The 115,343-nt window shown below is 65.0% G+C and carries 100 protein-coding genes and 1 riboswitch (1 of these 101 running past the window's edge); of the genes, 50 read left to right on the forward strand and 50 right to left on the reverse strand.

Translation table 11 applies throughout. The annotated features are described in order from the left end of the window. Positions 1–54 precede the first annotated feature (54 nt). From HSDC_RS11050 to HSDC_RS11075, 6 genes are all read right to left on the reverse strand, one after another. Positions 55–1,365 carry a glycerate kinase type-2 family protein gene (locus HSDC_RS11050; RefSeq protein WP_064700018.1) on the reverse strand — a complete coding sequence of 437 codons (1,311 nt, stop codon included), beginning with the start codon at positions 1,363–1,365 and terminating at the stop codon, positions 55–57. A 291-nt stretch (positions 1,366–1,656) separates the two neighbouring features. Further along, positions 1,657–2,544, reverse strand: a complete 888-nt coding sequence (locus tag HSDC_RS11055) for a 2-hydroxy-3-oxopropionate reductase (protein WP_064700019.1) — start codon at positions 2,542–2,544, stop codon at positions 1,657–1,659. A gap of 343 nt (positions 2,545–2,887) precedes the next feature. Then, positions 2,888–3,664: a hydroxypyruvate isomerase gene (gene hyi / locus HSDC_RS11060; protein ID WP_064700020.1), complete on the reverse strand. Its 777-nt coding sequence runs from the start codon at positions 3,662–3,664 to the stop codon at positions 2,888–2,890. Positions 3,665–3,731: 67 nt separating this feature from the next. Then, positions 3,732–5,507, reverse strand: coding sequence for a glyoxylate carboligase (gene gcl, locus HSDC_RS11065; RefSeq protein WP_064700021.1), 1,776 nt, complete (start codon positions 5,505–5,507; stop codon positions 3,732–3,734). Positions 5,508–5,811: 304 nt separating this feature from the next. Then, positions 5,812–6,663, reverse strand: a complete 852-nt coding sequence (locus HSDC_RS11070; protein ID WP_064700022.1) for a bifunctional allantoicase/(S)-ureidoglycine aminohydrolase — start codon at positions 6,661–6,663, stop codon at positions 5,812–5,814. Next, a complete protein-coding gene (locus HSDC_RS11075; RefSeq protein WP_064700023.1) occupies positions 6,660–7,196 on the reverse strand; it encodes an ureidoglycolate lyase in 537 nt (178 codons plus the stop codon). Before HSDC_RS11075 ends, HSDC_RS11070 begins: the two co-directional genes overlap by 4 nt. Positions 7,197–7,512: 316 nt before the next feature. On the opposite strand from HSDC_RS11075, the gene HSDC_RS11080 reads away from it, so the two are divergent. Continuing rightward, entirely contained in the window at positions 7,513–8,880 is a 1,368-nt protein-coding gene (locus tag HSDC_RS11080; RefSeq protein WP_244534469.1) for a YfcC family protein, read from the forward strand. Positions 8,881–8,988: 108 nt separating this feature from the next. Here HSDC_RS11080 and puuE read toward each other — a convergent pair whose 3' ends face one another. Further along, a complete protein-coding gene (gene puuE / locus HSDC_RS11085; protein WP_064700025.1) occupies positions 8,989–9,924 on the reverse strand; it encodes an allantoinase PuuE in 936 nt (311 codons plus the stop codon). A gap of 595 nt (positions 9,925–10,519) precedes the next feature. Between puuE and HSDC_RS11090 the strand changes: the two genes are divergently transcribed. From HSDC_RS11090 to HSDC_RS11100, 3 genes are all read left to right on the forward strand, one after another. Beyond that, positions 10,520–11,260, forward strand: coding sequence for an aspartate/glutamate racemase family protein (locus tag HSDC_RS11090; protein WP_064700026.1), 741 nt, complete (start codon positions 10,520–10,522; stop codon positions 11,258–11,260). Between the two features lie 169 nt (positions 11,261–11,429). Further along, positions 11,430–12,761 (forward strand): NCS1 family transporter, encoded by a 1,332-nt coding sequence (locus tag HSDC_RS11095; protein WP_137055286.1) that lies wholly within the window; start codon positions 11,430–11,432, stop codon positions 12,759–12,761. Between the two features lie 72 nt (positions 12,762–12,833). Beyond that, a complete protein-coding gene (locus HSDC_RS11100; RefSeq protein ID WP_064700028.1) occupies positions 12,834–14,282 on the forward strand; it encodes an NCS1 family nucleobase:cation symporter-1 in 1,449 nt (482 codons plus the stop codon). Between the two features lie 80 nt (positions 14,283–14,362). On the opposite strand, the gene HSDC_RS11105 is transcribed toward HSDC_RS11100, so the two are convergent. From HSDC_RS11105 to uraH, 3 genes are all read right to left on the reverse strand, one after another. Then, positions 14,363–15,103, reverse strand: a complete 741-nt coding sequence (locus HSDC_RS11105) for a GntR family transcriptional regulator (protein WP_064700029.1) — start codon at positions 15,101–15,103, stop codon at positions 14,363–14,365. A 124-nt stretch (positions 15,104–15,227) separates the two neighbouring features. Further along, entirely contained in the window at positions 15,228–16,499 is a 1,272-nt protein-coding gene (locus tag HSDC_RS11110; protein ID WP_064700030.1) for a urate hydroxylase PuuD, read from the reverse strand. Between the two features lie 51 nt (positions 16,500–16,550). Beyond that, positions 16,551–16,904, reverse strand: a complete 354-nt coding sequence (uraH, locus tag HSDC_RS11115; protein ID WP_064700031.1) for a hydroxyisourate hydrolase — start codon at positions 16,902–16,904, stop codon at positions 16,551–16,553. A gap of 198 nt (positions 16,905–17,102) precedes the next feature. Between uraH and uraD the strand changes: the two genes are divergently transcribed. Then, the gene (gene uraD, locus HSDC_RS11120; protein WP_064700032.1) at positions 17,103–17,627 is read left to right on the forward strand and encodes a 2-oxo-4-hydroxy-4-carboxy-5-ureidoimidazoline decarboxylase; all 525 of its coding nucleotides are present in this window, start codon (positions 17,103–17,105) and stop codon (positions 17,625–17,627) included. A 58-nt stretch (positions 17,628–17,685) separates the two neighbouring features. After that, positions 17,686–18,309, forward strand: a complete 624-nt coding sequence (locus HSDC_RS11125; protein WP_064700033.1) for a phosphoribosyltransferase — start codon at positions 17,686–17,688, stop codon at positions 18,307–18,309. A 14-nt stretch (positions 18,310–18,323) separates the two neighbouring features. Here the strand turns inward: HSDC_RS11125 and HSDC_RS11130 are convergent, their stop codons facing one another. Continuing rightward, positions 18,324–19,031, reverse strand: a complete 708-nt coding sequence (locus HSDC_RS11130; protein WP_064700034.1) for a glutathione S-transferase N-terminal domain-containing protein — start codon at positions 19,029–19,031, stop codon at positions 18,324–18,326. A 433-nt stretch (positions 19,032–19,464) separates the two neighbouring features. On the opposite strand from HSDC_RS11130, the gene glcD reads away from it, so the two are divergent. From glcD to HSDC_RS11165, 7 genes are all read left to right on the forward strand, one after another. Further along, on the forward strand, positions 19,465–20,964 hold the full coding sequence (gene glcD / locus HSDC_RS11135; RefSeq protein ID WP_064700035.1) for a glycolate oxidase subunit GlcD: 1,500 nt from the start codon (positions 19,465–19,467) through the stop codon (positions 20,962–20,964). A 9-nt stretch (positions 20,965–20,973) separates the two neighbouring features. Beyond that, on the forward strand, positions 20,974–22,068 hold the full coding sequence (glcE, locus tag HSDC_RS11140; RefSeq protein WP_064700036.1) for a glycolate oxidase subunit GlcE: 1,095 nt from the start codon (positions 20,974–20,976) through the stop codon (positions 22,066–22,068). 1 nt (position 22,069) lies between these two features. Further along, positions 22,070–23,326 (forward strand): glycolate oxidase subunit GlcF, encoded by a 1,257-nt coding sequence (glcF, locus tag HSDC_RS11145; RefSeq protein WP_064700037.1) that lies wholly within the window; start codon positions 22,070–22,072, stop codon positions 23,324–23,326. 48 nt (positions 23,327–23,374) lie between these two features. Further along, on the forward strand, positions 23,375–23,776 hold the full coding sequence (locus HSDC_RS11150; protein ID WP_064700038.1) for a heme-binding protein: 402 nt from the start codon (positions 23,375–23,377) through the stop codon (positions 23,774–23,776). A gap of 70 nt (positions 23,777–23,846) precedes the next feature. Further along, the gene (locus tag HSDC_RS11155) at positions 23,847–24,113 is read left to right on the forward strand and encodes a DksA/TraR family C4-type zinc finger protein (protein WP_064700039.1); all 267 of its coding nucleotides are present in this window, start codon (positions 23,847–23,849) and stop codon (positions 24,111–24,113) included. Positions 24,114–24,304: 191 nt separating this feature from the next. Further along, positions 24,305–25,882: a bifunctional GNAT family N-acetyltransferase/carbon-nitrogen hydrolase family protein gene (locus HSDC_RS11160; RefSeq protein WP_064700040.1), complete on the forward strand. Its 1,578-nt coding sequence runs from the start codon at positions 24,305–24,307 to the stop codon at positions 25,880–25,882. Between the two features lie 4 nt (positions 25,883–25,886). After that, entirely contained in the window at positions 25,887–26,687 is an 801-nt protein-coding gene (locus HSDC_RS11165; protein WP_064700041.1) for a M90 family metallopeptidase, read from the forward strand. Between the two features lie 73 nt (positions 26,688–26,760). Here HSDC_RS11165 and HSDC_RS11170 read toward each other — a convergent pair whose 3' ends face one another. The 3 genes from HSDC_RS11170 to HSDC_RS11180 all read right to left on the reverse strand — a co-directional run bounded on the left by HSDC_RS11170 (position 26,761) and on the right by HSDC_RS11180 (position 28,670). Beyond that, complete coding sequence (locus HSDC_RS11170; protein ID WP_064700042.1) at positions 26,761–27,201, reverse strand: DUF411 domain-containing protein; 441 nt, start codon at positions 27,199–27,201, stop codon at positions 26,761–26,763. After that, positions 27,198–27,356: a hypothetical protein gene (locus HSDC_RS16875; RefSeq protein ID WP_170862781.1), complete on the reverse strand. Its 159-nt coding sequence runs from the start codon at positions 27,354–27,356 to the stop codon at positions 27,198–27,200. Before HSDC_RS16875 ends, HSDC_RS11170 begins: the two co-directional genes overlap by 4 nt. Before the next feature lie 441 nt (positions 27,357–27,797). After that, the gene (locus HSDC_RS11180) at positions 27,798–28,670 is read right to left on the reverse strand and encodes a LysR substrate-binding domain-containing protein (RefSeq protein WP_064700044.1); all 873 of its coding nucleotides are present in this window, start codon (positions 28,668–28,670) and stop codon (positions 27,798–27,800) included. Between the two features lie 125 nt (positions 28,671–28,795). On the opposite strand from HSDC_RS11180, the gene HSDC_RS11185 reads away from it, so the two are divergent. The 3 genes from HSDC_RS11185 to HSDC_RS11195 all read left to right on the forward strand — a co-directional run bounded on the left by HSDC_RS11185 (position 28,796) and on the right by HSDC_RS11195 (position 31,777). Continuing rightward, a complete protein-coding gene (locus tag HSDC_RS11185; protein WP_064700045.1) occupies positions 28,796–29,977 on the forward strand; it encodes a TauD/TfdA family dioxygenase in 1,182 nt (393 codons plus the stop codon). A 67-nt stretch (positions 29,978–30,044) separates the two neighbouring features. Further along, positions 30,045–30,995: an ABC transporter substrate-binding protein gene (locus HSDC_RS11190; protein ID WP_064700046.1), complete on the forward strand. Its 951-nt coding sequence runs from the start codon at positions 30,045–30,047 to the stop codon at positions 30,993–30,995. 104 nt (positions 30,996–31,099) lie between these two features. After that, positions 31,100–31,777, forward strand: coding sequence for a TVP38/TMEM64 family protein (locus HSDC_RS11195; protein ID WP_064700047.1), 678 nt, complete (start codon positions 31,100–31,102; stop codon positions 31,775–31,777). A gap of 6 nt (positions 31,778–31,783) precedes the next feature. Here HSDC_RS11195 and HSDC_RS11200 read toward each other — a convergent pair whose 3' ends face one another. Further along, positions 31,784–33,109, reverse strand: a complete 1,326-nt coding sequence (locus HSDC_RS11200; protein ID WP_064700048.1) for a glycosyltransferase — start codon at positions 33,107–33,109, stop codon at positions 31,784–31,786. Then, positions 33,106–34,056: a LysR family transcriptional regulator gene (locus HSDC_RS11205; protein WP_064700049.1), complete on the reverse strand. Its 951-nt coding sequence runs from the start codon at positions 34,054–34,056 to the stop codon at positions 33,106–33,108. Before HSDC_RS11205 ends, HSDC_RS11200 begins: the two co-directional genes overlap by 4 nt. A gap of 165 nt (positions 34,057–34,221) precedes the next feature. On the opposite strand from HSDC_RS11205, the gene HSDC_RS11210 reads away from it, so the two are divergent. Further along, positions 34,222–35,295, forward strand: coding sequence for a tartrate dehydrogenase (locus HSDC_RS11210; protein WP_064700050.1), 1,074 nt, complete (start codon positions 34,222–34,224; stop codon positions 35,293–35,295). Positions 35,296–35,323: 28 nt separating this feature from the next. Here the strand turns inward: HSDC_RS11210 and HSDC_RS11215 are convergent, their stop codons facing one another. Both HSDC_RS11215 and HSDC_RS11220 read right to left on the reverse strand, forming a co-directional pair. Next, positions 35,324–36,901, reverse strand: a complete 1,578-nt coding sequence (locus HSDC_RS11215; RefSeq protein WP_064700051.1) for an aldehyde dehydrogenase (NADP(+)) — start codon at positions 36,899–36,901, stop codon at positions 35,324–35,326. Between the two features lie 34 nt (positions 36,902–36,935). Then, complete coding sequence (locus tag HSDC_RS11220; RefSeq protein WP_064700117.1) at positions 36,936–37,886, reverse strand: dihydrodipicolinate synthase family protein; 951 nt, start codon at positions 37,884–37,886, stop codon at positions 36,936–36,938. A gap of 246 nt (positions 37,887–38,132) precedes the next feature. Here HSDC_RS11220 and HSDC_RS11225 point away from each other — a divergent pair, with 246 nt between their 5' ends. Continuing rightward, entirely contained in the window at positions 38,133–38,816 is a 684-nt protein-coding gene (locus tag HSDC_RS11225) for a GntR family transcriptional regulator (RefSeq protein WP_064700052.1), read from the forward strand. Positions 38,817–38,881: 65 nt separating this feature from the next. On the opposite strand, the gene HSDC_RS11230 is transcribed toward HSDC_RS11225, so the two are convergent. The 3 genes from HSDC_RS11230 to HSDC_RS11240 form a co-directional block, all read right to left on the reverse strand. Then, entirely contained in the window at positions 38,882–40,411 is a 1,530-nt protein-coding gene (locus HSDC_RS11230) for an alkaline phosphatase (RefSeq protein WP_244883831.1), read from the reverse strand. A gap of 266 nt (positions 40,412–40,677) precedes the next feature. After that, complete coding sequence (gene nhaC, locus HSDC_RS11235; protein WP_064700053.1) at positions 40,678–42,111, reverse strand: Na+/H+ antiporter NhaC; 1,434 nt, start codon at positions 42,109–42,111, stop codon at positions 40,678–40,680. Positions 42,112–42,175: 64 nt separating this feature from the next. After that, positions 42,176–43,504 carry an NAD(P)/FAD-dependent oxidoreductase gene (locus tag HSDC_RS11240; protein ID WP_137055278.1) on the reverse strand — a complete coding sequence of 443 codons (1,329 nt, stop codon included), beginning with the start codon at positions 43,502–43,504 and terminating at the stop codon, positions 42,176–42,178. A gap of 121 nt (positions 43,505–43,625) precedes the next feature. Between HSDC_RS11240 and HSDC_RS11245 the strand changes: the two genes are divergently transcribed. Next, a complete protein-coding gene (locus HSDC_RS11245) occupies positions 43,626–44,564 on the forward strand; it encodes a 4-hydroxyproline epimerase (protein ID WP_064700054.1) in 939 nt (312 codons plus the stop codon). A gap of 4 nt (positions 44,565–44,568) precedes the next feature. On the opposite strand, the gene HSDC_RS11250 is transcribed toward HSDC_RS11245, so the two are convergent. Continuing rightward, positions 44,569–45,504 (reverse strand): class I SAM-dependent methyltransferase, encoded by a 936-nt coding sequence (locus HSDC_RS11250; RefSeq protein ID WP_064700055.1) that lies wholly within the window; start codon positions 45,502–45,504, stop codon positions 44,569–44,571. Between the two features lie 183 nt (positions 45,505–45,687). Between HSDC_RS11250 and HSDC_RS11255 the strand changes: the two genes are divergently transcribed. The 6 genes from HSDC_RS11255 to HSDC_RS11280 all read left to right on the forward strand — a co-directional run bounded on the left by HSDC_RS11255 (position 45,688) and on the right by HSDC_RS11280 (position 51,287). Then, a complete protein-coding gene (locus tag HSDC_RS11255) occupies positions 45,688–46,707 on the forward strand; it encodes an SMP-30/gluconolactonase/LRE family protein (RefSeq protein WP_064700056.1) in 1,020 nt (339 codons plus the stop codon). 212 nt (positions 46,708–46,919) lie between these two features. Then, positions 46,920–47,912 (forward strand): succinylglutamate desuccinylase, encoded by a 993-nt coding sequence (locus HSDC_RS11260; protein WP_064700057.1) that lies wholly within the window; start codon positions 46,920–46,922, stop codon positions 47,910–47,912. Between the two features lie 229 nt (positions 47,913–48,141). Continuing rightward, positions 48,142–48,912, forward strand: coding sequence for an ABC transporter ATP-binding protein (locus HSDC_RS11265; protein ID WP_064700058.1), 771 nt, complete (start codon positions 48,142–48,144; stop codon positions 48,910–48,912). Between the two features lie 24 nt (positions 48,913–48,936). Next, positions 48,937–49,641 carry an ABC transporter permease gene (locus HSDC_RS11270; protein ID WP_064700059.1) on the forward strand — a complete coding sequence of 235 codons (705 nt, stop codon included), beginning with the start codon at positions 48,937–48,939 and terminating at the stop codon, positions 49,639–49,641. Next, positions 49,641–50,372, forward strand: a complete 732-nt coding sequence (locus HSDC_RS11275; protein WP_013331304.1) for an ABC transporter permease — start codon at positions 49,641–49,643, stop codon at positions 50,370–50,372. The genes HSDC_RS11270 and HSDC_RS11275 overlap by 1 nt, the downstream gene beginning before the upstream one ends. A 147-nt stretch (positions 50,373–50,519) precedes the next feature. Beyond that, the gene (locus HSDC_RS11280; RefSeq protein ID WP_064700060.1) at positions 50,520–51,287 is read left to right on the forward strand and encodes a transporter substrate-binding domain-containing protein; all 768 of its coding nucleotides are present in this window, start codon (positions 50,520–50,522) and stop codon (positions 51,285–51,287) included. Between the two features lie 122 nt (positions 51,288–51,409). On the opposite strand, the gene cadR is transcribed toward HSDC_RS11280, so the two are convergent. After that, complete coding sequence (gene cadR, locus HSDC_RS11285; RefSeq protein ID WP_064700061.1) at positions 51,410–51,862, reverse strand: Cd(II)/Pb(II)-responsive transcriptional regulator; 453 nt, start codon at positions 51,860–51,862, stop codon at positions 51,410–51,412. Positions 51,863–51,953: 91 nt separating this feature from the next. Between cadR and HSDC_RS11290 the strand changes: the two genes are divergently transcribed. Then, positions 51,954–54,152, forward strand: coding sequence for a heavy metal translocating P-type ATPase (locus tag HSDC_RS11290; protein WP_064700062.1), 2,199 nt, complete (start codon positions 51,954–51,956; stop codon positions 54,150–54,152). Positions 54,153–54,264: 112 nt separating this feature from the next. After that, complete coding sequence (locus HSDC_RS11295; RefSeq protein ID WP_064700063.1) at positions 54,265–55,062, forward strand: TraX family protein; 798 nt, start codon at positions 54,265–54,267, stop codon at positions 55,060–55,062. On the opposite strand, the gene HSDC_RS11300 is transcribed toward HSDC_RS11295, so the two are convergent. The 7 genes from HSDC_RS11300 to HSDC_RS11330 form a co-directional block, all read right to left on the reverse strand. Continuing rightward, the gene (locus HSDC_RS11300) at positions 55,059–55,766 is read right to left on the reverse strand and encodes a glutamine amidotransferase-related protein (RefSeq protein ID WP_064700064.1); all 708 of its coding nucleotides are present in this window, start codon (positions 55,764–55,766) and stop codon (positions 55,059–55,061) included. The two genes, HSDC_RS11295 and HSDC_RS11300, sit on opposite strands and share 4 nt — an antisense overlap. 39 nt (positions 55,767–55,805) lie before the next feature. Then, positions 55,806–56,975: an iron-containing alcohol dehydrogenase gene (locus HSDC_RS11305; protein ID WP_064700065.1), complete on the reverse strand. Its 1,170-nt coding sequence runs from the start codon at positions 56,973–56,975 to the stop codon at positions 55,806–55,808. Positions 56,976–57,122: 147 nt separating this feature from the next. After that, positions 57,123–58,508, reverse strand: coding sequence for an aldehyde dehydrogenase family protein (locus tag HSDC_RS11310; RefSeq protein WP_064700066.1), 1,386 nt, complete (start codon positions 58,506–58,508; stop codon positions 57,123–57,125). Between the two features lie 171 nt (positions 58,509–58,679). Next, on the reverse strand, positions 58,680–60,062 hold the full coding sequence (locus HSDC_RS11315) for a glutamine synthetase family protein (protein ID WP_064700120.1): 1,383 nt from the start codon (positions 60,060–60,062) through the stop codon (positions 58,680–58,682). Positions 60,063–60,112: 50 nt separating this feature from the next. Further along, complete coding sequence (gene eat / locus HSDC_RS11320) at positions 60,113–61,582, reverse strand: ethanolamine permease (RefSeq protein WP_064700067.1); 1,470 nt, start codon at positions 61,580–61,582, stop codon at positions 60,113–60,115. Between the two features lie 233 nt (positions 61,583–61,815). Continuing rightward, complete coding sequence (locus HSDC_RS11325) at positions 61,816–62,772, reverse strand: LysR family transcriptional regulator (RefSeq protein WP_064700068.1); 957 nt, start codon at positions 62,770–62,772, stop codon at positions 61,816–61,818. A 60-nt stretch (positions 62,773–62,832) separates the two neighbouring features. Next, on the reverse strand, positions 62,833–63,729 hold the full coding sequence (locus tag HSDC_RS11330) for a LysR substrate-binding domain-containing protein (protein WP_064700069.1): 897 nt from the start codon (positions 63,727–63,729) through the stop codon (positions 62,833–62,835). 100 nt (positions 63,730–63,829) lie between these two features. On the opposite strand from HSDC_RS11330, the gene HSDC_RS11335 reads away from it, so the two are divergent. Further along, complete coding sequence (locus HSDC_RS11335; protein WP_064700070.1) at positions 63,830–64,822, forward strand: YeiH family protein; 993 nt, start codon at positions 63,830–63,832, stop codon at positions 64,820–64,822. A 101-nt stretch (positions 64,823–64,923) separates the two neighbouring features. Here HSDC_RS11335 and HSDC_RS11340 read toward each other — a convergent pair whose 3' ends face one another. Then, positions 64,924–66,036, reverse strand: coding sequence for a 5-(carboxyamino)imidazole ribonucleotide synthase (locus HSDC_RS11340; RefSeq protein ID WP_064700071.1), 1,113 nt, complete (start codon positions 66,034–66,036; stop codon positions 64,924–64,926). A gap of 8 nt (positions 66,037–66,044) precedes the next feature. Further along, on the reverse strand, positions 66,045–66,554 hold the full coding sequence (purE, locus tag HSDC_RS11345; RefSeq protein WP_064700072.1) for a 5-(carboxyamino)imidazole ribonucleotide mutase: 510 nt from the start codon (positions 66,552–66,554) through the stop codon (positions 66,045–66,047). 270 nt (positions 66,555–66,824) lie between these two features. Here purE and HSDC_RS11350 point away from each other — a divergent pair, with 270 nt between their 5' ends. Further along, entirely contained in the window at positions 66,825–67,481 is a 657-nt protein-coding gene (locus tag HSDC_RS11350) for a YbaY family lipoprotein (RefSeq protein WP_064700073.1), read from the forward strand. An 84-nt stretch (positions 67,482–67,565) separates the two neighbouring features. On the opposite strand, the gene HSDC_RS11355 is transcribed toward HSDC_RS11350, so the two are convergent. The 5 genes from HSDC_RS11355 to HSDC_RS11375 form a co-directional block, all read right to left on the reverse strand. After that, positions 67,566–69,572 carry a TRAP transporter permease gene (locus HSDC_RS11355; protein ID WP_064700074.1) on the reverse strand — a complete coding sequence of 669 codons (2,007 nt, stop codon included), beginning with the start codon at positions 69,570–69,572 and terminating at the stop codon, positions 67,566–67,568. Between the two features lie 61 nt (positions 69,573–69,633). Beyond that, positions 69,634–70,230: a DUF1850 domain-containing protein gene (locus HSDC_RS11360; RefSeq protein ID WP_064700075.1), complete on the reverse strand. Its 597-nt coding sequence runs from the start codon at positions 70,228–70,230 to the stop codon at positions 69,634–69,636. Continuing rightward, entirely contained in the window at positions 70,230–71,192 is a 963-nt protein-coding gene (locus HSDC_RS11365) for a TAXI family TRAP transporter solute-binding subunit (protein ID WP_064700076.1), read from the reverse strand. Before HSDC_RS11365 ends, HSDC_RS11360 begins: the two co-directional genes overlap by 1 nt. 152 nt (positions 71,193–71,344) lie before the next feature. Continuing rightward, positions 71,345–72,541, reverse strand: coding sequence for an L-2-hydroxyglutarate dehydrogenase (gene lhgD / locus HSDC_RS11370; protein ID WP_064700077.1), 1,197 nt, complete (start codon positions 72,539–72,541; stop codon positions 71,345–71,347). A 40-nt stretch (positions 72,542–72,581) separates the two neighbouring features. Then, entirely contained in the window at positions 72,582–74,006 is a 1,425-nt protein-coding gene (locus HSDC_RS11375) for an APC family permease (protein ID WP_064700078.1), read from the reverse strand. 347 nt (positions 74,007–74,353) lie between these two features. Between HSDC_RS11375 and HSDC_RS11380 the strand changes: the two genes are divergently transcribed. Next, a complete protein-coding gene (locus HSDC_RS11380; RefSeq protein ID WP_064700079.1) occupies positions 74,354–74,635 on the forward strand; it encodes an XRE family transcriptional regulator in 282 nt (93 codons plus the stop codon). 130 nt (positions 74,636–74,765) lie between these two features. Continuing rightward, complete coding sequence (locus HSDC_RS11385; RefSeq protein WP_064700080.1) at positions 74,766–75,449, forward strand: hypothetical protein; 684 nt, start codon at positions 74,766–74,768, stop codon at positions 75,447–75,449. Positions 75,450–75,455: 6 nt separating this feature from the next. Here the strand turns inward: HSDC_RS11385 and ilvD are convergent, their stop codons facing one another. The 4 genes from ilvD to HSDC_RS11405 all read right to left on the reverse strand — a co-directional run bounded on the left by ilvD (position 75,456) and on the right by HSDC_RS11405 (position 80,990). Next, the gene (ilvD, locus tag HSDC_RS11390; RefSeq protein WP_064700081.1) at positions 75,456–77,144 is read right to left on the reverse strand and encodes a dihydroxy-acid dehydratase; all 1,689 of its coding nucleotides are present in this window, start codon (positions 77,142–77,144) and stop codon (positions 75,456–75,458) included. Positions 77,145–77,293: 149 nt separating this feature from the next. Then, complete coding sequence (locus HSDC_RS11395; RefSeq protein ID WP_064700082.1) at positions 77,294–77,998, reverse strand: TenA family protein; 705 nt, start codon at positions 77,996–77,998, stop codon at positions 77,294–77,296. After that, positions 77,985–79,400, reverse strand: coding sequence for an SLC5/6 family protein (locus HSDC_RS11400; protein WP_064700083.1), 1,416 nt, complete (start codon positions 79,398–79,400; stop codon positions 77,985–77,987). Before HSDC_RS11400 ends, HSDC_RS11395 begins: the two co-directional genes overlap by 14 nt. Further along, positions 79,390–79,498: riboswitch (TPP riboswitch) on the reverse strand. Its footprint overlaps the gene before it by 11 nt. Before the next feature lie 280 nt (positions 79,499–79,778). After that, positions 79,779–80,990 carry an amino acid deaminase gene (locus tag HSDC_RS11405; protein ID WP_064700084.1) on the reverse strand — a complete coding sequence of 404 codons (1,212 nt, stop codon included), beginning with the start codon at positions 80,988–80,990 and terminating at the stop codon, positions 79,779–79,781. A gap of 167 nt (positions 80,991–81,157) precedes the next feature. Here HSDC_RS11405 and HSDC_RS11410 point away from each other — a divergent pair, with 167 nt between their 5' ends. From HSDC_RS11410 to HSDC_RS11425, 4 genes are all read left to right on the forward strand, one after another. Next, positions 81,158–82,021, forward strand: coding sequence for a MurR/RpiR family transcriptional regulator (locus HSDC_RS11410; protein WP_064700085.1), 864 nt, complete (start codon positions 81,158–81,160; stop codon positions 82,019–82,021). Positions 82,022–82,023: 2 nt separating this feature from the next. Beyond that, a complete protein-coding gene (locus tag HSDC_RS11415) occupies positions 82,024–83,505 on the forward strand; it encodes an N-acyl-D-amino-acid deacylase family protein (RefSeq protein WP_064700086.1) in 1,482 nt (493 codons plus the stop codon). Continuing rightward, positions 83,502–83,894 (forward strand): RidA family protein, encoded by a 393-nt coding sequence (locus HSDC_RS11420; protein ID WP_064700087.1) that lies wholly within the window; start codon positions 83,502–83,504, stop codon positions 83,892–83,894. The genes HSDC_RS11415 and HSDC_RS11420 overlap by 4 nt, the downstream gene beginning before the upstream one ends. Before the next feature lie 176 nt (positions 83,895–84,070). Beyond that, positions 84,071–85,567, forward strand: coding sequence for a sodium:solute symporter family protein (locus HSDC_RS11425; protein ID WP_064700088.1), 1,497 nt, complete (start codon positions 84,071–84,073; stop codon positions 85,565–85,567). Between the two features lie 76 nt (positions 85,568–85,643). On the opposite strand, the gene HSDC_RS11430 is transcribed toward HSDC_RS11425, so the two are convergent. Then, a complete protein-coding gene (locus HSDC_RS11430) occupies positions 85,644–87,143 on the reverse strand; it encodes a CoA-acylating methylmalonate-semialdehyde dehydrogenase (protein WP_064700089.1) in 1,500 nt (499 codons plus the stop codon). A gap of 159 nt (positions 87,144–87,302) precedes the next feature. On the opposite strand from HSDC_RS11430, the gene HSDC_RS11435 reads away from it, so the two are divergent. Continuing rightward, positions 87,303–88,250 carry a LysR family transcriptional regulator gene (locus HSDC_RS11435; protein WP_064700090.1) on the forward strand — a complete coding sequence of 316 codons (948 nt, stop codon included), beginning with the start codon at positions 87,303–87,305 and terminating at the stop codon, positions 88,248–88,250. Positions 88,251–88,475: 225 nt separating this feature from the next. After that, the gene (katG, locus tag HSDC_RS11440; protein WP_082920023.1) at positions 88,476–90,695 is read left to right on the forward strand and encodes a catalase/peroxidase HPI; all 2,220 of its coding nucleotides are present in this window, start codon (positions 88,476–88,478) and stop codon (positions 90,693–90,695) included. Between the two features lie 75 nt (positions 90,696–90,770). On the opposite strand, the gene HSDC_RS11445 is transcribed toward katG, so the two are convergent. The 6 genes from HSDC_RS11445 to kynU form a co-directional block, all read right to left on the reverse strand. Beyond that, positions 90,771–91,640: an MBL fold metallo-hydrolase gene (locus tag HSDC_RS11445; protein WP_064700091.1), complete on the reverse strand. Its 870-nt coding sequence runs from the start codon at positions 91,638–91,640 to the stop codon at positions 90,771–90,773. A 191-nt stretch (positions 91,641–91,831) separates the two neighbouring features. Beyond that, entirely contained in the window at positions 91,832–93,310 is a 1,479-nt protein-coding gene (locus HSDC_RS11450; protein WP_064700092.1) for a protein adenylyltransferase SelO, read from the reverse strand. A 76-nt stretch (positions 93,311–93,386) separates the two neighbouring features. Continuing rightward, positions 93,387–94,724: a DUF2252 domain-containing protein gene (locus HSDC_RS11455; protein ID WP_064700093.1), complete on the reverse strand. Its 1,338-nt coding sequence runs from the start codon at positions 94,722–94,724 to the stop codon at positions 93,387–93,389. Positions 94,725–94,864: 140 nt separating this feature from the next. After that, entirely contained in the window at positions 94,865–96,214 is a 1,350-nt protein-coding gene (locus tag HSDC_RS11460; protein WP_064700094.1) for a sodium-dependent transporter, read from the reverse strand. Between the two features lie 68 nt (positions 96,215–96,282). Further along, the gene (locus HSDC_RS11465) at positions 96,283–97,041 is read right to left on the reverse strand and encodes an alpha/beta hydrolase (protein ID WP_064700095.1); all 759 of its coding nucleotides are present in this window, start codon (positions 97,039–97,041) and stop codon (positions 96,283–96,285) included. A 9-nt stretch (positions 97,042–97,050) separates the two neighbouring features. Continuing rightward, the gene (kynU, locus tag HSDC_RS11470; protein ID WP_064700096.1) at positions 97,051–98,280 is read right to left on the reverse strand and encodes a kynureninase; all 1,230 of its coding nucleotides are present in this window, start codon (positions 98,278–98,280) and stop codon (positions 97,051–97,053) included. A gap of 135 nt (positions 98,281–98,415) precedes the next feature. Here kynU and HSDC_RS11475 point away from each other — a divergent pair, with 135 nt between their 5' ends. The 3 genes from HSDC_RS11475 (at position 98,416) to HSDC_RS11485 (ending at position 100,857) form a co-directional block, all read left to right on the forward strand. Next, the gene (locus HSDC_RS11475) at positions 98,416–98,880 is read left to right on the forward strand and encodes an Lrp/AsnC family transcriptional regulator (RefSeq protein WP_064700097.1); all 465 of its coding nucleotides are present in this window, start codon (positions 98,416–98,418) and stop codon (positions 98,878–98,880) included. 88 nt (positions 98,881–98,968) lie between these two features. After that, complete coding sequence (locus HSDC_RS11480) at positions 98,969–100,372, forward strand: AlkA N-terminal domain-containing protein (RefSeq protein ID WP_064700122.1); 1,404 nt, start codon at positions 98,969–98,971, stop codon at positions 100,370–100,372. Then, positions 100,369–100,857, forward strand: coding sequence for a methylated-DNA--[protein]-cysteine S-methyltransferase (locus tag HSDC_RS11485; protein ID WP_064700098.1), 489 nt, complete (start codon positions 100,369–100,371; stop codon positions 100,855–100,857). The genes HSDC_RS11480 and HSDC_RS11485 overlap by 4 nt, the downstream gene beginning before the upstream one ends. A 10-nt stretch (positions 100,858–100,867) precedes the next feature. Here the strand turns inward: HSDC_RS11485 and HSDC_RS11490 are convergent, their stop codons facing one another. Further along, complete coding sequence (locus HSDC_RS11490; protein ID WP_064700099.1) at positions 100,868–101,542, reverse strand: GntR family transcriptional regulator; 675 nt, start codon at positions 101,540–101,542, stop codon at positions 100,868–100,870. 145 nt (positions 101,543–101,687) lie between these two features. Here HSDC_RS11490 and HSDC_RS11495 point away from each other — a divergent pair, with 145 nt between their 5' ends. The 8 genes from HSDC_RS11495 to HSDC_RS11530 all read left to right on the forward strand — a co-directional run bounded on the left by HSDC_RS11495 (position 101,688) and on the right by HSDC_RS11530 (position 110,073). Continuing rightward, a complete protein-coding gene (locus HSDC_RS11495) occupies positions 101,688–102,692 on the forward strand; it encodes a TRAP transporter substrate-binding protein (protein ID WP_064700100.1) in 1,005 nt (334 codons plus the stop codon). Positions 102,693–102,755: 63 nt separating this feature from the next. Continuing rightward, the gene (locus HSDC_RS11500; protein ID WP_064700101.1) at positions 102,756–103,277 is read left to right on the forward strand and encodes a TRAP transporter small permease subunit; all 522 of its coding nucleotides are present in this window, start codon (positions 102,756–102,758) and stop codon (positions 103,275–103,277) included. A gap of 1 nt (position 103,278) precedes the next feature. Continuing rightward, positions 103,279–104,613 carry a TRAP transporter large permease gene (locus HSDC_RS11505; protein WP_064700102.1) on the forward strand — a complete coding sequence of 445 codons (1,335 nt, stop codon included), beginning with the start codon at positions 103,279–103,281 and terminating at the stop codon, positions 104,611–104,613. 13 nt (positions 104,614–104,626) lie between these two features. Further along, positions 104,627–105,982 carry a malonyl-CoA decarboxylase gene (locus HSDC_RS11510; RefSeq protein ID WP_064700103.1) on the forward strand — a complete coding sequence of 452 codons (1,356 nt, stop codon included), beginning with the start codon at positions 104,627–104,629 and terminating at the stop codon, positions 105,980–105,982. Further along, a complete protein-coding gene (locus tag HSDC_RS11515; RefSeq protein WP_064700104.1) occupies positions 105,979–107,496 on the forward strand; it encodes a malonate--CoA ligase in 1,518 nt (505 codons plus the stop codon). Before HSDC_RS11510 ends, HSDC_RS11515 begins: the two co-directional genes overlap by 4 nt. Before the next feature lie 138 nt (positions 107,497–107,634). Continuing rightward, a complete protein-coding gene (locus HSDC_RS11520) occupies positions 107,635–108,021 on the forward strand; it encodes an ArsR/SmtB family transcription factor (protein ID WP_064700105.1) in 387 nt (128 codons plus the stop codon). Beyond that, the gene (gene arsH, locus HSDC_RS11525; RefSeq protein ID WP_064700106.1) at positions 108,018–108,734 is read left to right on the forward strand and encodes an arsenical resistance protein ArsH; all 717 of its coding nucleotides are present in this window, start codon (positions 108,018–108,020) and stop codon (positions 108,732–108,734) included. Before HSDC_RS11520 ends, arsH begins: the two co-directional genes overlap by 4 nt. Before the next feature lie 28 nt (positions 108,735–108,762). Then, entirely contained in the window at positions 108,763–110,073 is a 1,311-nt protein-coding gene (locus HSDC_RS11530) for an arsenic transporter (protein ID WP_064700107.1), read from the forward strand. A 54-nt stretch (positions 110,074–110,127) separates the two neighbouring features. Here HSDC_RS11530 and HSDC_RS11535 read toward each other — a convergent pair whose 3' ends face one another. Next, on the reverse strand, positions 110,128–110,616 hold the full coding sequence (locus tag HSDC_RS11535; protein ID WP_064700108.1) for a metallophosphoesterase family protein: 489 nt from the start codon (positions 110,614–110,616) through the stop codon (positions 110,128–110,130). A 132-nt stretch (positions 110,617–110,748) separates the two neighbouring features. On the opposite strand from HSDC_RS11535, the gene recC reads away from it, so the two are divergent. After that, the gene (gene recC / locus HSDC_RS11540) at positions 110,749–114,447 is read left to right on the forward strand and encodes an exodeoxyribonuclease V subunit gamma (RefSeq protein WP_064700109.1); all 3,699 of its coding nucleotides are present in this window, start codon (positions 110,749–110,751) and stop codon (positions 114,445–114,447) included. After that, on the forward strand, positions 114,444–115,343 hold the beginning of the coding sequence (recB, locus tag HSDC_RS11545; RefSeq protein ID WP_064700110.1) for an exodeoxyribonuclease V subunit beta. It continues 3,033 nt past the right edge of the window; only the first 900 of its 3,933 coding nucleotides appear in the window; it begins with the start codon at positions 114,444–114,446; its stop codon lies off the right edge, out of view. Before recC ends, recB begins: the two co-directional genes overlap by 4 nt.

Raw genomic sequence — 115,343 nt, forward strand, 5'->3', positions numbered from 1 at the left:
CGACGATCTTGGTGCGGCGAATCGGCTCGTGGATCGGAGCATGGGGAGGCAGCGTCATGAAGTCCTCGGCAATACCAGAATGGCACGAAAGTCGTTGACGTTGGTGCGCGTCGGACCGGTCACGATCAGGTCATCCAGCGCATCAAAGAAAGTATAGGCGTCATTACGTGACAGATAGTCGTCGGGATCAAGCCCGAGTTCACGCATGCGCTCCCAGCAGGAGGGCCCGAAGATGGCACCGGCGTTGTCTTCGGAGCCATCGATGCCATCGGTATCGATGGCCAGGGCATGGATGCCGGCGGCCCCCTTGAGGGTCGAGAAGAGCCCCAGAAGGTACTCGACATTGCGTCCGCCACGCCCATCGCCACGGACGGTCACGCTGGTCTCGCCGCCGGAAAGGATCAGCAGCGGGCGGGACAGGCCGTCCTGGGCGGCCAGCGCCATCCGTCCCTGGGCGCGCCCGAGTTCACGCGCCTCTCCTTCCAGATCGTCGCCCAGCAGACGCACGTCGATGCCTTCAGCCTCGGCGGCTGTCCGGGCGGCATCCAGGGCATCCCGGGCCCGGGCCAGGATCTCGCTTTCGTCCCGTGAAAAGGCATCATCACCGGCGCGCGGCGCCTCGCCACGGCTTTCCAGATGCCGACGCACGCCCGGCGATATCTCGATGCCGTGTCGCTCGAGAATCGCCAGGGCATCGGCCGGCGTGGTGGCATCCGGCAGGGTCGGGCCGGAGGCGATCAACGAAGCCTCGTCGCCGGGCACGTCCGAGATGAGCCAGGTCAGCACCCGCGCCGGATGCGCGGCGGCAGCCAAGCGTCCGCCCTTGATGGCGGACAGGTGTCGGCGCACCGTGTTGATCTCGCGAATCGGTGCACCGCAGCGCAACAGGGCCTTGTTGAGGGCCTGCTTCTCGTCCAGGCCGACACCGGGCGCCGGCAGTGTCATCAGCGCCGAGCCGCCACCGGAGATCAGGGCGATCACCAGGTCATCCTCACCGAGCCCCTCGACAGACTCGAGCATGCGACGGGCGGCACGTTCGCTCAGGTCATCGGGCATCGGGTGGGACGCCTCGAGCACCTCGATGTCGCGGCACTCGGCACCATGCCCATAGCGGGTCACCACCAGCCCTTCGAGGGGCGCATCGGGGTAACGCACCTGCCAGGCACGCTCCAGGGCCGCGGCCATGGCAGCGGCGGCCTTGCCGGCCCCCACCACCAGCGTGCGGCCGGCCGGCGGTGTCGGCAGCCTGTCGGGCAACAGAGAGTCCGGGTGCACGGCCGCCACGGCCGTCTCGCCGAGACGCGTCAGCCAGTGGCGCATGGTGTCAGGTCGGTCGGAGGAAAACAGCGGGGAAAGGGCATTCATCAGAGGTTCTCCTTCACGCAGGAAAGTGCTGCATAAATCGGCGAGCGCCATCCCATCGCAATCGCTCCGCTCGCAGATGCTCAGGGTTAACATGCGGGGACGGAAGTTACACCGGGATTTATGCAGGACGTCCCAAAAAAAGGGCCCGGTGACGAGGGGTGCTTCAGGGGAAGTCCGTCACCGGGCAATGGCCGTGGAACGGCCTGGCAGACGACGACCCGACGCCTGCCATTAGGGAGCAGTCACCTCCCCTGTCCCCCGCCGGTCGCCACGACGACCGACGGGAAGGACTCAGCGGCTGCCGACTTCATGGTCAGCGAGCCGTTCGAGGGCACGCAGAATGCCGGCATGGTCCCAGTCGGCGCCGCCGTTCGCCACGCAGGCCTGGAACAGTTGCTGGGCATTGGCAGTGCCGGGCAGTGCCAGGTCGAGGCTGCGAGCCCCTTCCAATGCCAGGTTGAGATCCTTCTGGTGCAGCTTGATCTTGAAGCCGGGATCGAAGGTGCGGTCGATCATCCGCTGGCCATGCACGTCGAGGATCTTCGACTGGGCCAGGCCACCGAGCAGCGATTCGCGCACCTTGGACACGTCGGCCCCTGCCTTGGAGGCGAACAGCAGCCCCTCGGACACCGCCTCGATGGTCAGCGCCACGACGATCTGGTTGGCCACCTTGCAGGTCTGGCCGGCACCGTGCCCACCGATGTGGGTGATGGTCTTGCCCATGATCTCGAGCAGCGGGTTGGCGCGTTCGAAGCCCTCCTGGGTGGCACCGACCATGATGGTCAGGGCGGCATTGATCGCCCCGCCTTCACCACCGGACACCGGAGCGTCCACATACTCGCCGCCAGCCTCGTGGATGCGCTTGGCAAACTCCTGGGTGGCCAGCGGCGCGATGGAACTCATGTCGATCACCAAGGTGCCGGGCTTGAGTCCTTCGATGACGCCGCCTTCGCCGAACAGCACCTCTTCGACGTCAGGTGTGTCCGGCACCATGGTGATGACGACCTCGGCGCCTTCGGCGACCGCCTTGGGAGTGTCGAGTTCCTTCATCCCCTTGGAGGCCAGGGTCTCGTCCAGGCTGCCGCGCTTGACGGTGGTCAGCTCATGGCCGGCGTCCAGCAGGTGGCCCGCCATGGGACGCCCCATGATGCCAAGGCCAATAAAACCGATCTTGCTCATGATAGTTCTCCTTGCGGAATACGAGCCCCTCTCACGACCATGCTGAGGTTGGAAGGGTTAACCGGCGACAAGCCTTCGCGAGGGCGCTGTGCCCCCTTCCCTGGGCGCTACATCCGCCATCCATGGCGGATGACCCTCGCGCCGCCTTGTCCCCGGTGCCCATCAGCGATGGCATCCGGAAAACGAGCTCTTTAAGTCTTTAATTTTCAATGTCCATGTCTCGAAACGTATGACGAGCGATGGCAGGTCGGTCGCCGCCGGAGCGGGGGAGCCGGAATGTACGTGTCAGTGCATGAGGACTCCGAGCACCGCCGGCGATCGAGATGCCGAGCGCAGTCACGTTTCAGCGCACGCCATCCAGCCAGCCCAGCCCTTCCTGCGTAGACCCGGCCGGCTTGTACTCACAGCCGATCCAGCCGTCATAACCCAGGCGATCGAGATGACCGAACAGGAAGGGATAGTTGATCTCGCCGGTGCCCGGCTCGTGACGACCGGGGTTGTCGGCGAGCTGCACGTGAGCGATGCGGGCAAAGTGCTTCTCGATGGTCGGCGCCAGGTCGCCTTCCATGATCTGCATATGGTAGATGTCGTACTGCAGCTTGAGGTTGCCACTGCCCACCTCGTCGAAGACTGCCAGCGCCTGCTCGGTGCGGTTGAGGAAGAATCCCGGGATGTCGCGGGTGTTGATCGGCTCGGCAATCAACAGGATGCCGGCGGCCTCGAGCTTCTCGGCGGCAAAGCGCAGGTTGTCCACCAGGGTCTTGCGCGCCTCGTCGTCGCTGACGCCTTCGGGCTGAATGCCGGCCAGGCAGTTGACCTGGGTGTTGCCCAGCACCTTGGCGTACTCGATCGCCTGGTCGACGCCGGCACGGAATTCCTCGACACGGTCCGGATGACAGGCGATGCCGCGCTCGCCGGCGCCCCAGTCGCCGGCCGGCAGATTGAACAGCACCTGGGTCAGGCCATTGTCATCGAGGCGCTGCTTGATCTCGTCGGCCTCGAAATCGTAGGGAAAGAGGTATTCGACCCCCTTGAAGCCCGCCTTGGCGGCGGCCTCGAAGCGATCGAGGAAGTCCACCTCGGTGAACAACATGCTGAGGTTGGCAGCAAACTTGGGCATCTTGTACTCCTTCTGGGTCGTTGGTTTTGCGGGGCTTCCCCGGCGCCCCTTGCGCTTTCTGAATGCCTCAGGTCAGAGAGGCGATGGAGGTCGGCGCATCTTCCTGGTTCTCGGCCAGGTCCTCGAACTCGTTGATCCCCTTGAGATCGGTGCCCATGGAGATGTTGGTCACCCGCTCGAGGATGATCTCGACCACCACCGGCACGCGATGCTGCTTCATCAGCTCGCGAGCCTCGGCGAAGGCCTCGCCGATCCGCTCAGGATCGGTAACGCGCAGTGCCTTGCAGCCCAGGCCCTCCACCACGGAGACATGGTCCACGCCGTAGCCGTTAATTTCCGGGCAATTGATGTTCTCGAACGACAACTGCACCTGATAGTCCATGTCGAAGCCGCGCTGGGCCTGACGAATCAGCCCCAGGTAGGAATTGTTCACCAGCACGTGGAGGTAGGGCAGGTTGAATTGCGCCCCCACCGCCAGTTCCTCGACCATGAACTGGAAGTCATAGTCGCCCGACAGCGCGACGATCTCGGTATCCGGATCGGCACGTCGCACCCCGAGCGCGGCCGGGATCGTCCAGCCCAGCGGCCCCGCCTGGCCGCAGTTGATCCAGTGGCGCGGCTTGTAGACGTGCAGGAACTGGGCCCCGGCGATCTGCGACAGCCCGATGGTGCTGACGTAGCGGGTATTCTTGCCGAAGGCCTTGTTCATCTCCTCGTAGACGCGCTGGGGCTTGACCGGCACGTTGTCGAAGTGAGTCTTGCGCAGCAGGGTTCGCTTGCGCTCCTGGCATTCCTCGGCCCAGGCACTGCGATCCTTGAGCTTGCCTTTGGCTTGCCACTCGCGGGCCACCTCGACGAACAGCTCAAGCGCCGCCTTGGCGTCGGAGACGATGCCGTAGTCCGGTCCGAAGATACGCCCGATCTGGGTCGGCTCGATATCCACATGGACGAACTTGCGCCCCTCGGTGTAGGAATCCAGCGCACCGGTGTGGCGATTTGCCCAGCGGTTGCCGATCCCCATGACGAAGTCAGAGGCCAGCATGGTCGCGTTGCCATAACGATGCGACGTCTGCAGACCGACCATACCCGCCATCAGCGGATGGTCGTCGGGGATGGTGCCCCATCCCATCAGCGTCGGGATCACCGGCACACCGGTCAGCTCGGCGAACTCGGTGAGCAGCTCGCTAGCATCGGCATTGATGATGCCGCCGCCGGCCACCAGCAACGGCTTGTCGGCTTCGTTGAGCATGCCCATGGCCTTCTCGATCTGCGCGCGAGAGGCACTCGGCTTGTAAGCCGGCAGCGATTCGTAGGTATCCGGATCGAACTCGATCTCGGTCATCTGCACGTCGATCGGCAGATCGATCAGCACCGGCCCCGGGCGCGAGCTGCGCATGATCTGGAAAGCCTGCTGAAAGGCACGGGGTACCTGGGCCGGCTCCAGCACGGTGATGGCCCACTTGGTGACCGGACCGGCGATGGCCTTGATGTCGACCGCCTGGAAATCCTCCTTGTGCAGCTTGTTCGCCGGCGCCTGACCGGTGATGCACAGGATCGGGATGGAATCGGCAGAAGCCGAATACAGGCCGGTGATCATGTCCGTGCCGGCGGGCCCGGAGGTACCGATGCACACCCCGACATTACCCGGCTGGGTGCGCGTATAGCCTTCGGCCATGTGCGAGGCACCCTCAACGTGGCGCGCCAGGACGTGATCCACACCGCCGACATTGCGCATCGCGGCATAGAAAGGGTTGATGGCAGCGCCAGGCAGGCCGAAGGCAACATCGACCCCCTCTTTCTTGAGCACGTGAACGGCAGCTTCCGCAGCGGTCATGCGAGCCATGACGATTCCTCCGGTGTCGGGTTTTATTCTTTGGAAATAATTTCTGTATACAGAGACTAGGCGCACTCGCCGGGAGCCGTCAACACTTCATGAAAAATATTTCCAGTAAATTCATCGCCCGAATTTCAATAGGTTGCTAAAAATGGAAAATTATCCCGAAAAATCATGGAAGAAGGCGCCATACACAGCGCAACGTCTTCTTCAACCGGCTGCGGACACCCGATGATCCCGTTCTGGATACATACAAAAGCCCGCCCGGCGAAGGGCCGGGCGGGCTGGCATGGTGCGACGGAGGAGAGGTCGTTCAGCGACGCTTGCTGTAAGGCAGCGCCATGTGCCGGTTGACGTCCTTGTAGAGCAGGTAGCGGAAGGGGCCAGGGCCTCCGGCATAGCAGGCCTGTGGGCAGAAGGCACGCAGCCACATGTAGTCCCCCGCCTCGACCTCCACCCACTGCTGGTTGAGGTGGTAGACCGCCTTGCCCTCGAGTACGTAGAGACCGTGCTCCATGACGTGAGTCTCGTCGAAGGGAATCACCCCGCCCGGCTGGAAGGTCACGATGGTCACGTGCATGTCGTGGCGCATGTCGTCCGGGTCGACGAAGCGCGTGGTGGCCCAGACCTCGTTGCAATCCGGCATGACCGTCGGCTCGATATCGTTCTCGTTGACCACGATGGGCTCGGGAACGTCGATGCCGTCGACGAACTCATAGGCCTTGCGAATCCAGTGAAAACGCACCGGTTCATCGGCTTCGTTGCGCAACTGCCAGTCGCTGCCTGGCGGAATGAAGGCATAACCGCCCGGCACCATGCGATGCCGCTCGCCACCCAGCGTCAGCACCAGCTCGCCCTCCACCACGAACAGCACGCCCTCGGCCCCCGGATCGGACTCGGGCCGCTCACTGCCACCGCCCGGCGAGACCTCCATGATGTACTGGGAGAAGGTTTCCGCGAAGCCGGAGAGCGGCCGAGACAAGATCCACAGCCGCGTATTCTCCCAATGGGGCAACTTGCTGGTGACGATATCGCGATAGACTCCCCTGGGAATCACCGCGAAGGCCTCGGTGAACATGGCCCGGTCGGTGGTCATGACCTTCTGTCCAGGATGGCCGCCGTGGGGAGCGTAGTATGGTCTCTGGGTCGTGGGACGCTGGCTCATTGCCTCTCCTCGAATTCAGTGTCTGACGACGCGACGGCCTCATGCCCGGGCAGGGTCACCCGGATATCGATGGGATACTCGTCGCAGTTGTTGCCCTCGCCACCGCGATCCACCACCAGGAATTCGCCCTCACGCTCCAGGACGGACTGGATGGCATGCCAGGTGCCGGCACGGTAGTTGACTCCCTGGCGCCCATCGGTAACGAAGGCGCGCACGCTCTCCGGATCGATCCGCTCGCCGGGCGGTGCTACCACCACCAGGAAGCGCTCCTCGTGCATGGGCACGAAGGCCTGGCTGCCCTGAGGATGGCGTTCGAGGAAGTCCAGCGTCAGCGGCACCTCGACGGGCTGGCTGACGAAGATGCTGATCAGCGCCCTCGCCTTTTCGCCCAGCGTCTCGACCCGCGCCAGATCGTGGTAACGCCGGGTTCGGCCGGCATTGATATGAAAGTAATCGGCGATACGCGTGTCGATCACCTCGCCGAAGGGAGCGAACGCTTCTGGAGTGAGCGGGCGCGCCTCGAGTTCAAGCATATAACCTCCTGCATGAGAGATGGGCCACCTCTCGGCCATCGCCGCCCTCCCCGCGGACCAAGAACCGGTCCGCCCTCGATCCTTGGCAGCGGCATGATTCAAAAAATATGGAAATCCTTTCCAGATTAAGCTTCAATCGGATGGCTGGCAACAGCGGAGAAGCCATGGGCCACCCTCCCTCGCTTCTTCCATCGGCGCACTCGTGCCACCCCCCAACAACAATCCGAGGTACTGCATGTCCCAACAGCCTCAGACCACTGATCTTCGAGCCTCCCGAAAAACCCATAAGCGCTCGTTTCAGATACCCCATATCTATGTGATTCTTTTCGTTTTCATCGCTCTTGCCTCGATCGCCACGTACTTCGTGCCGGCAGGCACCTACGAGCGCATCCCCGGGCCGGACGGTCGTACCACCATCGACGCGACATCCTTCCAGTACGTCGAATCGAGTCCTGTCGGGCCGGTCGACTTCATGCTGGCGATTCCCAATGGGTTGATGAGCGCCGGCCAGGTCGTCTTCTTCACCTTCATGATCGGCGGCATGTTCATGGTGTTGAGACGCACCGGCATCATCGAGATCGGCGTCGACAAACTGAGCCGCCGATTCGCCAATCGAAGCTTGCTGATGATTCCGGTGCTCATGACCACCTTTGCCGTGGTGGCCACGCTGATCGGCACCCAGGAACTGTCGCTGGTCTATGTTCCGGTCATCCTGCCGTTGATGATCGCCCTGCGCTTCGACTCGGTGACCGCCGCTGCCGTCGCGCTCTGCGCCACGACGGCCGGCTTCACCACCGGCGTGCTCAACCCCATCAACACGGGGCTCGGGCAACAGCTCGCCGGCCTGCCGCTCTATTCGGGCTTCGCCCTGCGCGCCGCCACCTTCGTCATCGTGTTGTGCGTCGGTATATTTTTCGTCATGCGCTACGCGCGCAAGGTCCACAACGATCCTTCGCTGAGCCTGATGGCCGACGATGATACCGAAGCCGAAAAGCGCGCCTCTTATCAGCATGCCACCGACGAAGGGGCCCTGGTCGCCAATGCTCGCCAGAAGCTCGCCGCCCTGGCCGCCTTCGGCTTCTTCGCCCTGCTGGTATACGGCGTACTCGCGCAAGGCTGGTTCATGATGGAAATGGCCGGCCTTTTCATCGTCATGGGGATCGTCGTTGGCCTGATCGCCGGCCTGAATGGCGACGAAATCTGCGAGGGGTTCAACCAGGGATTCCGGGACGTCCTGGTAGGCGCCATGATCGCCGGTATCGCCCGGGGCGTCGCCGTGGTACTCGAGGATGGCCAGATCATGGACACGCTGGTCCACGGGCTGGGCAACCTGGTCGGCGAACTGCCCGGTCTGCTCTCGGCCATCGGCATGTACTTCGCCCAGCTCGGCTTCAACTTCGTGGTACCGTCCGGCAGCGGCCAGGCCCTGGTGACCATGCCGATCATGGCGCCCCTGGCCGACCTCATCGGCGTCACTCGACAGACCGCCGTACTCGCCTATCAACTCGGCGACGGAATCGGCAACATCCTCTACCCCACATCCGGCTACTTCATGGCGACCCTGGCCTTGGCTGGCGTCCCCTGGCAGAAGTGGGTCAAGTTCTTCTTCCCGCTGTTCTGCACTTGGGTGTTGATCTCGCTTTGCCTTCTGGCCTTCGCCCAGGCCATCCAATGGACCGGCTAGGCACTCAGGAAGCTGATCGACACCTCCCCGCCTGATATCGCCGCCCAGCCGCCACGCCTCGGCCGCTGCGACACTTGTCACCATGGGGCCGGGGCATCGCACGATGGCCTACTGGCCTACCGGATGTCGCTCGGCCCAGTGCCGGGCGATATCCACGCGTCGCGTGACCCAGACGCGGTCGTGGGCCTCGATGTGATCGAGAAAGCGCTGCAGGGCACGGAACCGGCCCGGCCGGCCAATCAGACGGCAATGCAGCCCCACCGACAGCATCTTCGGCGTTTCCTCGCCCTCGGCGTAGAGGACATCGAAGGCATCACGCAGGTAGGTGAAGAAATGGTCGGCAGTATTGAATCCCTGGGGAGCAGCGAAGCGCATGTCGTTGCTGTCCAGGGTATAGGGCACCACCAGATGGTCGTGTTCACGGCCCTGGCTGTCGGCCTCACGCGTCCAGAATGGCAGGTCGTCACCATAATAGTCGCTGTCGTAGAGGAAGCTCCCCTCGTCGAGCACCAGGCGCCGGGTATTGGGGCTGTCGCGCCCGGTATACCAGCCCAGCGGCGTCTCGCCATACAGTGACTGGAAGATCTCGATGGCGCGGCGCATGTGCTCGCGCTCGATATGCTCGGGCACTTTCTGGTAGTGGATCCAGCGATAGCCGTGACAGGCGATCTCGTGTCCCAGCTCCTTGAAGGCCTGCGCCACTTCCGGATTGCGTTCCAGGGCCATGGCCACACCAAAGACGGTCAGCGGCAGGCCGCGACGTTCGAACTCGCGAAGCACTCGCCAGACGCCCGCTCGGGAGCCGTACTCGTAGATCGATTCCATGCTCAAGTGACGATCCGGATAGGATTCGGCACCGATGATCTCGGACAGGAACTGCTCCGACCCACTGTCGCCGTGCAGCACGCAGTTCTCACCGCCTTCCTCGTAGTTGAGCACGAACTGGACGGCGATGCGCGCTCGGCCCGGCCAATCGGCCTGGGGCGGCGTACGCCCATAACCGATCAGGTCCCGCGGATAGTCACGTCGAGTCGATGATGTCATGACGAAGCTTCCTTCTTGTTCTCGCGACGCTCGTGTTGCGGCCTGTCGTCATCGGCCTCGGCGCATGGCAGCCGCATTCTGAGCGACACTAAATGTATACAATAAAATACTAGTGTGTACTCATCATGGTTGCAAGCCCCTCCTCCCGGTCACCACCTCCGGCCGCGTACCGAGTGCAGGTCTTTTGCCCTGTCAGCAGGGGCCTCTTCAGGCTCCACTCTTGTATACAAAAAATCAACCCCAATGATCCGAACGCCGTTATCGTTCCTGATTACGCCTTTCTCCCTCGTTCATGACCCAGCGCTTATTCGCTCACGGTCCTGCTCGTAGGGGAAGCCAGACATACAGCTCGCAAAACAGTATGCAGAAAAACACACAATCTGGACCACATTAATCCGAAATATTGAACACATTTATTGTGCACACAATGATCCGTATAAAATCATTCGCATGCTTCCAATAACCTATTGTTTAATAGACGAAAACCCGCCCTCCTCCAAGTGCAAAAAACTCCTTGCTTCGGGCACCATTCAATCCTATTTTGTGTACAACACCTTTAAACTTTGTTCACAAAAACAACCTTCCGGGAGCCGACATGCGCCTCAATGTCATCAACCCCAACACCACCCGTAGCATGACCGACACCATTGCTGCCGCAGCACGGCGTATTGCCGCGGCAGATACCCACATCATGGCGACCCAGCCGGCACATGGCCCGGTTTCCATCGAGAGCCATTTCGATGAGGCCATCAGTGCCGTGGGTGTGCTGGAGGAAGTGGCAGCCGGCGACCGGGAGGGCGCGGATGCCCATGTCATTGCCTGCTTCGGCGATCCCGGACTACTGGCAGCACGAGAAGTGACCCGCGCACCAGTGATCGGCATTGCCGAGGCCGCCTTTCACATGGCGTCCTTGATCAGCACGCGCTTCTCGGTCGTCACCACTCTGGGACGCACCGGCATCATCGCCGAACACCTGCTCGATCAATACGGCTTCCGTCATCACTGCCGCCGGGTGCGCGCCGCCGAGATCCCCGTGCTCGACCTCGAGAGCGATAGCGACGCCGCCCTGGCTCGCATCATCGAAGAATGCCGACGCGCACGCGACGAGGATGGCGTCGGCGCCATCGTGCTGGGTTGCGGCGGCATGGCCGACCTCACCGACGAAATCGCCAATGCGGTCGGCTTGCCGGTCGTCGAAGGCGTGACCGCCGCGGTCAAGCTGGCCGAGGCACTCGTCGGACTAGGCCTCGGCACCAGCAAGCATGGCGACCTTGCCTTCCCCCGGCCCAAGACATTCGTCGGTCGCTTCGAGCATCTGTCCGGCTCCACCGAATAAACACGCCAACCCCGCCTGACATCGCATCAGGCCACACACCGCAAGCCTCACCGGTTTCCCCGCGGAAATCGGCAACAACGACAATCATCGAATCACTTGCGAGGACACCACCATGGCACCTTCCCCCTCGGGCGCCCCGAATGGCGCCAAGACCGCTACCGATCCCGCGATGCCCCCCGCTCCCGAATCGGGCACCAAGGCGGCGGGCAACGAATCCCTGGCGCCCCAGCAGACGCGCATCATGGGGCGCACCTCCTACCTGCTGGCCTGGTTCGGCGGCTGCGTGTCGATCGGCACCTTCACCATGGGCTCCAGCGTCGTCGGCAGTCTCAACCTCATCCAGGCGACCCTGGCCATCGCCATCGGCTGCTTCGTGATCGGCCTGGCCCTGGCCCTGAACGGGGCTCCCGGCTACAAGTACGGTATTCCCTTCATGGTCCAGGCACGCAGTGCCTTCGGCTTCTCCGGCACCCGACTGCCGGGGCTGGTACGCGCTGTGCCCGCCATCGTCTGGTACGGTTTCCAGAGCTGGATCGGCGCCGGCGCCCTGAACATGGTCTCGGCGACCCTGTTCGGTTTCGACAACCTGGTCTTCTTCTTCATCACCTTCCAGTTGCTGCAGATCGCCCTGTCGGTGCTGGGCTTCCAGGGCATCAAGTGGCTGGAAAACATCGGCAGCGCCTTCATTCTCTGTTCGCTGGTCTACATGTTCTACAGCACGGTGCAGCGCTACGGTGACGAGCTTTCTGCCAGCATGCTGACCATGGAAGGCTCCTGGGGCTTGCCGTTCTGGGGCGCGACCATGCTGTTCCTGGGCATCTACAGCACCATGATGCTCAATGTCAGCGACTACTCACGCGAGCACAAGGAAGGCACCGGGCCGGGCCTGCTGACCACGATCTACGCCATGTCGATCCTGCCCTGCACGCTGTTCATGGGACTGATCGGCTACATGGTGTCCGAGGCAACCGGCGTGGCGGATCCGGTCAAGGTCTTTGCCAATGCCGTGGACAACACGCCCCTGCTGATGACCACCCTGTTGTTCATCGCCTTCGCCCAGGTCACCACCAATGTGCTCAACAATGTGGTGCCACCGACCTATGTACTGATGGATGCCTTCAAGCTGAAATTCCGCACCGCCACCGTGATCGTGGGGCTGCTGGCCTTCGCCACTTTCCCCTGGGAGCTGGTCAAGGATGAGTCCGCCGCTGGCCTGCAGATGTTCGTGCAGACCTACTCGGCCTTCCTCGGCCCGATCTTCGCGGTGCTGGTGGTGGACTATTACCTGATTCGCCGCCGCACCCTGGATCTCGGCAAGCTGTACGACGAGAACGGCCCCTACCGCGGCGTCAACGTTGCCGCCCTGGTGGCCACAGCGGTAGGCGTGATCGCCGCCTTCAGCATTTCCACCGTGTCCTGGTACGCCAGCCTGATCCCGGCGGGCCTGACCTATTATCTGTTGATGCGTTACTGGGCACCTTGCCAACGCTTTCGCGACTGAACCGTTCCCACGTGATGGCCCTCCCGCCGGGGTGGGCCTTCGTCTGCCAACAAGACCAGAAGGCAACGCTTCATGACGGACCAAGAACTGGACATCCAGCACCACGACCCACGCCTGTACAACGACGATCTCGCACCGATCAAGTCGGAGCGACGCACCTGGGGCTGGTTCGAGATTTTCAATGTCTGGTCGAACGACATCCAGAGCCTGTTCGGCTACACACTGGCCGCGTCGCTGTTCATTTCCTATGGCCTCAATGGCTGGGCGGTCATGGCAGCCATCGTGCTCGCCGGCTTCGTGGTGATGGTACTGGTCAACCTGACCGGCAAGCCGAGCGTCAAGTACGGCATTCCCTTTCCGGTGATGATCCGCGCCAGCATGGGCGTCCACGGCGCCAACTTCCCGGCCATGCTGCGGGCCATCATCGGTATCTTCTGGTATGGCGTGCAGACCTATTTCGCGTCCACCGCCGTCTCGCTGCTGCTCACCTCGCTGTTCGGCGACCCCGGCGGCCAGTGGCTCGGCATGACGGCGCTGGACTGGCTTTCCTTCGTGATCGTCTGGTGCTTCCAGATCGCCCTGTTCTGGCAAGGCATCGAGCGTATCAAGCACTTCCTCAACTGGGCGGGACCGCTGGTCTACGTGGTGATGGTCGCGCTGATGCTCATCGTCTGGTTCAAGGCAGGCAGCGATCTCCTGCCGGCAGTGAGCACCATCTTCAGCGGTGCCAGCGACTACGAAGGCAATGCCCTGACCGCCTTCATGGCCATCACCGGCACCATGATCGCCTACTTCGCCGCGGTGGTGATCAACTTTGGCGACTTCACCCGCTTCGTGAAGAGCGAGCGCGAGATGAAGCTCGGCAACCTGCTGGGTCTGCCGCTCAATGTTGCCTTCTTTTCCTTCATTGCCCTGATCATCACGGCCGGCACCCTGGCACTGTTTGGCGAGACGCTGACCAACCCGTCGGACATCATCGACCGGGTCGATTCACTGCCGTTGACCATTGTCGCCGCCATCACCTTCTTCGCTGCCACCGTGGGCATCAACCTCGTCGCCAACTTCATCCCGCCGGCCTATGACCTGGCCAACCTCTTTCCGCGTCGCATCAGCTTTCGCGTCGGCGGCCTGATCACCGCCGTGATCGCCTTCTTCGTCGGCGCTCTGTGGATGGCCGTCATCAGCAAGATCGGCGTCGCCGGTTTCGTCAACGCCCTCGGTGCCGTGGTGGCCCCCTTCTACGGCATCATCGTGGTCGACTACTACCTGCTGAAGCGCCAGCGCCTGAACATCCAGGACATCTTCTCCGCCGACCCGGATGGCGCCTATTACTACGTCAAGGGCTGGAACCACCGCGCCCTGATCGCCTTCGCTCTGGCCGCGCTGTTCTCCGTGTCGTCGGTCTGGGTACCGGCGCTTGAGGCACTGGGCGGCTATGCCTGGCTGATCGGCGCGGCCCTCGGCGGACTCTTCCATTACCTGCTGATGCGGGGACGGCGCCTGCCCGTCACCGCCTCCTGACGAACAGCCAGGCGGACGCAAGCCGGCAGAAGCGGTAAGCAAGCCGGCAGAAAAAGCCAGCAAGAATGGATCACCGCCGTTCAGGCGGAGAAGATGCGATACAGATCCGGCGTTTCCTCTTCTTCCTCATGGATGGAGAGGGACGCCTCGATAGCCTTGAGATGCCGGCTCATGAACGCCTGGGCACGTTCGCCATTACCTTGCTCGAGAAAGCTCAGCAGATCCTCGTGATCGTGGGATTCACATCCCAGGTGGCCGGCATTGCCATAGACCGCAAGAATCAAGGAAGAACGCGAGCACAGGCGTTCAACGAAATCCGCCAGGGTGGCATTGCCCGACAGGCGCGCCAGGCGCCCGTGGAAGGCGGCGGAGAGCTTGATGGCGGTACTCTGCTCGCCGCCCTTGAGCGCCTCGCGTTCACGACGCGCCATGTCACGCAACTCCTCGGCCGCTTCGGGCGTCATGCGCCGGGCAACCTCCGGCATCAGACCGCACTCGATCATCTGGCGGGCATCGAAGACATCCTTGGCCTCATCGGCGGTGGGCCGCGTGACACTCGCGCCCCGGCGTGGCGTCAGCGTCACCAGTTGCTCCAGGGCCAGGCGCTGCAGGATCTTGCGGATGCCGGTGCGGCTGACGCCGAACACCTCGGACAAGGCATCCTCGCGCAGCCGGGCACCGGGTTTCAGACGGTGCTCGATGATGGCATCGCTGATGGCGTGATAGATCGACTCATGACGTTCGGGCCCATCCCCGTTCTTGCCAGGACGGCCCGTCTTTTCGTTGGCCTTGCGCTCGGTTGCGGCCCGACGCTGGTTCATGGATCGCTCATCTCCCTGAAAACCCGATACGACGACTATTGTATACGCATTTCCGTCGTCGACACGACCGCCGCCCGCCGAAATCGGCGGGCGGCGGGATCGGGCTTGCCGGATCGCGATCGGGTCAGGGCGACCAGTTGGCGATCTCGGTACGCTCTTCGTCCGTCATCTGGGTGACGTTGCCAAGCGGCATGTAGCCATTGGCCACCACTTGCTTGATCTGCTCGACCTGGCGCAGCACCTGTTCGGGCGTCTCCAGCACCACTCCGGCCGGCGGCGCCGAGAATCCATCGTATGACGGGCTTTCGGCATGACACTGGGCACAGCGATCGATGACGATCTGCTCGGCATGGCCCGCGGCCCCACCGTCGGATGCCGCCACTTGCGCCGCCGATTCGGACGCTTCGGTCTCCGACACGGCGCTGGATGTCTCGGCGGAAGCGGTCGTGGCCTCGTCGTCGACGCTGCTGGCCGGCGCGCCAACCCATATCGCGACCAGGATCAGGGCGACGCCGGCAGCCGGATAGGCCGGCTTGATCTGTCCGGCGTGCATCAGCACAAAGAACTGGCGAATCAAGGCCCCGGCGAAGATGAACAACGTCATGATCACCCAGGCCAGGTCATGGGAATACGCGAAGGAGTAGTGGTTGCTGATCATCAGCAACACCACCGGCAGCGTGAAGTAGGTGTTGTGCACCGAGCGCTGCTTGCCGCGCTTGCCGTCCAGCGGGTTCGGTGTCTCGCCGGCCTTCATCGCCTTCACCATGCGGCGCTGGCCGGGGATGATCCAGAAGAAGACGTTTGCCGACATGGCGGTGGCCATGACCGCGCCGGTCAACAGGAAGGCCGCCCGACCGGAGAAGATCTGGGTGCTCAGGTAAGCGACCACCACCATCATCACGGCCACGGCGAGGCTCAGGATGCCATCGCGGTCCATATTGGGGCTGATGCGCTTGCACAGCTCGTTGTAGATCACCCAGCCACCGAGCAGGAACAGCAGCGCCACCACATTGGCCTGCCAGCCGCTCAGGTTGGCAGCCCACTCCCAGTCGCTGCCTGGATTGACCAGATAGAAGCTCGGGTTGGCCATGTACAGCAGCACGAACAGCGCGAAACCCGACAGCCAGGTGGCATACGATTTCCAGAATGACCAGTGCAGATCCTCGGGCAACTTCGCCGGGGCGCTGGCGTACTTCTGGTTATGGTAGAAACCGCCGCCGTGCACGGCCCACATCTCGCCGAACACGCCCTTCTGCTTGTCCTCGTCGGCCTTGGGCGAGCGCAGGCTGTTGTCCAGCATCACGAAATAGATCGATTCGCCGATCCAGGCAATGGCGGCGATCACATGCAGCCACCTCAACAGGAGGTTGGCGAAATCCAGAAAATAGGCTTCCATCGGTCAGGCCTCGTTGGAATTATGCGGTTGTTGTCTTGGTGAACGCTTCCCTCAGCTTCCCCGATAGGTGGAGTAGCTGTAAGGCGACAGCAGCAGCGGCACATGATAATGCTGGGACGCATCGGCCACCCCGAAGCGCAGCGGAATCACGTCCAGAAAGCGCGGCGCGTCGCCGGCCACGCCCTGCCGGTCCAGATACTCGCCGGCATGGAAGACCAGTTCGTATTCGCCGACACCGAAGGCCTCGCCTTCCAGGATGGGCGAATCGCAACGACCGTCATCGTTGGTCACGACCTCGGTCAGCCGGGTGCGCTCGCCGCCTTCGAGACGATAGACCTCGATACGGATGCCCTTGCCCGGAAGCCCCGAGGCAGTATCCAGCACATGCGTCGTCAGGTATCCCATGTGTTTCTCCTCCAGTCGTTGGAACCGGCGTACCCTGGCCTGCCTGACGCACGTCTCTCGACGGCGGCGCTCAGAGGCACGCTGCTCTTGAAGACATTTTTAGTACCAATAAGGGTACATTTCAAAACATTTTTTGTATACAGTTTATCGGAGCACCATAACGCGAACCTGATTCCCGACCGCAAGGAGACTCCCGTCATGAGTGACAAGCTGCTCTCTCCCCGTCCCAGCACACTGGATCGGGACGCTTTCATCGATCAGTATGGCGACATCTACGAGCACTCGCCCTGGGTGGCCGAACTGGCCTGGGAGCGTGGCCTGGGCGCTGCCCAAGACACGCCGGAAGGCCTCGCCGCGACCATGGGCGAGGTGCTGGCATCGGCCGACGCCGAGCGTCAGCTGGAAGTGATTCGCGCCCACCCCGACCTGGCCGGCAAGGCTGCGGTCGCCGGCGAGCTCACCGATGATTCCACCCGGGAACAGGCCGGCGCCGGCCTCGACCAGTGCACACCGGAGGAGCTGGCTCGCTTCGAACGCCTGAACGAAGCCTACAAGGCCCGTTTCGGCTTCCCCTTCGTGATGGCCGTCAAGGGCAGCGATCGCCATGCCATCCTGGAGGCATTCGAGACGCGCCTGAAGAACGACCTCGCCGAGGAGCGCCGCACCGCTATCGAACAGATCAACCGGATCGCCGCCTTCCGGCTCAGCGACCGCGCCGCCTGAAGGTTCGGGCCAGGACCACTATACTGACGGAACGCCAAGCGGCATTGAGGACGATGCGATGTTCCGTCACCGACTGGAAGCCGCCGAGTCGCTGGCACGGCGGCTCACCCACCTGAAGGGGCAGAACCCGCTGATACTCGCCATCCCCCGGGGTGGCGTGCCCATGGGACGACGCATCGCCGATATCCTGGAAGGTGAACTGGATGTCGTGCTGGTGCGCAAGCTGGGCGCGCCGGGCAGTCCGGAATTCGCCATCGGCGCGGTTGGCGAAGGGGATCGCATCTGGCTGGAAGACAGCGCCAATCGCTTCGGCGAAGCCGCGATCACCCGGGAGATCGAGCGGCAGCGGGCGCTGATCGCAGAGCGCCGCCAGCGTTACACGCCGGTACGTGCGCCCATCGATCCGGCCGAGCGTCTCGTCGTCGTCGTGGATGACGGCAGTGCCACCGGAGCGACCATGACGACCGCCCTGGAAAGCCTTCGGCCACGTGGCCCCGCACGCCTGATCGCCGCCCTCGGCGTGGCCCCGCCGGAGACCCTGGCACGCCTGGAGCGCCTTGCCGACGAGGTGATCTGCCCCGAGACACCGGCACACTTTCGTGCCGTCGGCCAGTTCTACGCCGACTTCTCACCGGTCGACGACGATGAGGTGATTCACTTGCTGGGCAGTCAGCCGGGATAAGAGCTCTTCGCGCTTCAGCGGTAAGCGCCCTCGATATCCGTAATCCGCGTCGCCTGGCGACCCAATCCGCCGTACAGATCGAGCATGCGCTCGAGCCAGGCATGGACGGGATCGGCATTGGAGACCAGGTCGGCACTGGAGACACAACGCGCCCACATGAACTTGCCAAAGACGATGTAGTCGGCCCCGCCCGGCACCTCGCCATCGAGATACGACGCTTCCCCGAGCCGCGCGCGCAGCGGTTCCAGGGCGGTGTCGAGCTGCGACAGCCCCCTCACCGGCGAATGCACCTCCTCCAGGCTACGGCCGAAGCGCTTCTCGCGGGTCTCGCGGAAATACTCCCGGTCATCCGGGTGAATGGCATTGAGCAGATCCATGATGATGATGCGCAGTATCGCCGGCGCCAGGGAACGCTCGGAATAATGCGCCAGGAAACGCCCGCGCGCGTCCGCCATGCTGTCTCCCAGCAGCGGCGCCTCGGGATAGGCACGATCCAGATAGCGAAGGATCTCGTAGCTGTCGGCCACCACCGTCTCGCCGTCGACGAGCACCGGAACCTTGTCATGGTTGGCGAAGGCCAAGGCTTGTTTCTCGCTGAAGCGCCAGGGGCGTGTTTCGACATCGAGCCCCTTGTGAGCCAGGGCATAGCGCACCCGCCAGCAATAGGGAGAGAAACGCAGCGCCTCGTCGATACCGCAGAGATCGTAGAGCACCCGTGACATGCCGACTCCTCATGTTCGATGAAGGAAAGACTCGATAGTGCCAGCCCGCCCCCCGACTCGCCAATTGTCTTTCCTCTCTTGTGCTTTGGTATAGCCACTTGGGTGTCGCCGCCTCGAGGTCACGCACTTCACACCGGCCAACTCATTGAATTGCCGAGCGGAGACATCGCATGACGCCGGACCGTCATGCCGGATCAATTGGTCAGACCAATGCGCCATGAATCGTCAAGGAGGCTGCCAGCGCCTATCGTGGTAGGACGTCCCGGCAAGCGCCATCCTGGCCGGCCGGGGCCATGCGGCGACCGGCACACGGCGGTCGTCGCGATATCCACTCCATTCAACCCAAAAAACGGAAAATAATTCCATAGATTTATGATGCGCTTTTCCCTAGCATCGAGATCAGTGGATGCCATTCCGTGACACCGGAGCCGCCATGAACCTCCTCTTCGACGAGCGACTCGACGGCGAGCTGCCCCGCCGCGACAAGGCGGAGGTGCTCGCCGAGCTGCAAGCCAGCCTGCCGACCCTGACCCTGCTGCATCGCGAGGAGGACCTGCGTCCCTTCGAGTGCGACGGTCTGGCCGCCTATCGCGTGCTGCCCATGCTGGTGGCCTTGCCCAGTGATCTCGAGCAGGTCGTCACCCTGATGCGCCGTTGCCACGAGCTTGGTGTTCCCGTGGTCACGCGCGGCGCCGGCACCGGGCTGTCCGGCGGTGCCCTGCCGCTGGAGCGCGGCGTGCTGCTGGTGATGTCGCGCTTCCAGCGCATTCTGGAACTAGACCCGGAAGCGCGCATCGCCCGCGTCCAGCCCGGCGTTCGCAACCTGGCCATCACCGAGGCGGCAGCTCCGCACGGCCTTTACTACGCGCCCGATCCGTCGTCGCAGATCGCCTGCTCCATCGGCGGCAACGTGGCCGAGAACGCCGGCGGCGTGCACTGCCTGAAGTACGGCCTGACGGTGCACAATGTGCTCGCCCTGGAGATCGTCACCCTCGAGGGCGAGCGCATGCGGCTCGGCGGCGAGGCCCTGGACGCCCCGGGCTTCGACCTGCTCGCGCTGTTCAACGGCTCCGAAGGCATGCTCGGCGTGGTGACCGAGGTCACCGTGAAACTGCTGCCGAAACCGGAAACCGCCAAGGTGGTGATGGCCAGTTTCGACGATGTCGGCAAGGCCGGCCAGGCCGTGGGCGACATCATCGCCGCGGGTATCGTCCCCGGCGGCCTGGAAATGATGGACAACCTGGCCATCCGTGCCGCTGAAGACTTCGTCCACGCCGGCTACCCGGTGGACGCCGAGGCGATCCTGCTCTGCGAGCTGGATGGCGTGGAGGCCGACGTGGACGACGACGTCGGCACGGTACGCCGCGTGCTCGAGAATGCCGGCGCCACCGACATCCGGCTCGCCCGGGACGAAGCAGAGCGCGCGCGGTTCTGGTCCGGACGCAAGAACGCCTTCCCGGCGGTGGGACGCATCTCGCCGGACTACTACTGCATGGACGGCACCATCCCCCGCCGCGCCTTGCCCGAGGTGCTCGGCACCATTGCCGAGCTCTCCGCCGAGTATGGACTGAGGGTCGCCAACGTCTTCCATGCCGGCGACGGCAACATGCACCCGCTGATCCTGTTCGATGCCAACCGCGAAGGCGAACTCGAACGTGCCGAGGCCCTGGGAGGCCGGATACTGGAAGCCTGCGTGGCCGCCGGCGGCTCGATCACCGGCGAGCACGGTGTGGGGCGCGAGAAGATCAACCAGATGTGCGTCCAGTTCCCGACCGGCGAGCTGACCACCTTTCATGCCGTGAAGGCAGCCTTCGATCCGGTCGGTCTGCTCAACCCGGGCAAGAACATTCCCACCCTGGCCCGCTGCGCCGAGTTCGGCGCCATGCACGTGCATCATGGCGAGTTGCCGCACCCCGAGCTGCCCCGTTTCTGAGGAGTCATCATGGCATCACCGCATCACTCCCTGCCGGACCGGGACATCAGCGAAGCACTCGGCGAGCGTATCCGCCGCGCCGATGCCGAGGGCACACCGCTGCGTATCGTCGGCGGCGACACCAAGGCCTTCCATGGGCGGCCCGTCGATGGCGCCCCCCTCTCCACTCGCGAGCATCGTGGCATCACCCACTATGACCCGGTGGAACTGATCGTCTCGGTACGCGCCGGCACGCCCCTGGCCGAGCTGGAAGCTCGCCTCGACGAACAGGGGCAACGGCTCCCCTTCGAGCCGCCCCACTTCGGCGACACCGCCACCGTCGGCGGCATGGTCGCTACCGGCTTGTCCGGGCCACGACGCCCCTGGGCCGGCAGCGTACGCGACTTCGTGCTGGGCATCCGCCTGATCGACCGCCACGGCGAATCCCTGCGCTTCGGAGGCGAAGTGATGAAGAACGTGGCCGGCTACGACCTGTCGCGGCTGATGGTCGGCGCCCAGGGCTGCCTCGGCCTGCTCGCCGAGGTCTCCCTGAAGGTACTGCCAAAACCCGCGGCGCAACACAGCCTGCGTCTCGAGATGCCACTCGACCAGGCTCGCCGCCGCCTCATCGAATGGGGCCGACAGCCGCTGCCGATCACCGCCGCCACCTGGTTCGACGGCGCCCTGCATCTACGCCTGGAAGGTGGCCCCGGCTCGGTCGAGGCCACGCGTAAATGCCTCGGCGGCGACACCCTGGACGACGCCTTCTGGTCGACGCTACGGGAACAACGTCTGGATGTCTTCACTCGGCAGGACGATCCGCGGCCGCTGTGGCGGCTCTCGCTTCCCCAGCAGGCGCCCACGCCCGAACTGGAAGGCGTCGACGAGACCGCCATGCTTCACGACTGGGCGGGCGCCCAACGCTGGCTGCGCAGTGCCGCCCCGGACAAGACAATACATGACGAGGCGGTCCGCCTGGGGGGCCACGCCACGCGCTGGACCACCGGCCGCGGCAGCCCCTTCACGCCTCTGTCGCCGGTGCTTGCCAAGTACCACCGGCGGCTCAAGGCCGAGCTCGATCCCAACGGCATCTTCAATCCCGGGCGACTCTACGCGGAGCTTTGACATGCAGACCCATTTCACCGAGCAAGACCTGGAACAGCCGCATCTCCGCGAGGCGGAGCGGGTCCTGCGCACCTGCGTGCACTGCGGCTTCTGCAACGCCACCTGCCCCACCTACCAGTTGCTGGGCGACGAACGCGACGGCCCGCGCGGGCGCATCTACCTGATGAAGACGCTGCTGGAGAGCCGCGACGACGACAACCAGGCCACCGAGGAGACACGGCTGCACCTGGACCGCTGCCTGAGCTGCCGCAACTGCGAGACCACCTGCCCCTCCGGCGTGGAATATCACAAGCTGCTCGACATCGGCCGCGCCGAGATCGAGCGCCGTGTGCCGCGCAAGGCCAGCGAGCGCGCCTTGCGTTTCGGTCTGCGCAAGGCGCTGGTCGATCCCCGGCGCTTCAAGGCACTGCTCAAGCTGGGCATGACCTTCCGCCCGGTGACGCCTCATGCACTCAGGCAGAAGCTGCCTGCCACACCGGTGGACGCCGGCGTCCGCCCCGCAGGACGACACCACGAGCGCCAGATGCTGATCCTCGAAGGGTGCGTCCAGCCCAGCCTGTCACCCAACACCAATGCCGCCACCGCGCGCGTGCTCGACCGGCTCGGCATCGGCCTGACAGCGGCGCCCGACGCCGGCTGCTGCGGCGCCGTCGACTTCCATCTCGACGCCCAGGAGGCTGGGCGCGACCGGGCAAGGGCCAATATCGACGCCTGGTGGCCGCATATCGAGGCCGGCTGCGAGGCCATCGTCCAGACCGCCAGCGGCTGCGGCGCCTTCGTCAAGGAGTATGGCGACCTCCTCGCCGACGACCCGGCCTACGCCGACAAGGCCGCCCATGTCAGTGCGCGGGCCAAGGACCTGGTAGAAATCCTCGAGGACGAGCCGCTCGACAACCTGGCCCTCGCGAACCGCGAGCGGCTCGCCTTCCACTGCCCTTGCACCCTGCAGCATGCCCAGCGGCTGGGCGGCCACGTCGAAGGGGTTCTCGCCCGACTCGGCTTCCCGTTGACACCGGTACGCGACGCCCATCTCTGTTGCGGTTCGGCCGGCACCTACTCCATCACGCAACCGACCCTTGCCACCCAACTGCGCGACAACAAGCTCGACGCCCTGGAGGAGGGCCAGCCGGATGTCATCGCCACGGCAAACATCGGCTGCCAGAGCCACCTCGCCGGTGCCGACCGAACCCCGGTGCGCCACTGGATCGAACTCGTCGACGAGGCACTGACCCGAGCCACCAACACCGCGGCACCTTAGCGCTCAACGCTTAACGCTCAACTCAGACACAACCATAAGGAGTGATTCATGGAGACCAAAGCCGTTCTCGGCCTCGCCGAGGTCAACACCATCCTCGATGCCGCCCAGCGCGAGGCCGAAGCCAACCAGTGGACCATCACCGTCGCCGTGGCCGATGACAGCGGCGAGTTGCTCGGCCTACGCCGCCTCGACGGGGCCTCACCGATGACCGCCATGATCAGCGCCCGCAAGGCACGTACCGCCGCGCTCAGCCACAAGGAAACCCAGTTCTTCGAGAACATGATCAACGAAGGACGCACTGCCTTTCTTTCCGCCCCTCTGGAAGGGCTGCTCGAAGGCGGTGTGCCGGTGGTCGTCGGCGGCCGGACGATCGGTGCCGTCGGCGTCTCCGGCGTCAAGGCCGACCAGGATGCCCAGGTAGCAAAGGCCGGCATCGCGGCGGTGCTGTAACGCTCTGGTCGACACTCGAGCGAATCGCTAAGCTGGAAGACAAGCAGCAACGACGTTCGGGAGGTCGGAGATGGCCGGCGGCTGGTCGAAGGATGGCGATGTGCAGCAGCAGATCGACGACAGTGTGCGCGACGAGCTCGAACGCGCCAGACGGGCGCTTCCCCAGGGCGCAAGCGCGCGCTTCTGCCATGAATGCGACGAGCCGATCCCCGAGGCACGCCGGGCGGCGGTTCCCGGCGTGCGCCTGTGCATCGACTGCCAGGCCGAGCGCGACAAGCGAGCCGGCGCCGCCAGCGGCTTCAACCGTCGCGGCAGCAAGGACAGCCAGCTTCGCTGAGCCCTGGTTCGCTGAGTCAGACCGCCGTCCCTCCAGCAGAGGGGCGCGGTCGCTCCTCCCGGCTCACTCTCCCCAGACGGCCCACCGCCCCTGGACGGCCCGCGCGACGCGCCGGCCATGACGCTGGCGGGGCGGGCCGCCAGGCATGCTAGACTGCCCTTTCGCCGCCTCGACAGGAGAAAGGACGCGCCATGTCTCTCGACGACCTCCACCTCAACCTGCGCAACCTGACGCCGGACGACTATCCCCAGCTCAAGACGCTGATGGATGCCGTCTACGACGATCTCGGCGGTGCCTGGCCGGAACACACCATGGAACGCCTGATCGAGGAGTTTCCGGACGGCCAGATCGGCATCGAGGACGACGGCCGCCTGGTCGGCGTGGCCCTGACGGTGCGAGTGGACTATGACGACTTCTCCAACCCTCACCAGTACGACGACCTGATCGGCCAGCGCGAGATCATCCTCAACGACGCCGAAGGCGACGCCATGTACGGCCTCGATGTGCTGATCCATCCGGCCTATCGCGGCTACCGGCTGGGCCGGCGACTCTACGAGGCGCGCAAGGAGTTGTGTCGCTCGATGAACCTGCGGGCGATCCTCGCCGGCGGACGTATTCCCCAGTATCACCAGTACGCCGACGAGCTGTCGCCCACCGAGTACATCGACAAGGTGGCCCGCAAGGAAATCCACGACCCCATCCTGTCGTTCCAGTTGGCCAACGACTTCCAGGTCAAGCGGCTGCTGCGCAAGTACCTGCCCGAGGACGAGAAATCCCAAGGCTACGCGACGCTGCTGGAGTGGAACAACATCCTCTTCGAGCCGGCAGAACGCGTGCTCGAGACACGCCGCACCCAGGTGCGCGTCGGTGCGGTGCAATGGCAGATGCGCGAGTTCGCCTCGGTGGAAGCGGTGCTGCAACAGGTGGAGTATTTCGTCGACGCCCTGGCCGACTACCAGAGTGACTTCGCCGTCTTCCCGGAGCTGTTCAACGCCCCGTTGATGGGCCTGCAGGATCGCGCCGCCCAGCAGGACCAGCTGGCCGCCATCCGTTTCCTGGCCGGCTTTACAGAGCGCTTCAGGACCGAGCTGTCACGCATGGCGGTCTCCTACAACATCAACATCGTGGCCGGCTCGATGATCGAGGTCGGCGAAGATGACCACCTCTACAACGTCGCCTACCTCTGCCACCGCGACGGCACCATCGAGCGCCAGGCCAAGTTGCACATCACGCCCCAGGAACGACGCGACTGGGTGGTCGAGGGCGGCGACGAGCTGCGGGTCTTCGATACCGATGCGGGCCGGGTCGGCATCCAGATCTGCTACGACGTGGAATTTCCCGAGCTCTCTCGCCTGCTCGCCGATCAGGACATGGATATCCTCTTCGTGCCCTTCTGGACCGATACCAAGAACGGTTACCTGCGGGTACGCCACTGCGCCCAGGCGCGGGCCATCGAGAACGAATGCTACGTCGTGCTGTGCGGCAGCGTGGGCAATGTGCCATCCATCGAGAACCTGGATATCCAGTACGCCCAGTCCTCGGTCTTCTCGCCCTCGGACTTTTCGTTTCCTCATGATGCGGTGCTCGCCGAGACCACGCCCAACACCGAGATGATCATGTTTTCCGATCTCGACCTGAACCGCCTGAAGGTGGTGCGCAACGAGGGCTCGGTCACCAATCTCAAGGATCGGCGCAAGGATCTCTTCGACCTTCGCTGGCGCGACTGGTCATGGAAATCCGGCGGCCGCACCGGCGTGGAGGAAGGCTGACACCGTGCTGCAACGCTTACGCCGCTGGCGCGCCGCTCGCTTCGAGGCCCGCCATCCCTTTCCCGAACATGACTGGCGAGAGGCCCGGGCGAGGCTGCCCTTGCTCGCCGCCTTGCCCGACGCCATGGCCGATCGGCTCGGCCACCGGGCCTGGCGCTTCCTGCACGAAAAGCGCCTGAGCCTGCATCCCGATCTGGTGGCCCAGCATGTCGAGTTCGACGCCCCCGCGCGCCTGGCCCTGGCCGCCCAGGCCTGCCTGCTCACTCTCGGCTGGAGCGAACGCGATCATCACGATGCCCTGGCCGGGGTGCATGAAATCCTGATCCTGCCCGAGGCCTTCCAGCGTCGCGTCGAAGAGATGGATGAATTCGGCGTGATGCACGAATACGACGACGAGCGCGCCGGCGAGACCTCGCACCAGGGGCCGGTGGTGGTCGCCTATCCGGACCTGATGGCCAGTGGCGGGCTGGACGGCTTCAATGTGCTGATCCACGAGCTGTCCCACAAGCTGGACATGGGCAATTCCCTGGATGCCGACGGCTTTCCGCCGCTCTCGGGCGACATGGATCCCCAGGAATGGCACCGCATCTTCACCGCCGTCTGGGACGATCTCCAGGCACGGCTCGCACACGGCGAGGCCACGCCCATCGACGATTACGCCGCCAGCCATCCCGGCGAATGCTTCGCGGTCTCCTGCGAATACTTCTTCACCGCACCCCGCATACTGCACGAGGCCTATCCGGCCCTCTACGGTCTGCTGTCACGCTACTTCCGACAGGACCCGACCTCCGAATACCGCCACTGACGAACTGCAGCCACAACGAAAAACACTGCCCCGACCAGTGGTCAGGACAGTGTCCGAAGCTTCTGCGAATCGCCTACAAGGTCATGAAGGGAGCGGACTCGCCATCGGTGAACCGATAGACATCCCAGTCGCCCTGCTTCTGACCAGGCATGCCAGGCGTACCGATCGGCATGCCGGCAAGACCGATGCCATCGGCATCGGGACGCTGCTCATACAACGCCTCCAGGGCCTCCATGGGCACATGTCCTTCGATCCAGTAGCTGCCCATTTCGATGGTATGGCAAGCCCCAAGACCATATGGCACACCAGCGGCCGACTTGATCTCGTTCAAATCGGCACCGTCGACGATGGTCACGTCGACGCCCATTTCCTCGAGATGCCGAGCATAGTCATCACAGCAGCCGCACTGCGGGTTCTTGTAGAGTGTCGCCGCGTCGGGCAAGGCGGCGTGAGCTAAGGAAGGGCCTGCCAGCAGTGCAGTGGACAGCATCAGGGAAGCGATTCGGCGGTTCATGAGCGAACTCCTCGGTCGGACTGGGAACGGGGCATGAAGAGATACTTGATCAGGGCCGCGATGCCCAGGCCAAGCAGCGCAAGGACGGCAAGGGGCATTATCCAGCCCAGCCAGCCCATGGCACCCATCATGGAAAAACATTCGTTGGTCGTCATGGCATGACCCTCGACGAACGTACATTGAACATATCGGCGGCAGACGCGCCACCGAGCAATGGTCGGTCGTTCAGTCAGGCTCTGGGAGGGCGACGAGGAGGTGGGGGAATATGATCGATCATTGCCGGCGCAGGACCGCTGGCCAGCGGTTCGGTTCGCGTGTCCGGCAATACGGCGTGGGTCGGCACGGGGGAACAGACAACACAGCCCGGCTCGTCATCGACATCGTTCGGGGCAGCCTGGGCCATGAGGCAGTCCGAGGCACATGCCGCCATGGCAGGCGTCGCCAGGCTCGGGCTCAGCACGACCAGCACGAGGAGCAGCGCCAGCAGGCGGCTCCCTGGTATGCGATGTCGTAACGTCTCAAGCCCGATCATGGTCAGATTCCGCAGGCATGGTCCCCATGCAACTCGGCTATCCTGCCACCCGCCATCCTCCGACTCAAGACGACACGCGCCCCACCAGCCACTCCCACAGCCTGGCCGCCTCGGTACGGGGCCGTCGTCGCGCCGGTCTTACCAGCCAGAAGCCTTCGTCGCTGGGCACCGCCAGGGCGAGCGGCGCCACCAGGTCATCGCGCTTCTCGAGCAAGCGGCGGTGCGTCAGGGCCACGCCACCGCCCTGTCCGGCCAGCGCCAGGGTCATGACCTGGCTGTCACAGGTCAATGACGGACACCGCGACTCCAGGCCCGGCTGGCCGGCCTGTTCCAGCCAGGTCGGCCAGCCCACGGCAAAGCCGACAGCATGCAGCAGGGTATGTCGCGCCAGGTCGGCAGGCTCGGCGATATCCTCGGCCAGCGCCGGGGAACAGGCCGGCAGCATGGCTTCCTCGCCGAGCGAGATCGCTTCCACGCCCTGCCAGTCGCCACGCCCGTAGCGGATCTCGATATCGGCGCCCTCGGGACCGAAATCATCGGGCCAGATGGCACTGACCAGGCGCACGGCAATCTCGGGATGGGCACGCTGGAAAACCGGCAGACGCGGCGCCAGCCAGTTCTGCTGAATCACCGGGGTAGTGCGCAATGTCACCTGGGCGTCGCCCCCCGCGCCACCGAATACCTCACTGGTACCCTCGCCGAGACGCAGGAAAGCATCCTGGATAGAAGGCAACCAGGCCTGCCCGACCGGCGTCAGGCTCAGGCTGCGGGGGTGGCGTACGAACAACTTCTGGCCAAGACGATCCTCGAGCAGACGAATGCGTTGACTGACCGCCGCCTGGGTCACGCCCAGTTCGTGCCCGGCGGCGGTGAAACTAAGGGTTCGCGCCGCGGCTTCGAAGGCCTGCAACCAGCCCAGAGGAGGTAATCCCGTCATGCAGCGTGTCCCATCATGAAAAAGTCACACATAAGCAGAATTTGGCCATAGGGGTCAGATTAATCGTTTGTCAGCGCGCCAGGCAATCGCCACCCTGTGCGCCACACGCATCACAGGAGGCAACCATGACGACTGCCACTCCGTCCAGGCCCCAGCAACCCCGCATCGCCTGGCCCATGGGCGAGCTGGCCGACCACAGCGGCAGCTATTCCCTCATCGATGCCCTGACCAGCGGCGCCCGAGTGACGCTGACCTGGGAGGACCGTCAGCAGGCCCACTTTCCCTTGAGCTGGCTGCGCGACCACTGCCCCTGCAGTGAGTGCCGCCATGCCGCGACACGAGAGCGCCTGTACATTCCCTTCGAGCTCCCCGAGACGGCCCCCAAGGCTCGCCTCGAAGACGGCAACCTCGAGCTGACCTGGGCCGATGGACACATCAGTCGTTTCGACGCCGGCTGGCTCCGGCAACGTCGCCCCGGCCAGGAGAGCGGCGACCATGTCCCCGCGCGTCGCCCCTGGGCCGAAGGCTTCCAGCCGACCCGCGTCGCCCACAGTGACTTCGTGGATGGCGCCGCAGGCGAGCGCGAATGGCTGACGGCGTTGCTGCGCGATGGCCTGGTACTGCTCGAGGACGGCCCCCTCGCCGACGAAGAAGTCAGTCGCCTGGCCGAACGCATCGGCCCCTTGCGCGCCACCAACTTCGGTGCGCGCTTCGACGTGCGCTCCAAGCCCAACCCCAACAACGCCGCCTACACGGCGATCGGCCTGCCGCTGCACACCGACCTGCCCAACTGGCGCCAGCCACCGGACATCCAGCTGCTGTACTGCCTGGAAAACGACGCCGAGGGTGGCGAGTCGACCTTCACCGATGGCTTCGCCGCCGCCGAGGCGCTGCGCGAGCGTTCTCCGGAAGCCTTCCGCCTGCTCAGCGAGACACCGATCGACTTTCGCTTCCAGGACGACGAACACGACATCGCCTGGCGTGCCCCCATCATCACGCTGGATCACAATGGTCAGTTGCTCGAGATACGCTTCAACAACTGGATCCGTGACTCCCTGCGCCTGCCCCTGGAACAGGCCGACGCCTGGTATCGCGCCTATCGCGAATTCTGGGACCTGGTGCACGACCCGCGCCAGCGCCTCGAATTCTCCCTCCTGCCCGGTCAGATGATTGCCTTCGACAATCGCCGTGTGCTCCATGGGCGCAACGCCTTCAACCCCAACAGCGGGCGCCGTCATCTGCAAGGCACCTATCTCGACCTCGACCTGCTCGAGTCTCGCTTGCGAGTCCTGGCACGTTCCGCCTGAGGCCGCGTTCCTTTCGTCATGAATCCATCGCCGGGTCGCCACGACCCGGCCATCAGGAGACAATAATATGCGAACCCGTTCGACAGCCGCCCTGCTGAGCCTGCCTCTGGTCCTCGGCCTTGCCGCACCGACGATGGCGGACGACGCCACCCTGGATGTCGGCGTGCCGGCCTGGCCCGGTATCACCGTCAAGACCGAGATCGCCGCGCAACTGCTGACACCGCTCGGTTACACGACGCGTACCGAAGAGCTCGGCATGCAGGTCGTCTATCAAGGACTCGACAGCGGCGATCTGGATGTCTTCCTCGGTGGCTGGCTGCCGGCCCAGAACAGCCTTTATACCCCGCTCGAGGAGAGCGGCGCGATCACCTCGCTGGCCAACAATGTCGACGGGGCGCGCATGACCCTGGCCGTTCCCGAGTACCTCTACGCGCAAGGCATCCAGAGCTTCGCCGACCTGGATGCCAACCGGGACGACTTCGACGGCAAGATCTTCGGTTTCGGCGCCGGCTCTGCCGCCAGCGAGATCCTCAACGAGGCCATCGCCAACGACACCTGGGGGCTGGGTGACTGGCAACTGGTGGATACCAGCGTGGTCGGCATGCTCACCGCGGCCCGCGACGCCATCTCCCGGGAGGAGCCCATCGTCTGGGTCGGCTGGACGCCTCACTGGATGAACCTCGAACTGGACATGCGCTATCTCGACGATCCGCAAGACCTGTTCGGCGAGAACAACGGCGCCAGCCAGGTGCTGACCGTAGCACGCAGCGATTACGCTGAGGCACATCCCAACCTGGTCGACTTCTTCACCAACTTCACCTTCTCCGCCGAAGAGCAGAGCTGGATGATTCGCGAGTTCGGCCAGCAGGAACGCAGTGCAGAGAGCGTGGCCCGACAGTGGCTGCGCGAGCACCCTTCGCGCGTCCAGGCCATGCTGGAAGGCGTGACGACCCGTGACGGCGAACAACCTGCCTGGCCAGCCGTCGAAGGCACCTTCGGTGAAGGGAGTGCCGAATGAGGCACTGCTGAGCCACAAAGGCCGCAATGCCCGATGGTCACTTTGGCCATCGGGCACTCTGCCGTATCCTGTGGCGAGACGTTCACCAGGAAATCGCTTGCCTCATGTCCCGCCCGCTCAGCATTCTTCTCATCGTCCTGCTCGCTCTCGTTTCCCTCGGCCTGCTATGGCAATGGCTAGCCATGCAGGACCTGCTCACCGTGGATAGTCTGATGGCGCTGGCCCAAGGCTCGGTGGCCTGGCGCGATACCAGTTGGGCGGTACTGGTGGTGGTCGCCATCTACGCCGCCGCCTCGCTGGTGATGTTCCCGCTGAGCCTGCTGGTCGCCCTGACCGGCCTGCTGTTCGGTCCCTGGTGGGGCTTTGCTTATGCCCTGGCCGGCACCCTGGCCGCCTCCATCCTGACCTGGTGGATAGGACGCCGCTTGGGGCGCGATGCCTTGCTGCGCCACGGTGGCAAGCACCTCAAGGGCCTCTCCCGCTATCTTTCAGGGCGCGGCATCCGCACCATGACCGTCGTCAACCTGCTGCCACTGGCTCCCTTCACCCTGACCAACATGATGGCCGGCGCCTTCCACCTGCGCTTTCGCGACTACATGATCGGCTCGACCCTGGGCATCGTGCCGGGCTTGGTCGGCATCACCCTGCTGGGCAGCCAGCTTGGCGAGCTGGTCACCGCGGAGAGCAGCCGAGAAGCGGTCCTGGCCCTGCTCGGACTGTTGGCGGGCATCGGGGTACTTTACGGCCTCAAACGTTGGGCGGAGCGGCGCCGTCGCCGTTGAAGAGGATCACTCCGAAGGGACGCTGGGCTCATCCTGGCGGCCGCCCGGCCACCAGGAGGGGCGCTCCTGCTCCCACTCCCCCTGAACCAGGTGACGCAGCAATCGTCCCCGATAGCACAGCATCTGCCATTCGGCGCCCAGGCGCCCCCTGACTCGGTCCCAGCCGCCGTCGTCGGCGTGAGTGAAGGGACCGCCCCGTGCAATGACGTCGCGGTAGACCGACAGGCAGCGCTCGGCACAGCGCCGCTCATCGTAGTTGGCCGCCGTCTCCAGAGCCCCCTGGCGCAACGGCTCACGACATCGCGCCTCGGCCAGTGCCTCCAGCGCGCAGGCCAGTCCCTCGGTGTCGTCTTCGGGCAGCAGGCGCCCGTTTTCGCCATCCACCACCACCTCGACGACACCCGGTGCGGCGACCGCCACCACCGGCAAGCCGGCGGCCATCGCCTCGGCTACCACCATGCCCTGGGTCTCGCTGTGCGACGCGAACGCGAAGACATCCATGGCATGATAGGCATCGATCAACGCCCGCCCCTGCAGGCGCCCCGTGAAGTGAAAGCGCTCTGCCACGCCCTGTTCCTCGGCGATCTCGCGCATCACCTGGGCGGCATCGCCGTCACCGACGACCAGGAAGTGCGCCTCGGGACGCCTGCTCAGCGCCAGTGATACCGCCTCGGCCAGGAAAGGCAAGTTCTTCTCCCGCGCCAGCCGGCCCAGATGGCCGATGACATACGCATCCTCGGGAATGCCCATGCGGCGCCGGCAATCCTCCCCGTTGCCGAGCGCGAAACGGTTGGTATCCACACCGCTCGGCACCACCCGAATTGCCGAATTGGCCTCGCGTTCGAGCAGCAGGTCGCGGATGCTCTCGCTGGGCGCAATGACGCTGTCGCACAACCAGCTGTACTGGGTGGCAAGCGCGATGGCGAAGCGCTGCATGCGCGGCGAATCGCCGGGCACATAATGGGTGTAATGCTCATAGAGCGTATGGTGGGTGAACACCAGCGGCAGGCCATAGGTCTCGGCGGCACGCGCGGCGGTGTCGCCCAGCAGGAAGGGATGATGGGAGTGGACGATATCCGGTTCGAAATCCTCGATGGCTTCGTAGAGTTGACCGGGCATCGGCACAGGCAAGGAGAAGTCGCTGCCGTTGAAGTGCTGTACCGCCGCCACCCTGACCACATCCGTCTCGTTCTCGGGCTGGCCCTCCAGGCGAGGCGCCACGACCAGGACACGGTGGCCCGCCATGCACAGCTGACGCTTGAGACGCTGCACCGACTCGCTGACCCCGCCGACGATCGGTTGGTAGGTATTGGTGAACATCAGCACATTCACTGGGGCGACTCTCCTGTCAGAACACTCCGGGGAAGCGAGCGCGATGGCACGCGTCCCGCCATCTCCCGTTCGAGATAGGCGACGAAGGCACGAATCCGCAAGGGCACGTGGCGACGCTGATGATACACGGCATGAAAGTCGGCGCGCACTCCTCGCCACTCCGGCAGCAGCTCGATCAGACGTCCTGCGGACAAGTCATCGTGGACATCCCACCAGGAGCGCAGCGCCACGCCATGACCGTCACGGGCCAAGCGGCGGACCACCTCGCCATCGTTGCTGGCCATGGGACCCGCTACCTTCACCGCACGTTCCTCGCCTGGCGTGTCACGACGCTGGAAGCGCCACACGGTGTGGTCGCTGCCGTTCTCGCGAATCACCAGACAGGGATGCGACGACAGATCGCGGGGATCGCGCAGCGGCGACATGCGCTCGACATAGGCCGGCGCCGCGCAGAGCACGCGGCGGTTGGCGAGGATGCGTCGTGCCACCAGGCGCGAGTCCGGCGGCGCACCGACGCGAATGCCGATATCGAATCCCTGCTCGAACAGGCTGGCAGGGAAATTGGTCAGCTCGAGACTGCCCTCGATATGCGGGTGAAGGGCACAAAAGTCCGAGAACAGAGGCGCCACATGCCGCCGACCGAAACCGAAGGTGGCATTGATGCGCAGCGGTCCGGACAGCTCGGCTCGGTGATCGCCCAGCGTTTCCTCCAGCTCGCCGAGCTCGTCGAGGATCGCCGCGCCCCGGCTCAGGTAGAGCTCGCCCTCGGCGGTCAGCGTCAACCGCCGCGTGGTGCGATGGGCCAGGGAGACGCCCAGGCGAGCCTCGAGCTGCTTGAGCCGCTTGCTCACCGCCGAGAGTGAGAGTCCCAGCTCACGGGCGGTGGCGGTCAAGCTACCGGCCCGCGCCAGGCGTTGAAAGAAGGCCAGGTCATCGAGCTGAGACAAGATATTCTCCACTCATGCGCAACAATACCTTTCACTCTAGCCCGATTATCTCTTTCCGCCCAAGGAGTAGGCTATGCCTGACCCGGACAGTCAGCGCCCGGCCATGCGACCCGGTTCCATTCCCTGGTACGCCATGACGGCTACTACATGAAAAGAGGTGACAACATGACCCATCGCATCGCCGTGATGCCCGGCGACGGCATCGGCACCGAAGTGGCTCCGGAAGGCCGGCGTGCCCTGGAGGCCGCCGCACGACGCTTCGATATCGCACTCGACTTCGAGACCTTCGACTTCGCCAGCTGCGACTATTATCTCGCACACGGCCGGATGCTGCCCGAGGACTGGCGCCAGATCCTCGGTGAGTTCGACGCCTTGTTCTTCGGTGCGGTGGGCTGGCCGGAAAAGGTCCCGGACCATGTATCGCTATGGGGATCGCTGCTGCAATTCCGCCGTGAGTTCGACCAGTACGTTAACCTTCGCCCCTGCCGACTGCTGCCCGGCATCAAGAGCCCGCTGGCCGGCCGGCAACCTGGCGACATCGACTTCTACGTGGTGCGCGAAAACACCGAGGGCGAATATTCCAGCGTCGGTGGCACCATGTTCGAGGGCACCGACCGCGAAGTGGTCATCCAGGAGACGGTGATGACCCGGACCGGTGTCGACCGGGTGCTGAAATACGCCTTCGACCTGGCCGCCAGCCGCCCTCGCAAGAAACTCACCTCGGCCACCAAATCCAATGGCATCGCCATCACCATGCCCTGGTGGGACACGCGCGTGGCCGCTGCAGCCGAGCACTATCCGGAGGTTTCGGTCGATCAGTTCCACATCGACATCCTGACCGCCAACTTCGTGCTCCACCCGGACTGGTTCGACGTGGTGGTGGCCAGTAACCTGTTCGGCGACATCCTCTCCGATCTCGGCCCGGCCTGCACCGGCACCATCGGCGTGGCGCCTTCAGCCAACATCAATCCGGAAGGACGCTTTCCCAGCCTGTTCGAGCCGGTGCACGGCAGCGCGCCGGACATCGCCGGGCGCGGCATCGCCAATCCCATCGGCCAGATCTGGTCCGGAGCGATGATGCTCGAACACCTCGGATATCCCGAGGCCGGGCGCGCGATGCTCGCCGCCATCGAAGCGGTCCTCGACGAAGGCGACGAACGCATCCTGACGCCGGACCTCGGCGGTCAGGGCTCGACGCAGGCCCTGGGGCGAGCCATCGCCGAGCGCATCGCGAGCTGACCCAGTGGCTACCTGGGCCCAGGCATGATCAGCCTTCGCGCCGACCGTCGACCAGACGCTCAAAGCCTTCCGGGTTATGGGCCTTGAGGACATCCGGCAGCAGCGCATCCGGCATGTCCTGATAGCAGACCGGGCGCAGGAACCGGAAGATCGCCGCACTGCCGACGGACGTGGTGCGGGTATCCGAGGTCGCCGGGAAGGGTCCGCCGTGAACCATCGCATCGCACACTTCGACACCGGTCGGCCAACCGTTGACCAGAATCCGTCCCGCCTTGCGCTCGAGCGTTGGCAGCAAGGCGCGGGCGGCATCCAGGTCGGCGTCGTCCATCTGCAGCGTGGCGGTAAGCTGGCCTTCCAGGCACTCGGCCACTTTGGCAAGCTCGGCGACACCCGAGCACTCGACCACCAGCGAGGTGGCGCCGAAGACTTCCGCCTGCAGCGCCTCGCTGGCCAGGAAATCCTGTGCCGAGGCCGCGAACAAACCGGTTCGGCACTGATTGGGGCCTTCGCCCTTCCGGCCACGCGCGACCTCACGCACCCTGTCGTTGCCAGCCAGCGTGACCACGCCGTCTTCGTAGGCCTCGAAGATCCCCGGCGTGAGCATGGTCTGGGCAGCACTGGCCTCGACCGCTTCAGCGGCAGCCGCCATGAAGGCGTCGAGGGCCGCCCCCTTGACCGCGATCACCAGCCCCGGATTGGTGCAGAACTGGCCGGCTCCCATGTTGAGAGAACCGACGAAGGCCTCACCCAGCGCCTGGCCGCGCGCCTCGAGCGCTGCTGGCAACAGGAACACCGGATTGATCGAGCTCATCTCGGCGTAGAAGGGAATCGGCTCGGGACGCGACTGGGCGATCTGCCATAGCGCCAGGCCGCCGCTGCGCGAACCGGTGAAGCCGGCCGCCTTGATCCGCGAGTCCTTGACCAGAGCCTGGCCGACTTCGCGACCGGAACCGAACAGCAGGGAAAACACGCCTTCCGGCAGGCCGCACTTTTTGACCGCCGCCTGAAGGGCCCGCCCGACCAGCTCGCTGGTACCAGGGTGCGCGGAATGCGCCTTGACGATCACCGGACAACCGGCGGCCAGGGCGGATGCCGTGTCGCCACCGGCGACGGAAAAGGCCAACGGGAAGTTGCTCGCGCCGAATACCGCCACCGGGCCGAGAGCGACATGGCGCTGTCGCAGATCGGCGCGCGGCAGCGGCTGGCGATCCGGCAAGGCAGGGTCGACGCGCACATCGAGCCACTCGCCGGCGCGCACCGTCCTGGCAAACAGCCGCAGTTGCCCGCAGGTGCGCCCGCGCTCCCCCAGGAGCCGTGCCTGTGGCAGCCCGGTTTCCACCATTGCGCGTTCGATCAGGTCATCGCCGATCGACTCGATCTCGTCGGCCACGGCCTCGAGAAAGGCGGCACGCGCCTCCAGCGAGGTGTGGCGGTAATCATCGAACGCCGCCCAGGCCAGCTCGCAGGCCCGCTCGACGTCGGCCTGGGTCCCACCCGGATACCCCGGCTCGAGCGACTCGTTCGTGGCCGGGTTGATGGCCCGAATGGCCACGCGACTGCCTTCCACGGCCTGCTGACCGATCAGTAACTTGCCTTCCAGTGTCATACCACTCGTCTCCTTGACGTTGCCTCGCTTCGCTTCAATGACCGTCGCGGACGGCAACGGACCATTGCGCATACCACTCGCGGAACAGCGCGTACTGCGCCTCCACATAGTGGCGTTGTGCATCGCTGAGGACGTCGGTCTCGTTGAAGTGCAAGGCGTATTCGCGCTCACCGTTGAGCACCATGAGGTGCTTGTAATACAGCACCAGATCCGGCCCTTCATCGAAGGAAGACAGAACGCCCAGGGCGGCGTCGAGTTCCTGCGCCTGACGGCGCGCCTGGACGTCGCCTCGCGCGGCTCGCTTGCTCAGCGAGACGAGGTGCAGGACCTCCCGCGGCAGGGCATTGCCGATACCGGTGATCGCCCCAGTCGCACCGCAGTTGACGAAACCATGGACCACCGTGGTGTCGACACCGACCATCAGGGTGACGTCGTCGTCCTGCGACGTGATGTGTTCTGCCGCGTAGCGCAGATCCTCGGCGCCACCGAACTCCTTGAAGCCGATCAGGTTGGGATGTTCCTCGCGCAGAGCGAAGAACAGCTCGGCACGAGTGGCAAAACCGTAGTAAGGGCTGTTGTAGATCACGGCCGGCAGGTTCGGCGCGGCCTTCAGAATGGCGGAAAAATGGGCCTTCTGGGCCACGGACGAGGTGCCGCGCGACAGCACGCGAGGGATGACCATCAGTCCATGGGCACCGACCTCGGCGGCATGGGCCGCGTGGGAAACGGCTTCTCTGGAATTCACCGCACCAGTGCCGACGATCGTCGGCACCCCGGCGGCAACCAGGCGCGCCACCCCTTCCTGACGTTCGGCCTCGGTCAACAGCGGCCAGTCCCCCATCGAGCCACAGTACACCACGGCGCTCATGCCGATATCGATGAGCTCGCGCCCCTTGGCGACGAGCGCATCGTAATCCGGCTTGCGCTCCGGCGTGCAGGGCGTCATCAGGGCAGGAATACAGCCAGTGAAAATATTGTCGTTCATCATTGTTCCCTCCAGGGGTCTCGGGTCAGTCCAGTGCATTGGCAGCCATGCTTTCGCCGCTCTTTTTATATTTTATACAATCTTCAAAACAACTTTTGAACCCTTGTCGCTCAAAACAAGGACGACAGCACGTGAAGGCCCCACCTCAAGCGGAGGACATCGGCCTCGCCACACGGCGACTTACCAGAATGACCAACGGCTCATGTATACTGTATAAAACTTCCTTCTCGAGCCGCCGACTCCACCATGGCCTACAAGACCCGCGCCCGATTCGTTGCCGATGACATCCGCCACCGCATTCTGAACGGCGAGTTTCCCGGTGGCACACAGCTCCGCCAGGATGCCCTGGCCGCGGACTATGACGTCAGCCGAATCCCGGTACGCGAAGCGTTGCTCACTCTGGAGGCCGAAGGCCTGGTGGAGTTCTACCCGCACCGCGGCGCCTTCACGACCGAGCTCTCGGTGGCCAAGATCCGCGAACTCTTCGATCTGCGGGTACTGCTGGAAGGTCACCTGCTGCGACAGGCCATCCCGCGGATGACCGAGGCCGCTCTCCACAAGGCGGAACACATCCTCCAGGAATATGATGCCGCCCTGGACAGCGGCAGCCAGATCGATAACTGGAGCGACTACAACTTCGCCTTCCACGAGGCGCTCTACCACCCCGCCGATCTTCCCGAAGCCATGAACCTGGTGTCGCAACTCAACACCAAGTCGGACCGCTATATCCGCATGCAGCTGCTCTATACCCAGGCGATCGAGAAGGCCGAACGGGAACACCACGACCTGCTCGAGTTGTCCCGGCAAGGCGAGGTCGATGCCGCCTGCCAGTTGCTGGAGCGGCACATCCTGGAAGCCTGCGAAGGCATCGTCGCCGTGCTGGAGGGGCGAGTCCAGGCCAGCCAGACACCGGACACCGCCCAGTTGTAATCGGCATCAAGCGCCGGGATGGCCCTTGCCGCCACCGGCGTGCAGCAAGGGCCGCCCGTACCGAGTCATTCGACCAGTGTCTTGAGGTACTGGCCAACCTCGGAATGATGCTGGATCGAGGACACCGGCAGAATCGTCTCGGCCGGCCCCCAGGCGAAGACATTCACCGGGGTGTGGGTATGCGTACCGGTGCCCCAGACGACATTCTGCTCGGTGCCCAGGACACGCCCCAGCACATCGCCCCGATCGTTATAGGGGTAGAAGGCATCGAAGTCCTGGATGGCCGGCACCTCCTCGGCGTCGAGATAGCTGTGCCCCTCCACGTGGTAGGGGTTCGGCTTGTTGGCCAGGACCGCTTCCGCCTGGGCCTTGTCGATCTGGAAGTCGCTGTTGGCATTGACCATTTCCATCAGACGAGCCGGCGTCCTCTGCGCTTCGTCGAGCGCCCCGAATTCACTCAGCAGGGTCGAGAAGCTGGCCTTTTGTTGATAGAGGGAGTCGAGAAGCGCGACGTCACCGAAGTTGAAGTTGGGCGCATAGTCCCGCTCCGCGAAGGCAGGCCCCGACTTCGACTGCGGTTCCGGCAGGTCGGCCGATGAGTAACTGAGCCCGAACCCGCCCGTTTCATGGTCCGCGGTGACCAGAATCACGGTATCGTCGCGCCCTTTGGCCCAGTCGTAGACGCCCTGGACCGCTTCCTCGAACTTGACCATCTCGTTGAGCATGGTGCCGGCATCGTTCGAGTGCCCGGCCCAATCGATCTGTCCACCCTCGACCATCAGGAAGAAGCCATCTTCATCCTGCTCGAGCCTGTTCAGCGCGGCCTGCGTCATCTCGTGCAGGGACGGCTCGAGGCGGTCGGCATCACTCTTGGTATTGCGATACTCGATGCCATCGGCCATGCCGGAGTTGGCAAACAGGCCCAGCAGCTTGTCGCTCTGATCGGCCTCGAGTTGCTCGCGGTTGAATGCCAGGCCATAGCCCTTTTCGGCCGCTTCCACGAGCAGGTTTCGATCGTCCTGGCGCTTGGATACCGGCTCATAAGCGCCATCCATCAGGTCCGTGACCTCGGCATCCTCGCTCGCCGATTGCGGCACCCAATGGCGCAGCCCGCCCGAGAGCATGACGTCGGGCCCCACCTCGAGCATGTCCACGGCGATCTCGTTCTCCAGCGAACGGTGGGGCTGGTGGGCGGCAAAGGCAGCAGGCGTGGCATGGGTCAGGCGAGTGTCCGAGACCAGGCCGGTTGCCTTGCCCTGCGCCTTGGCCAGCTCGAGCACCGTCTCGACAGGATTGCCCTCGGCGTCGATACCGATCACTTCGCTACCGGAGTAGATACCGCTCGCCAACTGCGTGGCGGAACAGGCGGAATCCACGACGACGGCATCCTCGGGATGCGTCAGGGAGACACCGACGACACCTTCCTTGGCCAACTGGTAAAACGCCGTCGGTTCGCCGTCGTAGATGGAGTCGGGCGCCTGGTTGGCATAGGTCTCCAGCAGCCCCACCTGCTGGGGTCCCATGCCGTCTCCGATCATCAGGATCACGTTCCTGACCTCGGCGGCACCGGCCGGCGCCGCGACCGAGGCAAGCATTACACTCCCCATCACGGGGCCAATCGCCGCTCGTAGCTTCATGCGAAATATCATGACTCATCCTTTTTGTCGGTTATTCTCGGTAATGCGCAACTTCACACTACGGAAATGCTGAATAAATAGCCAAGCACGGTGAAGGCCAGGCCCGTTCTCATGGACACTCTTCACATGATCAATATGAGCCGAAATGCCCTCTTCACGGTAGCCTCGGCCATTGAGGAAGGCCATGCCGAGCCAACCCGACATGGCCAGTGAGGGAGCGCCGCTCAGGATTTCGCGGCAACCCCCAGCGTGGCGTCGTCTTCCTGAGCCTCGCCGGTTCGCCAGATGGCGATATTGGCGTAGCCGTAGAAGAGAGTGATCAACAGCACCAGCATGTGGTACCAGAGGAACGGCAGGTAGCTGAGCGTGGAGACCCCCAGCGTCATGGCCATGAAGACACCACCGTCCGTCCAGGGCACCATGGGCGTGGTGATGGTGCCCCCGGCCTCGGCGTTGCGGGACAGCACGCGTCGATCAATGCCCTGCTTGTCATAGTTCTTCTCGGTGATGGTGCTGGCGGTGATCAGGGAGACATAGGCCGCCCCGCCGAAGAAGTTGCCGAAAAAGCCCCCCAACATGGTGGAAAGCGTCAGACGACCGGGGTTGTCGGCCCAGCGCAAAAAGCCGTTGCTGATCGTCTGCAGTACGCCGACGCGCTCCATCAGCCCGCCGAGCCCCAGGGCGAACAGGATCAGAGCGATGACCCCGAGCATGGATTCGATGCCGCCCCGGTTGAGCAGGGTATTGAGGAAGTCCACATCGGATTGCATGGCATTGCCGACATAGGCGGTCCGCATGGCATCGAGCGGTGCCACGCCCTGAGCCAGCCAGGCGCAGAGGATCCCCATCACGGCACCGAAGGTGATCACCGGGATGGCGGGATAACGGCGGATCAGCAGGCCGATGACGACGACGGCCGGCAGCAACAACCAACCGTTGATGGTGAAATGCGACTGCAGGGCCTGCATGGCCATGTCGGCGCGCTGGGTATCGACATCTTCACCGACATAGAAGAAGCCCACCACCAGGAACAGCAGGGCGGCAATCAGCGCCGCGGGGCCGCTGACGAGCGACATGGAACGGATGTGATCCACCAGCTTCACCCGGCACAGCGAGGCTGTCATCACGGTGGTATCGGACAACGGCGACATCTTGTCGCCCACATAGGCGCCGGAGATCACCGCGCCGGCCACCAGCGGCAGTGGAATGCCGAAGCTATGGCCGATGCCGATCATGGCGACGCCGGCGGTCCCTGCCGTGCCGAAGGAGGTACCCGTCGACAGGGAGGTGACGGCACAGATGAGAAAGGCCGCGCACAGGAAGATCTGCGGGCTCATCACCGTCAATCCGTAGTAGATGATACTGGGCACGATGCCACCGGCGATCCAGGTACCGATCAGTGCTCCCACGGTGATCAGCACCAGCACCGCTTCCATGCCGTTATGAATGCCGTCGATCAGCCCCCGCTGCATGGCCTCGTAGGAAAGCTTGAGCTTCAGCCCGAGTCCCATCACCAGGAACCATGAGGTGAACAGGGCCAGTTGTATGGGCAGTCCGAAGACATTGATGAACAGGAACATGATGGCGATGAAGCCCACCATCACGGCACCCACTTCACCCAAGGAAGGCAGACGGCCCCCCGCTTGCTGCTCGTTCATGACTCACTCCGCTTGTTGTTGTCGCAATGTTGTATTGACTCGATGCCGACCAGCGCCGGCCTGACTATCGGGCAAAACGCGCCAGCCGGTAGGGGGCCAGCGACGGCAATGCCGTTTTCGTGGGTTCCCTTTCGGGAGAGATGAACTGGCTGACCAGGCGGGCCGTGATGGCAGCCTGGGTCAGCCCGAGATGGTGGTGCCCGAAGGCCAGCCAGACCCGCCCTTCCGGGCCGGCCCGATCGATGACCGGCAGCGAATCCGGCAAGGAAGGGCGAAAGCCCATCCAGGGGGTCGCATTCGTCTCGTCCAGGGGGCGGGCAAACATCCCCCGCGCCAGCTCTCGAAGCTGCCAGGCGCGTTCCATCCGTGGAGGACGTTCGAGGCCGGCGAACTCCACGGTACCGGCCAGTCGCAGCCCCTCGGCCATGGGCGTCATGATGAAACGCCGCTCCAGGGAGGTGACCGCCATGGAGAGCCGCTCGACTTCCCGGGGCAGCATCAGGTGATAGCCACGCTCGGTGTCCAGCGGCACCCGAACCCCGGTCAGCGCAGCGACCAGCGAGGCCGAATGGGCGCCGGCGGCGACCAGCACCCTCGGCACCGACAATCGGCCCTGGTTCGTCTCCAGACGAACTCCACCTGCATCGGCCCATCCGCCTTGCACGGCGGCTCGGGAGAACCGCACCCCGGCGGCCTCGGCAGCCCTCACCAGCTCCTTCACCACCTGGAGGGGATCGATCACATGGCCGGTATCGGGGAAGAACAGGCCTCCACGGATGCGCTCCGACAGTCCAGGCGCCCGACGACGGACTTCCTCGCCGTCCAGCCGTTCCAGCGAGACGCCATGCGCCGCGAAACGTGTCGCCGATGCCGCCAAGGCATCCGCCGTCTCGGCCTTCTCGTGGACCAGCAAAGAGCCCTGACCACAGAGCAGGTCGGAACGCCCGATGGACGCCAGCAGTTCCTGCCAGGCCGCCAGGCTCACTTCGTTGAGCGCCCGAATGCCTGACACGCTTCGCTGGTAGGGAGACGAGCGCAGATTCCACAGCAGTCGCATCAGCCAGGGCGCCGCCTTCGGCAAATATCGCCAGTCCAGCCGTAGCGGCCCGAGTGGATCCATCAGCATGCCGGGAATACGCTTCAGCAGAGAAGCATCGGCAATGGGAAAGACCTGCTCGGTGGCCAGGTGGCCGGCGTTGCCGAAGGACGCCCCCATGCCCGGCGCATCGCTGTCCAGCACCCGTACCCGAAGGCCCTGGCGTACCAGTGCCAAGGCGCAGGCCGTACCGACCACACCGGCACCGACTACCGCGATATCGGCATCATCAAAGCCGGTATCCACCATGGGTCGGGCTTGCGGGGAAGCCTTCGGATCGGGACTCGCCTGGGTCATGATCGTTGCTCGCCTGAGGTGCGTTCCGTTGAATGTATAAAATATATAATCTATCTTGGCAAGCATGGCCGACCCGAATCAGTCCGCGACCATCACCCAATACACAATGAGAGGACGATGCATGAAGCGCATCCAGGTGATCGATTCCCATACCGGTGGAGAACCCACCCGGCTCGTGCTGGAGGGCTTCCCCGACCTCGGTTCAGGCAACTTGCAAGAAAAGCTCGAGCGGCTGCGCGGCGAGCATGATCGCTGGCGCACCGCCTGCATGCTGGAACCGCGGGGCCATGACGTCCTGGTCGGCGCCCTGCTCTGCGAGCCGGATACCCCCGGGGCCACCTGTGGGGTCATCTTCTTCAACAACAGCGGTTATCTGGGCATGTGCGGCCACGGCACCATCGGCCTGGTCGCCTCCCTGGCCCATCACGGTCGGCTGTTACCCGGCCTGCACCGCATTGACACGCCGGTCGGCCCCATCGAGGCACGGCTCCACGAAGACGGCAGCGTGACCGTGCGCAATGTGCCGGCCTATCGCTATCGGCGGGCGGTCCCCCTGGATGTGGCCGGCCATGGCCGCCTCCATGGCGACATCGCCTGGGGCGGCAACTGGTTCTTCCTGGTCAGCGATCATGGGCAACGCCTCGCACTGGACAACGTCGACGCCTTGACTGACTTCACCTGGGCGATTCGCCAGGCGCTGGAGGCACAGGGCGTCACCGGCGAGGATGGTGGAGAGATCGATCATATCGAGCTGTTCGCCGAGGACCCGGACGCCGACAGCCGCAACTTCGTGCTCTGCCCCGGCAAGGCTTATGATCGTTCGCCCTGCGGCACCGGCACCAGCGCCAAGCTGGCTTGCCTGGCGGCCGACGGCAAGCTGTCCCCCGGTCAAGTCTGGCGTCAGGCCAGCATCACCGGCAGCGAGTTCGAGGCGCATTACGAGCCGGAAGGCGAGCGGATTCGTCCTTACCTTCGCGGCAGGGCCCATATCAGCGCCGAGGCCACGCTGACCATCGACGAAGCGGATCCCTTCGCCTGGGGAATCGGGCACCCCGGCTGACACATCACGCCCGTTCGTCTCCCTGCCAGCCCCAGGCGCCCTCGATGATGCGCACCCTGTCATCGGCCAGGTTGGCGAGCAGGTTGCGCCCCATCTCATCGAAGCTGTCACCGAAGAGCTCGACTGGCCCGGGCAGTACGGCCGATGCCTGGCGGCGTGTCGCCTGACGATCGTGCCTGCGACGCCAGGCCAGTGCCTCAGCGGTGACATCGGCCACCTCGAGCGGCCGGAAACCGGCCGTTGCCAGTCGCCGTTCCAGCATCCTTGGCGTCTGCAGGTGGCTCGTCGAGCGCTCCCTGGCCCAGGGCACCGGCAGCATCAGCTCGGCGGGATTTTCGCCGGCGACGACCTCATGCAACAGCACCCGGCCTCCCGGCACCAGCAGGCGGCGCCATTCCTTCAGAACCGCCTCCGTATCCGGCATGTTCATCAACGCGTGCTGGCACCAGACGACATCCACGCAAGCATCCGGTAATGGTACCAGGGCGGCATCGGCACAACAGAACCGTGTGTGCGCCGCCAGCCCCGTGGCCCGGCTCAGCCATCTCGCCACCTCGACAAAAGGCGCGGTGATATCGATGCCGACCACCTCGACACCGTGCTCCGCAGCCAGCAACCGGCTGGCCCCGCCAGTTCCGCATCCCACATCCAGCACGCGAACGCCCGGAGAGAATTCGCCAAGCCGGGCCAGCGCGCGACTGGCACGCCGCCCGCCTAGATGCAGCTGGTCGATGCCGGCAATGTCATCAAGGGTCAGGCGATCCGGGTTCCGTCCGCTGGCAACGAAGGCGCGACGCAACCCGTCGAGTAGCGTTTCGCGATTCGCCCCCTTTATGCCACCAGCGCCGGCATAGTGCCGAGCCAACCGTTCGGCATCCCCAGGCATGCCCGCCTGGCCGCTCCCGTCGCGTTTCTCTGCTCCGGAGTCATCATTGGTCATTCGCGCTTGCTCTCCCATGCTGCCGCTCTCTCGGCCTACGGCACGAAAACGCCTCCTCCGGCAGTGAACGACGGCATATCGCCAAAATGTATAACATACAAAATCGATGACACCACATACGCTGACAGCACGGGCCATCCGCGCCTGCAGGTCCATTCACTCGATAACGACAAGGACACCTTCATGACCCTGGAACGACGCCAGTTTCTCACCGCTTCCGTGGCTCTCGGAGCGGCCGTGGCCGCGCCTGGCCTGCTGGCCGGCAACACGGCGCCATCGCGTTACCCGGACGCCACCTGGCAGGTCATCGACGAACGCTTCGAGCGTTACATGCTGTTCAATACCCCCCTGGAACGCCAATGGACAGGCGGCCTGTGGCTCGAGGGCCCGGCCTGGAACGCCGTGGGTCGCTATGCCGTCTTCAGCGACATTCCCCGGGCACGGCAGATGCGCTGGGATGAAGTCACCGGCGAGGTCTCGGTGCTGCGACACAAGGTGGGCCATTCGAACGGCAACACCTTCGATAACCGGGGCCGGCTGATCGCCTGCGAGCACTCCCCCGCCCGCGTCGTTCGCTACGAATGGGACGGCAGCATGAGCGTGCTGGCCGAGCGCCATGATGGCAAGCCGCTCAATGCCCCCAACGATGTCATCGCTCTGGACAACGGGGGCCTGATCTTCACCGATCCGGGCTATGGCGCCCATGTCGACTATGAGGGGCAACGCCGAGAGCTACAACTGGACACGGCGGTCTATTACTGGGAAGACGGCATGGACGAGCCCCGGGTGCTGACCACCGAACTGTACAAGCCCAACGGCATCGCCCTCGGGCCGGATGGCCGCAGCCTGTACATTACCGATACCGCGCCTTCCCACCATCCGGACCAGCCGGCCACCATCACGCGCTTCACCCTCGCCGAGGACGGCAAGGCCCTGCAGAACCCGCAGCGCCTCGTCGAAAGCCGCGAGGAAGGATACGACGGCCTGACTTGCGACGCGGATGGCAATCTCTGGGTGGGCACCTCCGGTGGTGAAGGCATCGATGGTGTCAGCGTCTTCACCCCGGAGGGCACCCTGATCGGGCGCGTCCTGCTCCCCGAGATCTGCGCCAATGTCTGCTTCACGGGAGAAGATCGCAATCGCCTGCTGATGACGGCGAGCCAGTCGATCTACACACTCTACACCGCCACTCGCGGCGCCTGAAAACGCGCCGACGCCTCCACTCCCGGCGTGGCTTTTCATTATCGCACCCGCCTCTTTCATCAAGTCGACGCCGGGTCTTGAGCCCTCCGTCGACAGTGACGAAGGTAGCGAGACCCATGACGAAGCCACGACCGGGAGCGACATGATCACCGAGCCTAGCCTGCCACACTCGAGCGTCGATAACGCCTTCGCGCCTTGCCGGGAACACCGCCATGCTGGCTGACTGGCTGGAGCGGAGCCTGGGCGGATCGGCCTCGGCCCCCGCACAGGGCGACATCCCAGGTGGACGATTCCGCTTCATGGGGCCAGGGCTGCTGGAGCTCACGCCGGATGCCCCCGAGGCCGAGACGCCCGCTGTGGTGCTGTCGGTTGGCATCCACGGCAATGAAACGGCCCCCATCGAGTTGCTCGGCGCCAGCCTCGCCCGCCTTGAAGCCGGCCTGCTGCGTCTGGGCAGCCCCGTGCTGGTGATCCTGGGCAATCTCGAGGCCATTCGTGCCGGCGCCCGCTTCGTCAACACCAACCTCAACCGCCTGTTCCGTCGTGACCTGGGCGAGGATGGCATGGAACCGGACCGGGCCCGCACCTTGATGGACGCGGTGGATGCCTTCTATGCGCGCCATCCGGACCGTGCCCGGTTACATTACGACCTGCACACGGCGATCCGCGACAGCCAGTATCCCCGCTTCGCGGTGGACCCCTTCGCCGACACCGTCACCTCCCCCGAGCAATGGCAATGGCTGGCCGGCGCCGATATCCAGGCGGTCCTTCACCAGCACGATCACAGCTGGACCTTCTCCCATTACAGCAAGCATTACCATGGTGCTCAGGCCTTCACCCTGGAGCTGGGTCGCGCCCTGCCCTTCGGCGCCAACGATCTCGCGCCCCTGGCACCCATGGGCCAACTGCTCGACGCGCTACTGGAGGGGCGCGAACCCGCCTCGGCCCCCCCTTCGCGGATGGCCTTCTTCCGGGTCGAGCATGAGCTGATCCGCCATGCCGAAGGCTTCCAGCTATGCTTTCCCGATGACACCCCGAACTTCACCGAGTTCGCCCCCGGCACGCGGCTGTCGGAGGATGCCGAGGCTGGCCCCTTCACGGTCGGCGATACGCCCTTGCGCGTGGTCTTCCCCAACGCTCGCGTCGAGCTCGGCGCCCGGGCGGCTCTGCTGGTCACTCCGGTACGGGATGCCGAAACGCAATAACGCCGCCATACACGCTTCACCAACGGTTATTAAAACTGCAAAATAACAACAACTTGGAGTTATTTTATGCTTGAGACCCACGCCTCCATAGACCAAGGTCGCATGACCGATCGATCAACACGGCCTGCCGACAACCGTCTGGCCTGTTAGAATCGCCCACCTTTTCGCGCCGGCCCACATGCTGTCCGGTCCCGACCCAGGCGACCTTTCCCGAACTGGAGCCCGTTTCATGGCCGATACCCCGATTCCGCTGGAAGTGCGCAACATCACCAAGCGCTTCGGCAATACCGAAGTCCTCAAGGGCCTGTCCCTGCAGGCCCACAAGGGCGATGTCATCACCCTCATCGGAGCCTCCGGCTCCGGCAAGAGTACCTTCCTGCGTTGCATGAACCTGCTGGAGCAACCCAACGAAGGCGAACTGATCGTCCACGGCGAATCCATCCGTTTCAAGGAAACGCGCCACGGTCGCGAGCCGGCGGACTGGAAGCAGGTCGTCGACATGCGTGCCAAGCTGTCCATGGTGTTCCAGAGCTTCAACCTGTGGGCCCACATGACACTGCTCGAGAACGTCATCGAGGCACCGGTCCATGTCCTCGGCAAATCGAAGCGCGACGCCATCGACCATGCTCGCCAATTGCTCGAACGCGTCGGCCTCGCGGATCGCGCCGACTACTACCCGGCACAGCTCTCCGGCGGCCAGCAGCAGCGCGGCGCCATCGCCCGAGCACTGGCCATGGACCCGGAAGTGATGCTGTTCGACGAGCCCACCTCGGCACTCGACCCGGAACTGGTCGGCGACGTGCTCAAGGTCATGCGCGATCTCGCCGAGGAAGGCCGCACCATGATCGTCGTGACCCACGAGATGGCCTTTGCCCGCGATGTCTCCACCCAGGTGATCTATCTGCATCAGGGGCAGATCGAGGAAGCCGGGGCGCCCGACCAGGTCCTCGGCAACCCGAATTCCGAGCGGCTCAAGCAGTTCCTGGCGCCCAAGCACTGAGACGGCCCGGATGAGGAGACTCCCATGATCGACCTGCACGGCTACGGCCCGCGCCTCGCGGAAGGCGCCCTGGTCACCGTCGAACTGGCGGTTCTATCGCTGATACTTGCCATCGTGCTGGGCCTGGCCACGGCCAGTGCCAAGATGTCGCGCAATTGGGTGCTGCATCGTCTCGGCACCCTCTACACCACCCTGATACGCGGCGTACCCGACCTGGTGCTGATGATGCTGCTGTTCTTCGGCGGGCAGATCGGCATCAACATGTTCACCGACTGGCTCTACACCCAGTTCGATGTGGACATTTTTATCAACATCAATGAGTTCGTCGCCGGCGTGGCGACCATCGGACTGATCTTCGGGGCCTACATGGGCGAGACGTTTCGCGGCGCCTTCCTCGCCGTGGACAACGGCCAGATCGAGGCCGGCCGTGCCTATGGCATGTCTCACTGGCTGGTGTTCCGCCGCATCCGCTTCCCGCAGATGATGCGCCACGCCCTGCCGGGACTCTCGAACAACTGGATGGTACTGCTCAAGACCACCGCCCTGGTCTCGGTGATCGGTCTCTCCGACATGGTCCGGGTGGCCGCCGAGGCTTCCAAGGCCACCCGCGAACCCTTCACCTTCATGATCATCGTCGCCGCCGTTTACCTGCTGATCGCCAGCGTCTCCGAATGGGGCTTCGCGCGACTGCAGAAACGCTATGACATCGGCTACGGGGAGGCGGACTGATGGAAAGCCTGATGAACTGGCTGCAGGCGCAACTGGCCGACAACAGCATCTTCACCCTGCAGACCCTTTCCTACTATGGCGAAGGCCTGGTCACCACGGTCCAACTGGTCTTCCTTTCGCTGATCATCGGCCTGGTGCTGGCCGTGCCACTCGCCATCGGGCGCGGGTCCAAGCATGCCTGGATTCGTCTGCCGATCTTCTTCTACTGCTACGTGTTCCGGGGCACGCCACTGCTGGTCCAGCTCTACCTGATCTACTATGGCGTGGTCTTCGTCGAGGGCATCCAGGACACCTGGCTGTGGGTCATTCTCGAAAAACCCTTCGTGCCGGCATTGATCGCCTTCACGCTGAATACCGGCGCCTACACTACCGAGATCTTCCGCGGCGCCATCAAGTCCACGCCCAAGGGCGAGATCGAGGCCGCCCGCGCCTACGGCATGTCACGCGCCCTGATGCTGCGCCGCATCGTCTTGCCCAGCGCCTTCCGCCGCGCGCTGCCGGCCTATGGCAACGAGGTGATCTTCATGCTCCATGCCAGCGCCATCGCCAGCGTGGTGACCATCATGGACCTGACCGGCGCGGCCCGTTTCGTTTATGCCCGCTTCTACGCGCCCTTCGACGCCTTCCTGTTCGTCGCGGCCATCTACCTCTGCCTGACGTTCACGATCATCTACTTCTTCCGTCACCTGGAGAAGCGGCTGCTCGCTCACCTCAAGCCGGCCAGCGGCTGACGACCGTCGAACGAACGTTGGTTCACAACGTTCGTTCACGGCCTTTCGACCTACCCGAGCTTCGGCTATGGTGGATAGGTCATCACCCAAGGCGCTGAGCGACTCGCGCTCTAGCGGTGAAGCTATCAACAAAAAGGGAAACGCCTCATGAAACTCAACAAGCTCCTGAGCATCGGCGTACTGGGCGCCGGCATGATCGCCGGCGTCGCCAACGCCGAGGTCCGCGACATCCGCATCGGTGTCGATGTGCCCTACGAACCCATGGAGTACCGCACCGCCGACGGCGAGCTGACCGGCTTCGACATCGAGCTCGGCAACGCCATGTGCGAAGAGATCGGCATCAAGTGCGAATGGGTCGTGCAAGGCTGGGACGGTATCATCCCCGGCCTGATGGCCCGCAAGTACGACGCCATCATGTCGTCGATGACCATCAACGACAAGCGCCGTGAGCAGGTGCTGTTCTCCGATCCCTACTTCACCCCGCCCTCCGCCTGGTTCGCACCGGCAGACAGCGAAATCACCGCCCCCGACGAGACAACGCTCGAGGGCATGTCCATCGGCGTGCAACGCGGCACTCTCCAGGACAACTATGTCACCGACATGTACGGCGACGTGGCCGACGTGAACCGTTACGCCACCGCCGACGACATGGTCCTGGACATGGACTCCGGCCGCCTGGACATCGTCTTCCTCGACTTCCCGGTGGGCAAGTCCACCCTGCTCGACAGCGAGGCGGGTGACTACAAGACCGTAGGCGAGAAGATCACCGAACCCAAGCAGTACTTCGGCGATGGCTTCGGCATTGCCTTCCGCAAGCGCGACGAAGCGCTGGCCGAGGCCTTCAACGAGGCACTCGCCACCCTGAAGGAAAACGGCACCTACGCCGACATCGAGGCCAAGTATTTCAGTGAATGAGTACTTCGGTGAATGAGTACGTCAGTGAGTGAATGGCTCGGCGCTTGAAGCGCCTCGTGCTCTGACCTTGACGCGCGGCCCCTGACAACAGGGGCCGCTTTTCTTCTCTCGTCCGGCACCGCTCATCGCCTGGGATGCGTGCCGGGCACGTGTTCGGCGTCCTCATTCAATGCTGCGTCCCGTGGTGGCTGCGCCAGGGCATTGAGGATGCCGCATTCGGCGGCCGAGCGTTGCCCCTGACAACGCGCCCGCAGCGCCACCAGCGTGTCTTCCAGGACCTGAAGCTGGGCGATACGCGCCTTCACATGCGTCAGGTGCTCGTCGATCAGGACATCAGCCCGGTGGCAGGTTCCCTCCGGGTCATCGTGGCACGCCAGCAGAGCGCGAATCTCGTCCAGGGTCATGTCCAGCGCCCGGCAGTGACGAATGAAGGCCAGGCGTTCGACGTGAGTCTCGCCGTACAGGCGGTAATTCGCCTCGCTGCGTTCCGGCTCCGGCAGCAGACCTTCCCGTTCATAGTAGCGAATGGTCACGACCCGGCATCCCGTACGCATCGCCAGCTCACCGATCTTCATCATCGACCTCCACTCAACTCGGGGCCAGGGCTTGACCCTATACAGACTATAGGGTGTGTCATGGCACAAGATATCATGAACGGAGCCCGAGATGTCCGATGCCCATGAACATGGCTGCTGCGGTAGCCAGCACACCGAGCCTCGCGAGGCCGTGTCCGCCCCGGCAGGCAGCGAGACGCTGCGCCTGCGCATCCAGGAGATGGACTGCCCCACCGAGGAAGCCCTGCTCCGCAAGGCTCTGGGCTCGGCGCCCGGCGTCGCTGCGCTGGAATTCGACCTGATGGCCAGGGTCCTCAGCATCCACCATCACGACGCCGACACCGCAGCGCTTCAGGCACGCGTTCGCGACCTGGGCATGACGCCTCACCTTCTGGACGTCGACGAGGCTTCAAGCGGCGCAGCACTGGAAAGCAACGACACCCCTTGGGGCAAGCTGATACTGGCGGCACTCCTGGCCCTGGCCGCCGAGGTCGTCGGCTGGACACCCTGGCCCTGGACCACCTGGCTCGCCCCGCTGCTCGCCCTGCCGGCCATCGCCCTGGTGGGTCTGCCGACCTGGCGCAAGGGCTGGGTCGCGATCCGCCACCGCACCCTCAACATCAATGCCCTGATGAGCGTGGCGGTGACCGGCGCCCTGCTGATCGGCCACTGGTCGGAAGCCGCCATGGTGATGGTGCTGTTCACCCTGGCGGAACACATCGAATCACGCTCTCTGGAACGTGCCCGCCGTGCCATCCGCGATCTGCTGGACAGCGCGCCCCGACAGGCCCGGCGCCGCACGGAAGCGGGAGAATGGGAGACCGTGGCCGCCGAGGATGTGGCCATCGGCGAGATCGTGCGGGTACTCCCGGGCGAGCGCCTGCCGCTGGACGGCGAGGTGGTGCGGGGCCACCCCAGCCTGGACGAATCGCCGATCACCGGCGAGAGCCTGCCTGTCGACAAGGCGCCCGGCGACAGCGTCTTCGCCGGTGCCATCAACCATGACGGCGACTTCGACATCCGCACCACTCGAGAGGCCAGCGACACCACACTGGCGCGCATCATCCATGCCGTCGAGCAGGCCCAGGCCAGCCAGGCTCCCACCCAGCGTTTCATCGACCGCTTCGCCGCCATCTATACGCCCGTGGTCTTCACCGTGGCGCTGCTCACGGCCCTGGCCTGGCCCTGGGTCGTCGGCGGTGCCTGGCTGGACGGTATCTACCGGGCGCTGGTGCTGCTGGTGATCGCCTGCCCTTGTGCGCTGGTCATCTCCACCCCGGTCACCATCGTCAGCGGCCTGTCGGCTGCCGCCCGCGCCGGCATCCTGGTCAAGGGCGGCCGCTTCCTGGAGCAGGGAAGACGACTCGGCTGGCTGGCTCTGGACAAGACCGGCACCCTGACACAGGGCGAGCCCTCGCTGGAACATTGGGAACCCCTCGACGAGCCGTTGGATGCAAGCACGCGCGCGACCCTGACACGCCAGGCCGCCCTGCTCGCCGGCCGCTCGACGCATCCCGTATCCGCCGCCATTCATCGTGCCCTTACACCGGATTCGGATGATGGCCGCGTGGATGATTTCCGCGAACGTCCCGGTCAGGGGGTCGAGGGCTGCGTGGACGGCCGGGCGCTCTGGCTCGGCAACCGCCGGATGGCCGATGCGAAGGGGCTGATAGACGCGACGCTTGCCGATCGCATCGAAGCGCTGGAACGTCGCGGCGCCAGTGTCGTGGCGCTGGGCTCCAACGACAGCATCCTCGCGCTGTTCGCCGTGCGCGACCCGCTCAAGCCCACCAGTCTGGCGGCCATCGAGGCCCTGCATGGCCTGGGCGTGAAGACGCTGATGCTGTCCGGCGACAACCGGCACGCGGTGAGTGCCATCGCCACGGAAGCCGGCATCGACAGCGCTCGGGGTGAGTTGCTGCCCGAGGACAAGCTCGCCATCATCGAGGAATACGGACGGCGTGGCGTGACCGGCATGGTCGGGGATGGCATCAACGATGCCCCGGCACTGGCCCGCGCCGATATCGGCTTCTCCATGGGAGCGGCCGGCAGTGACGTGGCCATCGAAACCGCCGATGTCGCGCTGATGGACGATGACCTCGGCAAGCTACCGACCTTCCTCCGCCTGTCCCGGGCCACCTACGCCGTGCTGGTCCAGAACATCGTACTGGCCCTCGGCATCAAGGCCGTCTTTCTGGTCCTGGCCTTCGCCGGTCAGGCCACGCTATGGATGGCGGTGTTCGCCGACCTGGGCGCCAGCCTGCTGGTCATCGCCAATGGATTGCGTCTGCTGCGTGCTCGGATCGCTTGAGTGCCCTCGAATGGCGACACCCCGTGCAAGAAACCGACAGTCGCGCCATACGCGGAACCCAGCTCCTCGCTGTCGGTCAGTAGGGAGTCATCATTTCAGATAGGGACATCAGATGCAGCACGTCTCCACCGCCGCTGCCACGCGCCCGTCGTCCGCCTGGACAGGCTGGGGCCAGTGGCTGGCCCTGATCACCATGACGCTCGATCACCTGGCCCGCTACGTGGTTCCGGATGCCTGGGGGCTGGGCTGGGCCGACTCATCGGTGGGGCGCGTCGCCTTCCCGCTGTTCGCCGCCATGGTGGCCTGGCATGGCCTCTTCAATACCCGCAACCCGCTGCGCTACGCGCGACGCGTGCTGGTGATCGGCCTCATCGCCCAGCTTCCCTACATGTTGATGCCACGGGAGGCCGATGGCCTGATCCTCAACATCTGCTTCACGCTGTCGTTGGGCCTGGCCGGCGGCACCTGGGCACGCGCCCTGCCTGAGCGCCTGGAGCGGGGCGCACTGGGGCGCCGGCGCCTGGCCGTCGAAGCCGGCATCGCCCTGGTGGTCTGGACCCTGGCCGGCCACGTCGTCGAATACAGCCACCTGGGCCTGCTGATGATTCCGCTCTACATGCTCGCCATGGCGCACCTGCACCGGAGTGGCAATGGCGTCTCCAACCGTCTGGCCAGTACCGCCATGGCACTGCCAGTGCTGATCGTCGCCGGCCTGATGAACAGCTCCGACATGGCCAAGTCCTTCACCGTCGCCACCACCCTGGCAGTGCTCCTGCTGGCCGCCGGCGCCCATCGGCTTCCTTCCGAGGTGCCGCTGCGCATGCCACGGCGATTGTGGCTGGGCTGGTATCCCGGCCACTTCGCTGCCATCGCCCTGTGGCTCTGGGTGTCGGGCGGGCTCGCGACCTAGAGGCATCGGCGCATGAAATTGAGTATCCAGCGCACCATCAGCTGGTCGTCCACCGGCGCATCGAGGCTGGCCAGGCCCTCCCGCACCCGGGACGCGCCAACCTGGTCGCGCCGCAGTCGCATCAGGTCCGCCGAATAGGCCTTGGAGAACTCGGGGTGTCCCTGCACGCCGAGAAAACATTCGCCGACCTGCATCAGGTACCGGGGGCAAAAGTCACTTCCCGCCAGCACCCGGGCATTCGGCGGCAGCGTGTTCACCTGGTCCTGGTGACTGACCACCAGATCGAGCCCTTCCTGCCATGGATCCATCCAGTCGGCCCGCTGCGCCACGTCATTGAACGACATGCCCACGCCCCAGCCCCTGGAGCTCTTGACGACCTCGCCGCCCAACGCCTTGGCGATCAGCTGGTGACCGAAGCAGATGCCCACCAGAGGCCTGTTGGCCTCCCACAGGCGTCGGACGAAGCCGCACAGATCCTCGATCCACGGCAAGCCGTCATTGACACCGAACTTGGAGCCGGTCGTCAGCCAGGCATCCACCGCATCGACATCGTCCGGCAGCTCGCCATCCAGGCAACGCCATACCTGGAAGGTCAATGCCGGGTCCACCGAGGTGAACAGTCTCTCGAACATCGCCGGATAGTTGCCGTGGCACTCCCGCAACTCCGGCGCCACGTCGTCACACTGCAAAAGCCCTATGCGCATTGCCCCTCCTCCCGTTGACGCCCGCTTGGCGCTGACCCGCTAGAGACGGCCTTCGACCGCAGCAACGAAGATGTCGCGATACTGCTCCGGCGAGAAGCCGATGGGGTTGGTGCCCGACGACGGATCGGCGACCGCCATGCGACCGACCTTCTCCGCCTGCTCGGTGCCGATGCCCAGCTCTGCCAGCGTATGTGGGATGCCCAGGCGCTCGCGCAGGTCGAGCACCCAGTCGATCACCGCCCCGGTTCCCGGCTGGCTCAGGTCGAGATAGCGTCCCAGGCGCACCATGGGTTCGCCGATGGCCTGTTCGTTGGCGCGCAGGACATAAGGCATCAGCACGGCATTGAGGGTCCCGTGGTGCGCGTCGTACAAGGCCCCGAGAGGATGCGCCAGGGCATGCATGGCGCCCAGGCCACGCTGAAAGGCGGTAGCGCCCATCATCGAGGCCACCAGCATGTGCTGGCGTGACTCGAGATCCTGGCCATCGGCATGCACGCGCGGCAAGTGGTCGCGAATCCGGCGCATGCCTTCCACGGCGATTCCTTCGGCCATGGGGTGATAGTTGGGCGAACACCAGGCCTCCAGGCAATGGGAAAGCGCATCCATTCCCGTGGCGGCGGTGATCGACGCCGGCAAGTCGACGGTCAACTCGGGATCGAGGATCACCGTCGCCGGCACCATTTGCGGATGGAAGATGATCCGTTTGACGTGTTCCTGCTCATTGGTGATGACCGACGCGCGCCCCACCTCGGAGCCAGTTCCCGCGGTCGTGGGCACGGCGACCACCGGCGCTACGGCATCGCCGTCGGCGCGTTTCCAGTAATCGCCGATATCCTCCAGCTCCCAGATCGACAGCTCATCGCGCTGTCCTGCCATCAAGGCCACCGCCTTGGCGGCATCCAGACCGGAGCCACCGCCGAAGGCGATGACACCATCGTGGCCGCCCTCGCGAAAAGCCGCTACTCCCGCTTCGACGTTGGCCCCGGTCGGGTTGCCCTTGATCTCGCTGAACACGGCGACCTGCAGGCCCTGGCCGGCACAGTGCTGCACCAGGTCGTTCACCATCGGCAAGCTCGCCAGGCCGGGATCGGTCACCAGCAAGGGGGCTCGCATGCCCAGTGCTTGGCAAGCTTCAGGCAGTTCCCGTATCCGCCCTGCCCCGGCGAGAATCCGGGCAGGATAGTTCCAGGTGGCAGTCAGCTGGCTCATGTCGTCTTTGCACCTCATATCCTCAGTCTCCAATACCGGGGGCACGGCACCCGACGCTTGCTGGAAGCCTCGATTCCGCCCCACCGGGTCATACGTGTTCTACCCTGGCGCGAAGCGCCGATCTTGCGGCTTCCACACGCCTTGCGCTTATCCATGCTTCAGGTGGAAGGACTTGGGCCGCGTCAATGTCTCGTAGCCCAGGCGTGACAATGAGCAGCCGCGTCCGGATTGCTTGACGCCGGTCCAGGCCAGCTCGGGATCCAGATAGTCGCAGCGATTGGTGAAGACGGTCCCCGCCTCCAGGCGCCGGGCCAGCTGTTCGCCGGTGGTGATGTCGCGAGTGAAGACCGCCGCGGTCAGGCCGAAGTCGCTGTCGTTCATCAGCGCGATGGCCTCATCGTCGGAATCCACCGGCATGATGCCCACCACCGGGCCGAAACTCTCCTCGTGCATCACGCGCATGGAATGATCGACGCCGGTCAGCACCTGAGGAGCAAGGTAGGCGCTGCCCGGCTCGGAAAGCGGATACTCGCCGGGATCGATCCAGGCCTTCGCGCCGGCCGCCACGGCCTCTTCCACCTGGCCTCTCACGAAATCCGCCGCCGCCGGCTTGACCAATGGCCCCAGCGTGGTCGCCGGATCGGTGGGGTTGCCTAGCCTGAGCTGCCGCACCCAGGCCACGGCCCGCTCGACGAAGGCATCATGAAGGTCGCGATGCACGTAGATCCGTTCGATGCCGCAGCAACTCTGGCCGGCATTGAAGAAGGCGCCATCCATCACGCCCGGTACGGCCGCATCGAGATCGGCATCGGCGCGCACATAGGCAGGGTCCTTGCCGCCCAGCTCAAGGCCGGTGGCAATGAAACGCCCGGCAGCATTGCGCTCCACCATTTCACCACCGCCGACCGAGCCGGTGAAGGACACATGATCGATACGCGGATCGCGAATCACAGCCTCGGTCGCCGGATGGGAAAGGTGAAGATACTGAAAAACTCCCTCGGGCAGTCCCGCCGTCTCGAAGGCCTGCTGGATTCGCTCGGCACACAACGGGGTCTGGGCGGAATGCTTGAGGATCACGGCATTGCCGGCCATGAGCGACGGCACGATGGCATTCACCGCCGTCATGAACGGAAAGTTCCAGGGGGCGACGATGAACGACACGCCCAGCGGCTCGCGGGTGATATAGCGAGTGAAGCCCGGCTTGTCAGGCAGCGTGATCGGCGCCAGAGCCTGCTCGGCCAGAGCGATCATGCCGCGGGCCCGCTCCTCGAAGCCGCCGATCTCCGCGCCGCCAGCGGCAATCGGCCGGCCCATCTGCCATGTCAGCTCCTCGGCCAGCGCATCGCGGCGGGCGACGAAGGCGTCGACCATCGCCGAACAGAAAGCGGCTCGCTCGGCGATCGACGTCGCCTGCCAGGAACGCTGCGCCGCCACCGCCCGCTCAAGGGCCGCCTCTACCTGCGCCGCATCGGCCAGCTCACGCTCGACATACACCGAACCATCCACCGGCGAAATCGTCTGTTGTATTGCCATCTGTCGTTTTCACCTCATGACGTGGTATCTAACGAATTCCCGTGGTCCAGGGCCGAGTGGACGGCACCAAGGCAAGGCGGAGCAACGAGAAATCGCGGCGTTGACTGTCGTCAATGAGCAGATTTCGAGGCGCTCCAACACAGCTTTGGTGTCGTGCAACCGGCCTTTCCACTAAATAATTTCGAAGTAGCGATCCAGCTCCCAGTCCGTAATATGCTTGCGGAATTCTCGCTCTTCCCATTCCCGGGTTGCCGCGAAGTGCTCGACGAAGGCATCGCCGAACAGCGCCCGGGCCGCCTCGGACGCCTTGAGGCGCTGAGCCGCCTCCCACAGGGTGCGCGGCAAGGACTGGTGCGCGGGATGATCGAGCTCGTAGGCATTGCCCTTGACCTGCTCATCGGGCTCAAGCCGGTGTTGGATGCCGTAGAGGCCGGCGCCAATGGCGGCCGCCAGCGCCAGATACGGATTGGCATCGGCGCTGCCGAGGCGATATTCGACCCGCTGCGACTTGGCGCTGCCCGGTATCACTCGCAGCGCCGTGGTACGATTCTCCACGCCCCAGGTGGCCTCGGTTGGCGCCCAGAAGCCGGGAATCAACCGGGTATAGCTGTTGATGGTGGGCGCGAACATGGCCAGGAATTCCGGCATCAGTTTCTGCTGCCCGGCGACGAAATGGCGCTGCACATCGCTCATGCGATAGGGTTTGTCGGCATCGAAGAACACCGACTCGCCGCTTTCCCGATCCCGCAGCGAAAGATGAATATGCCCGCTCTGCCCCGGGTAGTCCGGCGACCACTTGGCCATGAAGGTGGCCATCAGGCCGCGACGCTGAGCCCAGACCTTGGTGAAGGTCTTGAACAGTGCCCCCTTGTCGCCGGCCGTCATGGCATCGTCCACCGCCAGGGCGGCCTCGAGCACGCCGGGGCCGGTCTCGGTGTGCAGCCCCTCGATGGGAAAGTCCATCTCCTGCGACAGCGCCAGCAGCTCGTGATAGAGCTCGCTATGCACCGAGCTGCGCAGCATCGAGTAGCCCATCATGTCCGGCGTCAGCGGCTTGAGGTCACGAAAGCCCTTCTCGCGCACCGACTCCGGCGTCTCCTGGAACATGAAAAACTCGTACTCCAGGGAGCCACTGGCTTCGAAGCCCATGTCTCGTCCCTGCTCCAGCACCCGGCCGAGCAGGCCACGCGGACAGATATCGCCGGCAGGACCGTCGAACTCGGCCAGGAACAGCAGCATCCCGCCTCCCTCGCTCGGCATCTCGCGACAACTGTCGACGATGATTCTCAGAGGCGCATCGGGGTAACCGGTGTGCCAGCCGGTGAAGCGCACATTGTCGTAAAGCTCGTCCTTGCTGTCCCAGCCCAGCACCACGTCGCAGAAGGCGAAACCGTCTTCCAGGGCGGAGAAGAACTTGTCGCGCTGCATGTACTTGCCGAGCATCACGCCGTCGATATCGAACATGCCCACCTTGACGTGGCTCAGGCCGCGCTCCTCGACGATGCGCCGAGCGTCCTCCGTCGTCTTGATGTCTCTCGCCTGCATTCGGCTCATCGTTTCATCCTCATCGGCTACATTGTGCTTGTTCGCGGCCTGCATCGGGCTCAGGCCTGCTTCGGGCTTGTCTCGGCTTGCTCGTCGAGTTCTCGCTCGGCCAGGGCGATCGCCTCGAATTCCTCTTCCGGCGCCTGGGCCACTAGGTGGTGGCGGCTATAGAACCCGAAATAGGCCAGCATGATGGCGTAGAACACCGCCGACCACAGCGCCGCCTCGACACTGACCACGAACGTCGAGAGGAAGGCGACGATGGCCAGCACGAAGGCCACGCCCGAGGTCAGGATGCCGCCCGGCGTACGATAGGGACGTTCGAGTTCGGGCTCGCGGCGGCGCAGCAGGATATGCGAGAGCGTCATCATGGCGTAGGAGATGGTGGCACCGAAGACCGCCATGGTGATCATCAGATCACCCTTGCCGGTGAGCGAGAGCAGAAAGCCGATGGCCCCAGGCACGATCAGCGCCAGGAACGGCACCTTGCGACCACCGGTGACCGACAGCCAGCGAGGCAGGTAGCCGGCCCGGGACAACGCGAAGGTCTGGCGTGAATAGCCATAGATGATCGAGAAGAAGGACGCTATCAGCCCGGCCAGGCCGACCAGGTTGACGAACCCCGCCGCCCAGGAGTCAGTGCCATACACCGCCTGCAGGGCACCAACCAGCGGCGCGGCGTGCTCGCTCATCGCCGCGGCGCCGGCACCGCCGGGCGCCAGCAGCAACACGCAGGCACCGAACACCAGCAGCACCAGCATGGCCGTGATGATGCCACGCGGCATGTCGCGTCCTGGATCGCCGGCCTCTTCGGCAGCCAGAGGCACGCCTTCGACAGCGAGGAACAACCAGATCGCGAACGGCAAGGCGCCCCAGATACCGATGAACCCTTCGGGCAGAAAGGCCGAGGCCCCCAGAGCGCCGGTATTGACCGAAATATCGAACAGATTGGCGGGATCGAAGTGCGGCAGCATGCCGACCACGAAGACCAGGATGGCGATGACCGCCAGGGCGGTGATCCCCATCATGATCTTCAGTGCCTCACCGGCCCCCCAAAGATGAATGCCGACGAAGACGGCATAGAAGACGGCGTAGACCAGCGGGCCATTGAGGCCGATCAGTTCGTTGACGTAGCCGCCGATGAAGATCGCGATGGCCGCCGGCGCAATGGCGTACTCGAGCAGTATCGCCGTGCCGGTGACATACCCTCCCCAGGGACCGAAGGCACGGCGGGCGAAACTGTAGCCGCCGCCGGCGGTGGGCAGGGAGGAGGAGAGTTCGGCGATCGACAGCACCATGGCCGTGTACATGATCGCCATCAGGATGGTCGCCACCAGCATGCCACCGAATCCACCGGCCGCCAGGCCGAAGTTCCAGCCGGCATAGTCGCCGGAGATCACGTAGGAAACACCGAGGCTGGCCAGCAGGATCCAGCCGGCCGCCCCCTTCTTCAACTTGCGCTTGTCGAGATAAGCCTCGTCGACCGATTCATAGTCCACCGAGGTCGTGGACGTACGGGAATGACTCATTCTGAATACCCCCAACGCTTGTCTTGTCATTGTTAGCGTGGCGTTCGCGTCCACCGGGTCGTGGTTCGTCACGCGCCCTGGCAGTCTGGTGCGGGCTTGAATCAGGGAGCAAGCAGCATCGGTACGGCTGACCGATGCACTATAGGTAAAAACGATAATGCACGCGTCGAGAGCACGCTGACGCGTGCCGTGCACGACCTCGGGGCATCGTGCGAGTGTCCCGGAACGCGAGGTCAGCCAGTACTGACCTCGGCGACCAGCCAGGGCAGGTGTCGACGCAACGCCCCCATGAAGCGCTGGTCGAGCAGATGGCGACTATCCCGCGCGAGCTGAGCCGGCAGGTCGCCCAGTTCATCGCGTCGCGACACCAGCGTCAGGTCGCGTCGCAGCGGCGGCGTGGGTAGCGGCTCGATGCGCAGGGCGAGCCGATCGAGCCCCGCCTGGAAAAGACAGAGCGGTGTGGTGATCGTCCAGCCGCTCCCCGACCCGACAAGACTGAGCAGCGCGAAGGTGTTGTCGATATACAGCCGGGCCGGCAGCTCCAGTCGATTGAGGCGCAGGTGTCGCTCGATGCTCTGTCCGATCAACGACTGGGCGGTATAGCGCACGAAATCCAGTTGGCGCGACAGCCAGCGCAGGTTATCCACCGGCCCCGTCCAGTCGGCGGGCAGGACCAGGACGAAGGGCTCGCCGAGAATGGCGTGGCGCTCCAGGCCATCGTAATTCTCGAGACGGTCGTCCGAGATGATGATGTCGACGTGCCGCGTCAGCAACGAGTGGCCATGCATGTGCGACAGGCCCGTCGTCAGGCTGTAGTCGCTGGTATGACGTCGAATCACCTCGATCAGGGGTTGCCCCACGGCGGTGGCCAGGGAATCCACCAATGCCATGCGGACCTGATGCAGGCGGCCGAAGGCGCCCGACTGGAGCTCTCGCCGAGTATGGCGCGCCTCGTGCAACAATCGCTTGGCGCGATCATAGAAGAAACGACCGGCACTGGTTGGCTCCAGCGGCCGGGAATGACGATCCAGCAGGACCAGCCCCAACCCTTCTTCGAGGTTGGCGAGACTCTGCGATACCGAAGACTGCTTGAGCCCGAGGTATTCGGCAGCAGCGGTCTGGCTACCGCGCTCCAGCGTCTCGACGAAGATTTCCATGCTGCGCAGATCGAACCCGAAGCCGCTTCGCATCCCCTGTCTCCCTTGTGCTTGCCGATCCACAGCATGCCACAGCGGCACACGCCAAGCGCGTCATGACGGGATCGATTCAACGAGAAAGACCTTGAAGGCCTGCCACAGCGGGCTGCGATAACGTTCGGGATGCCAGACCAGAGAGAAGGTTCGGCGCAGCGACAGCTCGCTGTCGAGCGCCACCAGCTCACCCCGCTCGAGTTCGCCCGCCACGCTCAGCCGGGACAGGCAGCCAAGCCCCAGGCCGGCGCGCACGGCCTGCTTGATGGCCTCGTGCTGCCCCAGTTCCATGCGCCCTTTGGCAAGAAGACCGCGAGCCTGCATCGCCCGCTCGAAGACCGAGCGCGTCCCGGAACCCGGCTCTCGGAGAATCCAGTTCGCTCCGGCGAGAGTGTCGTCATCGAGTCGTGTTCGCTCCGCCAGGGGATGGTCGAGCGCGGCGACAATGACCAGCCGGTCCTCGCACCAGGTCTCGCTGGCCAGTCGCGGTTCGCGACATTCCCCCTCGATCAGGCCCAGATCCGCCTCGAGGCGCAATACATCGGTGATGACCTCGAAGGTATTGCGCAACTTGAGGCGCAGGTCCACCGCCGGGTGACGCTCGCTGAAGCGACCGGCCAGCCCGGGCAGCAGATAGGTCCCCACCGTGGCACTGGCCGAAATGCTGAGCGCGCCGTGCAACGCCCCCTCGGGCTCCCGGGCGGTCGCCACGAAATCCGCGACGCCCTCCAGAAGCTCCTCCGCCCGCGGCATCATTCGACGCCCCAGCTCATTGAGCAGCAGGCGACGACCGGGACGCTCGAACAGGGCCACTCCGAGCTGGCGCTCGAGATCGGACAGGGCCTGGCTGGTCGCCGACTGCGACAGGCTCAGCGACTCGGCCGCCGCACTCACCGTGCCCAGCCGCGCCACGGTGACGAACACTTGCAGCTGTCGAAAACTCACCGCGGGTGTCATATCGGTTTTTCCGAAAAGAGGTTTCGTTATTAACTGATAACCAGATGAGCTATTAGCGCATAGGATGCTCGACAGGTACAACGTCGTCGAGGATTCCTGCATGTGGCAAGGCCTGTTGATATGCGCCGCCCTCACCAGCGCCGGATTCGGCCTGGTACGGTTGCCCGGCCTGGCCGAAAGCAGCGTCAGCCCACTGGTGGTGGCCTTGCTGCTCGGCATCCTGATCGGCAACCTGCCCCTGGCGCGCCGCGCCAAACGCACCGGCCCCGGCCTGGCCTTCGCCACCCGCTGGCTGCTGCGCGGCGGCATCGTGCTGTTCGGCCTGTCGCTGACCCTGCAGCAGGTCGTCGCCCTGGGGCCCAAGGTCCTGCTGCTGGATATGCTGGTCATCGCCAGTGTGCTGACGGCCGGCTACGTGATCGGCACGCGCGTGCTCGGCATGGATCGCGAAACCACCCTGCTGACCAGCGCCGGCAGCGCCATATGCGGTGCCGCGGCGGTGCTGGCCACCGAGTCCACCATTCGCTCGCGCCCCGCCGCCACGGCCATGGCGGTTGCCACCGTGGTGCTGTTCGGCTCGCTGGCGATGCTGCTCTACCCGCTGCTCTATCCGCTGCTGGGCATGGACGAAGGCCTCTACGGCATCTATATCGGGGCCACCATTCACGAGGTCGCTCAGGTCGTGGCCGCCGGCGAGGCAGTGGGCCCCGAGGCTCTGGCCAATGCGGTGATCGTCAAGCTGGTGCGGGTCATGCTGCTGGTGCCCTTCCTGCTGATCGTCGGCCAATGGTGGCTGCGCCGCCATACGGCTGTCGAAGACCGCGCACAAGGCGGGCTGGTGATTCCCTGGTTCGCCTTCGGCTTCATGGCCATGGTGGTGTTCAACAGTCTGGTCGACCTGCCCGCTCCGCTGCACGACGCTCTGGTGCTGACCGGCCAGGTCGCGCTGACCATGGCCATGGCTGCCCTGGGTTTCGAAACGCGGCTGGAGAAGCTGCGCGCCCTGGGCATCCGCCCTTTCCTTCTGGCACTGACCCTGTTCGTGCTGCTGATCGGTGGTGGTTGGATCGCCAGCAATCTGCTGATGGGATGAAGAGATAAGAAAGAAGAGCGAAGAGAATAGGCGTGGGGGAGATGCGACAAGGCCGCGTCCATCGGGCGCGGCCTTGTCGTATCGGCCGATGAGACCGGATGTCACTCGAAGCTGAAGCGCGGTGTCGGTGCGCCGGGCAACAGTTCGGCGCAACGACGAACCTTCTCGATCAGCTCAGCATGGGTCGGCGCCACCAGGTTGACGTGAGCCAGCTTGCGTCCAGGGCGCTCGCTCTTGTCGTAGCGGTGCAGGTGGGCATCCTCAATCTCGAGCAGCCGCGCCGGTTCGCCTTCCTGGCCGATGACATTGACCATGCATGAAGGCATGCGTGCCGCCGTGTCGCCCAGCGGCAGCCCCTGGATGGCGCGCAGATGATTCTCGAACTGGCTGGTCACCGCACCGTCCATGGTCCAGTGGCCGGAGTTGTGCACCCGGGGTGCCATCTCGTTGGCCAGCAGGCCACCGTCAGGCGTCTGGAAGAGCTCCAGGGTCAGCACACCGACATAATCGAGCTCGTCGAGCAGTGCCCGGATATAACCGTCGGCGGTATCCTGGATGGCGTCGTCGAGATCCGGCAGGGGAGCCACCGAGTAGCGCAGGATGCCGTCCACGTGCTGATTCTCGGCCATTGGGTAGAAGACCACCTGGCCGTCGCGCCCCCGCACGGCGATGATCGACACCTCGCGCACGAAATCGACGAAAGCCTCGACGATCAAACGGGGATGATTGATGGTTCGCCAGGCGTCGACGGCCTCTGACGGCGACTTGATCACCGCCTGCCCCTTGCCGTCGTAGCCTTCGGTCACCGACTTGGCGACGACTGGCGTACCCAGCTCGCGTACCGCATCCTCCAGCGCTTCGGCGCTTTCCACCAGGCGATAGGCCGGCGTGGGAATCCCCAGGCGATCGAACAGCGCCTTCTCCTCGGCACGATTCTGGCAGACCCGGATCGCCTCGCTGGAGGGATGGACAGGCTTGTGCTCCTCGATGGCCTGGACAAGCGACACCGGCAGATGCTCGAACTCATAGGTGACCAGATCGACCTTGGCCAGGAAGTCGGCCAGGTGCTTCTGATCGGTATCCACCATGACATCACCGATGCCGGCGCTGGGGTGGCCGGTGGTATCGAGAAAGGTGAAGCGATTGGCCAGCGGATAACCCGCCAGGGCCAGCATCCGGCCCAGCTGGCCGGCTCCCAGTACACCGATATTCATGCTCTGCCTCACTGTGAATCGGGACGCGGATCGGGGTTGTCCAGCACCTTGCGGGTCTGCTCGGCACGAAAGGTCTCCACCGCCTCGCGCACCGTAGCGTCCTGCAGGCCGACGATCTGTGCGGCCATCAGCCCTGCATTGGTGGCACCGGCCTTGCCGATCGCCAGGGTACCCACCGAAACGCCGCCTGGCATCTGCACGATCGACAACAGCGAATCCAGCCCCTTCAGCGACTTGGACTCCACCGGCACGCCCAGTACCGGCAGCGCCGTCTGGGAAGCCACCATGCCAGGCAGGTGGGCCGCACCACCGGCGCCGGCGATGATCACCTGCAGGCCACGTTCGGCGGCGGACTTGGCGTAATCGAACAGCAAATCGGGGGTACGATGGGCCGAGACCACCCGTGTCTCGCAGGACACCCCCAGGCGCTCGAGCATGTCGACAGCATGCTCCATGACGGGCCAATCGGACTGCGACCCCATGATCACACCGACGCGCGGCGACTCGTTTGCTGGCATCCAGGGCTCCTCGCAAAAGGGCTTTCACAAACCCCGTTCAAAAACAATGACACGCCGAATGGCGGAGCCATTCGACACATGGAAAAGTGGAAGTCGACCATTCTAGCAGAGCCGCGCCGCGCCTACCTCTCCCCGTTTCGTCGAGTGCCGGCACGGCACAACGTCGCCACGGTGCGACAACGAATTTCACGCTTCATGCGAACTTGATTGTTAATATCAAGTCACAGGATCGTCGCCAGCAACCCACCTTTATCCGTACGGAGCATGCCCATGAAACGTTCCCTGCTAATGATCGCCGCCCTGACAGGGACCCTGTTCCTGGCCGGTTGCGACGACGCCAAGGAGGCCGAGCAGGACAACGCCGAAAACGCCCAGGCCGAACAGACCGAACAAGCCAGCACGTCGTCGGATCAGGAGACCCAGAGCGAGGCGTCTGTCACCCGCTCCCTCGAGGGCGTGCTGGAATTCTCCGCGACCGACGTGCCTCTCCCCGATGGGGCCGAAGTCACGGTCAGCCTGCGCGATATCTCGCGAGCCGATGCACCGGCGACCACCATCGCCGAGACGACCGTCACGCCCGGCAACGAAGACCCCGTGGAGTTCCATCTCGATTACGACACCGCCGATGTGAAGCCGGAACACACCCACGGCCTGCGCGCCGCACTGCATGGCGACAAAGGCGAACTGCTGTGGACGACGACATCCCGCCACACCGTCGACGTCGGTCCCGACGCCAAGCAAGGCCCGATCACGCTGGTCCTGGAACCGGTGAACACCACCCCGGACGGCGAAAGCCTGCAACAGGCCCAGCAGGACATGCTGCAGGAAAAAGCGGACGACGCCGATCCCCAGGGCGACAGCGCCGATTCATTGGATGAAGTCAACGAACAGGCCACCGACATGCAGGAACCCGATCCGCAGAACTGATCCTGCACGCGCCCCGGCACCAAGAAAGGCCCCCGCTCGATACCTCAGCGGGGGCCTTGTCGTCTCGCGAACCATCGCCAGACGCTACCCGGCGGTCGCTGCCTGGCGGTGGCTGGCCAGCCAGTTGCCGGCGATGGCCACGACCATCACCGTCGCCCCGATGACCTCGGCCACCAGGCTCGGATAGAAGACGGCAATCATCGCCGGCACCAGCACTAGGCGCACCGGTATCGACATGCGCGTGAACAGATAGCCCTCCAGGGCCGCAGCGAAGGCCCCCAGGGCCAGGAAGCCGGTCAACGCTGTCCACACCAGCAACGGCCAGGGCCCGCCCATGATGATCTCCGGGTTGTAGACCATGAACAGCGGGATCAGGTAGAGCCCCTTGGCGAACTTCCAGGCCTGGAACCCCGTATCCATGGGCTTGCTGCCCGCAATTGCCGCCCCGGCAAAGCCGGCCAGGGCGATCGGCGGCGTGACATTGGAATCCTGGGAATACCAGAACACCACCAGGTGAGCGATCAGAAGCGGCACGCCGAATTCGGCGGTCAACGCCGGCCCCACCAGCACGATCAACACGATATAGCTGGCCGTCACCGGCAGCCCCATGCCCAGCACAAGGCTGGCCAGCAGTACCATCACCAGCGCCAGCAACAAGTGGCCATTGGAGAAGGCCATCATCATCGCCGAGAATTTCAGGCCCAGGCCGGTGAGCCCTACCACGCCGACGATGATCCCGGCCACAGCACAGGCCATGGAGACCGCCACGGCATTGCGGGCACCGAGCTCGAGCCCCTCGAGCACCTTGAGCGCCCCGTTGCGCACGGCGAGTTTCAGGGCGCTCGCCGTGACCGGCTGCCCCTGCTTGGGCGCCACGAAAAACATCCAGATGAAAAAACGCAGGGCCGCCACCGCCAGCGTGGTCAGGATGGCGTAATAACCGACCCGCATCGGCGACAGATTCATGACCAGCAGCCACACCAACACTGCCAGCGGCAGCAGGAAGTGCCATCCGGCTCCCAGCACGTCGCGCATCTGCGGCAGCTCGTCCTTGCTCATGCCCTGCATGCCCTGCTTCAGGGCGATGATGTGCACGAACAGATAGACGGTGCCGAAGTACATGATCGCCGGCAGGATGCTGACCTTGACCACTTCCAGGTAGGGCATGCGGGTGTATTCGGCGATCAGGAAGGCGCCCGCCCCCATCAGCGGCGGCATGATCTGCCCGCCGGTGGAGGCCGCCGCCTCGATGCCGCCGGCCTGATGCGGCCGGTAGCCCAACCGCTTCATCAGCGGGATGGTGAAGGCGCCGGTGGTCACCACATTGGCGATGGCGCTGCCCGAGATCGAACCCATGCCGGCCGAGGCGATGACCGCCGCCTTGGCCGGGCCGCCGCGCTGCCGGCCGGTGGCCGCATAGGCCAGGTCGATGAAGAACTTGCCGGCACCGGTGATCTCGAGAAAGGCACCGAACAGCACGAAGATGAAGATATAGGTGGCCGCCACCCCCATGGGCAGGCCGAAGATTCCCTCCTGCCCCAGGTAGAGTTGTCCGACCAGGCGGTCCAGGCCATAGCCACGGTGCTCGAGGATGCCGGGCAGCCACTCGCCAAGCCAGGGCAGCTCGCCACGCGACCCGGCGAAGGCGTAGAGGATGGCGAGCACGCCGATCACCGTCATGCCCAGCCCCACCGCACGACGACTCGCCTCGAGCACGGTGACGGTGGCGATGCAGCCGACCACGATGTCAGTCTGGGTCCAGAACCCGGCTCGGTTGATGATCTCGTCGAGATACAACACCAAATAGCCCCCGGTGATCACCGCACCGGCGAAGAACACCAGATCGATCAGGCTCCCGACCATGCCCCTGGGCCGGTTGGGGCCGAACACAGGGAACATCAGGAAAGCCAGCATCATGATCAAGGCCAGGTGGATGCTGCGCTGGTAGAAGAGCCCCAAGGGCTCGATACCGGCGGAGTAGAGCTGAAACAGCGAAAGTCCGACGGCCACCAGGGTGATCAGCCTGAGCACAGGCAGGGAATGCTTGGCCTGGCTGCCGGGAATGACGGGGGAATTGCCCGAATCGCTCATGAAGAGTCTCTCGCAACGGCAGGTGAAGCACCGCCCGATTCTGCGGGACGATGCAAGGGTCTCAAGGGTTGGTGTACAGGCCGATGGTCACGCCTTCGTTGGCGGCCAGCTCACTGAGGCTGATCACGACGGGGCCGTCCTCGGCAAGGAGGCGCTCGTCGATGCGGCACCCCCGCGTCCGTGACCTCTCCAGCAAAGCTCGCAGGCTCGGCTCGCCATGCCGCACTAGTCGATGGTCGACGCGCATGGCACCGACACGCAGGCGATAGCGATCTCCGGGGACCGGCTCGTCGAGATCTTCGATCCAGTAGCCGCCCTGGCCGTCGGAGACCTGACGCCCGCGCCCGGGAATGTGATCGAGCCCGGCGGCGAAATCCGGCAGATGGCTGCGCTCCAGCACCATATGTCCACCGACATTGCGGTAGCAATCGTGCACGGCAAAACCTTCCACCGAATGATTCCAGGCCAGGCACCAGCCAGCGCCTTCCGGCATCGGCAGGCTCACCAGCAGGCGCCCATCGGCGCCGTTCACTCTCAGCTCATGGGCCGGACACTCGGCCAGCGCCGGCACCGGCAACAGCAGACACGCCAGGCACAGCAACAGGGCGGGCCCTCGACGAGCCCGCCCCGGTGCCACGCAGTGCATCCGACGCCGCATCACGGACGTTGACGATCCTCGATCTCGGCCCCCTTCTCCTCGTAGTAACGCAGAGCCCCCGGATGGAAGGCAATGGGCGTGGAATCGACGCTGAATTTCACGGTGGTGTCATTGGCCGCCGGATGGATGGCGATCAACTGATCGGTGTGCTCGAACAGCGTCTTGGTGATCTGATAGGCCAGCTCCTCATCCATCTCGGCGTTGGTGGCCAGAATGTTGGGGATACCGATGGTCTGCACCGGCTCTTCCATGCCCTCGTAGAGATCGGCGCGCAGTTCATAGGGCGCGAAGACCGGCACTTCCTCGCGGGCATTGGCGACTTCCTCGTCGCTCAGGCCGATCAGGCGAATGTCGCGGGTGGTGGCCAGGTTCATGATCGAACTGGTGGGCGGCCCCACACTCCAGAAGCCGGCATCGATATCGCCGTCGCGGATGGCATCGGCGGTCTCGTTGAAGTTGAGACGGCGCGCTTCGAAATCGTCGTAGCTGATGCCGTTGGACTCCAGCACGGCCCGGGCGTTGAGCTCGGTACCGCTCCCCGGCGCGCCCACCGAGACGATCTTGCCCTCGAGATCCTCCAGGGACTCGATGCCGGAATCGGCCATGGTCACGATCTGCACGGCGTTGGGATAGACGGAAGCCAAGGCCCGGATGTTCTCGAGCTGGCGGCCCTCGAAGTCGCCGGTGCCGTTATAGGCCTGGTAGACCGTATCGGCCAGGGCCAGGGCCATGTCGGAATCGCCACGCCAGACCAGCCCCATGTTCTCCACCGATGCGCCCGTCACCTCGGCCACGGCGTCATAGCCGTCGATGTGTTCCTTGATCAGCTCGGCCAGGCCACCGCCATAGGGATAGTAGGTACCGCCGGTACCGCCGGTGGCGATGGACAGCTGCTGCTGGGCCACTGCCGCGGGCGCGGCCACCAACAGCGAAGCCGCCAGAGCGTACTTGAGAGCGCGCATGAATAACCTCCGTTGCGATTCAGATATCGTTGTCATTGGTGACGACGGCTTCGGCCGCCTCGGGAAACGCTAGCAGCCCCCCGGCGGCGGGGCCAGACCTTATTTCCACGCTTTCGGGACTGGCAGGCAAGTCTCCCAAGGTCGTATGCCGCTCAGTCCGTCACCTGCGCCTTGAGTTTCTCGACGATATGAGCACCGATGGGCAGCGCCGAGGTGGCTGCCGGCGACGGGGCATTGCCCACGTTGAGCGTGCGCGGCGTGCTGACGAACAGAAAATCGTCGACCAGCTTGCCGTCCCGGGATACCGCCTGGGCCCTCACACCGGCCGGATAAGGCTCGAGATCGTCCAGCGTCAGGCTCGGGCAGTACTTGCGCACGAGCGCCAGATAGCCTCGCTTGTGCCAGGAATTCTTCATCTCCGCCAGGCCCGGCCGCCAGTTCCGCCCCAGAACCTTGAGAATGCCGGGATTGGCGGCCATGCCGGCAAGATCGCGCAGCGAGACGTCGCGTCGGCGATATCCTTCGCGCTTGAGGGCCAGGACGGCATTGGGCCCCACGGTGACCGAGCCGTCGATCATGCGTGTCAGGTGCACGCCGAGAAACGGCATGGCAGGGTCGGGAATCGGATAGATCAGATGGCTGACGATCGCATTGTGGTGCTCGGGCAGCACATAGTACTCCCCCCGGAAGGGACAGATGGTGAACCCCGGCTTCTGCCCAAGCATGCGGATCACGCGATCGGCCATCAGCCCGGAACAGGTCACCAGATAGCGACCGGTGAACTCACCCTTAGTGGTCGTCACCACCACTTCGCGGCGACGTTCCTCCAGGTTCGAAACCTCGGCGCCATAGCGAATCTCGCCGCCCATCCGCTCGAACTCGGCGGCCATGGCACGCGTCACCGCAGCATAATCGACGATCCCGCTGGATGGCACGAAGATGCCGGCAAGGCCGGTCACATTGGGCTCGCGCTCGCGCAGCGCCTCGCCGCTCAACCACTCGCGCTCCAGTCCATTGGCCGCGGTGCGCTCCCAGAGCGCCTCCATGCGCTGCTTTTCCTGCTCGCTGGTGGCCACCAGCAACTTGCCGCAGATGTCGTACGCGACACCGTGGGCATCGCAGAAGTCGCGCGTGGCACGATTGCCCGCCAGGCAGAAACGAGCCTTCAAGCTACCCGGCGTGTAGTAGACGCCGGCATGGATCACGCCGCTGTTGTGCCCGGTCTGGTGACATGCCGGTGCCGACTCCTTTTCCACGAGCAGCATGCGCCGATCCGGAAAGGCCTGCTTGAGCTGCATGGCGGTGGACATGCCGAGGATGCCGCCGCCGATGATGATGAAATCGTGCATCGCCCGCCCCATCGTTGGATTAACGGATACCGCTCTGGCATCAGCCCGACGATGACTCGCCCTCCAGCTCGCGGCGCATCATGGTGTCACTGTAGGCCACGCCGTAGCGGTGTCGGGACCATGCATAGAAGACCAGCCCGAGCAGCGTCCAGGCGGCGAAGATGCTCCACTCCACCGTGGACAGTGCCGATGGGCTCCCCGGCAGGTAGAGACCGATCAGCGCGATGGAGAGCAGCACCGAGAGCGCACCGACGGTCTTGCCGTGGCGCACGCGGAACGGGCGATGCAATTCGGGCTCACGGCGGCGCAGCACGACGAAGGACAACGCGACGAACAGATAGGCGATGACGATGCCCAGGCCACCAGCCACCACCAGCCAGACCAGCGCCGGCCGCCCGAAGAAAGGTGCGATGGCCGACAGCAGCCCCATGACCAGAATGGCATTGGTCGGCGTTCGATGCCGAGGATGCAGCCTGGCCAGAAAGGCCGGCAGCATACCGGCGTGCGCCAGGGCGTAGATGGCGCGGGATCCCCCGATGTAGAAGGCATTCCAGCTGGTGATGATGCCGGCGATGCCGGCCAGGATCATGAGATTGCCGGCCCAGGGCGCCTGGAAGACCGCCTGCATGGCATCGGGCACCGCCAACGAACTCTCGGCCAGCGCCGAAGGATCGAGCATCAAGGCAGTACCGAGGATGATGAGGGCATACCAGAAGACTGCCAGGATCACCGAGATCATCAGCACTCGGCCGATGTCTCGAAACGGCAGGTTGATCTCTTCGGCCGCCTGCGGAATCACGTCGAAACCGACGAACATGAACGGCACCATGATGATCACCGCCATGATCCCACCGATCACCCCCTCCTCCACATTGAACAGCGGCGTCAGGGTGGACGCTTCACCCTCGAACAGGGCGCCGGTGATGAACATGATGCCCACCACCAGGATCAGCAACGTCACGACCTTCTGCACCAGAGCCGCCGTGCGCACCCCGATGTAGTTGATCCATGTCATCGCCACCGAACCAGCCACCCCGACGGCCACCCAGGTGGCGTTGACCTCCCAGCCAGCGATGGTCCACATCCGTCCCACGGCATAGTTCGGGAAGAGATGCTCCACCACGGTCGGTAGGGCCACGGCCTCGAAGGAGACGACGCTGACATAGCCCAGCGTGATCGCCCAGGTGCACAGAAAGGAAGCGAAATGGCCCAGCGCCCGGTAGCTGTAGACGTGCTCGCCGCCTACCTGCGGCATGGCCGAGGCAAGCTCGGCATAGGTCAGCCCCACCAGCACGATCACGGCACCGCCCAGCAGAAAGGCAACGATCGCCCCCAGGCTGCCGGCCGACTGGATCCAGTTGCCCGTCATCACGATCCAGCCCCAGCCGATCATCGCACCGAATGCCAGCGCCAGCACATCCTTGCGCGCCAATACTCGTGTCAGTCGTGTCGTAGCGTCATGCATCTGTCGGTTATCCCTATTGTTGTCGATGGATCGTGACGTGTTATCGGTTGATCGTGATGTTCCATTTATCAATCAACGTCAAAAATAAGTAACATCGACACATGCCGACTGACAACGCCAGCCTGCTTTTTCCTTCCCTTCTCTCGCCCCCTGTCTCGCCCCTTTCCTCAGCCCTTTCCTCAACCCTTTCCTACCCCTTTCGTCGTAGCCTGGCGCCCCGGACGCGCCCCACTCGCCGTGCCCGACGCCTTGCCTGCCACGACCTGCCGATTCGGACTTGTCAGAGACTGGCGAAAGTGGGAAAAAGGTTGCATCCTGTAGCGGTCGTTCTGTCCCACTGGAGCATCATGAGCACGGCAAGCCATACCTGCGAGACGGATCCCGTCGATCCTCCTCCACGAAGATGCCCTGACCTCGATGTCAGGGACCTGGAACAACGCACGCGCCTCATGCGCATCCTCACTCGGCTGATCGCCGTATCAGATCTCGGCAGCCGCGATATTGCCCGCCGCGCCGGCCTGCCGATGCAGAAGATCAGCGACCTCCTCGCCGGGCGCCTGGAACAGCTCACCCTCGACGAGCTGCGGAGCCTGCGAAGGACCATCGACCCCGAACTCACGTCTTCCTGAACGCCCCGGCAGCCCGTCGCCCCAGGCACTACCCGACCGATCGACGACTGCCGATAGCTTTCAGAAAGTCTCCAGCAACGGGCTGGCACGCCGCCAGCCTTCACCGATCAGCGATACAGGGAGTTTCCCCATGCGACATCTCGTTACCGGCCTGCTGGCCACCGGGCTCGTCATGGCCGCTGCGTCCCCCGCGATGGCCGATGGCCGTGCCACGCTGGAGGCCCAGTCCGACCAGGGCAGCGTCACCATGGACGTACGCTGGGCCGGCGAAAACCTGAGAATGGACTTTCCCGACCAGTCGCAAGCCGGTTTCATGCTGCTCCGCGATGGCAACGGCTATCTGGTCACCCAGGTACAGGGGCAAACCATGGTCATGGACATGGCCAAGCTGAAGGACATGGCCGAGAACATGGGCGGCAGTGAGCTCGAGACCATGACCGGCCAGCAGGCCAGCCAGGTCGACGCCCTCGACGCCACGGGCGACAGCGAGACCATCGCCGGCCTCGAAGGCGAGATCTATCGGCTCCAGTGGACCGACAAGAACGGTACCGCACACGACGACGAGGTAGTGCTCAGCGACGATGCCCAGGTGCGGGAACTGATGTCGGCCTTCCACGACTACCAGCGCACCATGACCGGAGAGCCCGACCCCATCGCCACCTCGCTGGAAGAGCGCGGCCTGGGTATGCTGCGCTTCGGTGACCGCTTTCGACTGGCCGAGCTGACCGACGCCTCGCCGGCGCCGGATGTCTTCGAATTGCCCGAGAACGCCAAGTCCTTCGAGGACATGATGCGCTCGGCCGTCTCGGAGTGACCCTGGTCACTCCAGGCGGTCGGTCACCGCGCCCATCGAGGCCGAGCTGACAACCCGCGCATACTTGGCCAGGGCGCCCCGGGTATAGCGAGGCTCGGGGCGTCGCCAGGCGTTACGCCGCCGCGCCAGTTCATCGTCGTCCAGCGCCACGTCGATGGTATTGGCCTCGGCGTCGATGGTGATGATGTCGCCATCCTCCAGCAGCGCCAGGGGGCCGCCGTCGAAGGCTTCGGGCGTGACGTGACCGACCACGAATCCGTGGCTGCCACCGGAGAAGCGCCCATCGGTGATCAAGGCCACCTGGTCGCCGAGGCCTCGCCCCATGATCGCCGAGGTCGGCGTCAGCATCTCGCGCATGCCCGGCCCGCCACGCGGCCCTTCGTAACGGATGACCACGACATCGCCGGCCACCACGCCGCCGTCGTTGATGCTCACCTGGGCCTGCTCCTCGGAGCCGAATACCCGCGCCGTGCCGGTGAACCGGGTGCCTTCCTTGCCGGTGATCTTGGCCACAGCTCCCTCCGGCGCCAGATTGCCGTAGAGGATGCGCAGATGGCTCTCGTCCTTGAGCGGTGCCTCGAGGGGGGCGATGATCGATTGGCCCTCGGGATAGGGCGCCACATCGGCCAGGTTCTCTGCCAGGGTCCGCCCCGTCACCGTCAGGCAATCGCCATGCAGCAGGCCGGCATCGAGCAGGGTCTTCATCAGCGGCAGGATACCGCCGATGGCGACCAACTCGCTCATCATGTAGTGCCCACTGGGACGCAGGTCAGCAAGCACCGGCACACGGCGGCCGATGGCGGTGAAGTCATCGAGACCCAGCGGCACGCCGATGGTGTCGGCCATGGCGATCAGATGCAGCACGGCATTGGTCGAGCCGCCCAGCGCGATCACCACCGTGATGGCATTCTCGAAGGCCTCCCGGGTCATGATGTCCGAAGGCTTGATGTCATGCTCGAGCAGGTTCAAGACGGCCTCCCCCGCCGCATGACTGTCGGCTCGCTTCTCGTCCGACACGGCGTTCTGGGCGGAGCTGCCCGGCAGGCTCATGCCCAACGCCTCGATGGCCGAGGCCATGGTGTTGGCGGTGTACATACCGCCACAGGCCCCGGGGCCGGGAATCGCCGTCTCCTCGATGCGCTTCACGTCAATGAGATCGAGATCGCCTCGACTGTGGGCGCCCATGGCCTCGAACACCGAGACCAGGTCGGTATGGTCGGCGCCGGGCATGATGGTACCGCCATAGACGAAGACGCTGGAGCGATTCAATCGGGCCAGCCCCATCAGGCACCCCGGCATGTTCTTGTCGCAGCCGCCCAGCGCCACCAGGCCATCGAAGCCCTCGCAGCCGGCCACCGTCTCGATGGAGTCGGCGATCACCTCCCGCGACACCAGCGAGTACTTCATGCCCTCGGTGCCGTTGGCGATGCCATCGGAAATGGTGATGGTATTGAAGATCACTCCTTTGCCACCCGCCGCGTCGGCCCCGGCACTGGCCCGATCGGCCAGTTCGGCGAGATGGCTGTTGCAGGGCGTGACCTGGCTCCAGGTCGAGGCAATGCCCACCTGCGGCTTGCTGAAGTCGTCATCGGAAAAGCCGACCGCACGTAACATGGCGCGGCTGGCCGACTTGCCGACGCCATCTACCACCGGGGCGGAATATCGACGACGTGCATCACTTGGCGTATCGCTCATGCGGGCTCTCCTCGGGTCGCTAGTCCTGGTTGTCATATAAAAAGTCGACGAGCGGGCCCTTTCGCGTAAAAGGCCTGGCCTTCAGAGAGTGACCGGGCATGCCCGCGCTGACAACCCGTTCGTGGCCGAGGATGGCCTCCCCAACAGCGTCAGCGGCAGGGATGGACGGCGTCGTGGAACGCCAGTTCCTTGGCCACCGTCTCGCGGAAGCGCTCGGCCATCCGCGAGAAGTCGGTGTCATCGAGCCCGGCCGCCTCTTCGTCCAGGCGCTGGCGCAGCCAGTCGACGAAAGCCTGGAAGTCCGGGTTGTCATGCAGGTCGATCCACTCGCCCATCAGTGGATGCAGGCCCTCGGTCCGGGAAATCCGGGTCGCCCAAGCCAGGTAGAGCCATTCGGTGACCACCAGCACCGCCAGTATCTCGGCATAGCGGCCACTTGCGGAAGCCTGGCCGCCCATGCCGACCTCGTGAAGCAGGTGCCGGAAATCACGGGTCGCCGGCAGGTGGTCGGCTCGGGCCGACACGCCAAAGGCCTCGAAGGTACGCTGGAAGGTGCTGTTCTCGTCGCTGGTCAACATGCCCATGAACTGTCCCAGCACCACGCGATCCGCCATGCTCGGCGCATGACCGATGGCGTGACCGATCAAGGCGGTGAAGGGGTCCACGAACCCATAGTCCTGCACCATGTAGGCCGCGAAACGCTTGCCCTCCAGACGCCCGGCGGCCAGATCGTCGAACAGCGGGTGGTGCACCGTGGCGGACCAGTCGGGCTCGCTGATCTCGCGCAGCCAGTCGGTGATGCGAGGGGCTTTCCGGCCCGAGGCCCAGGCTCGCCAGCTGTCACGCGTGGTCATGACGTGCCTCCTTCGCCGACAGAGGGGCGCGTGTGGCTGGCCAACACCAGGCAATCAACAGACTGACCAGGGTGGACGCCACCAGAGCGCAGAGAAACGGCGAGAGCGTGGGAATGCCGCCCGGGAAGCTGGCCGCCTGTACGCCTGCCATCAGGCTCCCCTGGGTTACCCAGCCAGGCACGATCGCACCGACCAGGCCAGCCACGCCGCCGGCCATCGCCGCCACCGAGCTCATCCGATGCCAGACACCCAGCAATACCGGCACCACAGTGGCGGCACACAGCAGGTCGGCGATCAAAAACAGCCGCAGCACGGAGAGCTCCTGCAAGGCGACCACCACCACCGGGAGCATCAGCAGCACGGTCACCAACCGGGCGGTGCCGATGGACAGGCCGCGGCGCCCGGAGCCAGCCACCACCAGCGAGGCAATGGCGTTCTGCAGGGTATCCACGCTCGAGGCCACCAAGGTGACGGCCAGTACCAGTGCCGGCACGCCCAGCCAGCTCGGCGCCTCGGCCAGCAGGGCGAAGAAGGGAATCGGCGGCTCGCCCAGCGGCAACCCATGCATGACGGCCAGCATGCCGAGCCCCCCGATGGCCATGATCACCAGCAGCACACCGGCCCCACCCAGCAGAGCGCCGCGTCCCAGTGCACGATTCGTCTCGGCGGCCCAGACGCGCTGCCAATAGCCCTGGTGGAACAGCTCTGCCGCCGTGACCGCGATGATCAGGGTCAGGGCCACCGAGAGCGCATTCACCGAAGGCGCGGTCGGCATTTCAGCGTTCTCCGGCAAGGGCGGCAGCACCCAGATCACCACGCCAACCACCAGCACCAGGAGCGCCAGCAACAGCCAGCCCTGCCAGCGATCCGTGGCCAGGCTGGCGCGCAGCCCGCCCACGGCCGTGTACACCAGGGTGGCCACCGCTACCCCCATCACCACCAGCCACGACGGCACCTCGGACAGCAAGGAGGCGATCGCGCCGATGGCCGTCAACTCGGCGGCCAGGAAACAGGCCATGTAAAGAATCGAGACAAGCGTGACCCAGCGGCGCACGCCCTGCCCGTAGCACGCCTCGGCGAACTCGCCGATGCTGCGCCCCTCGGGCAGATAACGACGGATCACCGGGCCATACAGACTCAGCACGATAAAGGGTAAGGAGGAGCCGATCGCATAGCCGGCCAGCGCCAACGGCCCCACCATGGCACCGATTTCCGGTGGCGCGAAGAGAATCCAGGCGCCCATGCCCGAAGCCAGGAATGACACGCCCAGCGAGCGGGCACTCTGGGAGTTCCGCGCCGTCACATAGTCGTCGAGGGGGCCATCGGCCCGGCGAGCCCGCAGGCCCAGATAGGCAAAACACAGCAGCGCCGCGCCAAGCACGGCTGACGTCAGGTAAGGCATGTCGCACTTCCTCCGCCGGTGTGAACCGGATCAGGTTCCAGGGTCAGCGCCACGCGCTCTCTCAGCCCCGTCGGTACGAGACTCCCCTGGCGACAGTGAATGAATTGTGGGGCACAGGGTGCAGAAATCCCCGTGCGCATGACGGCCCGAAAGGACCGCCCGACAGCATGCCACACTCAGCAGTGGAAGACGAACAGTGGCTCGGCTGGGCATGACAAAGAGGCACCGGGGACAAGCCGAAGAGGAGGTCCGACGCCAAGGAATGGCGTCGGTAGCGTACAGGGAGGTATTCACAGCGCCTCCTCGCAGGCTTGTCGACGGATTGATTTTGCCCCTGGCGGATATCGTTCTTGATCCTCGATAGTTCCGGGCAGTCGCTCAGAACGCCGTCTCGAGCATCTCGGTCACCCTCAGCCGCTCATCGACCAGGCAGATCCGCCGCCACTTGTCGAAGGTCAGGCAAGGGTGGGAAGCCCCGAAGGCCACCACATCGCCGACCCGGACATCGTCGGCGCCCTCGGGCAGGCGGATGAAGGCGTGCTGGTCCATCAGCTTGGTGAGCTCCCAGCCTTCGACGCTCAGGGCCTCGTCCGCCGAGCCGCCCTCACGATAGCGGCGCAGCGGCTCGGGCAGGTGATCGAAGCCGATGTCCCGCTTGCCGAGCGCGATGATCGCCAGCCCCGGCTCGGGCAACGACTGTATCTGGGCGAAGACCTCGAGCGCCGGTCGCAACCCTTCGTGCAGATCGGGCCGACGCGACAGCACACCACGCTGAGCCTGGCGGTAGATGCCGTGATCGTGCACTACATAGCAGCCAGGACGGATCACCGGCGTGAAGCGTGAACGCAGTTCGGCGGCATCGAAAGCCTCGGCGATCAGGTCATACCAGGCCGACCCCGAGGCGGTGATGATCGGGGCATCCACGGTAAACCGACCCTCGCCATCCAAGCGACGAGCGGCCTCGATCAGCCGGGCGGCGTAATCGCGAATCGCCGGCACCGGGTCTTCGGCATGCACCACTCCCTCGTAGCCCTCCATGCCGGCCAGCGCCAGGCCCGGTTCAGCGTCGACGACTCGAGCCAGCTCGCTCACCGCCTCGACGGAACGACAGCCAGTGCGCCCGCCTTCGACGCCCAGCTCGATCAATACCTTGAGGGTCAGGCCGCGCTCGTCGAAGAAGCGCCCCAGGGCCCGAGCATTGTCCTCGCCGTCGACCACGCAGTAAAAATCGGCGCCGGCTTCGAGCAGATCGGCGATGATCGCCATGTTGGCACATCCCACCAGCTGGTTGGCCATCAGTAACCGTTCGACCCCGCTGACGAAGGCCGCGCGGCACTGTGGCGCGGTGGCCAGGGTGATTCCCCAGGCGCCGGCCTCGAGCTGACGGCGAAACAGCTCGGGCGTCATGGTGGTCTTGCCGTGCGGCGCCAACTGGGCGCCATGCGCCTCGGCGAAACGCTGCATCCACGCCAGGTTGTGCGCCAACGGCGCCGCCTGTATCGCGGCTGCCGGCAGGCTCACGCCCTCCAGCAGTGAAGCCCCGGATTCCGGGGTTCCCTTGTTGCCCATCTTCGGCGCCGTCTCGTGCATCTCGTCACTCCTCGTTTGCGGGCCTCGGCCTTGCGAAATGCCTGTCCGACGGCCGGCCTGATAAAAACTTTCACAGATATTGATTTGTTGTTAGAAAATACCATAACGTATTCGACAGACAACCACAGCCACTCTCGAGGCCATTGGCCACACCCCAGGAGACAGCGGTGACTCAGGACATCGACATTCTGTCGCGCATCACCAGCGATTTCGCCGGCTTGCGTGACGCCGAAAAGAAGGTCGCCGAGTTGATCTTCGCCGATATCGACTTCGTCAGCGAGGCTAGCATCGGCGCCATCGCCGAGCGGGCCGACGTCAGCGACGCCAGCGTGACCCGCTTCGCCCGTGCCGTGGGGTGCCAGAATGTACGCGACCTCAAGCTGCGCCTGGCCCGCGCCCTGGCGGCCGGACGACGCTTCATCCAGGATGCCGGCGATACCGATGGGCTCGGCGCTGTCTACGACATCGCCACCCAGACGCTCGGCGTCAATCGCGAGCTGATGGAACAGGCCGACGTGGCGGGCGCCATCGATCTGCTCGACGGCGCCCGCCAGATCCTGGTGTTCGGTGCCGGCGGCGGCTCCACCATGCTGGCCCAGGAACTGCAGTTCCGGCTGGTCCGGCTCGGGTATGCGATCAGCGCCTACCCGCAATCGCTGCTGCCACGCATGGTGGCCTCGACCCTGGAAGCCGACGACGTGGTGGTCACCCTCTCGGTGAGCGGTTACACGCCCGAGATCGTCGAGTCGGCACAGATCGCCCGCCAGTACGGCGCGCGAGTCGTGGCGATCACCGCCAACGGCTCGCCCCTGTCCGAGAACGCCGATGTCGTGCTGCCGGTGGCCACCCGCGAGACCGACTTCATCTATCACCCCTCGGCATCCCGCTATGCCGTGCTCGCCGCCATCGATGTGCTGGCCCTCGAGCTCGCTCTGCGTCACCAGGACCGCTCCCGCGACAAGCTGCGCCGGCTCAAGATCACCCTGGACGCCCATCGCGGCGGCGACAACCGCCAGCCACTCGGGGACTGACCATGCATTTCGACCTGTTGATTCGCGGCGCCACGGTGCTCGACGGCACCGGTAGCGCCCCCTTCCCGGCCGACGTCGCCGTGAACGGCGAACGCATCGCCGCCGTGGGAAGGCTCGATGCGGACGACGCCACGACCGTCATCGAGGCTCACGGACGCCATCTGGCGCCGGGCTTCATCGATGTCCACACCCACGACGACACCAATGTCATCCGCACGCCCGAGATGCGGCCCAAGCTGTCCCAGGGCGTGACCACGGTGGTGGTGGGCAACTGCGGCATCAGTGCCTCTCCCGTGACGCTGCACGACACAGTACCGGACCCGATGAACCTTCTGGGTGGTGTCGAGGACTTCCGCTACCCGAGCTTCGCCGACTACGCCCGCGCCGTGGATGAGGCCGTTCCTTCGGTCAACGTCGCCGCGCTGGTCGGCCATACCAGCCTGCGCAGCCAGGTGATGGACGACTTCGCCCGACCCGCCGAGGCGGCGGAGATCGAGGCCATGCGGCGCTCGTTGCGCGAGGCCCTCGATGATGGCGCCCTGGGCATGAGCTCGGGTCTGGCCTACCGCAACGCCTTCCACGCCCCCGGCGCCGAGATGCGCGCCCTGGTCGACGAGGTCGGCGCCGCCGGCGGCCTCTACACCACGCACCTGCGCGACGAATTCGCCGGTCTGCTCGACGCCATGGACGAGGCCTACGCCACCGCCCGGCACGGCCGGGCACCACTGGTCATCTCGCATCTCAAGTGCGCCGGTGCCGGCAACTGGGGCAACGCCCCCCAGGCCCTCTCCAGCCTCGAGCACGCCGCGCAGGAACACCGCGTGCACTGCGACTGCTATCCCTACACGGCGGGTTCCTCGACCCTCGATCTGGGGCAGGTCACCGACGAGATCGCGATCTTCATCACCTGGTCGGACCCTCACCCCGAACAGGCGCGCCGCCCGTTGGCCGACATCGCCGCCGACTGGAACCTCTCGCTGATGGAGACCGCGCGACGCCTGCAGCCGGCCGGCGCCGTCTATCACAACATGAGCGAGGACGACATGCGCCGGGTGCTGGCGCACCCGCTGTCGATGATCGGCTCCGACGGCCTGCCCAACGACCCGCATCCGCATCCACGCCTGTGGGGCGCCTTTCCACGGGTCCTGGCCCGCTACAGCCGCGACCTGGGCCTGATGCCACTGGCCGAGGCCGTACGCAAGATGACCGGCCTCTCGGCGGCGCAGTTCGGCCTGACCGACCGTGGCGTCATCCGCGAGGGCGCCTACGCCGACCTGACCCTGTTCGACCTGACGACGCTCGAGGACACCGCCGATTACGCCCGGCCCATCGCCGCGGCTCGCGGCATCGAGCTGGTCACGGTCAACGGCGCGATCGCCTATCGCGACGGCGAGTTCGCCAAGCATCGCCGCGGGCGCCTGCTGCGCCGGCGGGAACGCCTTTCTCCCACTCCCATTCATGCCATGACGGAGGATTCTCCATGACCATCAAACGCTACGGCGCCGAAGGCGGTACCGGTACCGGCGGCCAGAAACTGCCCTTCTCCCGCGCCGTCGAGGCCGGCGGCTGGCTGCGCGTCTCCGGCCAGACGCCCATGACCGACGGCGAGGTCGTCGAAGGCGGCATCGTCGAGCAGACCCGCCTGGCCTTCGACAACTGCCTGGCCATCATGCACGAGGCCGGTTATGGCGTGGAGGACGTGGTGCACGTCACCGCGGTGCTCACCGACGCGCGCTATTTCTCGTCGTTCAACAAGGTGTTCGCCGAGATCTTCGGAGACCATCCGCCGGCGCGAATCTGCAGCGTCCAGGACCTGGTGGTCGACTGCAAGGTCGAGGTCGACGTCGCCTGCTACCGCGCCGACCGTGCCTGAGAACGTCAACGACGGACCGGCAGGAGAGGAGGACAGCGAGCGCGACACCCAGCGACCGTGAATCGAAAAGGCGCCGCGCCCCGGCAAGGGCACGGCGCCACACAGCGATAGACACAACCTTCTTACCACTGCCTCGGTCGCGGCAACGACCGAGCCAACAATTATAAGAGGCATGTATGAACAGTCATATCTTCCTCGGTAGCTTTTTCGCCTACATCGTCCTGATGATCGGCTTCGGCTGGTGGGTCTCGCGGCACAGTCGCGGCAGCGGCGATGACTTCCTGCTCGGCGGGCGCAGCGTGCCGCTGTTTCTGACCGTCGGCACCACCGTGGCCACCATGGTCGGTACCGGCTCGAGCATGGGTGCGGTCGGCTTCGGCTATACCAATGGCTGGGCCGGCGCCCTGTACGGCATCGGCGGCGCGGTCGGCGTGCTGCTGCTGGCCCTGCTGTTCGCCCCGGTCCGCAAGCTGCGCTTCATGACCATGAGCGAGGAGCTGGCATACTACGTCGGCGCCAATCGCCTGGTACGCAACCTCGTCGCCCTGTTGATCTACATCGCCTGCATCGGCTGGCTCGGCGCCCACATCCTGGGAGGCGGTCTCTACCTAGCCTGGATGGCCGATATCGACCCCGCCCTGGCCAAGGTCATCGTGGCACTGGGCTTCGGCATCTACTGCGTGATCGGCGGCTACATGGCGGTGGTCTGGACCGACACCATTCAAGCCATCGTGCTGTTCGTCGGCTTCTTCCTGATGGCCGGCCTGGCACTAGTCGAGGTCGGCGGCTTCTCGGGACTCACGGCGAACATGGATGCCGATGCCACCAGCCTGCTCGGCATCGACAAGATCGGCGCGCTGCCGGCACTGTCGCTGGCAGCGGTCATCGCCGTCGGTGTGCTCGCCACGCCCTCGTTCCGCCAGCGCATCTACTCCGGCAAGTCGGTGGGCTCTGTGCGGCGCTCCTTCCTGGTCACCGGCGTGCTCTACCTGGCCTTCTCGATCGTGCCGGCGATCATCGGCATGGCCACCCATGTCCTGAATCCCGGGCTGGACAACAGCAACTTCGCCTTCCCCTTCCTCGCCACCGAGGTGCTGCCGCTGGGGCTCGGCCTGCTGCTGCTGGTCGCCGGCCTTTCGGCGACCATGTCCAGCGCCAGTTCCGATGCCATCGCCGGGGTCTCGACGCTGATGCGCGACCTCTACGTGCTATTCACCGGCCGGGCACCCTCGGCACGTCACGTGGTGCTCTACTCGCGCCTCGCGCTGGTCGTCACCATCGGCCTGGCCCTGACGTTCGCCCTGGCTTCCGACAATGTCATCGACTACATCACCACGATGATCTCGACGGTGCTGGCCGGGATGTTCGTGTGCGGGCTGCTGGGTCGCTTCTGGCCGCGCTACAACTGGCAGGGAGCCGTGGCCTCGCTGGTCACTGCCTCGGCCACGTCGCTGGCGATCACCGCCAATGCCGGCTGGAACGACTTTTGGGGCAACCCGAGCATTCCCTCGGTACTGCTGGCGATCGGCGGCGGCGTGGTCGCCAGCCTGCTGACCCGGGCTCCGCGCACCACGCCCGAGCAGGCTCTGGCCATCCTCGACCAGGAGCGGCGCCGCATGGAGGAAGCCCCCGAGGCCAACCTGACGGCCTCCGCGGCATCCTCCAAAGGGTAAGTGACGCCTTCCCCTCGAGAACGACGACGGCCCCGCCTCCCATGAGGCGGGGCCGTCGGGTATCGGCGCGCTCGAATCAGCTCAGCGAAATCGTGCTGTTGATGCCACTGGAGACGTTCTCCGGCTCGTACCAGCGGGCGGTCACGGTCTTGGTCTGGGTCCAGAAGGCAATCGCCTGCTTGCCGTTGGGTCCCAGGTCGCCGAGCTTGGAGGCCCGGGAACCGGTGAAGCTGAAGTAGGCCACCGGCACCGGAATCGGCACGTTGATGCCGACCTGGCCGACATCGATCTCGGTCTCGAAGCGGCGTGCCACCCAGCCCGAGTTGGTGAAGATGGAGGTGCCGTTGCCGTTGGGGTTGGCGTTGATGAAGTCGATGGCCTCGTCCAGGGTCTCGACAGCCACCACGCACAGTACCGGCCCGAAGATCTCCTCGCGGTAGATGGTCATCTCGGCGGTCACGTCGCTGAACAGGGTCGGCCCCACGAAGTTGCCATCGGGGTAGCCTTCCACCTGATGGCCGCGTCCGTCGACCAGCAACCTGGCCCCCTCGCGTTCGCCGGTGGCGATCAGGTCCTCCACCCGGGCCTTGGCGGCCGGCGACACCAGCGGCCCGAGATCGGCGTCACGTTGGGTGCCAGGACCAACTTTCATGTTGCGCGCACCCTCGGCGATATCGTCAAGCCAGGCCCGCGCCTCGCCGACCAGCACCACCACGGAGTTGGCCATGCAACGCTGACCGGCAGCACCGAAGGCCGACCCCAGCAGGTTGTTGATGGCCTGGCTGCGATTGGCATCGGGCATGACCACGCAATGGTTCTTGGCGCCCATCATCGCCTGCATGCGTTTGCCGGCGGCCGCCGCGCGGTTGTAGAGCAGCGAGCCGACATGGGTCGAGCCGATGAAGGACAGCGCCTTGATATCGTGATGATCGGCGATTCGATTGGCGACGTCCGGCCCGCCATGCACCACATTGAGCACGCCGGCCGGTACGCCGGCCTCGTGGGCCAGTTCCACCAGTCGCATGGTCGAACTGGGGTCCTGCTCGGAGGGCTTGAGCACGAAGGTATTGCCGGTGGCGATGGCCAGCGGAAACATGAAGCAGGGCAGCATGATCGGGAAGTTGAAGGCGGTGATGCCGGCTCCCACGCCCAGTGGCTGGTTGAGGGTATAGACATCCACTTCGCTGGCGGCATTCTCGGCCAGCTCACCGAGCTGAAGCGAGGTGATCGAGCAGGCATGCTCCACGACTTCCAGACCGCGCCCCACCTCACCGGCGGCATCCGGCAGGGTCTTGCCGTGCTCCTCGGTGATCAGCGCCGCCAGCTCCTCGGTGTGCTCGCGAATCAGTGCCTGAAGCTTGAGCATGATCCGCTGCCGCTTGGCCAGCGGCACCTTCCGCCAGCTCTTGAAGGCCTCCTTGGCGCTGGCCACGGCGCGATCGACCTCCTCGATGGTACAAAACGGCACGCGGGCGACCACTTCCTGGGTAGCGGGATTGACCACATCGCGCACCTCCTGGCTCCGGGAGGGAACGGCCTGGCCGTCGATGTACATCGGAATCTCGCGGACGGACATGAGCATGCTCCTGTGACGATTGTGATTGTGGTGTCGTGTGCATATCGACAAGACGTCCGAATGATTCGAGTCTAGCCAGACGTCGGATAGCGAAACAACGGCCACACGGGCACATTGCTTGTGCGCTCATGCACAACCACCGATCCCTCGGAGATTCCCATGCTCGACTGGCAGGACATCCAGATATTCCTGGAAGTGGCGCGCAGCCAGCGACTCGCCGACGCCGCCCGACGACTGGGGCTCGACCACTCGACCCTGTCACGCCGCACCCGCCGCTTCGAGCAGCGCCTCAATACCCAGCTCTTCGAGCGTAGCACTCATGGCTACCACCTCACCGAGGCGGGTCATCGCTTGCTGGCTCATGCCGAGGAAATGGCGCGTCATGCCTTCGAGGCCAGCGAGGGCCTTGCCGACCAGAATCACCGCATCAGCGGCCAGATTCGCCTCGGCGTCACCGAAGGCTTCGGCACCTGGGTGATCGCGCCGCTGCTCACCGCCTTCTGCGAGCGCCATCCGGGCGTGACACTGGACCTGCTAGCCCTGCCCCGCGTGGTCAACCTGAGCCGTCACGAAGCCGACCTGGCGATCACCATCGAACGCCCCTCGAGCCCAGGCCTGGTGATATCGCGGCTCTGCGACTATCGACTGCGTCTCTATGGCAGCCAGGCCTACCTGAATCGCCAGGGCAGCCCCCGGCGACTCACCGACCTGGGCCGCCATCGGCTGATCGGCTACATCGACGACCTGATCTTCAGCGAACAGCTCAGCTACCTCGACCCATTGATCGACCCGGCCGTGGTCGGCCATCCCGGCCCGCATTTCGCCATGCGCGGCACCAGCGTCACCACCCAGTACAGCGCCTGCCTGCGCGGTGCCGGGCTCGCCGTGCTACCCTGTTTCATGGCATCCACCACACCGGAACTTTCCAGCCTGCTGACCGACGAAGTGGATATCGTGCGACAGTTCTGGATCACCTCGCGCCAGGAGCAGCGCCGACTCGCCCGGGTACGGCTGCTCTGGGATTTTCTGCGCGACGCCCTGGCAATCAATCGCGACTTCCTGATGGGCGAAGGACAGGAACTGACGATTCCCCAGGCCTCCTCCTGAACCGCAAGCACCACCTCCATCGCCGGCCACGACCACTATTGAATGATGCTATCACTATGGTTGGAAAAGGCATTTGGCAACACCCGGACGGCAGGGAGTAGCTTGTAGATAGACGGACGCGCCCCGGATGTCTGCGCTTCTCGGAGTGGCATCGACATCTCGGCATGGGCCCGTCTCGCACGACGCAGTTTCACCTAAAGCAGTTATTGATCGGGGGAGAAAACCATGGGCGAACAACACGATGGCAAGGTGGCTGGCCAGTGCCCCGTGATGCACGGCAGCAACACCAACATGCGCGGCAAGGGCACGGAAAACCGTGACTGGTGGCCCAATCAGCTCAACCTGGGAATCCTCCATCAGCACACCACAAAATCGAACCCCATGGACGAAGGGTTCAACTACGCCGAGGAATTCAAGAAACTCGACCTGGCCGCCGTCAAGCAGGACCTCAACGACCTGATGACCGACTCCCAAGACTGGTGGCCGGCCGACTTCGGCCACTATGGCGGCCTGATGATCCGAATGGCCTGGCACAGCGCCGGCACCTACCGCATCGGCGACGGCCGTGGCGGTGCGGGAGGCGGCCAGCAACGCTTCGCGCCGCTCAGTAGCTGGCCGGACAACGTCAACCTGGACAAGGCCCGTCGCCTGCTGTGGCCAATCAAGCAGAAGTACGGCAACAAGCTCTCCTGGGCCGACCTGTACGTGCTGGCCGGCAACGTGGCGCTGGAGTCCATGGGCTTCAAGACCTTCGGCTTCGCCGGCGGTCGTGAAGACACCTGGGAGCCGGAGGAAGACGTCTACTGGGGCGCCGAGAAGGAATGGCTCGGCAGCGACGAGCGTATCGTCGACAAGGAAAAGCGAGAGCTGGAAACCCCGCTGGGCGCCACCCACATGGGCCTCATCTACGTGAACCCGGAGGGCCCCGAGGGCGAGCCCGACCCGATCAAGGCGGCCCATGACATCCGCGAGACCTTCGCCCGCATGGCGATGAACGACGAAGAAACCGTAGCGCTGATCGCCGGCGGCCACACCTTCGGCAAGACCCACGGTGCCGGCACGGAAGAGCAGGTCGGCCCCGAACCCGAAGCCGCCCCCGTCGAGCAGATGGGCCTCGGCTGGAAGAGCAGCTACGGCAAGGGCATGGGCGAAGACACCATGGGCGGCGGCCCGGAAGTGATCTGGACGCAGACCCCCACCCAGTGGAGCAACTACTTCTTCGAAAACCTGTTCGGCTACGAATGGGAGCTGACCAAGAGCCCGGCCGGCGCCTATCAATTCGTTGCCAAGGACGCCAAGGGCGATGAGGTTCCGGGGCCGGAAAGTGGTTCGAAGCGTCGCCCGCCGATGATGCTGGTCACCGACCTCTCGCTGCGTTACGACCCGGCCTACGAGAAGATCTCGCGTCGCTTCTACGAGAACCCGGAGGAGTTCGCCGACGCCTTCGCTCGAGCCTGGTTCAAGCTGACCCACCGCGACATGGGGCCAAAGGCCCGCTACCTCGGCCCGGAAGTCCCCGACGAGGACCTGATCTGGCAGGATCCCGTGCCGCCGGTGGATCACGAACTGATCGATGACCAGGACATCGCCGAACTCAAGCGCAAGCTCCTCGGGTCCGGCCTCTCGATCACCGAGCTGGTCAACACCGCCTGGGCCTCCGCCAGCACCTACCGCAGCTCCGACAAGCGCGGCGGTGCCAATGGTGCCCGCATTCGACTGGCGCCGCAGAAGCACTGGGAAGTCAATCAGCCCGAGCAGCTGGCGAAGGTGCTGCAGGTGCTCGAAGGCATCCAGTTCGACTTCAACGCCGCCCAAGCGGGCGACAAGAAGGTCTCGCTGGCCGATTTGATCGTGCTCGGCGGCGCCGCGGCGATCGAGAAAGCCGCCAAGGATGCCGGCCACGACATCGAGGTTCCCTTCGCGCCGGGCCGTACCGACGCCACCGAGGCCCAGACCGATGCCGAGTCCTTCGAGTGGCTGCGTCCCGAGGCCGATGGTTTCCGCAACTATCGTCGCACCAAGTTCACCGTCCCCGACGAGGAACTGCTGGTCGACCGCGCCCAGTTGCTGGGACTTTCCGCCCCGGAAATGACCGTGCTGGTCGGCGGCATGAGGGCTCTCGGAGCCAACCACGGCGACGTGCCGCATGGCATCCTCACCGACCGCCCTGGCACCCTCACCAACGACTTCTTCATCAACTTGACAGACATGGGCACCGACTGGCAGCCGGTCTCATCCGAGGAAGACGTCTACGAGGGCCGTGACCGCAAGACCGGCGAGACGAAGTGGACCGCCACCCGTGTCGACCTGGTCTTCGGCGCCAACGCCCAGTTGCGCGCCCTGACCGAGGTCTATGCCCAGGATGACGCCAAGGAGAAATTCGTGAAGGACTTCGTGGCTGCCTGGAACAAGGTGATGAACGCGGACCGCTTCGATCTCGCCTGATCCGAACCGTCTCACGCCTGAAAACGACGCCGCGTCGGCCCCTGGTCGGCGCGGCGTCTTCATGTCCTCAACGGCTCAGAACGCGTTGATGGGTACCTTGAGATAGACCTGGCCGTTATCCTCGGCGGCAGGCATTTCGCCGGCACGCATGTTGACCTGCACCGAGGGGATGATCAGCCGCGGCATGCCCAGGGTTGCGTCGCGCTCGGTGCGCAGCTCGACAAACGCCTCCTCGCTGACACCTTCATGCACATGAATGTTGTGGGCCCGCTGCTCGGCCACCGTGGTCTCGTGCCGGTATTCCTCGCGCTCGGGCGTCTTGTAGTCGTGGCACAAAAACAGACGCGTCTCGGCGGGCAATGCCAGCACCTTCTGGATGGAACGGTACAGCATGCGGGCATCGCCACCGGGAAAGTCGCAGCGTGCGGTGCCATAATCCGGCATGAACAGAGTGTCCCCGACGAAGGCGACACCTTCGAACACATAGGTCAGGCAAGCCGGCGTGTGTCCCGGCGTATGCAGCACGCGCCCTCTCAGACTGCCGATGGCGAAGGTGTCGCCCTCCTTGAAAAGACGGTCAAACTGGCTGCCGTCACGCGCAAAGTCAGTCCCCGCATTGAAGGCCTTGCCGAAAACATCCTGCACCACGGTGATGTTAGCGCCGATACCGGTCCGACCGCCCAGCTTCTCTTGCAGGTAAGGCGCCGCCGAGAGGTGGTCGGCGTGCACATGGGTCTCGAGGATCCACGCTACCTCCAGGCGATTAGCGCGCACGAAGGCGATGATCTCGTCGGCGGATCGCACATCGGTACGCCCGGCGGCATAATCGAAATCGAGCACCGAATCGAGGATCGCGCACGCCTTGCTGCCGGGGTCCTGCACCACGTAACTGAAGGTCTTGGTGGACTCGTCGAAGAAGACCTGGACGATAGGCTGCTGGGACATGGAATGCCTCCGTTTGCAGCGAAGAATGAAAGGTATCGAGGTTGGCGCGTCCCGCCCTGGGACACGCCCCATCATAAACAAACCTTTTTATCTATCGATAGGTCATATTGTCATACCCAGCAAATGGCAAGGCTCGTGCCAGCCCGCCACGACGCGCCCGGGCAACGTTACCAGGCAGATGCAGGGTAACCTCAGGTGCCGCAGAACGTCCGCAACACTCGCTCTTCATCGCGCGGCGGCCGCGTGTAATCGACTTCGGTGTCCGGCGTCGTATAGGGATCGGTGATCACCGCCAGCAAGGCCTCGAAGGGCTCGAAGTCGTCTTCCTCGGCGGCGGCGATGGCCTCGGCAACACGGTGATTGCGAGGAATCACGGCGGGGTTGGCGGCGTTCAGGCGTGCCACGATATCAGCGTTCGACGCTTCCTCCCGGGCCAGGCGTTCGCGCCAGCGCGGCAGCCATGCCTCGAGCTCGTCCCGGGATTCGAAGATGTCCTTCAGGCGCGGCGCCTCGGCCGCTGCCTCGACGGCATCGGCCAGGTAACGGAAGGCCAGATGGAAGTCGGCACGCCCGGCACGCATGGCATCCAGCAGCGCCTGGGCGAGTTCGCCATCGCCGTCCTCGTCGGTGGCCAATCCCAGCTTGGCGCGCATCACCTCGCGCCAGCGGGCCTCGAAGCGTTCCGAAACCTCTCGGATGATCGGTGTGGCACGCTCGACGGCACGCTCACCATCGCTGTCGATCAGCGGCACCAGCGTCTCGGCAAAACGCGCGAGATTCCACTGGATGACCACCGGCTGATTGACATAGGCATAGCGCCCCTGCTCGTCGATGGAGCTGTACACCGTGCGCGGGTCGAAGGTGTCCATGAAGGCACAGGGGCCATAATCGATAGTCTCGCCCGAGATGGCGGTGTTGTCGGTGTTCATGACGCCATGGATGAAGCCGACGCCCATCCAGCGCGCCACCAGCTCGGTCTGGCGTTCCGCCACCGCATCGAGCAGCGCCAGGTAACGCTCGCCGTCGTCGGCGCGATCGGAGAGATGCGGATAGTGACGGGCGATGGCCTCGTCGGCCAGCAGGCGCACTGCCTCGGTGTCGCCCCGGGCGGCGAAGTACTGGAAGGTGCCCACCCGCAGATGGCTGGATGCCACTCGCGTCAATACCGCGCCGGGCTCGGGGATGCGGCGGAAGACACGCTCGCCGGTGGTCACGGCGGCCAGCGCCCGGGTGGTCGGAATACCCAGGGCATGCATGGCCTCGCTGACCAGATATTCGCGCAACACCGGGCCGAGCGGCGCTCGCCCGTCACCACCACGGGAGAAAGGCGTGCGGCCACTGCCCTTGAGCTGAATATCGCGAATCCGTCCGTGGCGGTCGACCACTTCGCCCAGCAGAAGTGCCCGACCGTCACCGAGCTGGGGCACGAAGTTGCCGAACTGGTGGCCGGCATAGGCCATGGCCACCGGCTCGGCGCCCTTGGGCACCTGGTTGCCGGCGAGTGCCCCGGCGGCCTCGTCAGCCTCGAACGCCGCCAGATCAAAGCCCAGCTCGTCGGCAAGCTCCCGATTGAAGGCCACCAAACGGGGGCGCTCGACCGGCGTGGGTAGGCATTCGGCGCGCAACCGTTCGGGCAGGCGCGCGTAGCGCAGGGAAAAGCTCGGGAACATGACGCCTCCTGTGCAGTGGGCCCCTCACCCTACAGGGACAGGCGCAGCCGGCCAACATTCCCGAGCGCGGCAACGATCATGCTTTCTCTGCTGACGCTTCCTCGGCCTGTTCGGCCCGGCTGGCAACGAAGGTGCGATGATCCTGGGCGACGCATTCGGCATAACTGACCGCCAGAGTGGCGACCATGTCGGTGAAGTGATCCACTCGCCCCTCGAGCCGCGCACAGACACTGCGTGCAAAGCAGCCCGGATCATCGGGATACAGAGCCTGGGCGCCGCGCAGGTGCTCGCGCGCCAGTATGCGCCCCCAGCGCTTGACCAGCTTGCGGTAGTCCTTGCCACCGTCCAGCTTGTGGGTCGGGAAATCCTCCTTGAAGGGCGAGCGCTCACGCACCGAGAACACGCTGTCCCCGAGGTGCAACCACCCCAGGTAGGGGTCGGGATGCTCGGCAATGGCACGGAAGGCGACAGCATGGCGCGCTCCCTCATGAGGAAAGGCGCGACGCCAGGCCCGTTTTTCGGCGGCATTCATCAAGCGCCAGCCCTCCGGCGGCGTCTGCTGCTTGATGTCGAGAATCACGTCGTCATGCTCATGATCGCGCCCACCCTCGATCAGCGCATAGTAACGCTCCAGGCCCAGCGAGCCGGTACCGGCATCCAGTCGACGCGCCAGATCCTTGACCCTGAAGTGATCCTCCTCGGCCCCGGCACGCTCACCGCCCAGCGTCTCGCGGTATTCTTCCTCGATAGCCTTGCGCAACTGGCTGGCCAGATGCGCCGGCAGGCGAGCCAGCTTGTCCGGGCGTTCGGCGAAGCGGCGACCTTCATCGGTCACACTCGTCCACTTGTCGAGCATCCTGGTGCGACTGCGCTTGGCGGCGACCTTCTCGAGAAAGGGCCGCACGGGGCCCTTGGCGGTGTCCAGGGTCACGCCGTCAGGCGCCTCGCCATTCAGGTGGCCAGCCAGTTCGTCATGGTAGCTCTCGGTCAACGTCGCCAGCGCCTTGCCGATCGCCTTGCGCGACAGGCCGACGTTCTCGCGGGCATCGAGCACCAGGCTGATGGCCAGCCGCCACAGATCGTATTGGTAATCGCCGATCATGGCGTCGTCGAAATCATCCATGCCATAGCGCACGGTATCGTCGCGATGCCCGTAGGCGCCGAAGTTGTAGGCGTGGGCATCGCCCTGCAGCCAGGTCTGCGTCTCGGGCAGGCCGCCGTAGAGGGCGAATCGCCAGTCATGCCAGACATCGTCCCAGTAAAGATGATTGGTGCCCCGGAAGAACTGATAGGGTGACTCGGCCAGCTTGGCGTACTTGGCCTCGCGGTCCTCCTCGGAGAGCCCGGCATTGGCGGAGGTGATCGCGTCCAGCACCTGGCGGGGGCGATTGTGACGTGTCAGGGGTTGCGACATGTGATGTCTCCCGATGATCGACGAAGGCCTTGTCCGACGAGAGTCTGTATTCATCGACGTTTCAGGCAGCGCCCGAGGCTGAGGCCGCCGACGCGGCCCTGTACCAGTCAAGCAAGCTCGTTTCCCGCAAGCAACCCTGGCTAGTCCGTCAGGCCATTGAACAGTACCACCAAAGGCAATATCGGACAGACAAAACGTATGTACCAGGGCCACCACCGCCAGAACAGGGTTTTCTCCATATCGGGCGAGCCGCGACGTAATTCCCGAAGCTTGGCGTCCCGCGACAGCAGCCAGCCGACATAGAGACACACCAGAGCGCCAATGAGCGGCATGTTATAGGTGATGGTGACGCTAATCGCCCAGCCGAAAAGCGGATCGAAGTACACCAGGATCAGCGTGGAGATCGCAAATATCACGGCCCCCATCAGCAGGGACGCCCAACGCCGCGAAATGCGGCCCGTCTCGACGACGGTTGCCACCGGTACCTCGAGTACCGGAAACATGGAGGTCAAGGCGGCAATCGCCAGCAGGGCGAAGAAGGCCACTTCCAGGCCAGCGCCCAGTCGCCCCAACTGGGCGAACATCGCCGGCATCACGTCGAACAACAGGGTGGATGAACTCTGAAGCTGTCCAGACGCGTTGAAGATATCCACACCCAGGCCATCGGCCACGAACATCGAGGGCACGATCAACAGTCCCGCGATGAAGGCCACGCCCATGTCGATGAACATCACCTGGGCGCCGACGCGCGGTAGATCCGCCTGGCGACTCAGGTAGGAGCCGTAGATCACCATGGCACCGACGCCGATGGACAGCGAGAAGAAGGCCTGGCCCATGGCATCCACCACCAGTTGAGCGGAGAGCCGCGAGACATCCGGCACCAGGTAGGCAGCGAGTCCGGTGGTGGCCCCGGGCAGGGTCATGAACACCAGGATCAGTGCCAACATCAGCGCGATCAGCAACGGCATCAGGCGCTTGGACCAACGCTCGATCCCCTTGTTGACCCCGGCCACCACGACACCGACGGTCACCAGCATGGCCAGGCTGGCCAGCCCCCAGTCCTTCCAGAAACCAGCCTCATCCAGTCGCCTCGCCCAGTTATTCAGGCCCAGCAACTCGAGCATCGGGATCAGGGTATCACCGATCAGCCAGCCGGTGACGATGGCATAGAAGGCTTGCCCCAGGCAGGCGGTGAGGATGGCCAGCCCCCCGATCGCTGCGCCCAACCGACCCGCAGTGCCGGCCCCGCCGAGGCGCGACATGGCCTGAATGACACCGCTCTGGGCGTAACGTCCCAGGGTCAGTTCGGCCATCAGCGCCGGATAGGCCAGCACGAAGGCCATCAAGGCATACAGCAACAGGAAGGCACCGCCCCCGTTGTTGGCGGCCATGGAGGGAAAGCTCCAGACATTGCCCAGGCCCACGGCGGCACCGGCCGCGGCCATCAGGAAACCGAAGCGGGAGGTGAACTGCGCTCTTGTCTTGTTCATGGCAATAGATCCAGGGGAAGCCGCGTCGCGGCCTCCATTGTTGTTGTGGTGATGGCCGCCTCGGCAGCCTAGAGATGGTCGAGAATGTCGAAATGATCGCAGTCCGGCAGGTCGACGAGTTCCGCCCTGCCACCGGCAGCGTTCAGTGCGCTCACGAAGTCGCGTCCCTGGCGACGGAAGGCGGGCGAGTCGTGCTCGGCGATCAACACTCGGCTCGGCGGCAGTCCGGTCAGCTCACCGAACAGCGGGCTCAACGCCCGGGCCTGCGCCGGGTCGAGCGAAAGCGGTACATTGACGTAGGTGTCGACCAGCGGCGTCAGGTCATAGACACCGCTGACCAGCAGCAGCGCGTCGATGTCCTTGCCTGCCTCATCGGCCACTCGACAGGCCAGTTGGGCGCCGGCACTGTGACCGCCGAGCGTCACGGCGTCGACACCGCCCCGCGCATCGAGCGCCGTCCGCGCCTCCGCCAGCCCGCGCGCGCACTGCTCGCCCATGGTCTCGATCGATGTCGCCGGCGCCAGCCCGTAGCCCAGGGAAGCGAAGGCCATGCCTCGTGCCAGATAACGCTCGGCCAGGAAGTCAGTGGCGGTATGGTCCAGTTCCTGCCAGTAACCTCCATGGATGAAGGCCATCAATGGCCAGGGGCCGTCGCCCCGAGGCACGAAAAGATCCAGCCTGGCCAGTGGATCGTCACCATAGCCAAGCCGGCATGGCGCATGGCGCTCGACCACCTGCCGCCCCATCGCCGCCTGCCGCGCCAGGGTGGCTGCGACATCCCGGGCGTAGTGGCTCGGTGAATACTCGCGATCCAGGGCATCGCTCATGGCGCATCCTCAGGTTACGGCTCCGCGCACGTTGAAGCGCGACTCCCGGTACTCGCCGGTTTCCAGCACCTCGCGGAAATGCCCGGCGGCCTGCCAGACATCTTCGAAGCTCAGGTAGAGCGGCGTGAAGCCGAAACGCATCAAGCCGGGCTCGCGGTAATCGCCGATCACACCCCGGGCGATCAGCGCCTGGACGATGGCAAAGCCATTCTCGGTGTCCACCAGCGATACCTGGCTGCCCCTCTCCCCGGCCGCCGGGGTGATATCGGTAATGCCGTAGGATTCGAGCAAATCAGCCAGACAATCGCGAAACAGCTCGCTCATCGCCAGGCTCTTGGTGCGCAATGCCTGGAGATCGACGTCCTGCCACATGTCGAGCGATGCCTCCAGGGCACGGTAGGTCAACGCCGAGTGGGTCCCGGTGCGAAAGCGGGTGATATCGCCGGCCGGGGCATAATTCGCCTCGAAGTCGAAGGGCGCGGCATGACCGTGCCAGCCGGAAAGCGGCTGCCAGCCACCGTCCTGGTGATCGCGCTGGACGTACAGGAACGCCGGGGCACCAGGGCCACCGTTGAGGTACTTGTAGGTGCAACCCACGGCATAACGGGCCCCGCAGCCGTTCAGGTCCACCGGCAAGGCCCCAGCCGAGTGGGCCAGGTCCCAGATGATCTCGGCGCCGTGTGCATGCACCTGGCGGGTGACGGCCGCCATGTCGCGCAACGCACCGGTACGGTAATTGACCTGGCTCAGCACCACCACATCGACACCGTCGAGATGTGCCTCGAGCGGCGCCCCCTCGGGCAGGAAACGATGCTCATGCCCGCCGAAGCGACTGAAGCCCTGGGCGATGTAGCCATCGGTGGGAAAGTTGCCCCCCTCGCTCAGTACCACCCCGCGTCCTTCATCACGCTGGCCGATGATATAGCCCAGCAACTTGAAGATGTTGAGCGTGATGTTATCGGTGACGATCACCTCGCCCTCCCCCGCCCCCAGCACCGGGGCAAGCCGGTTGCCGAGCCGTTCCGGCGCATCGAACCATCCCTGATTCCATCCCTTGATCAGCTCGTCACGCCACTGATCCAGGGTCTCGGCGACCGCGTCTCGGGCCGCAAGGGGCTGGGCACCGAGGGAATTGCCATCGAGGTAGAGCACGCCCTCCGGCAGCGCGAAGCGCTCCTTGAAGATCGCCAGTGGATCCTGGAGATCAAGCTCACGAACACGATCCAGGTTCACTCTCATATCGAATCTCCGGGCAGGCAAAGGGAATCGCTGCAGGGCATTCTAGGAGCAGATGGATGACGATAGGTTGCGTTTTTCCACGCTAAACCCCACTTTTATGCAAAATTATTGCGCATAATGGCTTTATAAAGAGAAATGACATCACTCGACCGTTTTGATCTGAAACTCCTGCATATCCTGCAGCGCGATGCCCGCCTGACGCTGGGGCAACTCTCAGAGCGGGTGAACCTTTCCACCAGCCAATGTTCGCGACGCCTTGCACGACTGGAACGCGAGGGCGTGATCCAGGGATATTCGCTTCGCGTCTCCCCCGACGCCCTGGGCCTGCAGGTCACGGCCTTCATTTTCCTTTCCATGGACAAGCACCGCATGGACGACCCGCGAAGCGCCGTAGCCGCTCTGCTGAAACGGGACGAGGTGATCGAGTGCCATACCGTTACCGGCAACCACGATTTCATCATCAAGGTGGTGGTGGGCAGCCTCGGTGCGCTGTCGAGCTTCCTTGCCGAAGTGGTCAGTCCTCTGGACGGCATCCACGACATTGCCACCCAGGTCGCCATGGACACCCTCAAGACCAACGGGCCACTGAGAACGGACTGACGTCTTCACTGCCGATTCCGGCTAGTTTCCGTGATACGTCGCGATACACTGGCCACATCGATTCGGGATGCCGGAGGAGAACGCCATCATGCTGGACCCCGCCCAGTGCCGCCAGGCTCGTCTGGCTCGGGATGCCCGGTTCGACGGCCGCTTCTTCATCGCGGTGACCAGCACCGGCGTCTACTGCCGCCCGATCTGCCCGGCCACCCCACCCCATGAACGCAACGTGCGTTACTACGAGAGCGCCCTGGCCGCCTCGCAGGATGGCTTTCGCCCCTGCCTGCGCTGCCGGCCGGACAGTGCACCGGATTCGCCCGCCTGGCGTGGCCCCCACACCACCTTCGAACGAGCCCTGCGGCTGATCGACGAGGGCGCCCTGAGCGAGGCCACCTTGGGCGCGCTCTGTGAGCGCCTGGGCATCGGCGAACGTTATCTGCGCCAGTTGTTCCAGCAACGTCTCGGCGTCTCACCCAAGTCCTATGCGCTGCATCGCCAGTGCCTGTTCGCCAAGCAACTGCTGCATCAGACCAGGCTGCCCGTCACCGAGGTCGCCCACGCCAGCGGTTTTCGCAGCCTGAGGCGTTTCAACGACGCCTTTCGCCGCCACATCGGCCTGGCTCCTCGGGAATTGCGCCGCCACGGTGGCGATGGCAGCGACGACCTGACGCTGACGCTCGCCTACCGGCCGCCCTATGCCTGGCAGTCCTTACACGGCTTCCACCGCCAACGCGCCATCGAAGGCCTGGAGTGGGTCGGCGAGCATCACTATGGCCGCCATATCCGTTGGGGCAACGCCCGCGGCTGGTTCACCGCCGAGCATCATCCCGAACACCACGCTTTCCGCGTGCACCTGGCGCTGGACGATCTTGCTGCCCTGGCACCGGTGGTACGGCGGATTCGCCGGGTTCTCGACCTGGATGCCGATACCGCTACCATCGAGGCCCATCTCGGTCGTGTCGTGCCGGGGTTGCCGTTGATTGCGGGCCTGCGCCTGCCCGGCGTCTGGTCGCCATTCGAGGCCGGCGTGCGGGCGATCCTCGGCCAGCAGGTCTCCATCGTCGCCGCACGTCGACTGGTCGGCACCCTGGTCGCCCGACTGGGCGAGCCGACCGAGCATGGCCATCATTTCCCCACGCCCGAGTCCATTGCCGCCAGCGAACTCGCCTTCCTGCGCATGCCCGGTGCACGCAAGGCGACCCTGCAACGCTTCGCGAGCTGGTACGCTGGTGCCGGATCGGGCGACGATCCGCTCCAGTGGACGGCCCTCAAGGGCATCGGTCCCTGGACGGCAAACTACGCCGCCATGCGCGGTATAGGGCATCCCGACATCTGGCTGGATGGCGACGCCGGGGTACGACGAGCCCTTGGCCACCTGGGCGGCATCGACCCGGCCGACGCCGCACCCTGGCGCAGCTACCTGACCCTTCAGCTATGGTCTCGGGAGCCGGCGCCCGACAACCTGGAACCGAACGTCATGGAGGCGAGCCGATGACCGACGCCCTCGACTACTACCAGCCCCCGCAAAGCGACGCCCTCGGCCTACTGCGCCTGAGCGCCACGGCCTCGGGCATCAACGAGATCGCCTTCGTCATGGAAAAGGACGCTGCGCCACGCCCCAACGAGATCACCGAGCGTGCCCGGCAGCAGCTCGCCGAGTATTTCGCCGGCGAACGCCGCGAGTTCGACCTGCCGCTCGCGCCCGAAGGCACCGACTTCCAGCAGCGCGTCTGGGAGGCGCTCACCACCATTCCCTACGGACAGACCCGCAACTACGCCGAGATCGCCGAGCAACTCCGCTGCAAGGGCGGCCAGCGCGCGGTGGGAGCCGCCAACGGCAAGAACCCCATCGCCATCGTCGTGCCCTGCCACCGGGTGATCGGCAGCGACGGCCGACTCACCGGCTACGCCGGTGGCATCGGGCGAAAGCAATGGCTGCTGGCCCACGAAGCCGGCGAGATTCCTTTTCAACTGGCATGAAGTGGCTCGCTCAGACGGCATCCTCCTGCAGGGTGCCGAGCCGGCGCACGCTGGCGACGAAGTCGCTGAAGCGCTCGCCCTGGATGAGCACGTGATCGCGTAGCGCCCGCTCGGCCCGCTCGGCCTCTCCGGCCTCGATGGCAGCGACAATCTCGCGATGCTCCTCCAACGAGCTGCCCATGCGCTGACGCACCTGAAGCTGCAGGCGTCGGTAGGGCTTGAGCCGCTGCTTCAACTGGCGCGCCTCGCTATCCAGAAAACCGTTGTGGCTGGCCCGATAGATGCAGTCGTGAAAGGCCGCGTTCTCGTAATAGTACTCGTCGGGATCGCCCGCCCGAGCTGCCGTCTCGCATCGCGCCAGGGCCTCGCGCAGCTCCGTCAGTTCCGCGTCGCTGATCCGCCGGGCGGCCAACCGCCCGCACATTCCCTCCAGCTCGGCCATCACCTCGAACATCTCGATCAACTGATCGATGCCCACCTTGGCCACGAAGGTTCCCTTCTTCGGCGAGACCGTGACCAGACCGCTGGCCACCAGCTGCTGGATCGCCTCGCGCACCGGCGTGCGCGACACCTCGAACTCACGGCCCAGAGCTTCCGGATCCAGGCGCTCCCCCGGTGCGCGCCGCCCATTGATGATGTCGTCTTCCAGTGCATCCCGAAGTCGCTGCGTATTCGACCGTTTCATGGTCTGGGCTCCTCTCTTCACGCGCTTGCCTCACCCCTTGGTCTAAGGTCCTAAATTTGACACTGGTATTTCAATACGGCTATTGAAGTATACATCAGCCTAGCTGATACACACTTCATACAAGAACAATCTCCAAGGAGACGCCATGAAACGCTCATACATGCCACCCCTGGTGGCCGGCCTGGCTATCGCCACGCTCGCCGCCAGTTCTTCCGCGGCTGCCCAGACGGTACTGCGCGCCTCCCACCAATTTCCCGGCGGGCAAGGCGACGTGCGTGATGAAATGGTCCAACTGATGGCCGAGAGGGTCGCCGACGCCGATGTAGGGCTCGAAGTCGAGGTCTATCCCGGTCAGTCGCTGTTCAAGGCACGCGAGCAGTGGGCCGCTCTGTCTCGGGGTCGGTTGGACATCACCGCGCTGCCGCTCGACTACGCCAGCGGCCGCCACCCCGAGTTCTCCGCTACCCTGATGCCCGGCCTGGTGCGCAACCACGAGCACGCCCAGCGGCTGAACGACTCCGAGTTCATGGGCATGATCAAGGACGTCATCCAGGAAGGTGGCGCCCGAGTGCTGGCCGATGCCTGGCTGGCCGGTGGCTTCGCCTCCAGCGATCGCTGCATCACCTCGCCGGACACCGTCGAGGGCCAGAACTTCCGCGCCGCCGGCCCGGCCTTCGAGGAAATGCTGGAAGCCGCAGGCGCATCGATCACCTCCATGCCCTCCTCGGATATCTACACCGCCATGCAGACCGGCGTGCTGGATGCCGCCAACACCTCATCGATGTCCTTCGTCTCGTACCGCATCTACGAGCAGGTCGAGTGCCTGACCGAACCCGGCGAGCACGCCCTGTGGTTCATGTACGAACCGATCCTGATCGCCGAACAGAGCTGGCAGAAACTCGACGAGGCGCAGCAGCAGGCGCTCATGGAAGCCGGCCAGGACGCCGAGGAGTTCTTCGCCGAGCAGGCAGCCGGCCTGGACCAGCAGATGGTCGATGTCTTCGAGGAGAACGGCGTCGAGGTCGTGAGCATGAGCGAAGAGGACTACAACGCCTGGCTGGAGATCGCCAAGCAGAGCGCCTACAAGAACTTCGCCGAGAACGTCCCCGATGGGCAAGCCCTCATCGATGCCGCCCTGGCCGTCGATTGACCCACCGGCTCCGCCACCGACACCGGCCCACCACGCCGGTGTCCCTGACTTCGGGAGGACGACATGGCCATGGCCAATACTTCACCCTTTGCCGGACGCCTGCCACTCATCGATCTCTATATTCGCATGATGGACAGCGTCTCTCGCTACGCCGCCTACCTGGCTGCCGTGATGTTCATCGCCGGCGTGTTCGCGGTCTGCCACATGGTGTTCGTGCGCTACGTGCTGGGCATGAGCACCAGCTGGCAGACGGAATTCACGGTCTTCTCCGTCACCGGCGCCATGCTGATGGGCAGTGCCTACGTGCTGATGACCGGTGGCCATGTCGCCATTACCCTGCTGCCCGACATGGTGGGAGGCGTGGCCCGCAAGGTCATGCAGTGGATGGCCTCGCTGGTCGGCCTCGGCTTCTGCGCGGCCCTGAGCTACGGCGCCTGGATCTATCTGGCCGAGGCCTGGTATGGGCAGTGGACCACCGGCACGGTATGGAATCCGCCGCTCTGGCCGGCCCTGCTGCCGCTGGCCGTGGGCAGTAGTCTGCTGACCCTGCAGTACATCGCCGAACTGCTGCGCGGGGAGGACTGACATGGACCCGATTACACTCGGCATCATCGTGGCCCTCGCCCTCGTGGCACTGATGGCCATCGGCACTCCCATCGCCTTCGCCCTGGGCGGCGTCTCGCTGCTCGCCCTGCTGTATGACCGGGGCCTGCCGGAACTGACCTATTTCGGCGAGACCTTCTTCGAGCGCATCGCCGACTTCGGCTTCGTTGCCATTCCCATGTTCATCCTGATGGGTGCCGCCGTGGCCTCCTCGCCCACCGGCCGCGATCTCTATCGCTCGCTGGACCTGTGGATGGGACGGCTCCCGGCAGGCCTGGCGGTCTCCAACATCGGCGCCTGCTCGATCTTCGCCGCTCTCTCTGGCTCTTCCCCCGCCACCTGCGCGGCCATCGGCAAGATGGGCATCCCCGAGATGCGCACCCGCGGCTATCCGGATGGCGTCGCCGCTGGCAGCATTGCCGCCGGCGGTACCCTGGGCATCCTGATCCCGCCCTCGGTGACCATGATCATCTACGGCATCGCCAGCGAGACCTCCATCGGCCGATTATTCATCGCCGGGGTGGTGCCGGGCTTCATGCTCGCGGGGCTATTCATGGTCTGGACCATCATTGCCTGCAAGCTGACCGGCGGCTATCAGGCACCAATAGCCCAGACAACCGAGCGCCTGAAGGAGACCGTCAAGACCAACGTCGACTCCAACATCAAGGCCTTGATCCGGGTGCTGCCTTTCCTGGCCGTGGTAGCGGGCATCCTGTTCGCGCTCTACGGCGGAGTGGCCACGCCTTCGGAGGCCGCCGGCGTCGGCGCCTTTCTGTGCCTGGCACTGGCCATTCTCATCTACCGCATGTGGCAGGTCGGTCCCATCAAGCTGATCATGCGCGACTCCCTGCGCGAGAGCGTGATGATCATGCTGGTGATCGCCTGTGCCGAGGTGTTCGCCTACGCCCTGTCGTCGCTATTCATCACCCAGACCGTGGCCGGCGCCATCGCCGAGCTGGAGGTCAATCGCTGGGTGCTGATGGGTGTCATCAATGTCTTCTTGCTAGTAGCCGGCTTCTTCCTGCCGCCGGTGGCGGTGATCGTGATGACCGCCCCGATCCTGCTGCCAATCATTCTGGCCGCCAACTTCGATCCTTACTGGTTCGCCGTGGTGCTGACCATCAACCTGGAGATCGGCCTGATCACGCCGCCGGTCGGCCTCAACCTCTTCATCATCAAGGGCATCGCACCGGACATCTCGTTGCGCGACATCCTGTTCGGCAGCCTCCCCTACGCACTGTGCATGGTGCTGGGAATCGTCCTGCTGTGTCTCTTCCCGGGCCTTGCCCTGTGGCTACCCGACCTGCTCATGGGCTGAAGGAGTCGACGTCATGAACATGACCTTCCTGCAGGAGATGTTCAACAACATCACCCAGCGCGACGCCTTGCTGCGACGTCGCCACGGGTACAACACCAATCCCGACCACGCCGACCTGGTGGGCGCCTGTCGTGCCCTGCTGGAAAGCGATGGCGAGGCCTCGAGCATCGCCCTGGCCAGCCGCGCCCTGGCCATGTACGAGCGGCTGGATGGCAGCGAACGCCGGCGTTTCTTCGCCCGGCTCGCCGAGGAATTCGCCGCCGATCCGACACGGATCGACCAGGCCTACGCCGCCTATCGCGAGTCTCGCGACAACGCCACCCTGAACGGCCTGTTCGAGGCCTGCGAACCACGGCGTCAGGAGCTGTTCCGGCGACTCAACCTCGCCCGCGACGGCACCTATCAACTGGTCCGCATGCGCGAGGACCTGCTCGCCCTGCGTCGCGAACACCCAGAGCTGGCGGGCATCGATGCCGACTTCGCCCACCTCTTCGCCTCCTGGTTCAATCGCGGCTTCCTGATGCTCAAGCGCATCGACTGGAACACACCGGCCTCGCTGCTCGAGCGCATCATCCACTACGAGGCGGTGCACGAAATCCACGACTGGAACGACCTTCGTCGACGGCTCGATACCCGTGACCGGCGCTGCTTTGCCTTCTTCCATCCCGCCATCGGCGATGAACCGCTGATCTTCGTCGAAGTGGCGCTGTGCAAGGGCTTGCCGGATCACATCCAGCCGATCCTGGCGGGAGAAGACAGCGACGTGGAAGCACCCGAGGATGCCGACACCGCCGCCTTCTTCGGCATCAGCAACTGCCAGACCGGGCTACGCGGCATTTCCTTCGGCAACTTCCTGATCAAGCAAGTGGTGCAGGAACTCAAGCAGGAACTGCCCCAGCTCAAGCACTTTGTCACCCTCTCGCCGGTGCCGGGCTTTGCCCAATGGCTGAAGGCACAGCGTGACGACGACAGTACGTCCGAGGCCCAGCGCGAGGCGCTCGCGGCCCTGGACGAGCCGGGCTGGCACCGGGATCCCGAACGTGCCGAGGCCCTCAAGGCCGTCGTGCGGCCGATGGCCGCCCGCTATCTGACGCAGGAAAAGAACGACCGGGGGGTGCCGCTCAACCCGGTGGCTCGCTTTCACCTCGGCAACGGCGCCGAGCTGCATCGCATCAACTGGCTCGGCGACATCTCCGACAAGGGGCTCGAGCAGGCCGCCGGCCTGATGGTCAATTACCTCTACGTGCTCAACGACATCGAACGCAACCACGAGAACTACACCGCCAACGCCACCGTGGCCTGCTCGAGCGAGGTACGCGACCTCGCCCGCAAGGCCAGGAAACAGCAGGCCAAGGGAGAGCTGAAATGAGCCACAACCTCTTCGAGAGCTTCGCCAGCCGCATGCAGCAGCGCGGCGACGCCGATTTCATCACCACCCGCGAGGGTCGACGCTACTCCTATGCCGACACACTCACCGAAAGCGCGCGCCTGGCCGGCGCCCTGACCGAGCTGGGCGTCTCGCCCGGCGACCGGGTCGCCGTCCAGGTCGACAAGAGCCCCGAAGTCATCCTGCTCTACCTCGCCTGCCTGCGAATCGGCGGCGTCTATCTGCCCCTCAACACCGGCTATACCTTTGATGAGATCCGCTACTTCCTCGGCGACGCCGAACCCGCCCTGTTCGTCTGCCGGCCCCAGGTCCACGAGGATGCCCGTGCCATTGCCGCCGAGGCCGGCTGCCCGGCGGTGGAAACCCTGGGAGCCAATGCCGACGGCAGTTTGCTGGACAAGGCCGCACGCGCCACGCCGCGCAACGAGACAGTGCCACGCGAGGCCGACGACCTGGCCGCCATTCTCTACACCTCCGGCACCACCGGTCGCTCCAAGGGTGCCATGCTGACCCACCGCAACCTCGCCTCCAACGCCAAGACCCTGGTGGAAGCCTGGCGCTTCGAGGCGGAAGATCGACTGATCCACGCCCTGCCCATCTTCCACACCCACGGCCTGTTCGTGGCCTGCAACGTCAGCCTGATGGCCGGCTCGAGCATGCTCTTCCTGCCCAGGTTCGACGCCGAGGTCATCCTCGAGGAAATGCCCCGCGGCAGCGTGATGATGGGCGTGCCCACCTTCTACACCCGACTGGTGGCCGACGAGCGCCTGACGGCCGAGCGCACCGCCAATATGCGGCTGTTCGTCTCCGGCTCCGCCCCTTTAACCGCCGAGACCCATGAAGCCTTCGAGACCAGAACCGGGCACGCCATCCTCGAGCGCTACGGGATGACCGAAACCAACATGAACATCTCCAACCCCTATGACGGCCCGCGCCGCGCCGGCACCGTCGGCAAGCCGCTGCCCGGTGTGGAAATCCGCATCACCGACCGCGATACGGGTGAGGAAGTCGCCGAAGGCGAGATCGGCCTGCTGCAGGTACGCGGCCCGAACGTCTTCATCGGCTACTGGCGCATGCCCGAGAAGACCCGCGAGGAGCTGCTGGAAGACGGCTTCTTCATCACCGGTGACCTGGCCATGATCGACGATCACGGCTACGTGCAAATCGTCGGTCGCGACAAGGATCTGGTGATCTCCGGCGGCTACAACGTCTATCCCAAGGAAGTCGAACAGGTGATCGACGAGCTCGAAGGCGTACAGGAGTCGGCGGTGATCGGCCTGCCCCATCCGGACTTCGGCGAAGGCGTCACGGCGGCGGTAGTCTGCGAGCCGGGCGCCAGCCTCGACGAAGCGCAGGTGCTCGATCACCTGCAGGGCCGCCTGGCCAAGTACAAGCAGCCAAAACGCGTCTTCTTCATCGACGCCCTGCCCCGCAACACCATGGGCAAGGTGCAGAAGAACGAGCTGCGCCAGCGCTTCGACGCTACCTACCGCTGAGTCGCCCTGCCTCCCATGACGGCACCCCGACGGCGGTGCCGTCGCTGATCCGCATGACGAGCGGCGATTTGCCAGGCGCCTGAGCCACGAATCTCAGCATCAATTGATTTTCGCCTTCATTTCTGTAATTCTCGACATATGGACAACGAAAAGATTCTCGACGCCTTCACGGCACTTTCTCAGGCGACCCGCCTGGCGACCTTCCGCGTCCTGGTACGGTACGAACCGGAAGGTCTCCCGGCCGGCGAGATCGCCCGGCTACTGGATGTGCCGCACAACACCATGTCGACGCATCTGGGCGTGCTGTCGCGGGCAGGACTGGTGAGCTCGCGTCGACAGAGCCGCTCGATCATCTATCGAGCCAACCTGGATCACATGCGAGAGACACTCAGCTTCCTGGTGCGCGACTGCTGCGCCGGACGCGCCGAACTGTGTGAACCGCTCCTTCGGGAGTTGCAACACCCCGCCGCCGACTGCAGCCGAGAGGCTGGCGAGAACCTGTGCAACGGTGAGGACGCCTCATGAGGCTGGATCAATTACCCAACATCGACCCCGAGTACTTGCACCCCATCGACGTCGACGCTCTGGTCGGCCCGGACCAACCTCGTCATCCCCCGCGCATTCTGGTGCTGTACGGCTCGCTGCGCGAACGTTCCTACTCGCGCCTGCTCTCCGAGGAAGCCGCACGCTTGCTGCGCTGGTTCGGTTGCGACGTGCGCACCTTCAATCCCTCCGGCCTGCCGCTGCCCGACGATACCGACGCCGAGCACCCCAAGGTGCAGGAGCTGCGCGATCTGGCCGAGTGGAGCGAGGGCATGCTGTGGGTCAGCCCCGAACGTCACGGCGCCATGACCGGCATCATGAAGGCCCAGATCGACTGGATACCCCTGGCGCTGGGCGGTGTCAGACCGACCCAAGGCAAGACACTCGCGGTCATGGAGGTCTCCGGCGGTAGCCAGAGCTTCAATGCCGTCAATCAACTGCGCATCCTCGGCCGCTGGATGCGCATGCTGACCATCCCCAACCAGTCGTCCGTGCCCAAGGCCTTCAACGAGTTCGACGAGGCCGGTCGCATGCATCTTTCGCCGCTCTACTACCGGGTCGTCGATGTCTGCGAGGAACTAGTGAAGTTCACCTGGATGACGCGCGGGCGCGCCGCTTACCTGACCGATCGTTACTCGGAGCGGGTAGAGAGTGCCGAAGCCGTGTCCCGACGCGTCAATCAGGCCACGCACTGAAAGGATCGCCGACAGAAGGGAATCGAACATGCTGGCTTTCGCCATCTTCGTGGCCACGCTGGTGCTGGTCATCTGGCAGCCGAAAGGGCTGGGTATCGGTTGGAGCGCCCTGGGCGGCGCGGCGGTGGCGCTGGCCACCGGCGTGGTCGACTGGGGCGATGTGGATACCGTCTGGCACATCGTCTGGGACGCTACCTTCACCTTCGTCGCCCTGATCATCATCTCGCTGATCCTCGACGAAGCGGGCTTTTTCGCCTGGGCCGCCCTGCATATCGCCCGCTGGGGCAACGGCCGTGGCCGCCTGCTGTTTCCACTGATCGTGATGCTCGGCGCGATGATCGCGGCGTTGTTCGCCAACGATGGCGCGGCCCTGCTGCTGACGCCCATCGTCATCGCCATCCTGGCGCGGCTCGATTTCAGCCCGGGGGCCGCTCTGGCCTTCATCATCGCCACCGGCTTCGTCGCCGACTCGACCAGCCTGCCGCTGATCATCTCCAACCTGGTCAACATCGTCAGCGCCAACTACTTCGATATCGGCTTCACGCGCTACGCCCAGATCATGGTACCGGTCGACCTGGTCTCGCTGATCGCCACCCTCGTCGTGCTGGGCTGGTACTTCCGCCGCGATATCCCCGCCCGCTACGATGTCGAGCGACTCGAGGCACCGGCCTCAGCGATTCGCGATCACCAGGTCTTTCGCGCCGCCTTTCCGCTGCTGGGCGTGCTGCTGATCGCCCTGTTCCTGACGACCCGCTGGCCGATCCCGTTCGCTGCCATCATGGGCGTGGCCGCCATCGTGCTGATGGCCATCGCCGGTCGATGGCTGACGCCAGGACATCTGCATGTCATCCCGCTTCGCAAGGTCATCGCCAACGCTCCCTGGCAGATCGTGCTGTTCTCGCTGGGCATGTACCTGGTGGTCTATGGCCTGGGCAATGCCTGGCTGACCGCCCGGGCGGCGAATGTGCTGGTGTGGTTGGGCCAGCAAGGCACGATCGTGGCGACCCTCGGCACCGGCTTCGCCTCCGCCATCCTGGCCTCACTGATGAACAACATGCCTTCCACGCTGATCGGCGCGCTGGCCATCGACCAGGCGGATGTCGCGCAGCAGACTCAGCAGTTGATGGTCTACGCCAACGTCATCGGCAACGACCTAGGGCCCAAGTTCACCCCCATCGGCAGCCTCGCCACCCTGCTCTGGCTACATGTGCTGGCCGGCAAGGGCTACCGCATCGGCTGGGGGCAGTACATGAAGGTCGGGTTGGTCATCACCCCGCCGGTGCTGCTGGCCACGCTGCTCGCCCTGGCACTGTGGCTGCCCGTGTTGCCGGCCCCCTAGATCGTTCATGCCCGAAGCGCCCGGACTCAGGAGTGCAGCGCCGCCGTGTCGCGCTCACACCGGCAGATGCAGGATGGCGCCGCGCAGCGCGGCCTCGTCGGCCCACAGCTTGCCGACCGTCAATGGCAGGGAGAAACGCCGGCGGCCGGCGCCGCCGGGATTGAACAGCAGCCGGCCGTCACGCCACTCGTTGCGCGCCTTGTGGGAGTGGCCATGCAGCCCGGCGTCGCAGGAAGTGGCACTAGCGAAGTCGGCGATGTCGTGCACCAGGTGCAGACGCCAGCCGTTGACCACCAGATCGAGATGCCAGGGCAGCCGCTCGGCCCAGGCCGCGGTGTCGACGTTGCCCCGCACCGTATGGACCGGCGCCAGCTCGGCCAACCGCTCGAGTATCGCCGCATCCTCATCGCGGCTGCCCACATCGCCGAGGTGCAGGATCAGCCCGCAACCCTCGAGCATCGTCAGCGCCTCGTCGCGCAGTGTGCCGTGAGTGTCGGCGATCACCCCGACCGGCGCGTCGCATTCGAAACGTTCGGTGTTCATGCGCCAGCTCCCGTGATGCACGCAGTCCCATGCTTGACGCCAGTGATTGTCCTTGACCAGCAACCACCACATTTATACCGCCACCGATTTGCGGCACCATGAAGGCATGCTCGCCGCCGCGAAGGAACTGCCATGCTCGCCACATCCGACACCACCCTGCAACCCGGCTTCATGGTGGTGCATGGCAATCGCCTGGAGGACCTGCGCGACCTGGCGGTGACCTGGATGCGCAGTCATCCGCTGACGCCGCTGGAAGACGAAACCATCCTGGTGCAGAGCAACGGCATCAGCCAGTGGCTCAAGCTCGCCCTGGCCGCCGATGATCCGCAGGGCAGCGGCGTGGCGGCGGCGCTCGACGTCACCCTGCCGGCGCGCTTCCTGTGGCAGGCCTACCGCAGCGTGCTGGTGCATCGCGAGGGCGAGGGTGCCGTGCCGCCGGAGTCGCCGCTCGACAAGCCCCGGCTGATCTGGCGGCTGATGCGCCTGCTGCCCGCCCTGCTCGACGACCCGCTGTTCGCCCCGCTGGCGCGCTTTCTGGCCGATGACGACGACCTGCGCAAGCGCCACCAGCTCGCCGAGCGCCTGGCCGATCTGTTCGACCAGTACCAGGTCTACCGCGCCGACTGGCTGGCGGCCTGGGCGGAAGGCCGCGACGAGCTCATCGACGCCCGCGGCCAGGCCCGGCCGCTCGACGACGATCAGCGCTGGCAGCCCGCCCTGTGGCGCTACCTGCGCGACGACATCGGCGCGGCGGGGCTGGCCACCAGCCGTGCCCTGGTGCACAGCCGCTTTCTCGAAGCCTGCAAGGAACTTACCCCCGAGACGCGTCCTGCCGGCCTGCCGCGTCGTGTCATGGTGTTCGGCATCTCCTCGCTGCCCCGCCAGACCCTCGAGGCCCTGGCCGCCATCGCCCGGGTCAGCCAGGTGGTGCTCTGCGTGCACAACCCATGTCGCCACTACTGGGCCGACATCATAGAGCACAAGGACCTGCTGCGTGCCGCACGCAAGCGCCAGCAACGCCGCCCCGGCATGCCCATCGAGCTGGACGACACCCAACTGCACCTCCACGCCCAGCCACTGCTGGCCGCCTGGGGCAAGCAGGGCCGCGACTACCTGCGCCTGCTCGACGAATTTGACGACCAGGAAAGCTACCGAGCCCGCTTCGAGGCCGAGTCGCTGCGCATCGACCTCTTCGAGTCGCCGCTGGAAGGCTGCGACGCACCCGGCCTGCTCCAGCAGTTGCAGGACGACATCCTCGAGCTGCGCCCGCCGAGCGAGACCCGCGACACCTGGCCGGCCGTCGACCCGGAGCGCGACACCAGCCTGCGCTTCCATGTCGCCCACAGCGCCCTGCGCGAGGTCGAGATCCTCCATGATCAGTTGCTGGCCGCCTTCGACGCCGACCCGAGCCTCAAGCCCCGCGACATCCTGGTCATGGTGCCCGACATCGACACCTACACCGCCGCCGTTCAGGCGGTGTTCGGGCGATTGGCACCGGACGATCCGCGCCATATTCCCTTCACGCTCTCCGACCAGACCAGCCGCCACCGCCAGCCGCTGCTGATCGCCCTGGAGGCGCTACTGCACCTGCCCGAATCGCGGCTCAGCGTGGGCGAGCTGCTTGACCTGCTCGAAGTGCCCGCCCTGCGCCAGCGCTTCGGGCTCGACGCCGAGGCCCTGCCGGTACTGCGCCGCTGGATCGAAGGCGCCGGCATTCGCTGGGGACTCAGCGCCGACCAGCGTGCCCGCCTCGACCTGCCCGACGGGCTCACCGCCAACACCTGGGTCTTCGGCCTGCGCCGCCTGTTGCTTGGTTATGCGGTGGGCGACAACGCCGACGGCCCCTGGCACGGCATTGAGCCGTTCGGCGACATCGGCGGCCTGGAAGCCGCGCTGGCCGGCCCGCTGGTGGATCTGCTCGATACCCTGGACACTCTCTGGCGCCGCCTGAGCGAGCCCGCCGACGTAGCCACTTGGTGCCAGCGCTTGCGCGAGCTGCTCGCCGACTGCTTCAGCGCCGCCGACGAAGCCGATCTCACCACCCTGACCCGGCTCGAGGAACTGCTCGACGAATGGCGCGACACCACCGAGGATGCCGGCCTCGAGGAGCCCCTGCCGCTCTCGGTGGTACGCGAGCACTGGCTCGGCCAGATCGACGGCAACAACCTCTCCCAGCGCTTCCTGGCCGGCGCGGTGAACATCGCCACCCTGATGCCGATGCGCGCCATTCCCTTCCGCCACGTCTGCCTGCTGGGCATGAACGACGGCGACTACCCGCGCACCCAGCGCCCGCTGGACATCGACCTGATGGGCCACGACTACCGTCCCGGCGACCGCTCGCGCCGCGAGGACGACCGCTACCTGTTCCTCGAGGCGCTACTCTCGGCACGCGAGCGGCTGATGATCAGTTGGGTCGGCCGCAGCATTCACGACAACGCCCTACAGCCGCCCTCGGTGCTGCTCGGCCAGTTGCGCGACCATATCGCCGACGGCTGGCGCCTGGCCGGGCACGCAGCGGATGAACAGGCAGGCGACGGCCAGGCGCTGCTCGATGCCCTGACCACCGAGCACCCGCTGCAGCCCTTCAGCCGCACCTACTTCCGCCAGCCCCACCGCCCCGACGCCACCGCCGGCCAGGGGCTGTTCACCTATGCCCATGAATGGCGGGCGATTCATGCACCGCAGAGCGCCAAGGGACGCGACTCAACGACCACGCCGACAAACGCCACAAGTTCCACCAGCGGTGCGAGCGCCCCCACCTTGCTCCCCATGGCCCAGGAAACCCCGCTGACGCTCAAGCAACTCGGCGCCTTCCTCAAGGACCCGGTCAAGGCCTTCTTCAACACCCGGCTCGGCGTGTACCTAGAGCGCGAGGCTGCCGAAAGCCCCGACCACGAGCCCTTCGACCTCGACGGCCTGGCCCACTGGCAACTCCAGAACGAGTTGATCGGCGCCGGGCGACGCGCCGTGGAAGCCAGCGAGCCGCCCATGCCCGTCGTCGACGAGACCCTGGCGCGGCTCGAGCGCGAGGGCCGGCTGGCCATGGGCGGCTTCGCCCAACGCATGCGCGAGGACCTCGTCGCGCCCCTGGACGAGCTGTTCGCCAAATACGCCGAACTGCTCGACGCCTGGCCCCACGCCCGGCCGATGCCGGCGCCGGTCTCGCTCTCGCTGGACGCCGACGGCGGCGAACTGGCCGTGGAGGACTGGCTCGGCGAGCTGCGCGAGAACGACCAGGGCGAAACCTGCCGCCTGCTGCTGCTCACCAGCAGCCTGATCAATCAGAGCAAGTACAACTGGAAACACTGGCTGACACCCTGGGTCGAGCATCTGGCCGCCCAGATCGCCGTCGGCCCGATGATCACCGAGCTGCGCTCCCGGGCCGGCGAGGGCACGCTGTATCCGCTGCCCGCAGACGAAGCCCGCGCCCGGCTGACCGCCATCGCCTCGGCCTGGCAGGCCGGCATGACCGCGCCGCTGCCGCTGGCCCGCGACACCGCCTTCGCCTGGATCGAGAAAGGCGGCGACGCCAGCGGGGTCGAGCGCTACCTGGGCGACGCGGAGAACGCCGAAGAAACCGATCTCAAGGCCGCCAAGGCTGCCGTCCAGACCCTGGAAGGCAACGACCACCAGGGCGGCGAACTCAGCCACGACGCCTATCTGGCCCGACAGTGGCGCGACTTCGACGAGCTGGCCCGCCACCAGGCCGCCGGCCGACACTTCGGCGAACTGGCCGAACGCCTCTACGGGCCGCTGCACTATATGGTGAAGATCACCCAGAAGCAGATGTCGGGCACCGCAAAGCGCCAGCCGAGGGGAGACAAGTCATGAGCGAACACGCCCCCAACCTGGACCCGATTCACCTGCCGCTGCCCGGCAGCCGCCTGATCGAGGCCAGCGCCGGCACCGGCAAGACCTTCACCATTGCCCTGCTCTACCTGCGGCTGGTGCTCGGTCCGCGCGACGCCGACGACACCGCGGCCTTTCCCCGACCACTGACGCCACCGGAAATCCTGGTGGTAACCTTCACCAACGCCGCCACCCAAGAACTGCGCGAACGCATCCGCGCCCGGCTCGTCGAAGCCGCCGACGCCTTTCAGGCCGATACCAGCGCGGTGGGGAAAGGCGCCGAAGGGGCGCCTGGAGCAGGCCTTGAAGGAAGTCCGTCCCGGAACACCACCCCCGACCTCTTCGCCGAGCCACAGAGTTCGGCAGAGCCAGCGCCCGGCAGCGCCTCCGCCGCCGAGCGCCCCGCGGACCCGCTGCTCGCCCTGCGCGACAGCTACCCCCGGGAAAGCTGGCCGGCCTGCGCCCGCCGCCTGCGCCTGGCCGCCGAATGGATGGACGAGGCCGCCGTCTCCACCATCCACGCCTGGTGCCATCGCATGTTGCGCGAGCACGCCTTCGACAGCGGCAGCCTGTTCGCCCTGACCATGGAACTCGACCAGTCGGCGATGGATCAGGAGATCGCCCGGGACTACTGGCGAACCTTCTACTACGCCCTCGACCCCGAGGCCCTGGGCGTGATCACCCAGCACTGGGCTTCGCCGGACGCCCTCAACGAGGCCGTCGGCCGCCTGCGGGTCCACGCCGCCGCCCTGCCCGAGGCGCCACCGCCGGCCGAGACGCTGGCCAACGCCCGGGCCGAGCGCGAACGCATCCTCGGCGAACTCAAGGCGCCCTGGCCGGCCTGGGTCGACGAACTGGAAGCGCTGCTCGACGACGCC

It is taken from the genome of Halomonas caseinilytica, assembly GCF_001662285.1.
Lineage (GTDB): Bacteria > Pseudomonadota > Gammaproteobacteria > Pseudomonadales > Halomonadaceae > Halomonas > Halomonas caseinilytica.

Coding starts and splice junctions, on each gene's coding strand:
- HSDC_RS11050 (WP_064700018.1), bottom strand. CDS start 1,365: ATGAATGCCCTTTCCCCGCTGTTTTCCTCCGACCGACCTGACACCATG.
- HSDC_RS11055 (WP_064700019.1), bottom strand. CDS start 2,544: ATGAGCAAGATCGGTTTTATTGGCCTTGGCATCATGGGGCGTCCCATG.
- hyi (WP_064700020.1), bottom strand. CDS start 3,664: ATGCCCAAGTTTGCTGCCAACCTCAGCATGTTGTTCACCGAGGTGGAC.
- gcl (WP_064700021.1), bottom strand. CDS start 5,507: ATGGCTCGCATGACCGCTGCGGAAGCTGCCGTTCACGTGCTCAAGAAA.
- HSDC_RS11070 (WP_064700022.1), bottom strand. CDS start 6,663: ATGAGCCAGCGTCCCACGACCCAGAGACCATACTACGCTCCCCACGGC.
- HSDC_RS11075 (WP_064700023.1), bottom strand. CDS start 7,196: ATGCTTGAACTCGAGGCGCGCCCGCTCACTCCAGAAGCGTTCGCTCCC.
- puuE (WP_064700025.1), bottom strand. CDS start 9,924: ATGACATCATCGACTCGACGTGACTATCCGCGGGACCTGATCGGTTAT.
- HSDC_RS11090 (WP_064700026.1), top strand. CDS start 10,520: ATGCGCCTCAATGTCATCAACCCCAACACCACCCGTAGCATGACCGAC.
- HSDC_RS11095 (WP_137055286.1), top strand. CDS start 11,430: ATGCCCCCCGCTCCCGAATCGGGCACCAAGGCGGCGGGCAACGAATCC.
- HSDC_RS11100 (WP_064700028.1), top strand. CDS start 12,834: ATGACGGACCAAGAACTGGACATCCAGCACCACGACCCACGCCTGTAC.
- HSDC_RS11105 (WP_064700029.1), bottom strand. CDS start 15,103: ATGAACCAGCGTCGGGCCGCAACCGAGCGCAAGGCCAACGAAAAGACG.
- HSDC_RS11110 (WP_064700030.1), bottom strand. CDS start 16,499: ATGGAAGCCTATTTTCTGGATTTCGCCAACCTCCTGTTGAGGTGGCTG.
- uraH (WP_064700031.1), bottom strand. CDS start 16,904: ATGGGATACCTGACGACGCATGTGCTGGATACTGCCTCGGGGCTTCCG.
- uraD (WP_064700032.1), top strand. CDS start 17,103: ATGAGTGACAAGCTGCTCTCTCCCCGTCCCAGCACACTGGATCGGGAC.
- HSDC_RS11125 (WP_064700033.1), top strand. CDS start 17,686: ATGTTCCGTCACCGACTGGAAGCCGCCGAGTCGCTGGCACGGCGGCTC.
- HSDC_RS11130 (WP_064700034.1), bottom strand. CDS start 19,031: ATGTCACGGGTGCTCTACGATCTCTGCGGTATCGACGAGGCGCTGCGT.
- glcD (WP_064700035.1), top strand. CDS start 19,465: ATGAACCTCCTCTTCGACGAGCGACTCGACGGCGAGCTGCCCCGCCGC.
- glcE (WP_064700036.1), top strand. CDS start 20,974: ATGGCATCACCGCATCACTCCCTGCCGGACCGGGACATCAGCGAAGCA.
- glcF (WP_064700037.1), top strand. CDS start 22,070: ATGCAGACCCATTTCACCGAGCAAGACCTGGAACAGCCGCATCTCCGC.
- HSDC_RS11150 (WP_064700038.1), top strand. CDS start 23,375: ATGGAGACCAAAGCCGTTCTCGGCCTCGCCGAGGTCAACACCATCCTC.
- HSDC_RS11155 (WP_064700039.1), top strand. CDS start 23,847: ATGGCCGGCGGCTGGTCGAAGGATGGCGATGTGCAGCAGCAGATCGAC.
- HSDC_RS11160 (WP_064700040.1), top strand. CDS start 24,305: ATGTCTCTCGACGACCTCCACCTCAACCTGCGCAACCTGACGCCGGAC.
- HSDC_RS11170 (WP_064700042.1), bottom strand. CDS start 27,201: ATGAACCGCCGAATCGCTTCCCTGATGCTGTCCACTGCACTGCTGGCA.
- HSDC_RS16875 (WP_170862781.1), bottom strand. CDS start 27,356: ATGACGACCAACGAATGTTTTTCCATGATGGGTGCCATGGGCTGGCTG.
- HSDC_RS11180 (WP_064700044.1), bottom strand. CDS start 28,670: ATGACGGGATTACCTCCTCTGGGCTGGTTGCAGGCCTTCGAAGCCGCG.
- HSDC_RS11185 (WP_064700045.1), top strand. CDS start 28,796: ATGACGACTGCCACTCCGTCCAGGCCCCAGCAACCCCGCATCGCCTGG.
- HSDC_RS11190 (WP_064700046.1), top strand. CDS start 30,045: ATGCGAACCCGTTCGACAGCCGCCCTGCTGAGCCTGCCTCTGGTCCTC.
- HSDC_RS11195 (WP_064700047.1), top strand. CDS start 31,100: ATGTCCCGCCCGCTCAGCATTCTTCTCATCGTCCTGCTCGCTCTCGTT.
- HSDC_RS11210 (WP_064700050.1), top strand. CDS start 34,222: ATGACCCATCGCATCGCCGTGATGCCCGGCGACGGCATCGGCACCGAA.
- HSDC_RS11215 (WP_064700051.1), bottom strand. CDS start 36,901: ATGACACTGGAAGGCAAGTTACTGATCGGTCAGCAGGCCGTGGAAGGC.
- HSDC_RS11220 (WP_064700117.1), bottom strand. CDS start 37,886: ATGAACGACAATATTTTCACTGGCTGTATTCCTGCCCTGATGACGCCC.
- HSDC_RS11225 (WP_064700052.1), top strand. CDS start 38,133: ATGGCCTACAAGACCCGCGCCCGATTCGTTGCCGATGACATCCGCCAC.
- HSDC_RS11230 (WP_244883831.1), bottom strand. CDS start 40,411: ATGCTTGCCTCGGTCGCGGCGCCGGCCGGTGCCGCCGAGGTCAGGAAC.
- nhaC (WP_064700053.1), bottom strand. CDS start 42,111: ATGAACGAGCAGCAAGCGGGGGGCCGTCTGCCTTCCTTGGGTGAAGTG.
- HSDC_RS11240 (WP_137055278.1), bottom strand. CDS start 43,504: ATGACCCAGGCGAGTCCCGATCCGAAGGCTTCCCCGCAAGCCCGACCC.
- HSDC_RS11245 (WP_064700054.1), top strand. CDS start 43,626: ATGAAGCGCATCCAGGTGATCGATTCCCATACCGGTGGAGAACCCACC.
- HSDC_RS11250 (WP_064700055.1), bottom strand. CDS start 45,504: ATGACCAATGATGACTCCGGAGCAGAGAAACGCGACGGGAGCGGCCAG.
- HSDC_RS11255 (WP_064700056.1), top strand. CDS start 45,688: ATGACCCTGGAACGACGCCAGTTTCTCACCGCTTCCGTGGCTCTCGGA.
- HSDC_RS11260 (WP_064700057.1), top strand. CDS start 46,920: ATGCTGGCTGACTGGCTGGAGCGGAGCCTGGGCGGATCGGCCTCGGCC.
- HSDC_RS11265 (WP_064700058.1), top strand. CDS start 48,142: ATGGCCGATACCCCGATTCCGCTGGAAGTGCGCAACATCACCAAGCGC.
- HSDC_RS11270 (WP_064700059.1), top strand. CDS start 48,937: ATGATCGACCTGCACGGCTACGGCCCGCGCCTCGCGGAAGGCGCCCTG.
- HSDC_RS11275 (WP_013331304.1), top strand. CDS start 49,641: ATGGAAAGCCTGATGAACTGGCTGCAGGCGCAACTGGCCGACAACAGC.
- HSDC_RS11280 (WP_064700060.1), top strand. CDS start 50,520: ATGAAACTCAACAAGCTCCTGAGCATCGGCGTACTGGGCGCCGGCATG.
- cadR (WP_064700061.1), bottom strand. CDS start 51,862: ATGAAGATCGGTGAGCTGGCGATGCGTACGGGATGCCGGGTCGTGACC.
- HSDC_RS11290 (WP_064700062.1), top strand. CDS start 51,954: ATGTCCGATGCCCATGAACATGGCTGCTGCGGTAGCCAGCACACCGAG.
- HSDC_RS11295 (WP_064700063.1), top strand. CDS start 54,265: ATGCAGCACGTCTCCACCGCCGCTGCCACGCGCCCGTCGTCCGCCTGG.
- HSDC_RS11300 (WP_064700064.1), bottom strand. CDS start 55,766: ATGCGCATAGGGCTTTTGCAGTGTGACGACGTGGCGCCGGAGTTGCGG.
- HSDC_RS11305 (WP_064700065.1), bottom strand. CDS start 56,975: ATGAGCCAGCTGACTGCCACCTGGAACTATCCTGCCCGGATTCTCGCC.
- HSDC_RS11310 (WP_064700066.1), bottom strand. CDS start 58,508: ATGGCAATACAACAGACGATTTCGCCGGTGGATGGTTCGGTGTATGTC.
- HSDC_RS11315 (WP_064700120.1), bottom strand. CDS start 60,062: ATGAGCCGAATGCAGGCGAGAGACATCAAGACGACGGAGGACGCTCGG.
- eat (WP_064700067.1), bottom strand. CDS start 61,582: ATGAGTCATTCCCGTACGTCCACGACCTCGGTGGACTATGAATCGGTC.
- HSDC_RS11325 (WP_064700068.1), bottom strand. CDS start 62,772: ATGCGAAGCGGCTTCGGGTTCGATCTGCGCAGCATGGAAATCTTCGTC.
- HSDC_RS11330 (WP_064700069.1), bottom strand. CDS start 63,729: ATGACACCCGCGGTGAGTTTTCGACAGCTGCAAGTGTTCGTCACCGTG.
- HSDC_RS11335 (WP_064700070.1), top strand. CDS start 63,830: ATGTGGCAAGGCCTGTTGATATGCGCCGCCCTCACCAGCGCCGGATTC.
- HSDC_RS11340 (WP_064700071.1), bottom strand. CDS start 66,036: ATGAATATCGGTGTACTGGGAGCCGGCCAGCTGGGCCGGATGCTGGCC.
- purE (WP_064700072.1), bottom strand. CDS start 66,554: ATGCCAGCAAACGAGTCGCCGCGCGTCGGTGTGATCATGGGGTCGCAG.
- HSDC_RS11350 (WP_064700073.1), top strand. CDS start 66,825: ATGAAACGTTCCCTGCTAATGATCGCCGCCCTGACAGGGACCCTGTTC.
- HSDC_RS11355 (WP_064700074.1), bottom strand. CDS start 69,572: ATGAGCGATTCGGGCAATTCCCCCGTCATTCCCGGCAGCCAGGCCAAG.
- HSDC_RS11360 (WP_064700075.1), bottom strand. CDS start 70,230: ATGCGGCGTCGGATGCACTGCGTGGCACCGGGGCGGGCTCGTCGAGGG.
- HSDC_RS11365 (WP_064700076.1), bottom strand. CDS start 71,192: ATGCGCGCTCTCAAGTACGCTCTGGCGGCTTCGCTGTTGGTGGCCGCG.
- lhgD (WP_064700077.1), bottom strand. CDS start 72,541: ATGCACGATTTCATCATCATCGGCGGCGGCATCCTCGGCATGTCCACC.
- HSDC_RS11375 (WP_064700078.1), bottom strand. CDS start 74,006: ATGCATGACGCTACGACACGACTGACACGAGTATTGGCGCGCAAGGAT.
- HSDC_RS11380 (WP_064700079.1), top strand. CDS start 74,354: ATGAGCACGGCAAGCCATACCTGCGAGACGGATCCCGTCGATCCTCCT.
- HSDC_RS11385 (WP_064700080.1), top strand. CDS start 74,766: ATGCGACATCTCGTTACCGGCCTGCTGGCCACCGGGCTCGTCATGGCC.
- ilvD (WP_064700081.1), bottom strand. CDS start 77,144: ATGAGCGATACGCCAAGTGATGCACGTCGTCGATATTCCGCCCCGGTG.
- HSDC_RS11395 (WP_064700082.1), bottom strand. CDS start 77,998: ATGACCACGCGTGACAGCTGGCGAGCCTGGGCCTCGGGCCGGAAAGCC.
- HSDC_RS11400 (WP_064700083.1), bottom strand. CDS start 79,400: ATGCCTTACCTGACGTCAGCCGTGCTTGGCGCGGCGCTGCTGTGTTTT.
- HSDC_RS11405 (WP_064700084.1), bottom strand. CDS start 80,990: ATGCACGAGACGGCGCCGAAGATGGGCAACAAGGGAACCCCGGAATCC.
- HSDC_RS11415 (WP_064700086.1), top strand. CDS start 82,024: ATGCATTTCGACCTGTTGATTCGCGGCGCCACGGTGCTCGACGGCACC.
- HSDC_RS11420 (WP_064700087.1), top strand. CDS start 83,502: ATGACCATCAAACGCTACGGCGCCGAAGGCGGTACCGGTACCGGCGGC.
- HSDC_RS11425 (WP_064700088.1), top strand. CDS start 84,071: ATGAACAGTCATATCTTCCTCGGTAGCTTTTTCGCCTACATCGTCCTG.
- HSDC_RS11430 (WP_064700089.1), bottom strand. CDS start 87,143: ATGTCCGTCCGCGAGATTCCGATGTACATCGACGGCCAGGCCGTTCCC.
- HSDC_RS11435 (WP_064700090.1), top strand. CDS start 87,303: ATGCTCGACTGGCAGGACATCCAGATATTCCTGGAAGTGGCGCGCAGC.
- katG (WP_082920023.1), top strand. CDS start 88,476: ATGGGCGAACAACACGATGGCAAGGTGGCTGGCCAGTGCCCCGTGATG.
- HSDC_RS11445 (WP_064700091.1), bottom strand. CDS start 91,640: ATGTCCCAGCAGCCTATCGTCCAGGTCTTCTTCGACGAGTCCACCAAG.
- HSDC_RS11450 (WP_064700092.1), bottom strand. CDS start 93,310: ATGTTCCCGAGCTTTTCCCTGCGCTACGCGCGCCTGCCCGAACGGTTG.
- HSDC_RS11455 (WP_064700093.1), bottom strand. CDS start 94,724: ATGTCGCAACCCCTGACACGTCACAATCGCCCCCGCCAGGTGCTGGAC.
- HSDC_RS11460 (WP_064700094.1), bottom strand. CDS start 96,214: ATGAACAAGACAAGAGCGCAGTTCACCTCCCGCTTCGGTTTCCTGATG.
- HSDC_RS11465 (WP_064700095.1), bottom strand. CDS start 97,041: ATGAGCGATGCCCTGGATCGCGAGTATTCACCGAGCCACTACGCCCGG.
- kynU (WP_064700096.1), bottom strand. CDS start 98,280: ATGAGAGTGAACCTGGATCGTGTTCGTGAGCTTGATCTCCAGGATCCA.
- HSDC_RS11475 (WP_064700097.1), top strand. CDS start 98,416: ATGACATCACTCGACCGTTTTGATCTGAAACTCCTGCATATCCTGCAG.
- HSDC_RS11480 (WP_064700122.1), top strand. CDS start 98,969: ATGCTGGACCCCGCCCAGTGCCGCCAGGCTCGTCTGGCTCGGGATGCC.
- HSDC_RS11485 (WP_064700098.1), top strand. CDS start 100,369: ATGACCGACGCCCTCGACTACTACCAGCCCCCGCAAAGCGACGCCCTC.
- HSDC_RS11490 (WP_064700099.1), bottom strand. CDS start 101,542: ATGAAACGGTCGAATACGCAGCGACTTCGGGATGCACTGGAAGACGAC.
- HSDC_RS11495 (WP_064700100.1), top strand. CDS start 101,688: ATGAAACGCTCATACATGCCACCCCTGGTGGCCGGCCTGGCTATCGCC.
- HSDC_RS11500 (WP_064700101.1), top strand. CDS start 102,756: ATGGCCATGGCCAATACTTCACCCTTTGCCGGACGCCTGCCACTCATC.
- HSDC_RS11505 (WP_064700102.1), top strand. CDS start 103,279: ATGGACCCGATTACACTCGGCATCATCGTGGCCCTCGCCCTCGTGGCA.
- HSDC_RS11510 (WP_064700103.1), top strand. CDS start 104,627: ATGAACATGACCTTCCTGCAGGAGATGTTCAACAACATCACCCAGCGC.
- HSDC_RS11515 (WP_064700104.1), top strand. CDS start 105,979: ATGAGCCACAACCTCTTCGAGAGCTTCGCCAGCCGCATGCAGCAGCGC.
- HSDC_RS11520 (WP_064700105.1), top strand. CDS start 107,635: ATGGACAACGAAAAGATTCTCGACGCCTTCACGGCACTTTCTCAGGCG.
- arsH (WP_064700106.1), top strand. CDS start 108,018: ATGAGGCTGGATCAATTACCCAACATCGACCCCGAGTACTTGCACCCC.
- HSDC_RS11530 (WP_064700107.1), top strand. CDS start 108,763: ATGCTGGCTTTCGCCATCTTCGTGGCCACGCTGGTGCTGGTCATCTGG.
- HSDC_RS11535 (WP_064700108.1), bottom strand. CDS start 110,616: ATGAACACCGAACGTTTCGAATGCGACGCGCCGGTCGGGGTGATCGCC.
- recC (WP_064700109.1), top strand. CDS start 110,749: ATGCTCGCCACATCCGACACCACCCTGCAACCCGGCTTCATGGTGGTG.